This is a genomic window from Mesorhizobium sp. B283B1A (assembly GCF_020165735.1).
GTDB classification, from domain to species: domain Bacteria; phylum Pseudomonadota; class Alphaproteobacteria; order Rhizobiales; family Rhizobiaceae; genus Mesorhizobium; species Mesorhizobium opportunistum.
The window spans coordinates 1-115,343 of sequence record NZ_JAIUIQ010000015.1 but is presented as its reverse complement, the minus strand read 5'-3'; the positions used below and the strand labels follow the sequence as shown (position 1 = coordinate 115,343).

The 115,343-nt window shown below is 59.5% G+C and carries 81 protein-coding genes and 13 pseudogenes (1 of these 94 running past the window's edge); 36 read left to right on the top strand and 58 right to left on the bottom strand.

Features of this window, described 5'->3' with window-relative positions; genetic code table 11:
• The 18 genes from LB577_RS15325 to LB577_RS15240 all read right to left on the bottom strand — a co-directional run.
• Window positions 1-102, bottom strand: the beginning of a protein-coding gene (locus LB577_RS15325) for an ABC transporter permease (protein ID WP_224687331.1). Its footprint begins 723 nt before the window's first position; 102 of the gene's 825 nt are visible here — the first part of the coding sequence; its start codon is at window positions 100-102; its stop codon lies off the left edge, out of view.
• A gap of 9 nt (window positions 103-111) precedes the next feature.
• Entirely contained in the window at window positions 112-1,062 is a 951-nt protein-coding gene (locus tag LB577_RS15320) for an ABC transporter permease (RefSeq protein WP_224687330.1), read from the bottom strand.
• A gap of 9 nt (window positions 1,063-1,071) precedes the next feature.
• Window positions 1,072-2,655, bottom strand: a complete 1,584-nt coding sequence (locus LB577_RS15315) for an ABC transporter substrate-binding protein (RefSeq protein ID WP_224687329.1) — start codon at window positions 2,653-2,655, stop codon at window positions 1,072-1,074.
• 232 nt (window positions 2,656-2,887) lie between these two features.
• Window positions 2,888-3,997 (bottom strand): amidohydrolase family protein, encoded by a 1,110-nt coding sequence (locus LB577_RS15310; RefSeq protein ID WP_224687328.1) that lies wholly within the window; start codon window positions 3,995-3,997, stop codon window positions 2,888-2,890.
• Window positions 3,997-5,097, bottom strand: a complete 1,101-nt coding sequence (locus LB577_RS15305; RefSeq protein WP_224687327.1) for an amidohydrolase family protein — start codon at window positions 5,095-5,097, stop codon at window positions 3,997-3,999. The genes LB577_RS15310 and LB577_RS15305 overlap by 1 nt, the downstream gene beginning before the upstream one ends.
• Before the next feature lie 24 nt (window positions 5,098-5,121).
• On the bottom strand, window positions 5,122-5,535 hold the full coding sequence (locus tag LB577_RS15300) for a Rieske (2Fe-2S) protein (protein WP_224687326.1): 414 nt from the start codon (window positions 5,533-5,535) through the stop codon (window positions 5,122-5,124).
• A 357-nt stretch (window positions 5,536-5,892) separates the two neighbouring features.
• On the bottom strand, window positions 5,893-7,326 hold the full coding sequence (locus LB577_RS15295; protein WP_224687361.1) for a M20 family metallopeptidase: 1,434 nt from the start codon (window positions 7,324-7,326) through the stop codon (window positions 5,893-5,895).
• A gap of 363 nt (window positions 7,327-7,689) precedes the next feature.
• Window positions 7,690-8,532, bottom strand: coding sequence for an ABC transporter permease (locus LB577_RS15290; protein ID WP_224687325.1), 843 nt, complete (start codon window positions 8,530-8,532; stop codon window positions 7,690-7,692).
• A 12-nt stretch (window positions 8,533-8,544) separates the two neighbouring features.
• On the bottom strand, window positions 8,545-9,489 hold the full coding sequence (locus LB577_RS15285; protein WP_224687324.1) for an ABC transporter permease: 945 nt from the start codon (window positions 9,487-9,489) through the stop codon (window positions 8,545-8,547).
• A gap of 30 nt (window positions 9,490-9,519) precedes the next feature.
• Entirely contained in the window at window positions 9,520-11,121 is a 1,602-nt protein-coding gene (locus LB577_RS15280; protein ID WP_224687323.1) for an ABC transporter substrate-binding protein, read from the bottom strand.
• A gap of 11 nt (window positions 11,122-11,132) precedes the next feature.
• Window positions 11,133-13,001 (bottom strand): ABC transporter ATP-binding protein, encoded by a 1,869-nt coding sequence (locus LB577_RS15275; RefSeq protein ID WP_224687322.1) that lies wholly within the window; start codon window positions 12,999-13,001, stop codon window positions 11,133-11,135.
• A gap of 381 nt (window positions 13,002-13,382) precedes the next feature.
• Window positions 13,383-14,486: an amidohydrolase family protein gene (locus LB577_RS15270; RefSeq protein WP_224687321.1), complete on the bottom strand. Its 1,104-nt coding sequence runs from the start codon at window positions 14,484-14,486 to the stop codon at window positions 13,383-13,385.
• Window positions 14,486-15,589, bottom strand: a complete 1,104-nt coding sequence (locus tag LB577_RS15265) for an amidohydrolase family protein (protein WP_224687320.1) — start codon at window positions 15,587-15,589, stop codon at window positions 14,486-14,488. The genes LB577_RS15270 and LB577_RS15265 overlap by 1 nt, the downstream gene beginning before the upstream one ends.
• A 24-nt stretch (window positions 15,590-15,613) precedes the next feature.
• Window positions 15,614-16,027, bottom strand: coding sequence for a Rieske (2Fe-2S) protein (locus LB577_RS15260; RefSeq protein ID WP_224687319.1), 414 nt, complete (start codon window positions 16,025-16,027; stop codon window positions 15,614-15,616).
• A 442-nt stretch (window positions 16,028-16,469) separates the two neighbouring features.
• Window positions 16,470-18,497: a CocE/NonD family hydrolase gene (locus LB577_RS15255; protein ID WP_224687318.1), complete on the bottom strand. Its 2,028-nt coding sequence runs from the start codon at window positions 18,495-18,497 to the stop codon at window positions 16,470-16,472.
• Between the two features lie 247 nt (window positions 18,498-18,744).
• Window positions 18,745-20,190 (bottom strand): aldehyde dehydrogenase family protein, encoded by a 1,446-nt coding sequence (locus tag LB577_RS15250; protein WP_224687317.1) that lies wholly within the window; start codon window positions 20,188-20,190, stop codon window positions 18,745-18,747.
• 296 nt (window positions 20,191-20,486) lie between these two features.
• Entirely contained in the window at window positions 20,487-20,843 is a 357-nt protein-coding gene (locus tag LB577_RS15245; RefSeq protein WP_224687316.1) for a non-heme iron oxygenase ferredoxin subunit, read from the bottom strand.
• Between the two features lie 21 nt (window positions 20,844-20,864).
• Window positions 20,865-22,082: an NAD(P)/FAD-dependent oxidoreductase gene (locus LB577_RS15240; protein WP_224687315.1), complete on the bottom strand. Its 1,218-nt coding sequence runs from the start codon at window positions 22,080-22,082 to the stop codon at window positions 20,865-20,867.
• A gap of 345 nt (window positions 22,083-22,427) precedes the next feature.
• Here LB577_RS15240 and LB577_RS15235 point away from each other — a divergent pair, with 345 nt between their 5' ends.
• Window positions 22,428-23,861, top strand: a complete 1,434-nt coding sequence (locus tag LB577_RS15235) for a PLP-dependent aminotransferase family protein (RefSeq protein WP_224687314.1) — start codon at window positions 22,428-22,430, stop codon at window positions 23,859-23,861.
• Between the two features lie 602 nt (window positions 23,862-24,463).
• On the opposite strand, the gene LB577_RS15230 is transcribed toward LB577_RS15235, so the two are convergent.
• Complete coding sequence (locus LB577_RS15230; protein ID WP_224687313.1) at window positions 24,464-25,465, bottom strand: 4-hydroxyproline epimerase; 1,002 nt, start codon at window positions 25,463-25,465, stop codon at window positions 24,464-24,466.
• A 719-nt stretch (window positions 25,466-26,184) separates the two neighbouring features.
• Between LB577_RS15230 and LB577_RS15225 the strand changes: the two genes are divergently transcribed.
• Both LB577_RS15225 and LB577_RS15220 read left to right on the top strand, forming a co-directional pair.
• Entirely contained in the window at window positions 26,185-27,462 is a 1,278-nt protein-coding gene (locus tag LB577_RS15225; RefSeq protein WP_224687312.1) for an acetyl-CoA carboxylase biotin carboxylase subunit family protein, read from the top strand.
• Between the two features lie 287 nt (window positions 27,463-27,749).
• Window positions 27,750-28,592 (top strand): hypothetical protein, encoded by an 843-nt coding sequence (locus LB577_RS15220; RefSeq protein WP_224687311.1) that lies wholly within the window; start codon window positions 27,750-27,752, stop codon window positions 28,590-28,592.
• A gap of 446 nt (window positions 28,593-29,038) precedes the next feature.
• Here the strand turns inward: LB577_RS15220 and LB577_RS15215 are convergent.
• From LB577_RS15215 to LB577_RS15180, 8 genes and pseudogenes are all read right to left on the bottom strand, one after another.
• Window positions 29,039-29,378: pseudogene (locus LB577_RS15215) on the bottom strand (ISNCY family transposase); the annotation flags it as partial.
• A 322-nt stretch (window positions 29,379-29,700) separates the two neighbouring features.
• Window positions 29,701-30,856 (bottom strand): annotated as a pseudogene (locus LB577_RS15210) (IS110 family transposase).
• A gap of 82 nt (window positions 30,857-30,938) precedes the next feature.
• Window positions 30,939-31,175: pseudogene (locus LB577_RS15205) on the bottom strand (ISNCY family transposase); the annotation flags it as partial.
• A gap of 489 nt (window positions 31,176-31,664) precedes the next feature.
• Window positions 31,665-32,513, bottom strand: coding sequence for a hypothetical protein (locus LB577_RS15200; RefSeq protein WP_224687310.1), 849 nt, complete (start codon window positions 32,511-32,513; stop codon window positions 31,665-31,667).
• A gap of 386 nt (window positions 32,514-32,899) precedes the next feature.
• A complete protein-coding gene (locus LB577_RS15195; RefSeq protein ID WP_224687309.1) occupies window positions 32,900-33,361 on the bottom strand; it encodes a DDE-type integrase/transposase/recombinase in 462 nt (153 codons plus the stop codon).
• Between the two features lie 408 nt (window positions 33,362-33,769).
• A complete protein-coding gene (locus LB577_RS33495) occupies window positions 33,770-34,069 on the bottom strand; it encodes a hypothetical protein (protein WP_411969274.1) in 300 nt (99 codons plus the stop codon).
• Window positions 34,070-34,167: 98 nt separating this feature from the next.
• Window positions 34,168-34,866, bottom strand: coding sequence for an SMC-Scp complex subunit ScpB (gene scpB / locus LB577_RS15185; RefSeq protein ID WP_224687308.1), 699 nt, complete (start codon window positions 34,864-34,866; stop codon window positions 34,168-34,170).
• A 2-nt stretch (window positions 34,867-34,868) separates the two neighbouring features.
• Window positions 34,869-35,819: a DUF1403 family protein gene (locus LB577_RS15180; RefSeq protein WP_224687307.1), complete on the bottom strand. Its 951-nt coding sequence runs from the start codon at window positions 35,817-35,819 to the stop codon at window positions 34,869-34,871.
• Window positions 35,820-36,108: 289 nt separating this feature from the next.
• Here LB577_RS15180 and LB577_RS15175 point away from each other — a divergent pair.
• The 5 genes and pseudogenes from LB577_RS15175 to LB577_RS15155 all read left to right on the top strand — a co-directional run.
• A pseudogene (locus tag LB577_RS15175) lies at window positions 36,109-37,159 on the top strand (tyrosine-type recombinase/integrase); the annotation flags it as partial.
• A 238-nt stretch (window positions 37,160-37,397) separates the two neighbouring features.
• Complete coding sequence (locus LB577_RS15170) at window positions 37,398-38,306, top strand: hypothetical protein (RefSeq protein ID WP_224687306.1); 909 nt, start codon at window positions 37,398-37,400, stop codon at window positions 38,304-38,306.
• Between the two features lie 561 nt (window positions 38,307-38,867).
• Window positions 38,868-39,203 carry a helix-turn-helix domain-containing protein gene (locus tag LB577_RS15165; protein ID WP_013533370.1) on the top strand — a complete coding sequence of 112 codons (336 nt, stop codon included), beginning with the start codon at window positions 38,868-38,870 and terminating at the stop codon, window positions 39,201-39,203.
• A complete protein-coding gene (locus LB577_RS15160) occupies window positions 39,196-40,449 on the top strand; it encodes a HipA domain-containing protein (RefSeq protein WP_318013490.1) in 1,254 nt (417 codons plus the stop codon). The genes LB577_RS15165 and LB577_RS15160 overlap by 8 nt, the downstream gene beginning before the upstream one ends.
• The gene (locus LB577_RS15155) at window positions 40,400-40,678 is read left to right on the top strand and encodes a type I-F CRISPR-associated protein Csy2 (protein ID WP_224687305.1); all 279 of its coding nucleotides are present in this window, start codon (window positions 40,400-40,402) and stop codon (window positions 40,676-40,678) included. Before LB577_RS15160 ends, LB577_RS15155 begins: the two co-directional genes overlap by 50 nt.
• A gap of 884 nt (window positions 40,679-41,562) precedes the next feature.
• On the opposite strand, the gene LB577_RS33110 is transcribed toward LB577_RS15155, so the two are convergent.
• Window positions 41,563-41,745: a hypothetical protein gene (locus LB577_RS33110; protein WP_263496091.1), complete on the bottom strand. Its 183-nt coding sequence runs from the start codon at window positions 41,743-41,745 to the stop codon at window positions 41,563-41,565.
• A gap of 102 nt (window positions 41,746-41,847) precedes the next feature.
• Here LB577_RS33110 and glyA point away from each other — a divergent pair.
• The 5 genes and pseudogenes from glyA to tdh all read left to right on the top strand — a co-directional run bounded on the left by glyA (window position 41,848) and on the right by tdh (window position 48,232).
• Window positions 41,848-43,184 (top strand): annotated as a pseudogene (glyA, locus tag LB577_RS15145) (serine hydroxymethyltransferase).
• 54 nt (window positions 43,185-43,238) lie between these two features.
• Window positions 43,239-44,414, top strand: a complete 1,176-nt coding sequence (gene metK, locus LB577_RS15140) for a methionine adenosyltransferase (RefSeq protein WP_224687304.1) — start codon at window positions 43,239-43,241, stop codon at window positions 44,412-44,414.
• Window positions 44,415-44,523: 109 nt separating this feature from the next.
• Window positions 44,524-45,516, top strand: coding sequence for an adenosine kinase (locus LB577_RS15135; protein ID WP_013528052.1), 993 nt, complete (start codon window positions 44,524-44,526; stop codon window positions 45,514-45,516).
• Window positions 45,517-46,038: 522 nt separating this feature from the next.
• Window positions 46,039-46,764, top strand: a pseudogene (locus LB577_RS15130) (5-methyltetrahydropteroyltriglutamate--homocysteine S-methyltransferase); the annotation flags it as partial.
• Between the two features lie 433 nt (window positions 46,765-47,197).
• The gene (tdh, locus tag LB577_RS15125; protein WP_013532321.1) at window positions 47,198-48,232 is read left to right on the top strand and encodes an L-threonine 3-dehydrogenase; all 1,035 of its coding nucleotides are present in this window, start codon (window positions 47,198-47,200) and stop codon (window positions 48,230-48,232) included.
• A 537-nt stretch (window positions 48,233-48,769) separates the two neighbouring features.
• On the opposite strand, the gene LB577_RS33285 is transcribed toward tdh, so the two are convergent.
• Window positions 48,770-49,057, bottom strand: coding sequence for a hypothetical protein (locus LB577_RS33285; protein ID WP_049802410.1), 288 nt, complete (start codon window positions 49,055-49,057; stop codon window positions 48,770-48,772).
• 513 nt (window positions 49,058-49,570) lie between these two features.
• Between LB577_RS33285 and LB577_RS15115 the strand changes: the two genes are divergently transcribed.
• A complete protein-coding gene (locus LB577_RS15115; protein WP_064994187.1) occupies window positions 49,571-50,038 on the top strand; it encodes a MucR family transcriptional regulator in 468 nt (155 codons plus the stop codon).
• Between the two features lie 200 nt (window positions 50,039-50,238).
• Window positions 50,239-51,594, top strand: coding sequence for an oxygen-independent coproporphyrinogen III oxidase (hemN, locus tag LB577_RS15110; protein WP_224687303.1), 1,356 nt, complete (start codon window positions 50,239-50,241; stop codon window positions 51,592-51,594).
• A 662-nt stretch (window positions 51,595-52,256) separates the two neighbouring features.
• Here the strand turns inward: hemN and LB577_RS33490 are convergent.
• The 3 genes from LB577_RS33490 to LB577_RS15095 all read right to left on the bottom strand — a co-directional run bounded on the left by LB577_RS33490 (window position 52,257) and on the right by LB577_RS15095 (window position 54,183).
• Window positions 52,257-52,655, bottom strand: a complete 399-nt coding sequence (locus LB577_RS33490; protein WP_224687359.1) for a prephenate dehydratase domain-containing protein — start codon at window positions 52,653-52,655, stop codon at window positions 52,257-52,259.
• Window positions 52,656-53,073: 418 nt separating this feature from the next.
• Window positions 53,074-53,286, bottom strand: a complete 213-nt coding sequence (locus LB577_RS15100; RefSeq protein ID WP_008874821.1) for a cold-shock protein — start codon at window positions 53,284-53,286, stop codon at window positions 53,074-53,076.
• A 696-nt stretch (window positions 53,287-53,982) separates the two neighbouring features.
• A complete protein-coding gene (locus LB577_RS15095) occupies window positions 53,983-54,183 on the bottom strand; it encodes a hypothetical protein (protein WP_174361973.1) in 201 nt (66 codons plus the stop codon).
• A gap of 80 nt (window positions 54,184-54,263) precedes the next feature.
• On the opposite strand from LB577_RS15095, the gene LB577_RS15090 reads away from it, so the two are divergent.
• The 8 genes and pseudogenes from LB577_RS15090 (at window position 54,264) to fni (ending at window position 63,068) form a co-directional block, all read left to right on the top strand.
• Window positions 54,264-55,556, top strand: coding sequence for a cytochrome P450 (locus tag LB577_RS15090; RefSeq protein WP_224687302.1), 1,293 nt, complete (start codon window positions 54,264-54,266; stop codon window positions 55,554-55,556).
• A 1-nt stretch (window position 55,557) separates the two neighbouring features.
• Entirely contained in the window at window positions 55,558-55,881 is a 324-nt protein-coding gene (locus tag LB577_RS15085) for a ferredoxin (RefSeq protein ID WP_224687301.1), read from the top strand.
• Window positions 55,848-56,684, top strand: a pseudogene (locus LB577_RS15080) (SDR family oxidoreductase). Before LB577_RS15085 ends, LB577_RS15080 begins: the two are co-directional and overlap by 34 nt.
• 8 nt (window positions 56,685-56,692) lie before the next feature.
• Window positions 56,693-58,036 (top strand): cytochrome P450, encoded by a 1,344-nt coding sequence (locus LB577_RS15075; protein ID WP_224687300.1) that lies wholly within the window; start codon window positions 56,693-56,695, stop codon window positions 58,034-58,036.
• Window positions 58,037-58,187: 151 nt separating this feature from the next.
• The gene (locus tag LB577_RS15070) at window positions 58,188-59,186 is read left to right on the top strand and encodes a polyprenyl synthetase family protein (protein ID WP_224687358.1); all 999 of its coding nucleotides are present in this window, start codon (window positions 58,188-58,190) and stop codon (window positions 59,184-59,186) included.
• 298 nt (window positions 59,187-59,484) lie between these two features.
• Entirely contained in the window at window positions 59,485-61,035 is a 1,551-nt protein-coding gene (locus tag LB577_RS15065) for a hypothetical protein (protein WP_224687299.1), read from the top strand.
• Window positions 61,032-61,934, top strand: a complete 903-nt coding sequence (locus tag LB577_RS15060) for a terpene synthase family protein (RefSeq protein WP_224687298.1) — start codon at window positions 61,032-61,034, stop codon at window positions 61,932-61,934. Before LB577_RS15065 ends, LB577_RS15060 begins: the two co-directional genes overlap by 4 nt.
• 84 nt (window positions 61,935-62,018) lie before the next feature.
• Complete coding sequence (gene fni, locus LB577_RS15055) at window positions 62,019-63,068, top strand: type 2 isopentenyl-diphosphate Delta-isomerase (protein ID WP_224687297.1); 1,050 nt, start codon at window positions 62,019-62,021, stop codon at window positions 63,066-63,068.
• Window positions 63,069-64,113: 1,045 nt separating this feature from the next.
• Here fni and LB577_RS15050 read toward each other — a convergent pair.
• A complete protein-coding gene (locus LB577_RS15050; RefSeq protein WP_224687296.1) occupies window positions 64,114-64,422 on the bottom strand; it encodes a hypothetical protein in 309 nt (102 codons plus the stop codon).
• Between the two features lie 154 nt (window positions 64,423-64,576).
• Between LB577_RS15050 and LB577_RS33280 the strand changes: the two genes are divergently transcribed.
• The gene (locus LB577_RS33280) at window positions 64,577-65,692 is read left to right on the top strand and encodes a response regulator (protein ID WP_064994194.1); all 1,116 of its coding nucleotides are present in this window, start codon (window positions 64,577-64,579) and stop codon (window positions 65,690-65,692) included.
• A 1,247-nt stretch (window positions 65,693-66,939) separates the two neighbouring features.
• Here the strand turns inward: LB577_RS33280 and LB577_RS15040 are convergent.
• The 3 genes from LB577_RS15040 to LB577_RS15030 all read right to left on the bottom strand — a co-directional run bounded on the left by LB577_RS15040 (window position 66,940) and on the right by LB577_RS15030 (window position 69,185).
• Window positions 66,940-68,256 (bottom strand): type II toxin-antitoxin system HipA family toxin, encoded by a 1,317-nt coding sequence (locus LB577_RS15040; RefSeq protein ID WP_224687295.1) that lies wholly within the window; start codon window positions 68,254-68,256, stop codon window positions 66,940-66,942.
• Window positions 68,246-68,584: a helix-turn-helix transcriptional regulator gene (locus LB577_RS15035; RefSeq protein WP_224687294.1), complete on the bottom strand. Its 339-nt coding sequence runs from the start codon at window positions 68,582-68,584 to the stop codon at window positions 68,246-68,248. Before LB577_RS15035 ends, LB577_RS15040 begins: the two co-directional genes overlap by 11 nt.
• A 370-nt stretch (window positions 68,585-68,954) precedes the next feature.
• Entirely contained in the window at window positions 68,955-69,185 is a 231-nt protein-coding gene (locus LB577_RS15030) for a hypothetical protein (RefSeq protein ID WP_224687293.1), read from the bottom strand.
• Window positions 69,186-69,204: 19 nt separating this feature from the next.
• Between LB577_RS15030 and LB577_RS15025 the strand changes: the two genes are divergently transcribed.
• Window positions 69,205-69,450, top strand: a complete 246-nt coding sequence (locus tag LB577_RS15025) for a hypothetical protein (RefSeq protein WP_224687292.1) — start codon at window positions 69,205-69,207, stop codon at window positions 69,448-69,450.
• Between the two features lie 1,522 nt (window positions 69,451-70,972).
• Here LB577_RS15025 and LB577_RS15015 read toward each other — a convergent pair.
• Window positions 70,973-71,677 carry a DsbA family protein gene (locus LB577_RS15015; RefSeq protein ID WP_224687290.1) on the bottom strand — a complete coding sequence of 235 codons (705 nt, stop codon included), beginning with the start codon at window positions 71,675-71,677 and terminating at the stop codon, window positions 70,973-70,975.
• A gap of 1,239 nt (window positions 71,678-72,916) precedes the next feature.
• Here LB577_RS15015 and LB577_RS15010 point away from each other — a divergent pair.
• The 3 genes from LB577_RS15010 to LB577_RS15000 all read left to right on the top strand — a co-directional run bounded on the left by LB577_RS15010 (window position 72,917) and on the right by LB577_RS15000 (window position 77,030).
• Complete coding sequence (locus LB577_RS15010; protein WP_224687289.1) at window positions 72,917-73,177, top strand: hypothetical protein; 261 nt, start codon at window positions 72,917-72,919, stop codon at window positions 73,175-73,177.
• A gap of 1,109 nt (window positions 73,178-74,286) precedes the next feature.
• Window positions 74,287-75,762: an NAD-dependent succinate-semialdehyde dehydrogenase gene (locus tag LB577_RS15005; RefSeq protein ID WP_224687288.1), complete on the top strand. Its 1,476-nt coding sequence runs from the start codon at window positions 74,287-74,289 to the stop codon at window positions 75,760-75,762.
• Between the two features lie 503 nt (window positions 75,763-76,265).
• Complete coding sequence (locus LB577_RS15000) at window positions 76,266-77,030, top strand: HAD-IIA family hydrolase (RefSeq protein ID WP_224687287.1); 765 nt, start codon at window positions 76,266-76,268, stop codon at window positions 77,028-77,030.
• A gap of 1,006 nt (window positions 77,031-78,036) precedes the next feature.
• On the opposite strand, the gene LB577_RS33485 is transcribed toward LB577_RS15000, so the two are convergent.
• Both LB577_RS33485 and LB577_RS33480 read right to left on the bottom strand, forming a co-directional pair.
• On the bottom strand, window positions 78,037-78,288 hold the full coding sequence (locus LB577_RS33485; RefSeq protein WP_366216862.1) for a DUF2285 domain-containing protein: 252 nt from the start codon (window positions 78,286-78,288) through the stop codon (window positions 78,037-78,039).
• 28 nt (window positions 78,289-78,316) lie between these two features.
• On the bottom strand, window positions 78,317-78,844 hold the full coding sequence (locus LB577_RS33480) for a transcriptional regulator domain-containing protein (protein ID WP_224687285.1): 528 nt from the start codon (window positions 78,842-78,844) through the stop codon (window positions 78,317-78,319).
• A gap of 1,108 nt (window positions 78,845-79,952) precedes the next feature.
• Here LB577_RS33480 and LB577_RS14985 point away from each other — a divergent pair.
• The 4 genes and pseudogenes from LB577_RS14985 (at window position 79,953) to LB577_RS14970 (ending at window position 86,301) form a co-directional block, all read left to right on the top strand.
• Window positions 79,953-80,192: a hypothetical protein gene (locus tag LB577_RS14985; RefSeq protein ID WP_224687284.1), complete on the top strand. Its 240-nt coding sequence runs from the start codon at window positions 79,953-79,955 to the stop codon at window positions 80,190-80,192.
• A 690-nt stretch (window positions 80,193-80,882) separates the two neighbouring features.
• Window positions 80,883-81,062: pseudogene (locus tag LB577_RS14980) on the top strand (hypothetical protein); the annotation flags it as partial.
• A gap of 1,839 nt (window positions 81,063-82,901) precedes the next feature.
• Window positions 82,902-85,031, top strand: coding sequence for a prolyl oligopeptidase family serine peptidase (locus LB577_RS14975; RefSeq protein ID WP_224687283.1), 2,130 nt, complete (start codon window positions 82,902-82,904; stop codon window positions 85,029-85,031).
• Between the two features lie 577 nt (window positions 85,032-85,608).
• Window positions 85,609-86,301, top strand: a complete 693-nt coding sequence (locus LB577_RS14970; protein ID WP_224687357.1) for an OmpW/AlkL family protein — start codon at window positions 85,609-85,611, stop codon at window positions 86,299-86,301.
• Between the two features lie 886 nt (window positions 86,302-87,187).
• On the opposite strand, the gene LB577_RS14965 is transcribed toward LB577_RS14970, so the two are convergent.
• Window positions 87,188-87,457 carry a helix-turn-helix domain-containing protein gene (locus LB577_RS14965; RefSeq protein ID WP_224687282.1) on the bottom strand — a complete coding sequence of 90 codons (270 nt, stop codon included), beginning with the start codon at window positions 87,455-87,457 and terminating at the stop codon, window positions 87,188-87,190.
• A gap of 79 nt (window positions 87,458-87,536) precedes the next feature.
• Here LB577_RS14965 and LB577_RS14960 point away from each other — a divergent pair, with 79 nt between their 5' ends.
• Window positions 87,537-87,818 (top strand): DNA -binding domain-containing protein, encoded by a 282-nt coding sequence (locus tag LB577_RS14960; RefSeq protein WP_224687281.1) that lies wholly within the window; start codon window positions 87,537-87,539, stop codon window positions 87,816-87,818.
• 347 nt (window positions 87,819-88,165) lie between these two features.
• On the opposite strand, the gene LB577_RS14955 is transcribed toward LB577_RS14960, so the two are convergent.
• Both LB577_RS14955 and LB577_RS33475 read right to left on the bottom strand, forming a co-directional pair.
• Window positions 88,166-88,867, bottom strand: a complete 702-nt coding sequence (locus LB577_RS14955) for a LuxR family transcriptional regulator (RefSeq protein ID WP_224687280.1) — start codon at window positions 88,865-88,867, stop codon at window positions 88,166-88,168.
• A gap of 672 nt (window positions 88,868-89,539) precedes the next feature.
• Window positions 89,540-89,713, bottom strand: a pseudogene (locus tag LB577_RS33475) (aspartate aminotransferase family protein); the annotation flags it as partial.
• 1,555 nt (window positions 89,714-91,268) lie between these two features.
• On the opposite strand from LB577_RS33475, the gene LB577_RS14950 reads away from it, so the two are divergent.
• Window positions 91,269-93,713, top strand: a complete 2,445-nt coding sequence (locus LB577_RS14950) for an FAD-dependent oxidoreductase (protein ID WP_224687279.1) — start codon at window positions 91,269-91,271, stop codon at window positions 93,711-93,713.
• A 771-nt stretch (window positions 93,714-94,484) separates the two neighbouring features.
• Here LB577_RS14950 and LB577_RS14945 read toward each other — a convergent pair.
• The 4 genes and pseudogenes from LB577_RS14945 to LB577_RS14930 all read right to left on the bottom strand — a co-directional run.
• A complete protein-coding gene (locus tag LB577_RS14945) occupies window positions 94,485-95,222 on the bottom strand; it encodes a class I SAM-dependent DNA methyltransferase (RefSeq protein WP_224687278.1) in 738 nt (245 codons plus the stop codon).
• A 23-nt stretch (window positions 95,223-95,245) separates the two neighbouring features.
• Complete coding sequence (locus LB577_RS14940; RefSeq protein ID WP_224687277.1) at window positions 95,246-95,668, bottom strand: SET domain-containing protein-lysine N-methyltransferase; 423 nt, start codon at window positions 95,666-95,668, stop codon at window positions 95,246-95,248.
• 2,121 nt (window positions 95,669-97,789) lie between these two features.
• Window positions 97,790-98,952: pseudogene (locus tag LB577_RS14935) on the bottom strand (porin).
• 2,024 nt (window positions 98,953-100,976) lie between these two features.
• Window positions 100,977-101,066, bottom strand: a pseudogene (locus tag LB577_RS14930) (transcriptional regulator); the annotation flags it as partial.
• Between the two features lie 151 nt (window positions 101,067-101,217).
• Here LB577_RS14930 and LB577_RS14925 point away from each other — a divergent pair.
• Window positions 101,218-101,453 (top strand): annotated as a pseudogene (locus tag LB577_RS14925) (DNA -binding domain-containing protein).
• Window positions 101,454-101,538: 85 nt separating this feature from the next.
• Here LB577_RS14925 and LB577_RS14920 read toward each other — a convergent pair.
• On the bottom strand, window positions 101,539-101,745 hold the full coding sequence (locus tag LB577_RS14920; RefSeq protein WP_249491045.1) for a hypothetical protein: 207 nt from the start codon (window positions 101,743-101,745) through the stop codon (window positions 101,539-101,541).
• 352 nt (window positions 101,746-102,097) lie between these two features.
• Here LB577_RS14920 and LB577_RS33470 point away from each other — a divergent pair, with 352 nt between their 5' ends.
• Window positions 102,098-102,226: a hypothetical protein gene (locus LB577_RS33470; protein WP_411969271.1), complete on the top strand. Its 129-nt coding sequence runs from the start codon at window positions 102,098-102,100 to the stop codon at window positions 102,224-102,226.
• Window positions 102,227-102,250: 24 nt separating this feature from the next.
• Here the strand turns inward: LB577_RS33470 and LB577_RS14910 are convergent, their stop codons facing one another.
• From LB577_RS14910 to LB577_RS14860, 11 genes and pseudogenes are all read right to left on the bottom strand, one after another.
• Window positions 102,251-102,514 carry a DNA -binding domain-containing protein gene (locus tag LB577_RS14910; protein WP_224687275.1) on the bottom strand — a complete coding sequence of 88 codons (264 nt, stop codon included), beginning with the start codon at window positions 102,512-102,514 and terminating at the stop codon, window positions 102,251-102,253.
• A 602-nt stretch (window positions 102,515-103,116) separates the two neighbouring features.
• Window positions 103,117-103,439, bottom strand: a pseudogene (locus LB577_RS14905) (acyl-homoserine-lactone synthase); the annotation flags it as partial.
• 90 nt (window positions 103,440-103,529) lie between these two features.
• Window positions 103,530-104,252, bottom strand: a complete 723-nt coding sequence (locus tag LB577_RS14900) for a LuxR family transcriptional regulator (RefSeq protein ID WP_224687274.1) — start codon at window positions 104,250-104,252, stop codon at window positions 103,530-103,532.
• Window positions 104,253-104,516: 264 nt separating this feature from the next.
• Complete coding sequence (locus LB577_RS14895; RefSeq protein ID WP_224687273.1) at window positions 104,517-105,923, bottom strand: aminotransferase; 1,407 nt, start codon at window positions 105,921-105,923, stop codon at window positions 104,517-104,519.
• Between the two features lie 156 nt (window positions 105,924-106,079).
• The gene (locus tag LB577_RS14890; protein WP_224687272.1) at window positions 106,080-106,577 is read right to left on the bottom strand and encodes an Lrp/AsnC family transcriptional regulator; all 498 of its coding nucleotides are present in this window, start codon (window positions 106,575-106,577) and stop codon (window positions 106,080-106,082) included.
• A gap of 221 nt (window positions 106,578-106,798) precedes the next feature.
• Window positions 106,799-108,343, bottom strand: coding sequence for a fumarate hydratase (locus LB577_RS14885; protein ID WP_224687271.1), 1,545 nt, complete (start codon window positions 108,341-108,343; stop codon window positions 106,799-106,801).
• Window positions 108,344-108,349: 6 nt separating this feature from the next.
• The gene (locus LB577_RS14880; RefSeq protein WP_224687270.1) at window positions 108,350-109,783 is read right to left on the bottom strand and encodes an NAD-dependent succinate-semialdehyde dehydrogenase; all 1,434 of its coding nucleotides are present in this window, start codon (window positions 109,781-109,783) and stop codon (window positions 108,350-108,352) included.
• Window positions 109,784-109,985: 202 nt separating this feature from the next.
• Window positions 109,986-110,912 carry a LysR family transcriptional regulator gene (locus LB577_RS14875; RefSeq protein ID WP_224687269.1) on the bottom strand — a complete coding sequence of 309 codons (927 nt, stop codon included), beginning with the start codon at window positions 110,910-110,912 and terminating at the stop codon, window positions 109,986-109,988.
• 104 nt (window positions 110,913-111,016) lie between these two features.
• Window positions 111,017-111,919, bottom strand: a complete 903-nt coding sequence (locus LB577_RS14870; protein ID WP_224687268.1) for an HpcH/HpaI aldolase/citrate lyase family protein — start codon at window positions 111,917-111,919, stop codon at window positions 111,017-111,019.
• 130 nt (window positions 111,920-112,049) lie between these two features.
• Window positions 112,050-113,201 carry a CaiB/BaiF CoA transferase family protein gene (locus LB577_RS14865; protein WP_224687267.1) on the bottom strand — a complete coding sequence of 384 codons (1,152 nt, stop codon included), beginning with the start codon at window positions 113,199-113,201 and terminating at the stop codon, window positions 112,050-112,052.
• Window positions 113,202-113,216: 15 nt separating this feature from the next.
• Entirely contained in the window at window positions 113,217-114,470 is a 1,254-nt protein-coding gene (locus LB577_RS14860) for a methylaspartate ammonia-lyase (protein WP_224687266.1), read from the bottom strand.
• Between the last annotated feature and the right edge of the window lie 873 nt (window positions 114,471-115,343).

Below are 115,343 nucleotides of genomic sequence, written 5' to 3'. Positions count from 1 at the left end.
GAGACCATAGGGTGCTATCCACTCGGCGAAGGTTGCGACGAGGAAGAACAACGAGGTGAAGATCAGGCCGATCAACGCGCCGAAAGGGATGCGTCTAAACATCGGCCGCCCTCACTTCGGATGCCGTAGCCGAGGATTGGCGAGAATCGACGCCACGTCAGCAACGACATTAAGGAAGATATAAACGGTGGCGAAGATCAGCCCGACGGCCTGCACGACCGGCACGTCGCGCTTGGCGACATGGTCGACTAGATACTGACCCATGCCGGGATAAACGAAGATTACCTCGATCACGACCACGCCGACCACGAGATAGGCGAGGTTGAGTATAATTACATTGATGATCGGCGCGATGGCATTGGGGAAAGCGTGCTTGCGGATGATCTCGAACGCGGTGAGCCCTTTTAGTTCGGCCGCCTCGATATAGGCCGACTGCATGACGTTGAGGATCGCCGCCCGCGTCATACGCATCATATGGGCGAGGACGCCAAGCGTGAGCGTCGTGCAGGGCAGCGCGATGGCCTTCATCTTGTCGAGGAAGGGCATGCCGTCATAGACCATTGAAATACCTGGGAAAACTTGGAACTTCACGGCAAAGAAATAGACCAGCAGATAGCCTATGAAGAATTCAGGCACCGAGGTCGAGGCAAGCGCGAAACCCGAGATCAGCTTATCGATGGGACCGTTGCGGTATCGGATCGCGAGCAGGCCGAGCATGATGGCAAGAGGCACCGCGACGGCCGCCGCCCAGAAGGCCAAAAACAACGTGTTCCAAAGTCTCTCCTTGATCGAGGTGGCGATATCGAGCTTGCTGGCGAGCGCGGTGCCGAGATCGCCCTGCAATGCGCCTGATAGCCAGTGGAAATAGCGGACATGGGCGGGATCGTTGAGGCCCATTTCGGCGCGCAAGTTGGCGAGTGCCACCGGTGTTGCCGATTGGCCGAGAATGGACTGCGCCACGTCGCCCGGCAGGATTTGCGTGCCGGCGAAGATCAGCACCGACACGGCGAGCAACAGGAGGGTACCCAGCGCAAGGCGCTGGGCAATGAGCTTCGAAACCAAGGCCGGACCTCAGGCCTGCAGCCAACATTTGGACAGCGCATAGCCGTTCATAAGTTGGTTGTTACCATCGGTCATCCAGCCACCAACTTGCGGGCCCGTGGCGTCGATGAAGTCGTAAAACATCGGGATGATCACGCCACCTTCGTCTCGGACCATCTGGCCCATGTCGGCATACAGCTTCTTGCGTTTATTGACATCGAGTTCGCTGCGTGCCTGGACCAACATCTGGTCGAACTTCTCGCTAAAGAAGTGAGTTTCGTTCCATACGGCTTTCGACTGGAGCATAAGGGAATAGTACATGTCCTGCGTCGCCCGTCCGGCACCAGATGATGCCGCGAACGGCACCTTGCCCCACACAGTGTCCCAGTAGCCGTCAGCCGGTTCGCGCTTGACCTCGATGTTTATGCCCGCCTTTGCTGCGCTCTGCTGGTATAGCTGAGCAGCGTCAACCGCGCCCGGGAAAGGTCCGTCGGACGTGCGAAGGAGCAACGATCCCGAGTGGCCGGACTTCTTGTAATGAAAAGCTGCCTTGTCAGGATCATACTTGCGTTGCTCCAATTCGGTGAAGAGTGGGTAAAGCTTGTTTGCGTACGTGTCATTGCCAACGGCACCGTAACCTCCCAGGATTTTCTGGACCATCTCCTCCCGGTCAATTGCATATTTCAGCGCGAGGCGCAGATCGTTGTTGTCAAAAGGCGCCGTGTCGCATTCACAATAGAAATAACCGTGGCCACGGCCGGGAACATTACGAATGGTGAGGGCGGGAAAGCGCTTCAGGAGTTCGACTACTTTAGGATCGACTCGGTTGATGATGTGGACTTGCCCGCTCTGCAAGGCAGAGGAGCGGGCAGTCCCGTCGTTGATGACGAAGATCTCGATCTGGTCGGCAAAGCCGCGATCGTCACGCCAGTAGCCAGCGAACCTTTCGCCGCCAAGTCGAACACCAGGATCGTTCATGGTGATCTTGTAGGGCCCGGTTCCGATCCCTTCGTTCGGGTTGTCTTTGCCGCCATTTGGCTGAATCACAAGATGGAGATCGTTTATTATGAACGGAAAGTCGGCATTCCCCTCCTTTAGGGAGAAGACCACGTTTTGACCGTCGACCGCGACCTTGTCGATGGCTTGCATGAGGGGGAGCACGGCGGACTTAGAATTAGCGTCAAAGTGGCGCTCCATCGTGGCGAGCACGTCCGCGGGAGTCATTTGCTTGCCGTTATGGAACTGCACGCCCTTTCGGATTTTAAAGGTCCAGACCTTCGCGTCCTTCGATCCGCCCCATTCCTCGGCAAGTGCCGGCTTGAGTTCTTGATCTCCAGACAGCTCAACAAGTTGTTCGCCCCACTGACGGCTGAAGATAAATTGAACGTCGTATGATATGAGCGCTGGATCAAGACTGTCCGTAGCTTGTCCACCGTTCAACCCGGCCTTGAGCGTTCCGCCTTTGACGGGTCCCCCCGCCCTCGCGGCTTGGGCGAGGAGGGTATTAGCCACCACTGCACTAACGCCGAGCGCCGCGGCTCGACCTAAAAATTCGCGTCGGGACAACTTTCCTTTCGCGACGCGCTCACTGAGATAACGAATTTCATCATTCATCTTAGTTCCCTTTCTTTGTGCATTTCTTGTTTATTCGCTGCTAACCACATGAAACGCCCAATTGCCGCTACTATGCGATCCCTAGGGCTGGCCCGTTCTTTAAAGAGGCCTTTCCCTCAGAGTGAAGCTGCTCCATCGATTTCCTCCATCAGCGGCGTTTCTTTTCGTTTGATCGATTCACCGACGATGGTGGCTCTCTCTCGCCGATCTCAAACGCTTCCCGGTGTTTGCCTTAGAGGACCCGGTAAACGTTTCTGGCGTTCTCCCGAAACAGCATTGCCTTATGTTCCCCGGATATCCGAGTCTTGAAGGCATAGCGGGGATCGTCGAAGTCCCAGTGGGGATAATCGCTTGCATACATCAGCCTGTCCCAACCGATTTGATCAAACAGGTAGTTAAGATCCTCGGGGTTGTCCGGCTCTTCCATCGGCTGTGTTGAGAAGTAGAAATGCTTGCGAAGATAGTGGGAAGGAGTGTGTTTCAGGGTAGGCACCTCCGAGCCCATCCGCTGCAACAGCATATCTAGCCGGTGGCCAAGTTCGATTGACCAGGCACAACCGCACTCGACAATAATCACCTTGAGAGATGGCAACTGATCGAACACGCCATCGAGAATAAGACTCATAATCTGCGTCTGTGCAGCGAAGGTGAGGTCTAGATGGCTCTCACAGTAGTAGGATGGCCACCCGCTGGCAGTCCGTGCGCCGACCCGGCCTCCGCTGATGTGCATGCCGATAGGAAAGCCATGATGGGCCGCGGCTTCCAGGATGGGCCTGTAGCGCCGGTGCCCCAGTGGCTCGGTTGTCCCTGTGAATATCTCCACCTGAACAAATCGCGCATCCAGAGCCCGCTTTTCGATTTCCGCGACTGCGGCAACGACATCGTCCGGAACGACCACAACGGAGGCCCTCAGCCGGTCCTCCGGCTCGACGAATTCGGCGATCTGCCAATCGTTGATCGCCGTGGACAATGCGTTACTGAGATCGAGATTGCGCCCACCATTGCCCAGCGCCACCATGGGCTGTAGAATGCCGAAATCGACATTGTTCGGATCTAGGTGCTGCTTCCTCAGGAACGTTAGGTCCGAACCGGGTGGACCGCCGTTCGGGGGTAACGCATCGCGACGATATCCATTGAAAGTGGATCCGTTGTAAGTAATGTTGCCGGAAAACACTTCGAATCCCAACTCACCATACTGATCGAGATGATCGCGCCACCGCTTGGAAAGATACGGATGCAGGCCATAGCGGTCTCTAAGCTCCGGGTGGATATCGCAATCGGCAATACCTGCCGAAAATGTGGAGCGCGCCGTCTGCTTCGGAATCGTGATCGTATCGGTCATTACACCGTCTCCTTCAGCCGTGGGTATGTCCGCAAGGGGTTCTCGCGCGCGATCTTCTGGCGAAGCCGCGCTGGAAAACCGGGTGGCATCGGGTCATCTCCGTCAAACTGCCAGTGTGGGTAGTCGGAAGAGAAGAGCAGCATGTCTTCGGAGCCGAGATGCTCAATCAGCTTCTCGACGTGCACCGGGTCCGTCGACGTATCGAATGGCTGGATCGTAAACCGGACACGATCGCGGATTTCCACCGCGGGAGAGCGCTTCACCCAAGGAACTTCACCGCGGGTACCAAACCAATACTTAGTAGTCCGCCAGATAAAACTGGGCACCCAGCCGATGCCCGCCTCGATCATCACGAAGGTGAGATCCGGAAATTTGGCAAATACACCTTCCATGATCAGGCTCTGGAGCTGTGCCGCGAAAATGTGAGTTCCGCTGGCATAGTCCTGCAGGTAGGTCGACGGCCAACCCATACCGCTGCTCGTAGGATGGCGATACATCGTACCGGCATGGATACCGACAGGCAGCCCATGCTTTTGGGCCGCTTCATAGATCGGCCAATAATGGCTGCGGCCAAGAAGCATCTCGTTGCCGGCCAGCAGCAGGACCTGGACGAACCTTTTGTCGGAAGCGCATCTGTGGATTTCCTCTGCAGCCCGATCGGGAAGCTGCGAGCCCACGACGATCGAACCGCGCAAACGAGGCTCAGCATCCAACCACTCCCGCGCCAACCACTTGTTGGTCGCGGCGCAGACCTCTGCTCCCATCAAACCGCTTGCCGCGACTTGACCGCCATAGAGCGGATTACAGATTGCGATCTCGCAGTTGAATTTATCGAGCGCCTGCTCCCGACAGCGATCGATGCTGGCGCCCGGCTTTTCACCAGCTTGCCGCCAGTCCGGGCGGCATGACAGCGGTACGCTCGGCGGATAGCTGGCCAGATCCATCTCGCCGATCGCGCGGCTGATGAATTGTTCCTGCCAATACTCGTCCATATAGGGGATCAGGGCATCGTTCCCCGGCACCGCCGGATGAATATCGCAATCGATTACCGATGTCGGCTTGTGGAGCATAAATGCCTCGCTTCCAAGAAACTCTGCCATCTCACGATGGATCGGGTCGATCGTTCACAGATCGACGACCAGATAGGAGTCTTCGATACTTACAGGGAAGGTTTCCGCTTTATACGGACCCTCGACCAATTCGGCTCCCGCAGCTACCGATACCGGGTATTGCTTGACGGATATTCGCCCTGGATCACACCATGACTGGCCGGTGCGAATATCAAACTCCCAGCCGTGCCAAGGGCAGCGGATGAACTCCCCGCGACGCGAACACTGGACATGACCGGGCTCATCTGCCGTTGCAATGCCTGAGATCAAGCCCATCGACAGTTCAGCGCCCTGGTGAGGGCAACGGTCGTGGAGGGCAAAGTAGTCGCCATGGACATTGAAGATGACGATCGGACGGCCACGCACCTCAAAGACCTTGCGCATGCCCGGACCGACATCCTCTGCCTTGCCCACCACATGCTTAGCCATTTTTCCTCCCTGGCAAAAGCGAGACGGAACTAATCCGATAAGCCATGTTAACCTAATAACCTCGCCCCATCTGCGGAATAGACAGATTGGATCAAAATGCACCACCACAGGTAGGGTGAAAGCAGAACCGAAACTGACGACGCCGGCGCAGCCAAAGGCCCCAGCTACCGCGACTGCTGATGGTGAAGATGAGGACTTCGTACCCGAGTCCTACGTCGGCAGATCGACGAACTCTTCGCTTGCCGTTCATGGCAATAAAAAGCGAATGTATGACTCCGTTGAGGCTTGACCGGGTGGGTCATACAAGCGAAGCGAGCCTGCCATGCTTTCGCGCGTCACCGAGTTGGGAGCGGGGCTTTATAGCGCCTTCCCACGCAGATCACTGGGCGTGACGTCCAAAGGTATTGGGCAGAGATATGGGCGGCCCCCTGTTTGTTGCTTCAACTCTGCCTTTGCCCGAATGATGATTTCTGGATTGCGTATGCAATCTGCCGCCGTAGTAGCCATGACTTTGGCAGCCAATATCATCCCCTTGTGGGCTGCAGGCAAATCGCCTTGGGTGACGAGCTGCCAACTGTGGAAGGGCGTGCCAATGGCGAAACAGGCTGTTTGACACTGTGCAGTCGGCACGATCCAGCTGACGTCGCCAACGTCTGTCGAGCCAAACTCGAATTGGTCTGTCCCCAACGGTATGAGGCTATCGTGGAGGATCTTGTCCTTCAACGAAACATCGCGACCCACGACGCTAGCCAGCGCATCTTCGTCCGTCAGCGCCGTCTTGCGAAGCTCCTTACCAAACTCATAGTCAGCTGCGTCAAAGGGAGGCGGGCCGACACGGCGCATGTTCTCATACATCACATCATACAGCGCTTTGTTGGGCAAAAGGTTGGAGTAACCGCCGGTGATTTGCACTTTCACCGATGTCTCGGTCATAAGCGCAGCACCTTCTGCAATCTTCTGCACGCGCGCGAACACCCGCTCAGCGTCTTGCACGCTCGGAGAACGAATGGAATAAGATGATTCAGCATATGCCTGCACTACGTTGGGGAACTCACCGCCGGCGTTGATGATGGCATAGTGAACGCGAGCATTGGAGGGCATGTGCTCGCGCATGTAGTTGACGCCAACATTCATTAACTCGACTGCGTCAAGCGCACTACGCCCCAAATGTGGATCCGCCGCCGCGTGCGCCGCCCTGCCGGTAAAGGAGAAACGCGCCCACTTTGCAGCGTTCGAGGATTTGGTCAGCACTTCGTTAACCACCGCTGGATGCCAGCATAAGGCAGCGTCGAGATCGTCAAAAGCGCCGGATCGAGCCATAAAGGCCTTGCCCCCTCCAGCTTCCTCTGCCGGACAGCCGTAGAAGCGCACTGTAGCTTCAATGCGTTCAGCTGCGAGCGCATCTTTTAATGCAACAGCTGCAAGTGCCGAGCCGGAACCCAGAAGATTGTGCCCGCAACCATGACCCGGCGCACGTGCGGTCGATGAGCTCGGTTCTGTTGCGCCTGAGACTTGAGCAAGATCGGGAAGCGCATCGTATTCGCCGAGCATGCCAATGATTGGGATGCCCTCGCCAAATTCCGCGATGAAGGCGGTAGCCATGCCGCCGACATTCGTCGTGATGCGAAAACCTTCACGCTCGAGCATTGCGATATGCTCGGCCACCGAGCGATGCTCCTCAAATGCCAATTCCGGGATTGCCCAAATCCGGTCGCTTAAAGCGCAGTAGTCGGCGGCCTTCGCATTCACGCGGCGGACGATTTCATTAAGGCTGAGAGGGTCGTTTTGCATAATTTCTAAGTCCCTTGAGGTAATGGCTAACTGTTCGGATGGCCGCATCCAGAAGCGTTTATTCTCCTTGGCAATTTCTCGGCTTTTTTGGCTATCCCGCCAATGTGCGCGGGCGACGAGGTAGGCCGTTCTGCGCACCGACTGGCTTTCGAGAGTCGAGATGCCACCCGACCGGGAGGTCAGGTCAACTTTCGATGATGACTGATAGCTCGCCGCCACGATCCAATACTCTGTCAGCTCAGTGCGCAGGTGAGAACACTCAGCAAATTGCAATCGATCTGCGTCGAGGTTCGAAATACCCCGTCGCTTGGCCCTTCGATCCTAATAAGCTCGACGAGCGTCGGCCGGTTCTTACGCAACGACTTAGCCGGGTAGCGCGAAACGAGGGTCGAGCATGTCACGCAGGCCATCACCGATCAAATTGACAGCCAATACTACAGCCGCGATTACGAGGCTTGGGTACAATATTAGGTACGGCGCAATCAGAGCAAACGACCGGCCTTCGGCGACGATATTGCCCCAACTTGGGTTCTCAGGTGGAACCCCGACGCCCACAAAGCTCAGGTAGGCTTCATAAAGAATAGCCAGGCCACAGATATAGGTTGCTTGCACGGCGATTGGGGCGAGCGCATTCGGCAAAATGTACTTGAAGAGCAGCCGCAGAGGACTAGCGCCATAGGACCGAGCCGCCTCTATGAAAACCTGCTCGCGAAGCGTCAGCGTCAAGCTTCTAACCAATCTTGCAACACCGGGCACTTCCGGGATCGCCAAAGCCAGGATTACCGTCAAGACCCCGCCCCCGAAGATCGTCGCTAAGGCAATGGCGAGCAGGATTCCCGGTATCGCCATGATGCCGTCCATGACCCTCATCAAGATCTTGTCTGATGCCTGCCCGGCTCCTGCGACAAGACCAAAGATTGTTCCGGCTGTTGTCGCCAGGACCGCAGTGGCCAGTCCAATCGCGAGCGAGACCCGCCCGCCATAAAGCACACGCGTGAAAATGTCCCGCCCGAACATGTCGGTGCCCAATAAATGGGCGCTACTGGGAGGATTGAGTCTCAACTCCGGACTTATCGACAAGGGATTAAGATTGGCTATCCCAGGACCTAGATACGACACTAGCGCAACCAAAAGCATGAAAATCACGGCGACACGCACCGACGTCGGCAGGCGCGTCATATGCGGCCGCAATAGGGGAAATGTCATGCGGCTAACTCCTCAAGTATATTTAATTCTCGGGTCCATTAGCGGGTACGACAGATCCACCAGCAGATTTACCATGACATACACACAGGCACTTATCAGTAGGACCCCCTGAATCACCGGAACATCCCTGTGCTGGATGGCTTCCACCAGGAGGCTGCCGACCCCTGGAATTGCGAAGACGGCCTCTGTTATGACCACGCCACCAAGCATACCGGCGAACGACATTCCAACTACGGTGACCAGAGGTACGGCGATCAGCTTAAGGCAGTGTCGAACTAGGATCGTGAACTCGTCGAGCCCTTTCGCTCGCGCCACACGAATAAAGTCCTGATTCAGCACTTCGATTGCGCTTGCTCTAGTGATTCGAGTGATGAGTGCCGTTTGCGCAAATCCCAACATGGTTGCGGGGAGAAGCACATGCCGCAAGACTTCCATCACGCCGCTGTCGAACCCTGGGAACCCGGAGACCGGCATTGACCCAAAGTACACACCGAACGTGAATATCAGCACGTACCCGATCAGAAAGGGAGGTATCGCTGTCCCAGCAACCCCGAAGAGCGATACTAAGCGATCAGCGATGCCCCCCCTCTTTTGTGCTGCCAACAATCCCAACGGCAGCGAGATGGTAATCTGAACCACAGTTGCTGCGGTTGCGAGAATAATCGTCGGTTCCACTCGCGACAGAATGAGAATGAATACCGGCTGTCTAGAAAAAAGCGAGTTCCCCAGGTTTCCCCGGATGATATTCGCCAACCAATGAAGATACTGGACAACCAGCGGATCATCGAGATGAAGGCTCTCCCGAATAGCGGCGATCTGTGCGGGCGTGGCGTAGTCGCCGGCCAGCACAGCCGCCGCATCTCCAGGGCTCAGATACGTCAGACCGAAAACTATGGCGGTCACGACCCCCACCACCGGAATGACGGAAAGCACTCTGGTAATGAGATACCTGATCATATTTACCTCACGAACCGTAGACGCGATGCGCTACTGGCCTTTTCGCCGGATGTTCCAGAAATAGGCATAAGGTGCCTCGGGATTGAACCCCTCGAGGTCGGCGCCATAAACAGTCGGAATGCCGTACTCTCCCGTCATGACAAAGGGCAAATAGGCTGATGCGCGGGCTTGGAGTTCAAAAGTAATTTTCTTTTTCTCGTTCTCGTCGACTGCGCTGGCGAAGGCAGCTCTGAGTTTCTCGAGCTTTTCATCGCAAGGCCAACCAAACCAAGCCTTGTCGCAGTTCGCAGCCAGCATCAGATGGGTGATCGGGGAGCTGGCAGGTCCCACTTCCATGTAGGTAGGGAACAGGTTCCACCCGCCTTCCGAAGCAGGCGCCTTAGACGTGCGGCGCGACGTTACGGTAGCCCAATCCATTGCTTGAAGGTCTACCTGGATGCCAATCTTTCTCAACTGCTGGGCCAAGTACAGTGATCTCGCGTGGGCCTCCGCCCAATCGGTTAGATCGAAAATCACAATCGGCTTTCCATCGTAACCGGCTTCTTTGAAGAGCTCTTTAGCCTTGTCAAAGTCCGCGGCACCCCGGTGGCCGGTATAGGCGGACTCGTCACCATACTTCCCCTCGCAGGTGAGATAAGCATAGCAGGTATGCCAGAATTGCGGGTCACCCACAGAAATCTGCATGGCCTCCTTTTGGTCGATCAGATAGGTGAGAGCCTCAGTCGCCTTGATGTTGTAGAACGGCGGCACCTCGTGATTCACCACGAAGAGGCTCTGCACGAAATATCCTTTCGAGACCACGAGCTTCGGATCTTTTCGCAGCGCCAAGGCGTTATCGATCGCAGGAGTTAGCCAGATATCTTGTTTCCCGGTCAGCATCGCCGCCATCGCGGTATTTGGGTCGGGTATGTAGGAAACTTCAATCTTGTCGAAAGTTGCCTCTTTCTTACCCCAATAAAAGCTCGGCGGGTCGTTCCGTGGAGTGTAGAAGGAGTTCTTGATGTAAACGGGTGTTTGCCCTGGCTTCCAGGTCGAGAAATCGAACTTATAAGGACCAGAACCGGTCGTATCGGTAAGCTGATCTGTGGGTGGCAGGGAGGCGACCCGCTTGGGCATTATGAAAGGGACGTTCCCCTCAGTACTGGCAAGCGCCGAGGGAACGTCGAATGGCTCATTTAGCTCGATCCGGAACGTCAGATCGTCCACCTTCACCATGTCCTTGGTCCTCGATCCAAGGAGACCACCGACCACATCCCGAGACTCCCAGCGCTTCAGCGACTGGATCACGTCGTCAGTGGTGATTGGAGCTCCGTCGGAGAATTTCAGGTCCTTGCGGAGTGTGATTGTGTAAGTCTTCTTGTCCGAGCTTACATCGACTTTATCGGCCATTTGGGGACGAGCTGTGCCGCTGCTGTCGAATTCGAACAGTTTATCGTAAATGAGATATCCATGGATCTGCGTATCTCCCGATGTTGTCACAATGGGGTCAACGATTTTCAGGGCGCTTCCCTCTATTATGCGCAGCGTGTCCGCCTCCGCTGCACCGACGGATAAAACGCCGACAACAGCAGTTGTTACTAACCGACGCACGGCAGTTCTTTTGGACGTCCATGTCATTAGCTTGACCTTCATTTTCGTTCCCTCTATTTGTTTAAAGACCAATAGGCTTTAGTGCCCGCTTGGTTCTCCTGCTCCCATTCCTCGCCCCAAATCATGACTGCGTGGCCAGGCGAGACTTCACGATACTGGCGCACAGGTGGGACGTAGTCTGCAGGCCGGACCGGACTCTTGATTTCGTCGTTTGAGACCGGGCGTTTCTGCAGGCGCCGTGCCGGATCGGCGATCGGCACGGCCGCGAGCAGCCGTTTGGTGTACGGATGCTGCGGATTCTGAAAAATCGCCTCGCGCGGGCCGATCTCGACGATCTCGCCGAGATACATCACAGCCACGCGGTGGCTAACGCGCTCGACCACCGCCATGTCGTGCGAAATGAAAAGATAGGCAAGGCCCATCCGCGCCTGAAGATCCAGCATAAGATTGACGACCTGCGCCTTTACCGAAACATCCAGCGCCGAGACGGCTTCGTCCGCCATGATGAGCCTCGGCTCGAGCGCAAGCGCACGCGCAATACAGATGCGCTGGCGCTGGCCACCCGAGAACTCATGCGGAAAGCGGGAGACCATGTCGGGAGAAAGACCCACCCGCTGCAGGAGGTCGGCGACCTTATCGCGTGCTTCCGAACGGCTGGCGAGACTATTGATCAGCAGCGGTTCGATGATCGCCGTGCCGATGTCCATGCGCGGATTGAGCGATGCGAACGGATCCTGGAAAATCATCTGCATGCGATTACGCTGCTTGCGCAACTCGGACTGGCCAAGTTTGACGAGGTCAACGCCGTCGAGCAAAATCGAGCCCGAGAGGGGCTCAGTCAGCCGCATCACCGTCCGGCCTGTCGTCGATTTACCACAGCCTGACTCACCGACCAGTGCCAGGGTTTCGCCGCTCTTGACGCTGAAGGATACATTCTCGACCGCGTAGACCCGGCCCTTGACCGAAGAAAACATGCCCGACCGGATTTCGAAGCGCTTCGTCAAGCCGGCAACCTCAAGCACCGGGCGCTTCGCCTCCATGACAGTGTCCGGTACCTCGTTCGGCACGTCGGATTGGCCAGTTGTGCGGTCGACGATCGGGAAACGCATTGGCCTCGGGCGCCCCGTCATTGAGCCGAGCTTTGGAACGGCTGAAAGCAGCGACCGCGTATAGGGATGTTCGGGGCGTTTGAAGATGTCATCGGTCGGCGAAGTCTCGACCACCTGGCCATTATACATGACCACCGTGCGGTCGGCGATCTCGGCGACGACGCCCATGTCGTGCGTGATGAAGAGGACGGACATGCCCTCCTCTTCCTGCAGCTCCTTGATCAGCTCCAGGATTTGCGCCTGGATCGTCACGTCGAGCGCCGTCGTCGGCTCGTCGGCAATCAGCAGCTTTGGCTTGCCGGCCAACGCCATCGCGATCATGACGCGTTGGCGCATGCCCCCCGAGAAGTGGTGTGGATATTCGTGGAAGCGCGACTTCGCTGCCGGGATCCGCACCTTCTCCAACAGCTCAATCGTTTCCAACTCAGCCTCGGATCGGGACAGGCCGCGATGCAGAATCAGCGATTCCGCTATTTGGAACCCGATTGTGAGTACCGGGTTCAGCGAGGTCATCGGCTCCTGAAAAATCATCGCAATGTCGTTGCCGCGGATACGACGCATTTCTGCTTGCGAGAGCGTGAGCAGCTCCTGCCCCTCAAGCTTGATCGACCCTTCCACCTTGGTCGAAGCTGGCGAGTTGAGCCGCATGATCGAAAGCGCCGTCACGCTCTTTCCCGAGCCGGATTCACCCACGACGGCGACTGTCTCTCTTGCGCCGATCTCAAACGATATGCCGGCCACGACGGGCGCCCAGCGCCCTCCGACACGGAAGGAGGTCACCAACTGCGAAACCGAAAGGACCGGCGGGGTCATCCCGTGTTCACGCACTCTTGACATAGGCTTGTACAAATCTACTAGGTCCACGAGACCACTCCAAGACCGACGACCAATTTTCGCTGAAGACCGGACGAGGTTCTGGCCCAGAGATCTTCCGCTTTGTTGAGCACCTTCAACAAATCCATTTTGTCGAACCGCACGGATAGGTCCGTGTCCGCCGCGCAGTTCGCTTTCTCGACTCCCTCAAGCTTCCATTCCTGTGAAACAGGACAACACGTCTCGTCACGACCAGTCCGTTGTGCCGTCGGTTGCCAAGCCATCGAAATCCTTGCTGTGGACCACGTTGAAGTGGCTATCCTGCTGTATCTTGCGCAATACCTGGAGCGTTATTCGCATGCTGACTTTCGGCTGTTCGCGTTACAGGATCCGGTAAACGTTTATTGCGTTTTCCCGAAACAGCATCGCCTTGTACTCCTCGGATATTCGAGCCTTGAAGGCATAGCGTGGATCGTCGAAGTCCCAGTGAGGATAGTCGCTTGCATACATCAGCCTGTCCCAGCCGATTTGATCAAACAGATAGTTGAGATCCTCGGGGTTGTCCGGTTCTTCCATCGGTTGTGTTGAGAAGTAGAAATGCTTGCGAAGATAGTGGGAAGGCGGGTGTTTCAGGGTCGGCACCTCGGATCCCATCCGCCGCCACAACATGTCCAGCCGGTGTCCAAGTCCGATCGACCAGGTACAGCCGCACTCGACGACGACCGCCTTGAGAGATGGCAACTGATCGAAGACGCCATCAAGAATGAGACTCATGATCTGCGACTGCGCAGCGAAGGTGAGGTCCAAATGGTCCTCACAGTAGTAGGACGGCCAGCCGCTGGCAGTCCGTGCGCCGGCTCGGCCTCCGATGTGCATGCCGATAGGAAAGCCATAATGAGCCGCGGCTTCCAGGATGGGCCTGTAGCGCCGGTGCCCCAGTGGCTCGGTTGTCCCTGCGAATATCTCCACCTGGACAAATCGCGCGTCCAGAGCCCGCTTTTCGATTTCTGCGACCGCGGCAACGGCATCGTCCGGAACGACCACAACCGAGGCCCTCAGCCGGTCCTCCGGCTCGACGAACTCGGCGATCTGCCAATCGTTGATCGCCGTGGACAACGCGTTGCTGAGATCGAGATTGCGCCCGCCATTGGGCAGCCCTACCATGGGTTGGAGCACACCGAAGACAACGTTGTTGGGGTCGAGGTGCTGCTTCCTCATCAATGCCAGGTCCGAACCGGGCAGCCCGCCATCCGGCCAGGCGTCACGACGGCACGACATTGGATTGGATCCGTCATAGTTGTAGCCGCTGGTAAACGCCTCGAATCCCAACTCACCATACTGATCGAGATGATCGCGCCACCGCTTCGACATGTACGGATACAGGCCATTCCGGTCTTTGAGCGCCGGATGGATATCGCAATCCGCAATACCTGCCGAAGATGCGGAGCGCGCCGACTGCTTCGGGATCGTGATCGTATCGGTCATTACACCGTCTCCTTCAGCCGTGGGTAGGTCCGCAGAGGGTTCTCGCGCGCGATCTTCTGGCGAAGCCGCGCTGGAAAACCGGGTGGCATCGGATCATCTCCATCGAACTGCCAGTGTGGGTAGTCGGATGAGAAGAGCAGCATGTCTTCGCTGCCGAGATGCTCAATCAGCTTCTCGACGTGCACCGGGTCCGTCGACGTATCGAATGGCTGGATCGTAAACCGGACACGATCCCGGATTTCCAACGCAGGAGAGCGCTTCACCCATGGGACCTCGCCGCGGGTGCCATGCCAGTCCTTCTTGCTCTTCCAGATAAAACTGGGCACCCAACTGATGCCCGCCTCGATCATCACGAAGGTGAGATCCGGAAACTTGGCAAATACACCCTCCATGATCAGGCTCTGGAGCTGTGCCGCGAAAATGTGAGTTCCGCTGGCATAGTCCTGCAGGTAGGTCGACGGCCATCCCATACCGCCGCTCGCCGTAGGATAGCGATACATTGTCCCGGCATGGATGCCGACAGGCAGCCCATGCTTTTGGGCCGCTTCATAGATCGGCCAATAATGGCTGCGGCCAAGAAGCATCTCGTTGCCGGCCAGCAGCAGGACCTGAACGAACCTTTTGTCGGAAGCGCATCTGTGGATTTCCTCTGCAGCCCGATCGGGAAGCTGCGAGCCCACGACGATCGAACCGCGCAAACGAGGCTCAGCATCCAGCCACTCCCGAGCCAACCATTTGTTGGTCGCGGCGCAGACCTCTGCTCCCATCAAACCGCTTGCCGCGACTTGACCGCCATAGAGCGGATTACAGATTGCGATCTCGCAGCTGAATTTATCGAGCGCCTGTTCCCGGCAGCGATCCAGGCTGGCGCCCGGCTTTTCACCAGCTTGCCGCCAGTCCGGGCGGCATGACAGCGGTACGCTCGGCGGATAGCTCGCCAGATCCATCTCGCCGATCGCGCGGCTGATGAATTGCTCCTGCCAATACTCGTCCATATAGGGGATCAGGGCATCGTTTCCCGGTACCGCGGGATGAATGTCGCAATCGATTACCGATGTCGGCTTGTGCAGCATAAATGCCTCGCTTCCAAGAAACTCTGCCATCTCACGATGGATCGGGGCGATCGTTCACAGATCGACGACCAGATAGGAGTCTTCGATACTCACAGGGAAGGTTTCCGCTTTATACGGACCCTCGACCAATTCGGCTCCCGCAGCTATCAATACCGGGTATTGCTTGACGGATATTCGCCCCGGATCACACCACGACTGGCCGGTGCGAATATCAAATTCCCAGCCGTGCCAAGGGCAGCGGATGAACTCCCCGCGACGCGAACACTGGACATGACCGGGCTCATCTGCCGTTGCAATGCCTGAGATCAAGCCCATCGACAGTTCAGCGCTCTGGTGAGGGCAACGATTGAGGAGGGCGAAGTAGTCGCCATTGACATTGAAGATGACGATCGGACGGCCACGCACCTCAAAGACCTTGCGCATGCCCGGACCGACATCCTCTGCCTTGCCCACCACATGCTTAGCCATTTTTCCTCCCTGGCAAAAGCGAGACGGAACTGGTCCGAGAAGCCATGTTAAACCTAATAACCTCGCCCCATCTGCGGAATAGACAGATTGGATCAAATTGCACCACCACAGGCGTGCGAAAGCAGAGCCGAACCTGAAGACCAGGGCAGCCATGACATGACTGCGTCAAAAGTCCGACTACGACGACCGCTGAATGTCATCGGGGGCGGATGCCGCTGAAGAAGGGTGGCGGCGAGGTCGGGCGTCTGAGTTTAGACCAGTAGAGGCGTCGCCATCAGAATCAGTTTTGCTGACTTGGGGAGGTTCTGCCCGGTCACGCCGATGGCCGAAAAGATACGGATCTGACGTCGCAGTTGAGTAAGGCGCGGCCGAAACTCTCGCCGCTGACGGTAGCTCGCTCGCACAGAGACGATCTGCGGCCAGCGCCGCCGGCGTCATCTTCTCAGTTCAGATCGCGTGGAAACTCCTTGACCTCTTCGCGATCAACGATCACCTCGTCGCCCGAACGGGCGAGGAGGTGAGTCTCCATGCGCCAGACGTCACGTAGCGCGCGCACTGTCGCCGAAACCATAACTCTGGCGTCCCAGTCACCTCGGGCGTAGGACTTCTCCCAAGTCACGGTTCCGCGTGCCGAAATCGGATCGTCCGGATGGACGACGAAGACAGCTGTCTGCCTGGCCGACAGAGTGATGCCAGTATGTAGGTGACGCACGGTCCCGCCATCGCTGACCACGGTGTAAGTGGTTTCCCCGGTGATCTGGTTGGTCGTCACCTCGCGCCGGAAAGGCTCGTGCGCCTTAATCACGTCCTGCACCATCGGCGCTGCGCTCTCCGGTCCTTCAAACGCCGCAAGCGTTGCATCCAGTGGCTGCGGCTTGCGCACAGGCAGGATCAGCCTGCTGCCCGCGCAATGAATCGAGAGCGTCGCTTTCTCCGGCCCGGGGAACACGATGGGCCAATGCCCCGTTGCGACGGCAAGGCGGATGCGCTGACCCCTCTCGAAGCGCTGGCCACAGGAACGCAACTTGAAGCGCACCGTCTCGGCTTTGCCTGGCTGCATCGGCTGCAGTTCAAGGTCGTCATGCCGATGCGTGAGGTTGAGAATGCCGTAGCTGACGCGGGATGCCGCGCCGTCTTGCAGCACCAACGACAGCGTCGCCGAGATCAGCGCAACCTGCTTATCCGAGGAGAGCTTCACCTCGAATTCAGGAAAGCCGAGAATCTCTACGGCGTCGTCCAAAGGCTGCGTTTCGAAGACGAGCGCGTTACCGGCTTCCACGCGTTGATCTACCGGCAAGGTCGGATCCACGCCGTAGCCGCACCAAGCCCCGGACGAGAGGCCCGCCGTCGACGGTGAGTAAATCGTCAGCACGTCGTTGCCGCCGGCGCCCTCAGCAAGGCGGCCCGGCGAAAGGGTCAACGAGCGTTCACCGACGCCGGGTCCCGGCCATGATGGCTCGGCAACCCAGCGGCCCGGCCGCTCGTCATAGATGGCGGCCGGAGGACACGGGTCTTGCACCCAGGCCCGCAGCATCGGTTCGTCGGCAATCCCGGTATCGACGCCCTTTAGATGTTGGTCCCACCAGCGCAGGCATTCCTTGAGAAAACCGATGCGCGGTCCGGGCATGGCGAAATGCGGATATTTGTGACCCCACGGACCAATCAGGCCCTTACGGACGCCGGGCAGGTTTTCGAGCATGCGGAAGATCGGGTTCGGATAGCTGTCGGCCCAGCCGCCGACGAGGTAAACAGGGATCTCGACATCAGAGTAACCCTCGCAGATTGAGCCGTGCTTGTAAAACTCGTCACGGCGCTGATGCTCGAACCAGTCCTGCATCCAGATGCCGTTGCCGTTGAGGCGGCCTTCCCAAAGCTCGCGCCAGCGGTCACCGACAATCAAGGGGTCGGGCGGCGTCATGCCGATCGCCCAGGCGGTGGTGCCCCAGTCCAGATTGTCGCACATCTGCGCGCCGCCGAGATAGTGGATGTCGTCCTCATAGCGATCGTCGGTAGAGCAGAGTGAGATCACGGTTTTGAGCGCGGGCGGGCGCCGGGCGGCGACCTGAAGCCCGTTGAAGCCGCCCCAGCTAATGCCGATCATGCCGACCGCGCCGGAGCACCAGGCCTGCTTCGCCAGCCATTCTATCACCGCAACGCAGTCGTCCTGTTCCTGCTTCAAATATTCGCCCTTACAAAGACCTTCGCTGTCACCGGTGCCGCGCATATCCACCCGTACGCCAGCATAGCCGTGCCCGGCGAAGTAGGGATGGGTGAGCGCGTCCCGTTCCGCGGTTCCATCGCGTTTGCGGTAAGGCAGATATTCGAGGACGGCAGGGACCGGATCGGCCTCCGCGTCATCAGGGAGCCAGATGCGGGCAGCGAGCTTCACGCCATCTGGCATAGGTATCCACAGATTCTCGATCTCACAGACCTTCCGCGGGAAATCGGAGACCACACGAATGTCTTTCATAGGATGGTCCTCATCTTAATGTCTCGGGTTGATCGATCCAAGGAACGGAGGTGCAGACGCCCGCGTGGCAGATCTGTTGCAAACGTGCAGTGGCCGCGGAAGTCTCCTCCCGGGGACAAGGCAAGACCATCCCGATACATATAAGCAGCACCCGTTCTGGCTTTGGCGTCACTGATTGATAAGGTGCGCCGCTTTGGACCGGAACCAACGTCGTCCGGCCGGCGACCCACAACGTGGTCCCAATATGTCAGCTCAGCAGGCGGGCCTGAGCATATTCCTTCAATCCCTCGATACCCCCTTCGGTGCCAAAGCCGGATTCCTTACAAGGACTGAATGGATAATCTAAATTGAACTCCAGGTGCTTGTTCACCCATACTGTTCCGAAGTCTAACCGGCGAGCGATCCGCGCCGCTCGATTTCTGTCGGCCGACCATACGGAAGCAGTAAGACCATAAGGCGTGCCGTTGGCCCGGCGCACAACGTCATCGACATCCGTAAATGTCAGAACCGGGAGAATCGGGCCGAACTGCTCATCTTTAACGAGAGAGGCTTCATCGGAGATATCCGCCACGATGGTAGGGTTAATGAAATAGCCGGCAAGAGCTGGCGCTCTACCCCCTACCAGAATGCGACCGACTCTCTCCGCTTCGTCCAAGTATTGAAGAACTTTATCGAACTGGGCCCTATTCTGCAGAGGACCTACGGTGACATTGTCTTCCAAACCATCGCCTACAACTGCACTTCGTGCCAGGGCGGCAAGGGATTCGCAGAAACGATCAGCAATGGTCGCATGAACGTAAACCCGCTTGATTGCAGTACAGACCTGTCCGCTATTGAGAAATGCCGCGTTGAAAACGGCTTGCGCCACACGATTCACGTCGACGTCGTCAAACACGATTGCCGGGTCATTGCCACCCAATTCCAAAGAGAGACGCTTTAAACCTTGAGCGGCAGACATCATGACTGCTTTGCCGGAAGCGGTGGATCCCGTGAAAGAAATTTTCGCAACACTGGGGTGGCTGACGAGCTCTGGACCAAGTGATCCATCGTCCGCGATGATCTGAATAAGCCCTGGCGGAACTACATCCTTTATGAGCTCTCCAAAGCGCAGGGTAGCCAGCGGAGTGGTCGGTGCCGGCTTAATGATTATGGAATTCCCTGCCATAATTGCGGGACCGATCTTGGATATTGCAGCTTCGAGTGGGAAATTCCATGGCACTATTCCTGCGACTACACCGTACGGGACAAAGAATTGCTCCGCGTATGCCTCCGGCTTGTTATTCAGCACGATAGAACGCAACTCCAGGCCTGAACAGTGCTCAAGAAATTCGGCGCAAGAGTTGGTTTCGTTTCGAGCTTGCTGAAGCGGTTTTCCCTGCTCTAAGGTCAGAAGGCGTGCCAGTTCCTCAACGTTCTTGCGCAGCACGTCAGCCAGAGCAAGGAGGAGAGTGCTGCGCACCGTCCACTGTTCAGCCCGCCAAGTCATAAAAGCCCCGTCAGCAGCCTCGATCGCCTGCTGCAGAACTTTCGCTCCGGGTACGATCGCGGCTCCGACAGGGCTCTGCGTGGCAGGGTTTATGACCTTGAATTTCGAGCCGTCACGGACAAGAGAACCGTCGACCAGCGAGTAGAAATTTCTTGAGTCCGTCATATGGCTATCGCCTCGTTGCCACCAATGTGCTGCTTGTCTCATCGACTTTCCCTACTCAACCTGCTGTTTCATTGTTGAGTGTAGTACTCATGATCTTCACGGGGCATGATTTGTAGCCTTGCTGCAGTGAAATTGGACATAGGAGCCTGAGCGCACGCGGCCTAATCTCTGAGACGGCAGCGTGAACCCACGCACCGGGTTCTCTGGATCCCGTTTCCCCTCGATGACACGCTCTGCCAAGGAAAGTAACCACCAAGCTGCGCATTGCTAGATGCAGATAACGGCAAATTGCATCAGCACAACGCCACCATCAGGTGCATGCTTAGAGCTTCAACTGTTCACGACACGGGGAGACGCACCAGGACCTGGCCGTTTTCCACCTTCGTCTTGAACACGGTGATTGGGCAGTCAGCCGGGCCTTGAACCACTTCCCCGGAGGTAATTTCAAATTGGGCTCCATGCAGAGGGCATTCGATAAGAGTCCCCTCGAGCCAGCCGTCGGAAAGGAGAGCGAACGCGTGCGAACACACATTGTCGGTCGCATACACTTTGCTGTCGATCAGGTAGATGGCAATCCGATTATCGTCGATTTCGACCGGTGTTACCCTATCCTCTTGAAGGTCGGAAAGTGCACAAACAATTAGCCATTCAGAAGTCTGAGGCATTGTATCCATGATCTTTTCGGCTGTTGTCACAGTTCACTCCGATTGCCGCAATTATCCGGTTGCCAGGTATATCTCGGACGGGTCAATTTCCTCGGCTCGGCTCATAAGATCCGGCGATATCGGCTTGCCAGCCTTGGCGTCTCGCCGAAGCTGCGTCATGTCACGGCCGGGGTTGACGCCCACGGCACTGACAAAACGTCCATGGTCATCAGTGCCAATCTCCAGCCACCGTTCGCTGGCGACCTCTCCAATGCGATACAAGCGCGTGGCGAGGGCTGGCAGCCCGAATGACTGGAGGGTTACGCCGCACTGATCGGACCAGAACCAAGGCAGGTCCTGATATTGTGCATCCAAACCGCACATGACTTGTGCGGCCACTACGGCTTGATCGCCGGCCACAGTCCAGCTCTCACTGCGTAGCCGCCGGCCAAGCGCGGGCACAGGATAGTTCGTCACTTCTCCCGCGGCATATATTCCCGGAACGGACGTTTCGCAGCGTGCATTCACGACGATCCCGTCCGCGGTGTCGATGCCTGCGTCGGCGGCGATTTCCGCATTTGGCCCAATTCCGATGGCAATAAGGAGCATGTCAGCAACGGCGGCCCCTCCATCCCAAGTCAGAGCGACCTCGCCCTTTGAGTTATTCGACATGCGCAGATCTGCACAGTTCAAACGGAGCTCACCACCTTCGCTCGCGTGACGCGTCGCGACCCATTCTGACAAAGAGAGCGAGGCGCTGCGCGGCAGCAGTCGCGGCGCTAGCTCAACTACCGTTGTTTGACAGCCCAAGCGGCGAGCGACCGATGATACCTCCAGCCCTATAAAACCGCCGCCTACAACTGCCAGCCGCCGGCCAGGCGCAAGAGCCGCGCGTAATCGCAAAGCGTCGGATTCAGTGCGCAAACAATGAATTTGTGCCGGGTCCACATTGAGGTTCTCGAACTGCCGGGCTCGAGATCCCGTCGCGATCAACAGCTTGTCGTAGTGTTCCGGTTCACCAATATCAGTATGGACGATGCGTCGAAGAGGGTCGATGAGAGTGGCCTTCGTTCCATCCCTCAAAACAATGCGGTCTCCATACAGTTCAGACCCTTTCAGGGTCGGCCTCTTGGCCCCCAAGAGAAAGTCCTTTGACAGCGGCGGCCTGTCATAGGGTTTCCCACTTTCGCTGTGAATCAGGACGGTGCGCTGCTCAGGACACAGCTCGGCGAGCGTAGTGGCAGCACGATGTCCTGCTAGTCCTCCTCCGATGATAACGACCGTTTCCATAAACCTTCCTCAGCGCCCAGCGACTTTGAACGTTACCAACGTGACAAAAAGAAACAAAAATATGCCGACGCGCTAGTGTCAAATTCCTACGAATTCGTTCAGCACAGACGGCCCAGTTCCAAACCTCGAACCGTCTGCTCGCCAGAAACTGTGCTCCGCGGAATTCGTGGCTTTTGTGCATTTCAACGGTCAGAGGGGATCAATATTGTTCGACTGCCGACTACGCGATGCAGAAGGCTCAAGCACCGCAACGGATCTGACTGCGACCCATTGTTCGTTTAAAGGTGGAGCGGCTTTCTTGTGACAGACACAGCAGGTGCCAGTTACGATCGGAACTCCAATCCTATGAGCCATGCGCCCAACACATCCGCTATGCGCCGCTACGAATTTGTCGTTGACCTCATTAAGCGCCGCATTCGCACAGGGACACTGAGGGTCGGTGATCGCCTGCCGTCTGTTCGACAGTTAAGCGAAGATACCGGTTACAGCCCAATGACAGTGCATCATGCATACGAGCTCCTGGAGGCTGAAGGTGTTTGCGAGGCCCGGCCCCGGTCGGGCTTCTATGTCGTGGGCTTGCCGGGGCCAGCGACCGGCTCAGGAGGCCACCATGGCGAGGGAGAGATTGTTAAAAATCTGCCTGAGGCGTTGCTTCATATTTGTTATTCAAATGAGCTTAACGCGTTCGGCAGCTTCTACCCAAGTCCAGACCTATTCGACCGCAGCGACATAGACCGGCTGTTGCGCCAACTCTTGCGCCAAGGGGAAACCCGGCTTGTTGGATGCGATTCACCCCAAGGCGACATGCAGCTGCGACATGAAATTTCGCGCCGCGTATCAAAGCGAGGATGCGTTATTTCAGAGGGGGAAGTGATTGTCGGCAACACCGGCATGTCGTGCTTCGACATGTGCCTCAATGCATTCACCAAGCCAGGAGACACCGTTCTTGTCGAAAGTCCGTCCTATTTTCCAATGCTGGCCGGATTGAACCGCAAGAGCCTCTCCGTAGTGGAAATATATTCCCACCCGCGCTCCGGTATCAATCCGGAGCAGTTCCTGCATCTTGTCCGCTCGAATTCCGTTCGCGTGGCCTTACTTATGGGCTCTCATCACTATCCCACAGGCGTGACCTATTCCGAGCAAACCATGCGCCGTGTTGTCGAAATTGCTCGGCAACACCAAGTTCTTATCCTCGAAAATGATATGTTCAGCGAGCTGAACTACCGTGGCAGCAGACAGCCCTCGTTCAAACAACACGATCCGTCCGATATCGTGGTGCAATTCGGCAGTTTTATGGCCTCGCTCCCGCCAGCATATGGATTGGGTTGGATCATTGCCGGCACCCACACACGGCGTTTGATGACGCACCAATATACACACGGACTGAACAGCGGTGACGGTATTGTCCAGCGCGCAATCGCCACGTTTCTGGCAATCCGTAGTCAGGACCGACATTTGAGACGATTGCGCGGCACCCTTGCTGCGAGGATGCAAAGGGGCCTCGAGCTAGTCGCAGAACATTTCCCGAGTGAGTGTGTCGTATCGCCTCCCGCCGGCGGGTTTATGTGCTGGATACGAGGGCCGCTTAGCTTCGACGCTACCGGCGCTTTGCTTCTGGCGATAGAATCTGACTTCAGTTTTCTTCCAGGTCCTATTTTCTCGATCGAGGCCTCCTTCCGAAACTTCGTTGCGCTTAACTTCTCGTTCCCATGGACAGCTCAAAACGAAACTTATCTGGCGAAATTGGGTGAGATGATGCACAGGTCGGTCGGGCGGTGAGGGCCGCCAGGTTGGAAGGTTCGAGGCTGCGTAGCGTCGTGCATTCTCCGGTTGTTTCAGGGCTATAACTAGCCGGCGGCGGGCTGGCGTCGAAGAAGCGCCGCAGGGCCGAGCAATCGGCTTCCCCCAGAGGCAACAGCTCGTATCGCCCGAGCCAGCAGCACGCGCGCGCAAGAACAGTGCCAACAAGAAGCTGGCAACCAAGCAAGGGCAAGCGGGCTCGACGCCCATCATAAGCAGCACCTAGGACCGCGTGTGGTAGACCGTTCGTTCGCTACGCCGGCAGCCATGCGGCTGCGTCGGCAGGCGGCCAGGTCAGGTGCTTCCAGCTGCCGTCCGCCCGTCTAGGGCCGGCCACGCAGTCTTGCCGATGAGTCCACGCGAGCGTGAAGCAGACAACCGGTTTCTGGGCCGGACCAATTTTTCGGCCGGCGCGTAGAAAGGCTTTCCATAGTCGCGCCGCGGACGACCTCGTAAGGCACCGCGGAAACCAAAATGTCCTCGGACTTCGAGAATCTCTTTATTGCTGACCAGGCGGATTTTGTGTTTCGCGATGAACTCGGCAGTGAGATCTGGGCGGATAAGTAACATTCTTGGCTTGCTTACTTTACCTGAAACCCGAAGGCGAGTGGGTCCCGCTCATCGACGAGAATGGTATTATAACCGGTGACACGCGCCCATCCGCCGATGCTCGGAAGAATGGCAGGACGTCCTGCAATCTCCGACACATTCTCCACACGACCATGGAACAGGGTCCCGATGATGGACTCGTGAACAAATGTTTCGCCGACGTTCAGCAACCCTTTTGCCACGAGCTGTGCCATGCGGGAGGAGGTGCCCGTGCCACATGGCGAGCGGTCGATCCCGCGTTCACCGAAAAATACCGCGTTGCGTGCATTTGCTTCCGGGTGCTTGGCCTTGTCAGCCCACATTACATGGCTGACCCCAGAAATCCGAACGTCCTCTGGATGCACTGGCCCCACGGCATTCTGTACCAATTCGCGGACAACCGGACTGATCTTAAGGATATCGTCGGCAGTCATGCTGTCGAGGCCGGACCAGTTCTTCTGAGGTTCCAAAATGGCATAGAAGTTGCCACCGTAGGAGACGTCCACAATAAGTTCTCCAAGGCCTGGAACGTCGATTTTTGCGTCACTTACATGAAGATAGGCCGGCACATTGTAGATGCGGACCTCATCAATGAAACGACCGTTTCGTGTGTACTCCACCTCCACCCGACCGGCGGGCACCTCAAGCGCCAGCCGCCCCTCGGTCTTTGGTACCACGAAACCCTGTTCCAGTGCGGCGGTTACCGTGCCGATGGTGCCGTGGCCGCACATGGGAAGACAGCCGGAAACTTCGATGAACAGCACACCGATATCGCAATCCTCACGTGACGGAGGATAGAGAATGGAGCCCGACATAACATCATGGCCGCGAGGCTCGAACATCAAGGCCTGGCGCACCCAGTCATACTCGCGCAGGAATATCTGACGCTTTTCGGCCATGCCGACGTTGGGCAGTATAGGAGCTCCCCCCACGACAACGCGAACGGGACTGCCACAAGTATGAGCATCGATGCATATGAAAGTATGGGGGTTCATGATTTCATCCAGATCAGCAAAAACCGAAAAAGGCTGTAAATTGGTCGCTGGTGCTCTTTCGGCAATCACGTCCGCGAGGAGCCGCCGGGTCGTGGGCCCAAGCATTGCAACGCGGTGAGAAACCGGTCACCGGGAGTGTCTCGGGAGTCTTGAACGATTCCCCCATTCATCGTGTCCGATCTGTCCATATAGGATCCGGGAGGTAAGCTTTGCGAGTTTTGCCAACCCAGTAGGGGGCGCTCCAGCCCGCGAATTCGGAGGCGCCGCGATTCGCAATCCGATGTCCGAGTCTAGCAACGAACTTGCGCTCTGCAAAATTGGTCTCCCGAGAAAGCGTCACTCCAGAATTTGGTATCGTGATGTTGTAGCCGCGTTCGCTTTCAAGCAACACACGGTCGCCGATGGCCTTAGGAAGGCGCGCCGACCCATACACCAGGCGCGGATCACCAACTTATCACTAGCCACCCTCCGCGTCGGTAGAAAAACCGCACCGGCGCGGCCGAAGCATGCCCTGTCCGACTTTGCAAAGACGCAACAAGTTTGAACGGCAGCCGCTGCAACAAACCTGCAACAAAACTCGAAATAGATTCGCAGAGTCTTAACGCCGCAAACTCGTTGACGATGATAGCCTCGGGGCAAGGTCTGAGGTCAAGCGCGACTACAAAGATGCCGGCAATCTTCAGATCGCCGCACACACGCACAGAAGGAGTCCCCCGCCAATGGCAAGAGCGCTGATCCTGATTGGAGGCACGATAATGGGCTCGGGTCTGCTATACCTCCAGACTGCTCAGCATCTTGGCCTTCAGCCAATTGCCCTTTCCGACGATCCAACCCGGTATGACCACTTCGCGGCGAAAGGGGTCGAATCAATCCGTGTTGATACAGACGATCTGGACGCGCTGATCCGCGAATGTTCCCGGCTGCGAGCGACTTATGAGATCGCTGGCATAACGGGCGCTGCCGATTCGTTTTATGCGACTGCAAGCAAGCTCTGTCGGCACTTCGATCTGCCTGGACCGAACCCGGAAGCCATCGAACAATGCCTCGATAAGTACACTCAACGTCAACTTCTGGCGGCCTCAGGCGTTCCGATGCCTGCTTACCGCTTGGCGGCCAATGCAGCGGAGATAAAGGATTCTGCCGCGGAGCTTGGGCTGCCGGTGATAGTTAAGCCTGCGGTGGGCCACAGCAGCGTCGGTGTCCGATTGTGCCGCACTCCCGATGAGATAGCCGAACATACGACCCATCTGTTGGGCGGGGAGCACATATGGCGGTCTTCACCGAGGATATTGGTCGAAGAGTTCGCGCAAGGCCCCTATTATTCCGCTGAGATAATGGGGGAAGAGGTCGTTGCAATTGGCACCGGCGACTTCGGCTGCCCGCCTCATTTCGTTTGTCGTGAGTTCACCTTTCCAGCCCTGCTGAGCGATGACGAGCATGAGCATATCGCCAATGTCTCGCTGAGCTGTTTGCGAGCTCTCGGCCTTGGCTGGGGGCCAACGAACATAGAATTCCGGTGGACGAAGCGTGGTCCGGTCGTCATTGAAGTCAATCCGCGTCTTGCTGGCACGCCTTTTCCACAACTAGTTCATCTGGCTTATGGTGTCGATCTGATCACCGAGCACATCAAGGCTGCCATTGGTGAGGAATGGGATTTGCGGAGAAGGCACTCGCAAACAGCGGCCGCGCGGCACCTGATTGCTGATCGCGATGGCACCCTTGATTGGATCAATGGAGACAGCCAAGCGGCCGCAGTGTCCGGTGTTGCCGACGTCAAGTTCTATGTTGAACCCAAGACGCTAATCGAGAGAAAAGGTGACTACCGAGACTGTATCGGACATATCATCGCCGCTTCATCCAGTCTTCCTCACACCGAGGCGATACTTCAGCGTGCGGTAGACTTGATCGGCTGGTCTATCACGCCATTTCCGGTCATTGACAAACAAAGCCAAACGTGCGGCACCTCACCTCCCGGTCTCGTGAAAGAAAACGGTTAAGGAAAAGCATCATCATCACGATACGAGCATGAGACGGGGACGAAGGCCGGTGATCTGCCTCTGCAGAAGCGAGCGATCTCGCAGCCCGCGCTTTGCAATCGACCGCCGGCCCTGAGAGTTCAGTGCCTGGCCGTGGGTCGCGTCAGGTTTCGAGTACACGCCACGGCGATGTTCCTTAGCCGAGTTGATGGGCAGAAAATCGCTTTTTTTGGCCTCTCCTCCAGCCGGCATTATTTTGGATCGCCTCTCGTGGATGAGATTGCGATAGGAGCGAAGAGGGAAGCAGCATGTCAAGTGAGGCAGCAAGCGCGGAGCGCGGTAGAGTTCAGGAGGCGAAACATGATTTCACGGCCAGCTACAACAGCAGATGGCCGCACCCCTATTTTCGGGCTTGTTTGGCCGTGGACTATATGCTTCCAGATCGGGCCAAGCCGGTTTTCGAAAGGATCTTCGCCGATTATCGACGCATTCGAAACAAGACGAAGTTGAAGATAGTCGATATCGGTTGCTCGTATGGTGTCAACGCCGCCTTGCTGCGAACTGATCTCGATCTCGACGATCTGTATGCCGCCTATTTGGGACCCAGCGGCTCGCTGTCGCGCCAAGAGGAGATCGAGCATCGCGCCTTTTTTCGCGATCAGGCCCTGCGTGATGACATCCAGTTCGTCGGCGTCGACCCATCGTTCTGGGCTGTTCGTTATGCGCTGGATATGGGGCTTTTGGAGGCTGGCGTCACGGCTGATCTGGAAACTCGTGGCTTGACGATCAAGGAACGTAGCGCACTCGCGGATGCCGACATCCTTATCAGCACAGGCTGCGTGGGTTACGCTACCGAGCGAACCTTTGCACGCGTGTATGAGGCGTCGGCCAGGTCACGCCCGTGGGTCGTCGCCTTCGTAATGCACCGCTTCAGTTATGATGACATCGCGGCGGCCCTTCGGGCTTTCTCCTTGGAAACTCGGCCCTTAGAACAGTGCAGACAACGCCAGAGCCGCTTCTCCACCTCGAAGGAGCGGCGGGCGACCCTGAAAGCTATGGCCAAACTCGGCATAGAGGATCGCCTTGAGCGCACGACGGGCTACATTTATGCGTCCTGCTACATTTCCGCACCCCCAGGTGAAGCACTCTGACCGGTGTCATGGACGGACAATCTCCAGGAGAAATCCAGTTGCCCGCTGCAGCGCAACGATCAGGTTGTCGCGCACCTTCTCCAAGAATGGTGCGATGACGACGATGGTGCTGGCCTCAAGAAGTGGATTGCCGATGACACCGGGGCAAGGGTAGCGTGACCCGGGCCTGCCATCTCAATTAGACGCACAAAGGATAGGTCTGCGGTCGCGGTCGGCGACACAGTCCAATTCTGATTCAGCGAGCAGCGTGATCGATCTGCCTCGCGCATCTGCGGCACAACAAATGTGGAACGGCCACCCGGGCAAGCGCTTTTCAGACATTTCATCCAGCGGGATAGGTGCGGTCATATGTCCGGCCTTTAAGCGCGGTCGAAGACCGGCAAGGAGTGGCTCGGCGGCATATCGAAAATGGGCAATCCGACGCTCCGTTCGTTGCTCGTTTGTGGCGCGAAACCGTAAGCACGCTTGAGGCATGAAATGCCGGCCTCGATGCCGGGCTGAAATTGCGCAGCTTGCGATAGACCCACTTGCTTCTCACCATGTCTTCGATCCTCAGGCCAGCTTTCTTGTGGAAGGCCCTGTCGCAAACACCCCACGCTTTCGCCGTGGCCAGATTGACGCGCGTGGCGAACACCGTCGGCGGCCGCCTGCCGTGGTGCCAGACCATAGAGGGGCTATCTGGCGCAAAATCATCGGCAGCAAGCGGTCGCTGTCGGCTGGGTTGCCGGCTTCGATCATCAGATCGAGGATCGTGCCGCTCCTGCCGCTGGTGAGGTTGAGCTTATATGAGGAAGGTAAAGAAGGAACGGGTGTGTCAGGGCAACATTTCTTCACCTTCTCGATGTTTGCGGAATCCATGGTCTGAGCCCGATGGCATGACGCGGCCCGTTTATCCGAGCCCAATCCAACTTATATACGGTCGCTGCTCGAAACAGCGGCACCAACATCCCGCTTGCGGCGGGCACGGGCTCAGGAGGACGGGACCATTCTTGTGGCGAGGCATTTCAGGCCATCCCAACCTTCGGTTCGTCCACCTGGATCCGCCAGGACTGATCAGGCCCTGGAAGAAGTGCTTAGTTCACATTCCATGGGTGAGCGGCAATCGGCATCAGGCGCTCTTCATGACCGCCCCCTCGATGACGACGCCAGCGCTGACGTAGCGCCACGAGTAGCTTGCGGGCGAGCGCCACAATCGTCGCCTTCTTGAGGCGCCCGCCGTTCTGCTTCACCCGCTCCTTGAACCACAAGGAGAGCGCCGATTGCGATTGATGGCGCAGCCATAGCCACGCGAGTTGGATCAGCGTAGTTCGCAGCCTTGGATTGCCGGATTTCGAAACGCCCTGGTCGTGTGAGACGGAGCCGCTTTGCCAGGGGGTCGCCGCCAGGCCGGCTTAGGCGGCCAGCTGTCGTCGGTTGTCGTAGTGCCGCGACAGGCCCTCCGTCCACAGCACGGCGGCAAACTCCTGCCCGATGCCCTTCAGGTCGAGCAGCATGGCCGGGGCCGGCGAGGCACTCTGCTCGGTCGCAGGCATGGCGTCGCGCTCGGCCTGGACCGCCTTGATCTGTTCCATCAGCAGCTCCAGCCGTTCGAGTTCGCGATCAATCTGCTGCTTCAGATGGTCCGGCAGCGGACGCCCGTCGCCGGTCTTCAGCGCCTCAAGGCACCTGCGCCGATCGAGCCGCAACGGCTCGTAGCCGGAGACACCCTGTGCAAACAGCAGGCCTTTGATGCGGTTGACATGGCGGGTCCGCTCGTTCGTCAAGGCCTTGCGCTCACGTGAGAGGCGGCGGCGGTCCTCTTCCTCGGGGGTGGGCACCCGCAGCATGGCGCAGACGCGCGGCTCGCCCCTCTTATAGGCGAGCAGCGCGCGCACCAGCGCCTCGCCGTCGATCTTGTCGGTCTTTGCCCGACGCCGCCGGCGTGAGGTGGCAATCGAGGCCGGATCGACGACGTGGCTTTCGATTCCTTCGGCCTGCAGCACCCTGTGGATCCAAAAGCCGTCGAGCCCGGCCTCTTGGACGACGATGATCGGAAAGCATTTCCCGGTCCGCGCCTCGGCCTTCCGGTTGAGCTCGGCAAACCGCGCCAGCATGCCGGCCACGTCGCCGGCCGCCACTGCGTGTTTCGACATCTTCTCGCCAGCGCCCGGCGACAGCGAGGTGATCAGCCATTTCGAGCGGCTGAGTTCCAACGAGACTAAAATTGCGCCAAGATCAGTGCGGATGGCGGTCAACGCATCGGGTCGGTGTGCTGCAACGGGCATGCTCGGCCTCCAAGGTAGGGTGTCTAGGGTTTAGCAACCTAACCTTTGCCACAGCGCAGGTCGCTATCCACCCTCCTCATAGGATCTTGTGGCCGTATTCGGTATCGCGGCTGCCTTTGACGATGATATCGGCATGCTCTTCGAACAGGTTGACCAACTTCTCGTCGGCGGGCACCGGCTCGCCGGCCAACACCCGCCGCTCGCTCTGTTTGATGATCCGTTCGACCAGCGGCCGATAATGGCGAGCCCAGATCTGCCACAGGGCTATGGACGGTGTGCTCGCCACGGCCAAACGCTCGCTCGCCTGCTCCAGATAGGCTCGCAAAGAGTTGGCGAGATCCACCATTCTGTGGGAGGTCATCTCTTCCTCGGCCGAGGTAAAAATTGCCTGAGCCAATGAGCGATCCTTCGAGAATTTGCCGAGTACTTCGCTGTTACGCGTCAGCTCTAACCTCCCCTTGCTCGCACACGGGAGGGCGTCCCCGATGGCGCGATCCGCGCGGACAGGAGACCTTAGGTTTTCGGATCGCAAGCGATGCGCCGGGCACCGTTACAAGATCCTGGGCCGCCGCCGCGGCAACGCTTAACCAATGTCATGGCTCCAAAAGTTCCATGTACATCAGGCCTGTTCGTTAGCGCGTCGCTTACCGCTGATGCACGGGAGAGCGATGAGCACCGCTTACGCCGACTACGCCAGGCTTCCGCACCTTCCCGTGGTGGCCTTCCAATATAAAATAGGCCCACGGCTTGCTCGCTGAAACGTGACGTGTTGCGACCGTCAATTCGCCGGGATGCCTGTTGGCAGGGCTCAGACCAATTCGCCCGGCGGTACAGAAACGTGGCAGGATGCGTAAATATAGCCAGTCGTGCGCTCCAAGCGATCTTCCATACCAAGCTTGGTCATCGCGGTTAGGATAGCCCGCCGTTCCTTCACTGTCGAGAAACGCCGCTGGCGCTGTCTGAAGCGGTCTTCAAGCCTGGTCTCCAGTCCGAAATCACGAAGGACCATTGCGATATTGTCATAGCTGAAGGGATGCATTGCGAAGGCAACGACCCACGGGCGAGACGTCGCAGACGCCTCACACACGCGCGCAAATGTTCGCTCTGTGGCGTAACCCACACAGCCTGTACTGATGACGATGTCCGCACCCGCGAGTGCGCAGCGTTCCTGGACCGTCAAGTCACGGGTTTCTAGATCAGCTATGATACCGGCTTCCAGCAGGCCCAGAACTCGCGCATAGCGAACGGCTCGGAACGATGGGTCGACGCCGACGAACTGGATATCGTCTCGCAGGCCGCGATTGCGAAAGAAGGCACGATGCTCGACCTCGTCTCGGCGCGAGAGCGGTCCGCTGGGTCTCAGATAGGCAGCATAGAGCTCGTCGAGACTGAGATCGGTGCGGAGTAAGGCGGCGTTGACACCATACGAGCAACCGACATCGATAATCTTCAACCTGGTTTTCTTTCGAACGCGCCGATAATCGGCGAAGATCCTTTCGAAAACCGGCTTGGCCCGATCCGGAATTACATAGTCTAAGGACAGATGCGCGCGAAAATAAGCGTGCGGCCACTTGGAATTATAGGCTGCCGCGAAATCATGCTTCGCCCCCTGAATGTTGGCGCGCCCTGCACCTGATGGCGCCGTCGTGCCCCTCACTGCCCAGCGGCCTTGGGGTCGCAACCGACTAACGGGATACTTCTGTCTGAAATCTGACAGACTGGCGAGTTGATTTTGGGAGATGTGGATTTTCGGATGTCTTCTATTCCACAGAATACGATCTGACGCGGATCTGACATGCTGCTTTCCCTTCCTTCATTCCTTTGATCGCGATGTAATCCCGACAGGTAGCCCCTCAGCGAGAAGGGGTTGCAAAAGTCGTGCCACCGCGCAGAAACAGCATGGGAGTTTTTCGTCAGGGTTATCAATGGCGGTCGCAGGCCCAGGCCGAATTCATTTGCGTCGCATACTCGACAACCGGCCCCTACTGTCGACGCGCGCCACGTTCCAGGAATTGACTATGTCAAACTCTTCTAGCTCGGCGGTCATGTATGGATTTTCCGGCAGCTTTGAGCGCAAGTTTCAGTGGAGTACACCACCGTCGGCCGATGTCTTGCTGCGAGCGGATGGCTGCGCGGAGGATTCCGCAGACGGTGTTCGGCGTCGCAGGAGATGATCGCCTCGAGATTGCTCGGGCTGCTGTCGATGACGATGCGATCCGGTCTGCCGGGGCGCTCTTGGGCGGCTTCCGGAAGAAGCGCTTGGCTGCCGGTAGGTGGCGCTGTCGCTGAAGAAGTACTCGACCGTGTCGCCGAGCCGTCGACGGCACGATAGAGACACATCCATTGGCCGTGTATTTTGATGGACGTCTCGTCCATATGCCACTTGCCGGTGACGATGCGCTGCGGCCGTTGAAGCGCTCCAGAAGCTGGGGCGAGAAGTGAACGACCAGCGGTGCACAGTTGGTCGATGCTCAGGTCTCGCGGATCATCGTGGCCGGCGGTCAAGTGCCGCGCTTCAAGGCCGTACATATACCGGACCGTCTTGGGAAGTGCTCGGAGACGGCAGGTCATGCAATCGAGCTCAGATCTTGGATGCCGAAACAATGTTGGAGTTCTGCTCATGGGTCGCGGATTTAAGCCTTGACCTTAAGATGACCATGTGAGCCCAGGTATCAGCGCTATGCGCCTTACGGTCCTTCGTCAGTTCGCTCAAGGGCTCGAAAACCACGACCGGCAGGCTGGACAGGACCTGCTTGAAAGCTTGGGCAGGATGGCATCTTTGGCATCGTAACGCCTATCGTGCCCATGACGAAGTCGCCGTCCTGCAATTCGACGTGGAAGGTTTCGAAACAGGCTATCCGAACATAAGCCACCATGGCGAGTTCCAGGCCTACATCGCGTCGACGGCGAGCGCTACCGGTCCGGAATTCGCATCTCGTCGGCCTTCGTCGGGCCAAATCTCAATGCCGTCGTCAGCGAGGGCGCTCGGGCGATCGCGAAAAAGCAGCCTGCAATAGAGCCGAATCGGCGCACATCTTCTGCTGCAAACCCGCCAGCAGACCCTCGACGGCTCCCAGCGCTCGACCTCCGGCAATGGTATTTTGGTAGTGGCAAACGGCGGCGAGCACCATGATCTTGTCGTGAATCCTCCGGCTTTAGTTCAGCGTTCTTCATCATGTCGATTTCCGGCGATCCTGATATGGCGGCGGTCATGCCGCGTTCCAGGCCTTTATCTTTGCGTTGCGGGCTTTCGGACTTCTTAACATCCCAACGTAGTCTTGCAACTCAGTGATCCTGATCTACGCAATTCTCTATTCATCCATGATGGTGCCCGCGGCTTCATCGCTGCCAACGGAGAAACCCCGCATGATGTCGCCGGCCAGCAGCTTTTCCTTCGACAGCAGCCCTGCGTCCTCGAGCGCCTCGAAATCCGGCAGCTGGCGCAGCGTGTCGAGCCCGAATTGCGACAGAAAATTTTTGGTCGTCACATAGGTGTAGGGCGCGCCCGGCTGCGGGCTGCGCGGCCCCGAGGCGATCAGATCTTGCGCGCGCAACATGCCAATCAGGTCGCGCGACACTTCCTTGCCGAAGAAGCCTGACAGCTCGCCACGGGTGATCGGCTGGAAATAGGCGATGCACATCAGCACGAGCGCCTCCGCCTGCGACAGCTCTTTTGGCCCGTCCCCTGCGGCCATACCGAAGGCGGCGTGGATGACGTCGCCAAAAACGTTCTTGGTCCGGTGCTGCCAGCCGCCGGCGACCGCGACCAGCTCGTAGGGGCGCCCGGCGAGCTCGGCGCGGATGTCGTCGATGATCAGCTCGAGATTGCAGTTCTTCCCCACCACCCGCGCGAGGACACTACGTGTCACCGGTTCGCTGGCGGAAAAAATCACCGCTTCGACCCGGCCCATCCACTCGCGCCATCGTAGCTTGGCCGGCAGATGTTCCAGCTCGGTATCCAGCAAAGCCGGCTGAACGTTTGGCTTGCGGCGGGCAGACGCTTCGCTCATCCCTACAACCCAAACAGCCGAAAGGTGGTGCGACCGGAAAGCTCGCGTACGGCCTCGAGTTGTTGCAGCCGTTCGAACAGCCGCCGCGCCGCGAAGCGGGACAGGTTTTTGGTCGTCAGCGAGCCCGAAACGGCGTCGTCGTCGAGCAGTTTTTGGATCACCTCGCTCGCCCCCTTTGCCCTGAGCTTCGGTGCGACGGCGATGAGCCGCTCCGCGCGCCGCGACAACTCGGCGGCCAACCGGCAGGCGTCCGCGGCGGCCGCAACGAGCGCGACGCAAACCGCGCGCTCAAAATCTTTGTCGCCCGGCCGAATGCGCTTGCCGCCGGCGTCGGGGCGAAAAGCCGGACCAAAGGCCTGGGCGATCAGCAGCGGCAGCGACCGCGGCCAGCTCAGGTTTTGCGCCAGCACCAGGTCGGCGAGCCACCAGGAGAAGAGCTCGGCATCGGGCCGCATGGCGACGACGTGGGCGGCGATCGCCGCGGCGGCGAACGGCGCCGGCCGCTGCAACCCCGCCAAGTTTTCGATCTCCGTGCAGAGGTCGGCGAGAGCCGCGCGGTCCCAATGGAGCCCTAGCTGGCTGACGATCTTTTCGAGCCGATCGGCGCTGGCGACGGGCTGCTGCACGGAAAACTGCCGCCAGGCGCCAAGGATGGCGCCGGCGGGGCCGGGATCGGCGCCGGCCGGGCGCAAGTGCCAGGCATCGCGCAGGGCGGCCGCGTCCTCGGCGCGGCCGGCGAGCCGCATGCTGGCGGCGGCGCAATTGAGCGCTAGCCGCTGCCGCCAGGCCCCGGCCCAGCTGGCTTGCGCGCGTGCGAGCGTGTCGAGCGTGGTCACGGCGGCGCCGGCCTGGAAGGCAGCGTCGGCGTCGCTGGAGGCGCCGGTGGCGAGCGCCCAAGCCGGCACAGTCGGCGGCGGGGCAGGGCTGGCGGTCGCGGGATCGAGGCGAATCATGGCTTTCGAGCGTAAAGCGCCCGTGCGCTTTGCGCCATGATTTTCGCGCCGAAACGCACAGCCTGTCGGCGGGACAAAACAAATGATAATGTTGCCTTATCGTTTTTGCGCCACAAGGACAAATGGCCGTTTTCAGCGAGCAGAAGCCCAAAAATCGCGTCGACCGACCTCCGGAGCGTCCCACAGCACAGGGGCTGATGACGTTGTTTCCGCCGCGCCGGTGTCGGCTGAGCCCGAGGGCGGCGCCGAGACTCGCGACGGCGAACTGCCGGACATCGTCTCGATCGTTATGGCGATGGACCAGGCGCCGGGAGACGAGCCTGCGCAAGCCCCCTCCCCTGCCCTGCCGATCAGCGGCGGCCAGACGCGTGTGCGGGCGCATCTGGAAAAACTCGCCGATCGTGCCCGCGACTATGTCGAGGCGGCGAGCGCGGCCAACACCCGCCGCGCCTACACCGCCGACTGGAAGCATTCTTGCGCCTGGGCGCGCCGCCAGCATCTCGAGGTGTTGCCGCCCGATCCGCAGGTCGTCGGGTTGTACATCACGGCCTGTGCGTCCGGCAACGTAACGGGCGACAAGAAGCCGAACGCCGTCTCCACGATCGAGCGACGTCTCTCTTCGCTGACCTGGAATTTTTCTCAGCGTGGCCAGCCGCTGGACAGAAAAGACCGACACATCGCCACCGTGATGGCCGGTATCCGCAACAGCCACGCCGCCCCGCAGCGGCAGAAGGACGCGATCCTGGCCGAGGATCTGATGCCATGCTGGAAACGCTCGACCGCGGAAGCTTGCGCGACCGCGCCATGCTGCTGCTCGGCTTTGCCGGCGGCCTGCGCCGCTCCGAGATCGTGGCTTTGGACATCGGCCGCGACCAGACCGAGGATTCTTCAGGCTGGATCGAGATCCTCGACAAGGGCATGCTCGTTTCCCTTCGCTGCAAGACCGGCTGGCGCGAGGTCGAAGTGGGGCGCGGCTCGTCCGATGCCACCTGTCCGGTTATCGCGCTGCAGACCTGGCTGAAGCTCGCCCGTATCGCCCACGGACCGCTGTTTCGGCGCGTCACCGGGCAAGGCAAAGCCATCGGCGCCGATCGGCTCATGGACCACGAGGTCGCCCGCCTCGTCAAGCGCACCGCGCTGGCGGCCGGCCTACGCGGCGATCTGTCGGAAGGCGAACGGGAAAGGCTGTTTGCCGGCCATTCGGGCGCGCCGGTCTCGCCTCCTCGGTCGAGGTTGATGAGCGCTACGTGCAAAAGCAGCTCGGCCATGCTTCGGCCGAAATGACCCGCAGGTACCAGCGGCGAAGAGATCGGTTTCGCGTCAATCTGACCAAGGCGAGTCAGAGCGCGTCGGAGGCAGCGGGTTCAGGCAGCCTGATCCTTGGTGAGTCCAGAGCGTCTTCTTTGGTCGGCCGCTCGGCCGAAACGCCGTTCCTGGGGTGGCAACCTGGCCCTACCATCTCGAAAGCAGGGAGCTAACGGGATAGGCTTCCGGTTTAGGCACGCGTTGTCTGGTCGGCGGATAGATGAGTGTTCTGATGTCTGCTACGATCGAAACCAAAGAGTCGAGGGGGCGACAATGGTTGAAGTGTTCCGCGGAAGGGGCGGTAAACTCGAACACGAAGGGGCCGCGCTCGGTAGAATCCATGCGCAGGCAAATCACCGGAAGGCGTTGGGGTACTGGCTCGGGTTCTTGAAGGGCGTGATGGCCAGCGAGCGGGTCGAGAGCGCGGAGATGCCGCCACTCAGGGTCGAAGCCGAGCAGTTCCTGTCCCTTCTTCACGACGACGATGCTGCCGAGCTCATCCGCGATCTGGATGTGTGGGGTAACGCGCCCGAAGAGATCTACGCCATCCTTGAAACAATAGTCGGCATACGCTCGCGGGAGTTTATCGCCGCTGACGAGAAGGACGAAGTCAACGAGTTCTACGGGTTCTGTGCCGGTATCGCCTGCGACAACTCCATCACGCCCGCAGAGGTCGAAAGACTGCTGTCCAGGTTGGACTCGAGTGTGGTCCTGCAGAGAGACAGCCGCGTGGCGTCTCTCGGAGAAACTGCCAGAAGGTCTATTTCTGACGGTCGCATAACCGCCGAGGAGGCAGAAGACATATGCGGGTGGATTGCCCATCTTGTCGGCGACAGCGCGACAGATACGGGGCTGCCTACCTTCGGCAATGTGGGTGTCATTGACGGCGCCTTGGAGGATGCAAGCCGGCTCGTAATTCCGAGTCGGATGTTCGTCCTCACGGGAAAATTCGCCATTGGCCCGCGAAAGGTAATCGCTGAGATGATTTGCGAACGCGGCGGTGATTGGAAGGAAACCGTCTGCGGCCAGACCGACTACCTCGTCGTCGCGGCCGAAGCGTCTCGGGACTGGAAGCACAGCCATGAAGGCACGAAGATCATAAGGGCAATGGAGCTTCGCGAAAAGGGAGGTCGGCCGGATCTGGTTCTTGAACCGATGCTGGCCAAAGCGTTGGGTTTCTGACCGCCTCCATCCGGCAAAGGAAAACCTATTATCTTGGAGGTGCGGCTTCAGAGAATGGTCGCGTTGGAAGCGCGGAGCCTGAATACCCGAGCCTTAGTGGATCCTGATACGGGTCTGGGCGCTCGCCACCTTTCTTGACAGTTTTTAAGGCGGGCAGCGGCCGCACCTGCACGAACAATATCTCCCACAGCATCGCGGCACGGTCGTGCTTCACTGGTTCACCCGAAGCAAAAGCGAGGCTCGATGTGCGCCGACGCTATGCTATTTCTCCGTCATGCCGAGATGACCCGTTCGCATCGCGGCCGCTCTCTCGCCTGCACTTGCCCAGATCGACCGCATAGTGAGGGAGACAGACGCTCCTTTCACTCAGGTCGACCGAACGAGCTTCGATGACGTGATGACCACGGTCGCCGCGATCGCCGTCGACTGGGGGGTTCCGTCGATGCCATCACGACGGCGTTAATAGAACTTCGTTCTCCATTGAGATGAGGCTTCAAGGGCTAGATGAAATGTAGTCTTCGTGCTACATAACGCACCAATCTGTAGCGCGAAGGTGACATAATGCCCACTCCACACAACCCTCCTGCTGCGGTGCGGCGCGTGCTGCGCAAGCTTGGGGCTGACATTCATGATGCCCGTCGACGCCGACGGCTGCCGATGGCGGTGGTAGCCGAGCGCGCCTTCACTTCTCGCTCGACTCTGCAAAGGGTCGAAGCCGGGGACACCAACGTCAGCGTCGGCATCTATGCCGGCGTCCTGCAGGCGCTCGGCCTCCTCGAGGGCCTGGGCCAGGTCGCCGACATCAGCAACGACAGCGTCGGTCAGGCGCTCGCCAGTGCCGACCTGCCCAAGCATGTCCACCTCCAGCGGCCAACCGGATCGTCGCGCGATGGCTGACTTCGAGGTCCATATCGATTTGGACGGCCGCACACGCCCGATCGGACTGGCGAGGAGCAATCGCGTCCGGGGCACCGAGACCATCCTCTTCGAGTATGACGGAGCATGGCTTGAGGATCCGGACCGCTTCTCGCTAGAGCCAGCTCTTGCTCTGACCCGCGGAGCCTTCGCCCCCCCTGCAGGTCTTGCGACTTTCGGCTCCATCGGCGACTCAGCGCCGGATACCTGGGGCCGGCGCCTCATGCAGCGCGCCGAACGCCGCCTCGCCGACCAAGAAGGCCGCGCGGTTCGCACGCTTGTAGAAAGCGACTACCTGCTCAGCGTCGCCGACGAGACGCGACTTGGCGCCCTCCGCTTCCGCTGGGTCGGCGAAGAGATTTTCCAAGCGCCGATCCGCACGGGCGTTCCTGCTTTAATCGAGCTTGGCCGTTTGCTCCAGATCACCGAACGGATCCTCCGAGACGAGGAAACGGATGAAGACCTGCAGCTCATCTTTGCCCCAGGCTCCTCCCTAGGCGGTGCCCGACCGAAGGCCTCGGTTATCGACCAACATGGTCACCTCTCCATAGCGAAATTCCCGAAGGAGACCGACGACTACAGTATGGAGACCTGGGAACAGATCGCGCTGCGGCTGGCCGGCCAGGCAGGTATTGCCACGCCTCGACACGAGCTGATCGAGGTCGCCGGCAAGCCAGTCATGTTGTCGCGACGCTTCGATCGTGACGGTGCGAGCCGCATCCCGTTCCTGTCGGCGATGGCGATGATGGGCGCCAAGGACGGTGAGCGCGGCAGCTATCCGGAGATCGTCGATGCCCTTGCTCAACACGGCGCCCAGGGGAAGACGGACGCGCATGCCCTCTATCGGCGGGTCGTCTTCAATGTGCTGGTTTCCAATGTCGACGACCACCTCCGCAATCACGGTTTCCTATGGCTGGGAAAGGCGGGGTGGTCTCTCTCGCCGGCATACGACCTCAATCCCGTCCCGACAGATCTCAAGGCCCGGGTGCTGACGACGAACATCGATCTCGATGAGGGCACCTGTTCGCTCGATCTGCTTGAAGCCGCGTCGATATTTTTCGCGCTCACCCTGCCGCAGGCCCGCGCGATTATTCGCGCGAAGACTCCAAGGGGATCTCCAACGCGCCCGAGCGCTGCTGGATGCCACGTTGGTGAGAGAGCTGGAAAAGGCCACGACCATGGGCGGACTGATCGGAGGGATCGTCACCCGTGCCGGACCCGTCGCTGACACCGACGTTGCGCCCGCCGATCAGGAGGCGCTCGCTCGCCTCAATCTCCGGCCGGTCTTCGTCGGCATCGAGCGCGATCTCATCCGTGCCGCTATCGACGCGGAGCTGCAAACCGTTCGCATCCGCCTGACGCAGATAGGGGGTCCCGATGATTTTTCTCGGCCTGACCGCGCTGGCGGCTGGATCATCCCGATCGGTGAGGAGCGACGCATCAGAGGAGGCAACTGATCCGGTGACCACCGAACATGAGCATCGTGGGGAAACGGCCGGCGACACCAGACACGGCACGATTAGGCAGAAAGATGGAACGCAGGAGACTGAACGCGGCCACGCCGCGCTGATGCCCACTATCACCACCGACAGGGGACGAAAATTCAGATCGTCTGCCGAAACGTATTCGGCCCCGTCCGGTACTGTCGTATATCGATACGCTGGGGAAGGCCGCGCCTTGAGGCCAAAATGGCGGCCGCCCGGGTTCAGGCTAGATACGAAGCCTCGGAGGCTGACATCAGTTATCCGAGGAGTTGTATCACCAGGCCCCGCTCTCGAAACGAACGACAGCAACATGCCATGACATCCCGGGGGCAGTTCGGGTGCCTGACCCAGCCTCAGAGCAGCGAGATCCACCACAAGCGAGCTCAGCAGCGAGCGGGACGCTTGGCCGCCCGCGCAAGCACCTCGATGAAGTCCTCCTGATTGGGCTTTCCAACGCCGGTATGCAGCGTTGCAACAGATCCTTCAAAGAAAATCGCGGACTTTTAGCACTCTAAACCGGTGAGAATATGTACGTTGAGCCTCGTTAAAGCCGCGGGTCGAGACCGTGGCGCCGTGCCCCGACCAAATACCTGCAGCTCGGAAAAGCAGGGCCGGCAGGAGCATTTGCCTTGGTCGAGGAGATATATCGCAAACGATCTGACGATGCCGTCGAGCGTATTGACCTCGTCGGGACGGCAAGATCGCCTCTGAAAGAGTGGGAGACGCCAAATGGACGAAGTCAATACAACGAGCGCCGGCCGATGATGACACTGGTCAGGCGCCTAAAGGCCGCGGCTCATCTTGATCGACTTCGAATCCTGGGACTTTGTGCGCATGCGGACCTAACCGTCTGCGAGCTAGCAGAAGTTCTGCGTCTGTCTCGCGAGCACGTGGTTGCACACGTCCGTCGGCTCGCCAGAGCCGGCTTTCTTCTCGGCAACGAACAGCGCCCCTGGCCTTCGTACCACCTCGAAGCAGGAGGCTCGGACGGCGGCTTGGTTCAATTGTTGGTTGATCTCCTGCCCCACGGCGATGGCCATCACAGACAAGACCTACAGCGACTGGAGGCGATACAGAGCGCGCGGTCCAAGGTGACCGCCTGCTTGTCTTGAAACTTAGTCCCAATGGAGCGCGAAGCAGATATGAGCAATTCGACTGGCGGCGGGATCGCGGAGCTTGGCACTTGCGAGTGGCCTCCCCTGTCTGTCGCAGATTCTCGCGTTCACGAGCTGCTTTTAAGACAGGAGCGCCAGGAGAGGACGACCCTCAAGCTTATCGCCTCCGAGAACTTCGCGTCCTCCGCGGTGCTGGAAGCGACGGGTCGATTTTCACCAACAAGTATGCCGAGGGATATCCTGGCGCACGCTATTACGCCGGAAACGAGATCGTCGATGAGCTTGAGAACCTCGCCATGGATCGATTGAAGGCACTGTTCGGCTGTGAACACGCCAACGTGCAGCCCTATTCCGGCTCCCCGGCCAATCAGGCTGTCTGTCGAGCGCTGTTGTGTCCGGGAGACAAGATGATGGGCTTGACCCTCCCCGAGGGCGGGCATCTGACTCACGGTTGGGCCGTCAACTTCTCCGGCACTGACTATCAGAGAGTCCCGTACGGGCTGCACGAAAAGACGCACCAGATTGACCATGACAGCTTGCGCGAGACGGCCAAGCGGGAACGACCGAAGCTCATTTGGGTCGGCGGAACTGCCTATCCGCGTATCTTTGACTACGAGGCAATGGCCGAAATTGCTTCGGAGGTGAACTCCTACCTGGTGGCCGACATCGCCCACATCAGCGGCCTCGTTGTCGCAGGAGTGCACCCCAATCCTGTAGGCCATTGCGATGTGGTCACCAGCACCTCTCACAAATCGATCCGCGGTCCCCGCGGTGGCTTCATATTGTCAAGGAATGAAGACCGCTATCAGGCACTCTATCATTCCAAGAGCAAACACAATCTGGCCAAACGCATAGACCGTGCCGTGTTCCCTCTCCTGCAGGGCGGACCGCACATGAATACGATTGCAGCGCTAGCTGTCGCTCTGCACGAAGCAGGGAATCCGTCGTTCCGTGTGTACGGTCAGCAGATCGTCAACAACGCCAAGGCTCTGGCCCAGGCGCTTCTGGAGCGAGGTTATGAACTCGTCACGGGTGGCACTGACAATCACATGCTGATCCTTGATCTACGGGAACGGCCGCTGTCCGGGAAAGCCTATGCCGAGCGCTTGTCGCAAGCAGGTATCATCACGAATTTCAACATGGTGCCGGGCGACCGGCGGCATCCCGCGCTCACCAGCGGCATTCGGTTAGGCACGCCAGCAGTGACGTCTGTGGGCATGCGCGAGGCGGAAATGCTGCAGATTGCCGCTTTCATCGACCTTGTTTGCCGCCAGCCCGATGATTCGGATGTCCATGCCCGCGTGCGCAGAGACGTTGCCGACTTCTGCGCTGCGTTCGACGTCCCTGGCATCTCCGACAGATAAGATGGCCGGATCGGCTGTCACATTTAATTCCAACGTTTGAAGCGAGGATATTCCATGACCAGACAATTCGTGTTCTCCTCCGAATCCGTCGGCGCGGGACATCCCGACAAGATGGCCGACAATATCTCAGATGGCGTCCTCGATGCGATCCTTCGCAAGGATCCTCAGGCTCGCGTTGCTTGTGAAGCGTTGGTGAAGTCAGGGATGGTCGTTCTGGCTGGCGAGATCACCAGCCACGCGCAGATCGACTACAGCCAAGTTGCCCGCGATATCATTTTGGACATTGGATATGACGACGATGCGATCGGCTTTGACGGCCGGCGTTGCGCGGTGATCTTGGCCCTGACCGAGCAGTCGCCTGACATCAGCCAGGGGGTCGACGAGGGACGAGGGCAGGATCTCGAGCAGGGAGCGGGAGATCAGGGCCTCATGTTCGGGTACGCATGCAACGAGACCGAAACATTGATGCCATTGCCAATCCAACTTGCTCACGATTTGACGAAAAAACAGGCAGAGGTGCGCCAAACCGGACGCCTTGGCTGGCTTCGCCCGGACGTTAAATCTCAGGTGTCCGTCCGCTATGAAGGTTTGCGACCGGTAGCGCTCGATACCATAGTCCTGTCGACGCAGCATGACGATAAGGTCTCACAGGCCGCCGTCCGCGAAGGCGTCATTGAGGAGATCATAAGGCCGGTCTTGCCCCATGACCTGGATACGACGGGAATAAGGTTCCTGGTCAATCCAACCGGCCGGTTCGTGGTCGGCGGGCCGCGAGGCGATTGCGGGCTTACCGGCCGCAAGATCATCGTCGATTCCTACGGCGGCATGGGGCGTCACGGCGGCGGTGCCTTTTCGGGCAAGGACCCGTCCAAGGTTGATCGGTCGGCCGCCTATGCCGCGCGGTACGTCGCAAAAAACGTCGTTGCCAGCGGACTTGCGGAGGTGTGCGAGGTTCAGCTTGCTTACGCGATCGGTGTGGCCGCACCGGTCTCAGTCCTCATCAATACATTCGGAACCGCAAAGATTGATGAAAAAAGGATCGAACGCGCCGTCCTTGAGCTTTTCGATCTCCGGCCGAAAGGCATCATCAAGGCGCTGGATCTCTTACGGCCGATTTACCGCAAGACCGCGACATACGGACACTTCGGCCGCGAAGAGCCGGAGTTCACCTGGGAAAAGACGGACAGAGCTGACGACCTGTCGCGTGAGGCAGGACCCGCAGCTGCTTGATGCGTCGGTATTGGATCCTTTCGGCAAAGGACGACCCATTCCACACTCGAAAGAAACACCCCGGGCCGGCGTGGCAAGAAGCCGGCTCGGGTTTTTGGCGGAGATTTTGATGCCGGATTATGACGTGCTTTGCATCGGCAATGCCATTGTCGACATCATCGCCCAGTGCGACGAGGAATTCCTCGAGACCAACGGCATCATCAAGGGCGCGATGAACCTCATCGACACACAACGCGCCGAACTGCTCTACAGCCGCATGGGCCCGGCGATCGAGGCGTCCGGCGGCAGCGCCGGCAACACGGCGGCCGGTGTCGCCAGCTTCGGCGGCCGCGCCGCCTTCTTCGGCAAGGTCTCCAACGATGCGCTGGGCGAAATCTACGCGCACGACATCCATGCACAGGGCGTCGCCTTCGACACCACGCCGCTCAAGGGCGAGCCGCCGACGGCGCGCTCGATGATCTTCGTCACCCCTGACGGCGAGCGTTCGATGAACACCTATCTCGGCGCCTGCGTCGAGCTTGGGCCGGAGGATGTCGAGGCCGATAAGGCTTCTGGCGCCAAGGTCACCTATTTCGAAGGCTATCTGTGGGACCCGCCGCGCGCCAAGGAAGCGATCCGCCAGACGGCGAAGCTGGCGCACGCGGCAGGCCGCGAAGTGTCGATGACGCTGTCGGATTCGTTCTGCGTCGACCGCTACCGCGACGAATTCCTCGAGCTGATGCGTTCGGGCACGGTCGACATCGTCTTTGCCAACAGCCACGAGATCAAATCGCTCTACCAGACATCCTCGTTCGACGAGGCGCTGGCGCAGATCCGCAAGGATTGCCGGATCGCCGCCGTGACCCGCTCGGAAAAAGGCTCCGTGATCGTGCGCGGCGACGAGACGGTGGTGATCAAGGCGACCGCCATCAAGGAACTGGTCGACACGACGGGCGCCGGCGATCTCTATGCCGCCGGCTTCCTGCATGGCTACACGCAAGGCCGCGACCTGCAAACCTGCGGCGACCTTGGCTCACTGGCGGCCGGATTGGTGATCCAGCAGATCGGCCCCAGGCCCCGGCAGAATCTGCGCCGCGAGGCTGAGCAGGCGGGATTGTTGTAGGGGGCATATCGGCAAGGTGCTGCCCACCGAACTTGATGCAGGGCTGTTAAGATAAGCGCGTGTAATTCGAAATGTCGCGTGCCCGTCCGTGAAGGATGGCGGTTTTCTCCAAATTTCCGATTTTGACGGCTCAGAAACATTTACGCTCTTCGGGCTAATACTGTGGCCGATCATGGTGACCGACAGGCCATTTGCCGAAGTCGCCAGCCAGGATCGTGCGGCTCGCAGATTTGCCGGAGCGGCCAGGCACGGCCTGCGCAAAACTGGAGAGGGCACAAGCGGCTCAGCCCTAGCGCGGCCTTGGACTTGGAAACCGTCGCAGATAAAGTTCACATAAACACAGCCTACCCACTAAGGTCACTGGGGCGAACTCCCCGGGAAGACGGGGCAGAGGCTGTTATCCGCGAGCCAGGAGACCTGCCACGGTGAACACGGCCGGGGTGTCTGGTGGCCGCTGCAGCTCGGCTTTGATGCCGGCCTGCTAGCGCCTTCCTTTTCCCGCCCCAACCATCGGGGTATGGAATGAATGTCTCTCAGCAAGTTCCCATAGCAACGCTTGGCGTGCCGCGTATCGGTCGCCGGCGAGAACTGAAATTCGCGCTCGAAAGCTACTGGTCCAGAAAATCTTCTGCTGCCAACCTTCTGGCGACGGCGAAGGCGCTCCGTGCCGCCAGTTGGAGCAGCGAGACCGCGACGTGTCGAAAATCCCGTCGAACGATTTCTCACTCTATGACCACGTGCTCGACACGGCAGCAATGGTCGGCGCCGTGCCAGCTCGTTACGGCTGGACAGGCGGCGAGGTGCCGCTCGACATCTACTTCGCGATGGCGCGCGGGACGCAAGGCGATACTGCGGGTTGCGGACACGCCAGTCACGGGCATGCCGTTAAGGGGCAATGCGTAACCGCGATGGAAATGACCAAATGGTTTGAAACAAACTATCACTACCTCGTGCCGGAGCTGGCGACGATCAGACATTCGCCCTTTCGTCGACGAAACCCGTCGATCACTTCTGGAGGCAAAAGAGCTCGGCATCCATACACGCCCGGTCATCCTTGGACCCGTGACCTTCCTGAAGCTGGCGAAGTCTCCCGACCAGGGTTTCAATCCCATGGCGCTCCTGCCGCGGCTGCTGCCCGTCTACGAGCAACTCCCGCAGAAGCTGGAACTCGCTGGGGCCAACTGGGTGCAGATTGATGAGCCGGCGCTTGTGCTCGATCTTAACCCGAACGAACGAGCTGCCTTCCAAGTCACCTGCCAGCAGCGGTCAACAGACACTTCACCGAGGGGCACGTTTTCGGATGCCGCCTGTGCGTCCGCACTATTGAGATATCGCGGTGAGATCGACCATCGAGAGCATCGTGTCGATTGATTGCCTGGCATGTTGCTGACATCGACAACATAGCCACGGCCCCGAGCCGCAAGCTGCGACCCTTTACTCATCCCATGAGTTGAAACTTCGCTGCATCTGGCGTGGCGCTTGCTCCGCTTCCGCTGAGGTTCGCTGGAACTGGATCTTCACGCGCCCCTCGCGGTGGAGTGTTGCTTCGACACCAAGGCAGCCTCGACATACCCATCGGTCCAGAAATCTCAGCTGTGCTCTCCGAACCCCACCTTTCCGTTGTGCGGCTACCAGAGGAGAGGCGCAAGTGGAATCAAAACCAAGGTGTAAGGAGCATCTGATGTCGAACATGATGAAAGCGCTGGTGAAGGCCAAGGCGGAACCAGGCATCTGGATGGAAGAGGTGCCGGTGCCGGAAATCGGCCCTAACGACGTGCTGATCAAGATCAAGAAGACGGCGATCTGCGGCACCGACGTGCACATCTACAATTGGGACCAGTGGGCGCAGAAGACGGTGCCGGTGCCGATGGTGACGGGCCATGAATTCGTCGGCACCGTTGCCGATTTCGGCGCAGCGGTCACCGAATACAAGGTCGGCCAGCGCGTGTCGGGCGAGGGCCACATCGTCTGCGGTCATTGCCGCAACTGTCGCGCCGGGCGAGGGCATCTGTGCCGCAACACGCTCGGCGTCGGCGTCAATCGTCCGGGCGCCTTCGGTGAGTATCTGGCTATCCCGCAGCACAACGTCGTGCCGATCCCCGATGATGTGCCGGACGAGATCGCCGCCATCTTCGATCCGTTGGGCAATGCCGTGCACACCGCACTCTCCTTCGATCTGGTCGGCGAGGACGTGCTGGTCACCGGCGCCGGGCCGATCGGCATCATGGGCGCGCTCGTCGCCCAATGCGTCGGCGCGCGAAAAGTCGTCATCACCGACATCAATCCGGTGCGGCTGGCGCTGGCAAAAAAACTCGGCGTCCAGCATGTCGTCGACGCGTCCAAGGAAAAGCTGCGCGATGTCATGCCGGCACTCGGCATGACCGAGGGTTTCGATGTCGGCCTCGAAATGTCGGGCGCAGCCCCCGCCTTCCGCGACATGATCGACACCATGAACAACGGCGGCAAGATCGCCATTCTGGGCATCGCCCCGACCGGTTTCGAGATCGACTGGAACAAGGTCATCTTCAAGATGCTGCATCTCAAGGGCATCTATGGCCGTGAGATGTTCGAGACCTGGTACAAGATGATCGCGCTGGTGCAGGGGCCGCTGGATGTTTCCGGGCTTATCACGCACCGCATCGGCATCGACGATTTCCAAGCCGGCTTCGATGCGATGAGGAGCGGTAGTTCGGGCAAGGTGGTGATGGACTGGTGAGGCGATTGGCCGACCTGATGCTGACGGACAGCGCCCTGGCCTGCCGAAGATCTCCAAGGGCGGGAGCATGCAAAACCATGGCTTCATGCCATCAACGAGCGACGCTCAATCGCGCCGCGACGTATCACGGCCCAATCGGACGGCCGCGCCTGTGGCAATTCGCCAGATGGGTCAAGGAACGCTCACTGGCTCCGACGCGATCGCTTGTTTCGCGATGCCTAGGATCGAGGTCGAGGTGTAGTGGGCGTTTCAGTTGGCAAGATGGGATATGTGATCTCCGGTCGCTTTCCGGTCACCGAATGAAGGTAGGCAACGATCCGATCGATTTCGATTTGCGCTAGCTCTTGGCCAAACTGGGTAGTGCCCATGATGGCGACCGCCTCGCTCAGGTCCCAGACCTTGCCCGAATGAAAGTATAGCGCGGTGATTGCTACGTTGCGCAGCGATGGCACGCGGAAAACATAGGATCCTCTGGCACATTGGTGACGGCAAATCGTCCCTTGTCGTTCTCCGGCAGGATGTCGGCGCCGGGCTTCTCTACGAGGCCGAATGGATATAGCCTTCCCCGCCAATATTGACACCGGAATGGCAGGAGGAGCAGCCCTTTTCCATAAAAGGGCCAGACCGTGTTTCGCTGGGATCAATGGCGGTGTCATCGCCATTGAGGTAGGCCTCGAATGGGTCCGGCGCGACCAGTGTCGCCTCGTAGGATGGCAAGGGCTTGAAGATGGCAGTGCCGTGTCCCTGAGGTCTGGCGGAGGGACTGCTCAGCAAAGCTGTGGCCGCCACAAGCGCAACAGCCACCGCGGGCAATAGAATTTTCATAGATTTCCTTACGAATCTCCACATGCGGCATGCGAACGCCCTGCGCGAGATCCGTTGATCAAGGGAATGGTGCCTGTCGACCAAGATGATCGAGCGGCGGAAACAGTGATTGATGTATCGCCCGACGGCCCCCGATATCAACAGTGGCGGGCGCGCAATCGCTATTTGTTCGCTGAGGGCTTGGTCGGTTCTGTTGCCTGTCGCCCCTACGCTGGCGCAACGCCGACCTGCTTCGTACGCGCAAGGTCTTCCAGGTGCACGGCTCATGGTGCTTACAATTTTTCTGCGTCGTCCTCTCGCAACTCAAACCGACAAGATCGCGACTGAACGGCGGATACCGGGCGCTTATGAACGGCGATTTCCGAGGAGATCAGCGTCGCGACAGCTTGTAACTGGCGCTATAGACCTCGATGTTGGACGAGCACCGAACAATCCTGTCGCGAGATTTGTTGCGTTCATCGGAAATCATCACTAGAAGGCCACGCTCCGTAGACCAATCCACTGGAGAGTTTCATGCCAGAAGAAGACTTCGAAAACGCCAACAACCTCATCGACCTTACCGCGGATGTTGTCTCAGCCTATGTTTCCAACAATCCCGTCCCGGTGGGGGAGCTGCCTGCCCTGATCGGCCAAGTGCACGAAGCTTTGAAACGCACGGCGGCCGGTCGCGTCTCCGCACAAGAGCCGACGGCGTTGACGCCGGCCGTCCCGATCAGAAAATCGGTGACGCCGGACTACATTATCTCCCTTGAGGACGGCAAGAAATTCAAATCGCTAAAGCGCCATCTGTCGACCCATTACGGGCTGACACCCGATGAATATCGCGCCAAATGGGGTCTGCCGGCGGACTATCCCATGGTCGCGCCGAACTATGCGGCTGCGCGCTCTGCCCTGGCCAAGACGATGGGACTCGGCCGCAAACCGAAAGAGCCTGAAGTCTCGGCGCCCGAGAAGCGGTCTAGAAAGAAGGTACCAGCGTGACTTCCTCAATCCAGACCCGTTGAGGGGCTGGCAGCTCGATCGGCATGATGCGAGCGAAACATAGAAAGGCGGGATCAAATCCCGCCTTTTCCTTGCAGGGCGTGATTACATGCGCGAAGCGGAATGGAATTGACATAGCGCAGGGACACAGGAGACCGCGGCGGTAAAAGTACCAACTTTTCAGCTTGGGACGGAAACTGTTGCAGACCTCTATCCTGAAAGAATATCGCGAGGCTCTCCTGCCTTGGTACACCATCTATCCGACTGTGCCGGAGTTCACCGCCACCGTCAGGCCCGAAAGCTATCAGGAATGGCTAAGAGGTCTGCCGGCTGACGATCCGGTGTCTCTCTATCTCCACATTCCGTTCTGCCGATCGATTTGCTGGTATTGCGGCTTCCCGACCACGATTGCCCGCAATCAGGGTCCGATCCTCGATTATCTGGCCGTTCTGCGTGACGAGATCCGTTTGGTCTGGGAGCAAGTGCAGCAGGGGCTCGTCGTGAACGACGTGCATTTCGGCGGTGGAACCCCGACCCTGATCGGAGCAGCGGAGTTCTTGGCCATGATCCAACTCCTGCGCCGCCGCTTCGCGTTCAGGGAGTCCGCGACAATCGCCGTCGAAATTGACCCGCGCACCTTCACGGCCGAGATTGCCGAAGCAATGGGAGCAGCCAATGTGAGCCGCGCGAGTCTCGGAGTGCAGAGCTTTGATCCGATTGTTCAAAAAGCGATAAACCGCGTCCAGAGCGAGGCGCAGACGGCCGCTGCCGTCGAAGAGCTGCGCCGGCATGGGGTAAGCGGCATCAACGTCGATCTCATTTTCGGTCTTCCGAATCAGACGGTAGAGTCCTGCGTCCAGACTGCGGCGGCAACTATCGCCATGCGCCCCAACCGGCTTGCGGTGTTCGGCTACGCGCACATTCCATCGGTGATAAAGAATCAGCGCCTGATCGAGACGACTGCGCTGCCGGACAGCGTCGCCCGCGCCGAACAGGCTGCGGCCGTGGCCGAGACGCTGGTCGCCGCCGGCTACCAAGAGATCGGCCTCGACCATTTCGCCTTGCCGGACGACGAACTTACGCTGGCGCAGACCAGTGGTCGGCTACGGCGTAACTCGCTGGGTTACTCGGCCGACACCTGCAAAACCCTGATCGGTTTCGGCGCGTCGGCTATCGGGCGGGTCGGCGAGGGTTACGTCCAGAACGAGGTAACACGTGAGTCCTACAGCCGGCACATAGCAGCTGGCCGTTTGGCGACGTCAAAAGGCTACCGGCTCACAGACGATGACCGCGTGCGAGCCGTGATCATAGAGCGGCTGATGTGCGATTTGCAGGCCGATGTGCCGGCAATTTGTGCGGCCTGTGGATTCGATCCAACTCGCCTTCTCGATTCGGCTGCCGAACGCTTGGCGAAGCTGGCTGAGGATGGGATAGTGGACATTGAAAACGGTTTCATCCGGGTGCGGCAGGAGCATCGTTTCGTAGTTCGCGCTGTTGCTGCCGCATTCGATGCTTTTCTCGACCGGGTTGTCCCACAGCACAGCCAATCAGCGTGAGGTGCCAAAGCGACAAGCTCGTGCCGAACGGCAAGCTCCTAAAACCGCCGCAGGCCCCGGTCACGGCGCCCCCTGCGCGGATTGAAGTGTTTGACGGTCCCGAATGGACGAGCGTGTCGCCGATAACGCGACACAGTCATCGATGGTGACTTGTTTTGCGAGATGCCCGGCCGATCGACGTCTTGTGCTTATGAATACTACTTTCGCAGGCAAGAAAACTGAGCGAAAACGACAAGATCGTCGGCGCGATGATCTCGTGGACGCGCGGCACGGTCGTGTCTTCTCATCAGTGATGAGGATCAACAGTTTTGGAGTTATGGGCAGAAACTACCCTAGCCTTAGCTAATAGCAACGTGGGCAGGACCCGAGAATTCTAAAGCCATCAATATCCGCCAACGCAGCCAGCGCCGGGTGCGTCAAAACATGGCCAGCGACATCGATGACATATTGATGGGTGTCCAGCCGCTCGCATGTCGGACGCTCATAACTGAGATTTTGCTCTGAAACGCGGAGGTGAAGTGTCGTCCGGTCAAATCCTGTCGGCTCAGTGGCCCTGCCCCCGAGCACCCACCACCGCTTAACGTTATGCAGCCCTTCTTCAATTCCTGTTCGCAATATCTGCAGATTGTACAGCTTGGCACCAAGCGCAGGACCAAATGCCGCTATCGAGGGCGAGGCTTAGCGACTAAAGATGTCGCTCCCTTACGGCTCTCTCGCTCGACATTGGGCATGTTCTCGTCGAGCCGCCCGGCCACCTCCTGCAAGGCTACGGCGTGGCCAAGCACCTTAGTGATCATCGAGAAACTCGCATCCTTGCTGGCCATCAGGCTATAGCTCAAGACCTTCGGGTACTCGGCGATGACCCTGGGAGACCTCAAGCGCAGGACTTGGTCGAGGTAGAGAGTGGTTCCGACCAGAGAGGTCGTAGCTGGAACGCATGCAACGTCGACGCAGCCATTCTCATATGCTTCGAACAATCCGTCGTTGAACGGAACGAGTTCAACTTGGTCGCCAAAGAGGTCCAGCGAGGCTTGATGGGTCCAGGTCCCCTCAGGGCCAATGTACCCTACCCGCTTGATCGTGGAGATGTCGACCGCTGGAGGTGGCTGAATTGCTGGTTCATTTCCTCGGCACGCTCGATCGATAATGCGTCAGAGCACGGGGTTCGTGAACGAAAATATAGCATTGATCCGCGTGAAGCGAGCGGACCCACAAGAAGCTCGCAGCTTGATCTCATTTGTCCAGATTCGTTCTGATGCGCGCGGTCGCCGTCGGCATCTGCTACGTGAGAATCTACAGCAGAAAAAATAAGGGGCCGGGACCCGCCCCTCTTCACTTGCAAACATCTTGTTTCAGTAGAACTTAGCAGCTTCCTGCAAACCGCAGCCCGGTCAGCGGGAGATCCGTGTTCTTGCCCGCTCCTATGGCGCGGTCAGTGGCACTTCTGCCCGGCTCTTGCCGGGCAGAGGCAGAAAAAGATCAGCCAGCTTTGCTGAGACTGCCTGCGGAGGACTTGCCGGTACGGCGGTCCTGTTCGACCTCGTAGTTGATCTTCTGGCCCTCATTAAGGGTCGAAAGGCCCGCTCGTTCGACAGCGGAAATGTGAACGAAAACGTCCTGACCTCCGTTGTCAGGCTGGATAAAACCGAATCCCTTGGTGCTGTTGAACCACTTCACCGTTCCAGTCGCCATAGTCGTATTCCTTTGTAACCATTCAATGTAGGCAGGCCATAGGCCAGGTCCGCTTCATATCTGAGATTTTAGGGGCAGCAAAAGCGAAAACAGCAAAAGCCCCGGTCAAATCGCAAATCGGCTCGCAAGCTCCATCATGACCGCCTCTCGCGGAAGCGTCTCCCGCGCTGGCGTTCCGAATGGCAAATACAAGTCCTGCAACGCTCCGGTAAATTCCAGACCGCGTCTATCGCTGTTTGGAGTCGTGTTAGGGGACCAGCGATCGGCCGATGTGAGCAGGCGTACGCGGACGACCAGCAACTACAGGCGCGCGCTAACGCCACGATATTCGACATCTCCGAAGGGTAGCTCACCTAGCCACCTTTTTAAGCGGTGAGGGCTTCCCATTCGGGCGGTGTAAGATGTCCGACAATGTCGGATACGTAACATAGCTGAGTCCGACAATCACATCGCCGAAACGGGGTTTTCTCATTTGGCACGGTTCGTGCGCGGTCATCGCGAACACGTCACGGGCCGAGGAGAGTCATCCAATGACCCCAAAAAAATACCGCCTCACGTTTCCCAGATTAGCTCAAAGATGACGCTCGTGTCAGGCCTCGAAACATGTTGATGGCTCATCTGGCTCGGGGCTACCCACCGCCCCACTATCTCCCACTAAAGGGACGAGCACGCAGCACCCTCAACATAAGGGACAACTCACTTTGCCTCAAAACTTGCCCATCGGCCGGTCACGACAAGAGACGCCGTCAGCAAACCTTCAGTCTGGCTCTTTTTGCGACCGCGCTGGCCTTCGTGAGCACCGCTCCGGTTCTGGCGGCTACCGATGACATCAAGGCGACGGCCAATCACGTCGCCGGCGAGTTTGACCGCGCGGTGGCCGAGATCGGTGGCTCGCACGACGCCTTCACCTCCTATGACTATAGTGCCTACTACCCTGGCGCGCGCCGGTCAGATCAGCCAGCCAAGAGGTAACCAAGATGGACGTGCAAGAAACCAAGACAGCATGCCGGGACGCCTTCGCCGAACTGGCGTCGCCAGCGTGCATCCACGACCCGTATCCGTTCATGCGGTGGTTGCGCGAGCACGATCCGGTGCATCGCGCGGCCTCGGGCCTCTTTCTGTTGAGCCGCCACGCCGACATTTACTGGGCGCTCACGGCCACGGGCGATGCATTTCGGGGACCGGCGCCTGGCGAACTGGCGCGCTATTTCCCGCGTGCGGCGACCAGCCTGTCCCTCAATCTAATGGCGTCCACGATAGCGATGAAGGACCCACCGACGCATACGCGTCTGCGCCGGCTGATCTCTCGCGATTTCACCATGCGCCAGATCGACAACCTGCGGCCGAGCATCGCGCGCATCGTCGCAGCGCGCCTGGACGGCATGGCGCCCGCGCTGGAGCGCGGGGAGGCGGTGGATCTGCATCGGGAATTCGCGCTGGCCTTGCCCATGCTGGTCTTCGCCGAACTGTTCGGCCTGCCCCAGGACGACATGTTCGGGCTCGCCGCCGGCATCGGCGCCATTGTGGAAGGCCTGAGCCCGCACGCCAGCGATCCCCAGCTCGCCGCGGCGGACGCAGGCAGCGCCAGGGTGCAGGCCTACTTCGGCGACCTCATACAGCGCAAGCGCACCGATCCCCGCCATGACATCGTGTCGATGCTGGTCGGCGCACACGACGACGATGCCGACACGCTATCGGATGCGGAGTTGATCAGCATGCTGTGGGGCATGCTGCTGGGCGGCTTCACCACCACTGCTGCGGCCATCGACCACGCGATCCTGGCGATGCTGGCTTATCCCGAACAGCGGCACTGGCTGCAGGGAGACGCCGTGGAGGTGAAGGCATTCGTCGAAGAAGTCCTGCGCCGCGACGCGCCCGTCCTGTTCAGCGCCACTCCGCGTATCGCCCAGCGCGACATCGAACTGGGCGGCGTGGTGATCCCGAAGAACGCGGACGTTCGCGTGCTGATCGCGGCCGGCAATCGCGACCCGGACGCCTTCGCCGATCCCGACCGCTTCGATCCCGCGCGGTTCTACGGCACCAATTCTGGCATGTCGACGGACGGGAAGATCATGCTGAGCTTCGGCCACGGCATCCACTTCTGCCCCGGTGCGCAACTGGCCCGGATGCAGTTGGCCGAGAGCCTGCCGCGGATCCAGGCGCGCTTCCCCACGCTGGCATTGGCCGAGCAGCCGACCCGGGAGCCCTCCGCGTTCCTTAGGACGTTCTTCGCGCTGCCGGTGCGGCTGAATGCGCAGGCGGGGGGCTGAGATGCGCGTCGTGGTCGACCAGGATCTGTGCGGAACCACCGGACAGTGCGTGCTTACGCTGCCGGGCACCTTTCGCCAGCGCGAACCGGACGGCGTGGCTGAAGTGTGCGTGGCGACGGTGCCGCAGGCATTGCACGGCGCCGTGCGGCTCGCGGCCAGCCAGTGCCCGGTCGCCGCCATTCGGGTGATAAGCGACGCTGGCGATGACGAGCGCGCCAGCGCCGACGCTGCGCCTTCTCCGGCGGAACCCGAGCGGCATGCCGCGAAAGACCAACAATCCAGAAGGACACGATGGGACGGTTTGAAGGCAAGGTGGCCGTGGTGACCGGCGCCAGCGCCGGCACCGGCAAGGCATGCGCCCTCGCCATCGCGCCGAGGGCGGCAGAGTGGTGGTGGCCGACATTGATGGCTCGGCAACCATCGCCTGTACCGCGCAGATCACGGCCGAAGCGGGCCACGCGCTGGCCCTGGCCATGGACATCGCCGATGCGCAGGCGGTGGCAGCGCTGTTCCAGACGGCGGAGCGGCACTTCGGTGAGGTCGGCTGCGGTGAACAACGCGAGCTATGCATCTGACCCCGCACGAGCGCGCGATGCTCGACCTGGATCTGGCGGTCTGGGATCAGACCATGGCGACCAATCTGCGCGGCATGCTGCTCTGCTGCCGGCAGGCCATCCGACGGCTGATCGCCCGCGGCGGTGGCGCGATCGTCAACATGTCGTCGTGCCAGGGCTCGGCGGTGACACCGCCCAGACGTCCTACCCCGCGTCGAAGGCGGCGATGAACATGCTGTCGGCCTCGCACGCCACCCAGTACGGTGATGAGCAGATCCGCTGCAACGCGGTTGCGCCGGGGCTGATCATGACCGAGCGTCTCCTCGCCAAGCTGGACGAGTGCATGCAACGGCATCTCCGCCGGCACCAGCTGCCGCGCGTCGGCCGCCCCGAGGACGTGGCCGCGCTGGTAGCGTTCCTGCTCTCCGACGATGCTGCGTTCATCACCGGCCAGGTCGTGTGCATCGACGGCGGCATGCTGGCGCATGTGCGGACGTACGCCGATGGTGGCAACAGCCGCGCCGCGCGGCCTGCCGGCGACACCGTCGAAGCGGCCGCGGCGCCGCGCTGCTGATGGAGTTGATGAACATGCTGCTCAACCCGCTGAACCGTCGCCACCGGCTGCGGCACGACATCCCGGTCGTGCCCGGCGCTTTCCCCCTGGTCGGGCATCTTCCCGCCATCATCTGCGACCTGCCGCGCCTGCTGCGGCGCGCGGAACGGACGCTGGGCAGCTACTTCTGGCTGGATTTCGGCCCTGCCGGACACCTGATGACCTGCATGGATCCGGACGCGTTCGCACTGCTTCGGCACAAGGACGTGTCCTCGGCGCTGATCGAAGGGATCGCGCCCGAATTGCTTGGTGGAACGATGGTCGCCCAGGACGGCGGCGCGCACCGGCAGGCGCGCGATGCGATCAAGCCGGCGTTCCTGCCCAAGGGGCTGACCCAGGCCGGCATCGGCGACCTGTTCGAGCCCGTCATCCGGGCGCGTGTGCAGGCGTGGCGCGACCGCGGCGACGTAGCCATCCTGCGTGAAACCGGCGACCTGATGCTAAAGCTCATCTTCAGCCTCATGGGAATCCCCGCGCAGGACCTGGCGGGATGGCATCGCAAGTACCGGCAACTGGTGCAGTTGATCGTCGCGCCCCCGATCGACCTGCCCGGACTGCCCTTGCGGCGCGGCCGCGCCGCCCGCGACTGGATCGAAGCGCAGTTGCGCCAGTTCGTCCGCGACGCGCGCGCGCATGCCGCGCGCACCGGGTTGATCAAGGACATGGTGAGCGCCTTCGATCGCAGCGACGATGTGCTCTCCGATGACGTCCTGGTGGCCAATATCCGCTTGCTGCTGCTTGGCGGTCACGAGACCACCGCCTCGACGATGGCCTGGATGGTGATCGAGCTGGCGCGGCAGCCTGTGCTGTGGGACACCCTGGTCGAAGAGGCGCAACGCGTGGGCGCGGTGCCGACCCGGCACGCGGACCTAGCGCAGTGTCCGGTCGCCGAGGCGCTGTTCCGCGAGACGCTGCGCCTGCATCCGGCGGTCACGCTCCTGCCGCGTCAAGCGCTGCAGGAATTGCAACTCGGCCAATGGCGCATTCCCGCGGGTACCCATCTGTGCATCCCGCTGCTGCATTTCTCGACCTCGGCGCTGCTGCACGAGGCGCCTGATCAGTTCCGCCTGGCGCGATGGCTGCAACGCACGGAGCCGATCCGGCCGGTGGACATGCTGCAGTTCGGTACCGGCCCACACGTCTGCATCGGCTACCACGTGGTATGGCTGGAACTAGTGCAGTTCTGCATCGCCTTGGCGCTGACCATGCACAAGGCCGGGGTGCGGCCGCGGTTGCTGAGCGACGTCGAAAAAGGCCAGCGCTATTACCCGACCGCAAATCCGTCCATGAAAATCCGCATCGGATTCTCATGAGCTGGCATCGCATGCCCCGTGTGGCGAGGCAGCGGCGAGCGACGGGCAGCATTGCTGCACTCGGCGCGCGCGCTCGGTGCGACGCCGGCAACAGCGCGGCGGTCGCCGCTCGCCGTGGCCGTCTCCTGTCAGGTACAAGGACATGAACAACATGCAGGCCGGTTCCAAGCCACATGACGACCGAACTGGCGTTTCCGCGATCGGGGGATTAGGCGCGCAGGCGCGCGGCGCATCCGGCAGGCTGCTGCCGGAGATCTGGATGCAGGACGGCGCAAAGGGGGTCGAACAGGCGCTGGCGCGTCTTCTGTGCGCCGAAGACGATGGCGAGACCGAGCTGATGGCGGCGATGCGCTACGCCACCTTGCATGGCGGGAAGCGCACCCGCGCCTTGCTCTGTCTGGCTGCCGGCGCACTGGCCGATACGCCGGCGCACGTGCTCGAGGGCGTCGGCGCCGCCATCGAGATGATCCACGCCTGTACCCTGGTCCACGACGACCTGCCCGCGATGGACAACGACGTGCTTCGCCGCGGCCTTCCGACTGTGCACGTCAAGTTCGGCGAAGCCACTGCGATCCTGGTCGGCGATGCGCTGCAGGCGCACGCCTTCCTCACCCTGGCGAGCCTGGATGCGCCGGGCGACAACCGTATCGCGCTCGTGCGCGAACTGGCGCAGGCGGTGTCCGCCGAGGGTGCCGCAGGCGGGCAGGCCAAGGATCTGTCGCTGGTCGGAAAGCATGTCGAGCTGGACAGGATCGTGGCGATGCACCGGATGAAGAGCGGAGCGCTGGTGCGCGCGTCCGTTCGCATGGGCGCGCTATGCGCCATCACGGAGGATGCCGCGCACGCCGCGCTGTACAGTGCGCTCGATCGCTACAGCGCCTGTTTCGGCCTGGCGCTGCAGGTGGTTGACGACATTCTCGACGCGACAGCGGATGCCGCGGCGCTGGGCAAGACCCCCGGCAAGGACGCGGCGGCGCAGAAGCCGACCTGCGCGTCGATCATGGGGCTGCAAGCAGCGCGCCAGTTTGCGCTGGATCTGTTGCGCGATGCCGGGGAGGCCATCGCCCCGCTGGGGCCGCGTGCGGAACCGTTGGCGCAGATGCTGCAGCGGGCCACCGCGTATCTGTTAAAGCACGCGCCATGCGCATGAGGCGCCCCGTCCGCATGGAGTCGCCCCTGTGCCGCTGCGATCGGCCGGCGGCAGCGGTGGATGCTGCACTCTGTCCGAGCCCGCGGCGCCGATCGCAGCGGTTGCCCAGCACGGCCGTGGCACGCGGCGCGCTGCGCTAGCCTATTGGGCGAACCGACACCAGCCGCGCGTCGCCGCGCCGGAGCAGGGCGGCCGTCCGGCGCTGCCCACGCGCCTGGCCGCGACGGGCCTGCGGCGACGTGCGCGGCGTCTGCCCGATCCTGGTTCTCGTCAACCTTCTGCAGAAGGAACATCCCGCGTGAACGCGCTGTCCGAACAGATCCTTTCCGAATTGCGCCACCTGCTGAGCGAGATGAGCGACGGCGGCAGCGTCGGTCCGTCCGTCTACGACACGGCGCGAGCGCTGCAGTTCCACGGCAACGTCACCGGTCGGCAGGACGCATACGCCTGGCTGATCGCGCAGCAACAGGCCGATGGCGGATGGGGAAGCGCGGACTTCCCGCTGTTTCGCCATGCGCCCACGTGGGCGGCGTTGCTGGCATTGCAGCGCGCTGAGCCTCTTCCCGGCGCTGCCGACGCAGTCCAGGCTGCAACCCGGTTCCTCGAGCGCCAGCCGGATCCCTACGCGCATGCGGTGCCGGAAGACGCGCCGATCGGCGCGGAGCTGATCCTGCCGCAGTTGTGCGGCGAGGCCGCATCCTTGCTGGGCAGCGTGGCGTTTCCGCGCCACCCGGCACTGTTGCCGTTGCGGCAAGCCTGCCTGGTCAAGCTGGGGGCGGTGGCGACGTTGCCGAGCGGCCATCCATTGCTGCACTCCTGGGAAGCCTGGGGGACGTCGCCGACCACCGCATGCCCGGATGAAGACGGCAGCATCGGCATCAGTCCGGCGGCCACCGCCGCGTGGCGTGCGCACGCCGTGGCACAAGGGTGCAGGCCGCAGGTCGGGTGCGCCGACGCGTATCTGCAGGCGGCATCGCGGGCGACGCGCAGCTGCATCGAAGGTGTCGTTCCCAGCGTCTGGCCGATCAATGTGTTTGAGCCATGCTGGTCGCTGTACACCCTGCATCTGGCCGGGCTGTTCGCGCATCCCGCGCTCGCCGAGGCGATGCGCGTGATCGTCGCGCAGCTCGAGGCCCGCCTGGGCCTGCGCGGTCTAGGCCCGGCCTTGCACTTCGCGGCCGATGCGGACGACACCGCCGTTGCGTTGTGCGTCCTGCGCCTTGCAGGCCGCGACCCGGCGGTCGATGCGTTGCGCCATTTCGAAATCGGCGAGCTGTTCGTCACCTTTCCCGGCGAGCGCAATGCCTCAGTGTCGACCAACATACATGCCTTGCATGCGTTACGACTATTGGGAAAGCCCGACGCCGGCACCGGCACCTACGTCGAGGCCAATCGCAACCCACACGGTCTATGGGACAACGAAAAATGGCACGTTTCGTGGCTGTATCCCACCGCGCATGCGGTCGCTGCGCTGGCGCAAGGCAAGCCCCAGTGGCGCGACGAGCGCGCGCTAGCGGCGCTGCTGCAGGCGCAGCGTGACGACGGCGGCTGGGGCGCCGGTCGCGCGTGCACATTCGAGGAAACCGCCTATGCGCTGTTCGCGTTGCACGTGATGGACGGGAGCGAAGAACCGACAGAGCGCCGGCGCATCGCGCAGGCGGTGGGGCGTGCGCTAGAGTGGATGCTCGCCCGCTATGCGGCGCATGCATTACCGCAGACGTCGCTGTGGATCGGCAAGGAACTGTATTGCCCCATCCGGGTCGTGCGCGTGGCCGAACTCGCCGGGTTGTGGCTGGCGCTTCATTGGGGGCGGCGCGTCCTGGCCGAGGGAGCAGGAGCGCCGCCATGATCCAGACCGAACGCGCGCTGCAGCAGGTGCTGGAGTGGGGGCGTTCCCTGACCGGGTTCGCCGACGAGCATGCGATGGAAGCGGTCAGGGGCGGCCAGTACATCCTGCAGCGCATCCATCCGAGCCTGCGTGAGACCAGCGCCCGCACCGGCCGCGATCCGCAGGACGAAATGCTGTTCGTGGCGTTCTATCGCGAACTGGCGCTGCTGTTCTGGCTCGACGATTGCAACGACCTTGGCCTGATCGCGCCGGAGCAGCTCGCCGCGGTGGAGCAGGCGCTGGGGCACGGCGTGCCGTGCGTGCTCCCCGGATTCGAGGGCTGCGTTGTGCTGCGCGCTTCGCTGGCCGCGCTCGCCTACGATCGTCGCGACTATGCTCAGCTTCTCGACGATACCCGGTGCTACTGCGCGGCGCTACGCGCAGGACACGCGCAGGCGGCAGGGACGGAACCCTGGTCCTACGCCGAGTACCTGCACAACGGCATTGATTCGATCGCCTACGCGAACGTGTTCTCTTGCCTTTCGTTGCTGTGGGGGCTGGACATGGCGAGCTTGCGCGCGCGACCGGCGTTTCGCCAGGTCCTGCGGCTCATCTCCGCGATAGGGCGCCTGCAGAACGATCTGCATGGACGCGACAAGGACAGGTCGGCCGGCGAGGCTGACAACGCGGCGATCCTGTTGCTGCAGCGCTATCCGGCTATGGCTGTGATGGAGTTCCTCAAAGACGAGCTGGCCGGCCATACGCGCATGCTGCACCGGGTGATGGCGGAAGAACGCTTTCCCGCGCCGTGGGGACCGTTGATCGAGGCCATGGCGGCCATACGCGCGCAGTACTACGAGACGTCGACCAGCCGCTACCGCAGCGACGCTTCGAGGGGAGGCCAGCGTGCGCCGGCCTGAACGCGCGGGACCCGGCGCGTGCGCGCGCTGCCGTGGGTCCGATCCGACGCAACGCCGTCGCACGATGCGACGGATGGAGCGAGCATGACCGACATCGCCCTAAGCCGGCGCAAGGACGATCATCTGGACATCGTGCTGGATCGGCGAACGGCGCCGGCCAGGGTCGCCGCCGGCTGGGAGTCCATCCGTTTCGAACACTGCGCATTGCCCGAGTTGGACCTGACGCAGATCGATCTGCGCGCCTCGCTGCTGGGCAAGACCATGCGCGCGCCGCTGCTGATCAGCTCCATGACCGGCGGCATGCCACGCGCCGAGGCCATCAACTGGCATCTGAGCGAGGCAGCGCAAGCCTTGGGGATCGCCATGTGCGTCGGTTCGCAGCGCGTGAGCCTGCAATCCCGCAGCTCCCAGGGGCTGACGCGCGCGCTGCGCCGCCTGGCCCCAGACATTCCCTTGCTGGCCAATATCGGCGCCGCGCAACTGCGCGAGGCCGACGGCCTGGACCTGGCGCGCCGGGCAGTTGATGCGCTGGAGGCCGATGGACTCATCGTCCATCTCAATCCGCTGCAGGAAGCTGTACAGCCGGAGGGCGACAGCGACTGGCGCGGCGTCCTGGCGCAGATCGCTCGCGCCGCGCGCTGCGTGGGCGTGCCGATCGTGGCCAAGGAAGTGGGGTCGGGCCTGTCCACCTCTGTGGCCTGTGTGCTCGTCGAGGCGGGCGTGGCGGTGATCGATGTCGCAGGCGCCGGCGGCACCTGTTGGGCCGCGGTGGAGGGCGAGCGCGCCCGCGATGCCGCCGACCGTGCAGTGGCGCTGGCCTTCGCCGATTGGGGGATTCCGACCCCGGCCAGCGTGCAGGCGGTACGTCGGGCGCTGCCGGCGGTGAAGCTGATCGCGTCGGGCGGAATCCGCGACGGCGTCGACGTGGCCAAGGCCATTCGCCTGGGCGCGGACATCGCTGGGCAGGCGGCCGGCGTGCTGCACGCGGCGACGGTGTCCACCGAGGCGGTTGTCGCGCATTTCGAGATCGTCATCCGCCAGTTGGCCGTCGCCTGCTTCTGCACCGGCTCGGCCGATCTGGCGGCATTACGTCAGGCGCGCTTGTTGCCCTCGGCGCATCTGCCCGCCGGTTGATGCGGGCGTCGTCCGCACGTAGCGGCGGGGCGCCTAGAAGGCTGCTGAAATACCTACGCCAAAGTAGACCACTGATCCACCTTGGCGAGACGGTTCGATGATGTGTTCATGGAGCAGCTGTTCACCATGAAGCGGTTGGAGGATTTTGGTTCCAGCCGATCATCCACTGCGCCCGATCCGGCTTATGGTCAATGAAGCGCGAATACGTGCACATCCAACTTGAGAGACGGCGGGAAGCCGCCGCGTCGCGGGAACGGGCCGGGTAATCTTCGCCGCCCTGCCCTGTGGTTCATTCAGCGGTGGCGGCGCAAACTGCGACCGGCCCGAACGGAGATTGGCTCCGGCAAGAGCTTTTTCCGCTGAGAAGTGGCGAGCGACGCGGAAGCATGATTGCGAACGCGAACACTCGGCGACGAAAATCCTGAAGCAGCGGGCGAGCATTCATTGTCCTTTCCTAGGCAGTTAGCAGCAGCAGCAGTCCTAAGGCCAACGCGATGGGACCCAAGAGAAGGCAGGCCGGAACAACGCTCCTTCCAATTGAATTGCGAATTTTGGACGTTTGCTTTGGCCGCATTCTGACGACGATTTCCTGTCAAGCGACGCCACGCGTGGGCGGCGCATTCAGACATTGAATGGTGATGGCTCGAACGAAGTTCTCGGTTGTACTGACGCTTCCGAGCCCGCCGCCGATAAAAAAGCGCGATCTGAGCCGGCGAGATTGGCAAGCAGACACGGGCCCCCTCGCCCCCTTTGGATGCCGCCAGCCGGTGATGGCCACGAGTGCTGTCTAGGTTAGCAAGATCAGCTTCGATGCTCCCGACGGATTGTGGCCAGGTAGCCCGATTTACGCTTGGTCATGCACTCAGGACTTGAAGATCACGCACTCAGGATATGACAGTGCATCGTTGGCATCGCGGGCGCATGAATAAGGCGGGATTGGATGATGAGGGCCGCAGCGGGCATTGGCAGAACGCTCATGCTGATCATATTTCATCCACGAAGAATAACACCACTTGGCCAATCTCGAGGCTACAGTGGAACAATCCTAAGACAGGGCTTCCAGACATTGTAGGTGACGCATCGCTTTATCCTTAGCCTCCTGCGCCGGCACCACCCACACGCGCGAAGCTACGCGGTCGAATTGCGTTTCGACGTTTTGCCATCGACTCGACGCCATCTGACCCGCCGTCTTCGGTCTAATCAAACGGAGGTGCCTTTGCTCCGCTTCAGGCTTGGTCAGTACGGCTTGGCGCGGTTGCCATTCGGCGATCCCAACCTCTAAGTTCCCGGCGGCCGGTGCAGCGCCGACGGTGGTCGCATAAAGAGAAAGTGCCGTGATCAAGATGACGTTCATAACTTGCCTCTAATCGGTTGTTATAATCACCGCCCTTCTGACACGCGCACCTGACGGCAGCCTGAAAGCCGCCGGAACATTTGCGCTACGGCGTTCAGCCTATTGTCAGGTTCCGTCAATAGGGCACGAACCCTGCCCAATTATGGAGCTCGGCATGCGAATTTTGCTCATTGAAGACAGCGAGGACTTTGGCAGCGCTGTACGAGAACATATGATAGCTGATGGCCACGCGGTTGAATGGGCCAAGGACCTGTCCGAAGCGCGGTATCACGCAAGTGGGATTCCCTACGGGCTTGTTCTGCTCGACATTAACCTGCCAGACGGTAACGGCCTGGACTACTTGCGGGAGATGAGGAAGGGGCGTGATTCGACACCCGTCATCATCGTGACAGCTCGCCATACGGTCGAGGACCGCATCGAGGGGCTCAATGCTGGTGCCGCCGACTACTTGGTCAAGCCGTTCGATCCCCGCGAACTTTCCGCGCGCATTCATGCCGTGGCGCGTAGTCACGGGAACTTCCCGAAGCCATATTCTGTCGGGGCGCTGTCCATAAACGCGGCTGAGCGGCGCGTCGCCCTCGACGGGCAGCCGGTCAACCTGACTGCACGCGAATGGGCGATTCTCGACTGCGTTCTATCCCGACCCGGAGCGGTAGTTTTGAAGAGGAAGATCGAGGAAGAACTCCTTTCCTTAGGTTCGGAAAGTGAGAGCAATACCGTGGAGGTTTATGTTAGCCGGCTCCGCAAGAAGATCGGTAGGGACCGAATAGCGACACTGCGTGGCTTGGGGTACAGTTTCGTGGAAGAATCACGGAACGGCCTCGGAGACCCTGTCGATCTTGTCCAAAAGGTTCGGTCAGTCGTTGATGACTTCTTGAAAAAGCCGTGGTTTGCCGGACGGCTAATCCTTGACGTCGACGGCTGCCCCGCCTGGGAGTGCAAAGCAGACCACGCCGTTAGAATTCCCGTCGTGCTTCGATGCCTCATCGACAACGCACTCACACATGGACTGCCCGATATCCCGACGACAGTTTCCGTCCGAGCTGATGGAACCATCGCCATTGTAAACGCAGGACCGGTGGTGCCCCTCCCAGACCTTGACGAGATAACAGAGCGTTTTGTGCGTCTGGCGACTCGGGCAACTGTTCCAGGCCAGGGTCTACCCGTCGCTAATTATGTTATCAAGAAGGTCGGTGGCAGCCTTGAACTTGCCTCGCCTGCCACAGGTCGCGGGGATGGTTTTGAGGCGATTATTCGAATCCCTCGATGACCCTGGTTTGCTGCAGCGACCAGGTTCGGCGTAGGAAGCATTGTACGCTGCTGGGCAACGGGAATGTCAAACAGGGGCGGTAACCAAACCCGCGGTGGGCCGGCTCGCCAGAGGAAGTCAGCTTTGGCGGGGCACACCACATCCCAATCCACTGGCGTGAGACAAGCATGCCACGGCCCCGCCCCAAGCCCAAGGCGCTTCCGCATGCACTCACCCTTCGGATTTCCCGTCGTGAGAGCCCGCGCTGTAGCGTTGTTCTGAGCGGTCTTTTTCATTCACATGGGACGTTGATCCCCCTCACCCAAAGATGTCGCCGTCCCGGGCCTTCCGAAGCCACCGACGAAATTTCCCTCTGCCTTGCTGCGCACCATACTTGCTGGCGCGCTAGCCCTGATGGCGACCGGTCCGGCTCCCGCAGGCCCCGACGACGACGACGACGGCGGTTGTGGCTATGCCGCCTCCCTTGTGAATGTTGGCGCTCGGAAGACGATCTGAGCCCCTGCGACCAAGCAGATCTATAGCGGTTGCTGCGGGTCCTGATTTGACCCGCAGCAGCATATCAGCTGGAAGGCGAAGCTCACAAAAAGGGATGGGCGTTTCTGCGCTTTTTCGACGCATTTCCCTCATGCTGCCGGCGCCCATCCGGCATGACGGGGAAGATATCATGTTAAGCGGCACGCGCTTCCCATTCGGCGATGTCCGATGTCCGACAATGTCGGATAGGCAACATAGCAGACTGCGGATAATCACATTGCCGAGACGAGTTTCTCGCCCACTCTCTCCCACTACTAAGTGGGACGAGCACGCAGCACCCTCAACTAGGAGATAACTCACTTTGCCTCGAACTTTGCCCATCGCCCGATCACCACAAGCTAAGCCATCGCTGAACCTTCGGTCCGGTTGGCTAGATCGTGCAGCCGGCAATACTGTCGCCAAAGCGCGGCGCGCCCCGTCAGCATTGCGTCCCATCAGCTCGGCCGACAGAGTCAAGCACGCCCTGGCGCAGCGCCTGCTCGAAGCGCCGCGTCCGACGAGTGGCGGATGGCGTTCTGCCGCCGAGTCGTCAACGACAGCCAGCCGCGGCCGGCGCACAGCTTTGCCGCTCGGCCAAGCGCCCGCCCCGATTACGGGCGGCAGTCTTGAAGGTTGAACAGCCGTCTGTTCCTGTCTTCGCGCTGGCACGGCAAGGATTGTCCAAATTGTGGGCGTCGTGCGCTTGCCGAGCGGGTCCGAAATCCACCGCCGGATCAGGCGTGAACACTGTTGCGTAGTTCGTCAGCCAGAGCGCGGAGAGCGTCGGCGCTCCCTTCCAGCGCCGTAAAAGCGTAGGGATTGAGGAACTGTCGGCCCCAGAACAGATTGCGATCTGTGCGCGATAGCGCAGCTTCCTCACTGACACGCGGCCAATTCTCCGCAATGCATCGGAGCTGGCCTTCAACAATCGCAAGAGCTTCCGGCGCGCTGAGCAGGAAGTGATGCGCGGCCTCAAGGCATGACGCGATCCGGCTCATGCGGTTATTGCCGCTGATGAGCATGGCCTGGCTGGCCTCCTGGCCGCTGCGGGCCTGCGGACAAATATCATAGGCAGGCGTGAGGGTGAGCTTAGCCCCGTCCCAGAACGCCGCATGGTTGCGGGCATGATCGTCGGTGTTGCCGCAAAGTATATTGAATACAATGCGGCTGAACAACTCGCGCAGAGTTTCCGACGGCGCAGTGAATCGGTGGCGAATGATCTCCGCCAGATCCTGGTAGCTAGCGTAACGCGCCATCATCTCATCGAGCGCGAGCATCGTCAGCGCTGAGACCATGGATTTGCGTTGCCAGCCGCCCGTGACCCTGATCCGGTCGAATCGCTCGACGAGCAACACGTCCTTGCCTGCGGCGCGGACGAGCGAGACGGATGCCGCTCTGATGCCGCACAAGGCGGCAAGCCGCATGGCTATGAATTCTCCTTTGACGACGCTGTAAAGGTCGGCAGACGAGGAAAATTTCGCGACATGCTTGACGGTGTGGTCCTCGATCAGCGCCTTGGGCCTTGCCCCGCCGATCGAGCTGCCGTGATGCAGCGCCTGATCTAATTCGGGGGTGAGCGGAATACCTGTCTCTACCCGCTCCGCCGATTGGACAAGCTCTTCGAGAGTGGCATTGGCCGGTGCGCGCGGCTCGTAATTTGTGGGCGAAAACTGAAAATCGAGCGCGCCGATGCGGTCCGAGCCTGATTCCAGCAGGAACGTCAGTTCTGAAATATCGAGCTGCGCGATTTCATCGCCTTTCACACCGAATTTGCGATTGAGGATAACCCGTCGTCCCCAGGCATCGGGGGCAGCATCGCGGATGCATCCCGGCATGGTTAGGCCAGGAAGCAAAGGCAATTCGCCTGTCTTCAGGGGCAGTTCCGGGAGATAAAGCGCGACCGCCCTGCCGAGTTCACGAAAGCTCCTGCCATAGTTGAAGCTGACGAGTCCGTCATGGGTATATAGCCGCCCGGCGACAACCGGCGCGGTCTCGCCCGGCAGCCAGACCCAGACATAGGCTTCGTCGTACTTGGGGACCTTAGAACTCATCGACGACCTGCTTGCCGGCCTTGTAGACGTGCTTCGGCAGCAGCGCGATGCGATCGTCCATGCGGCCTGTGAGGGCTGTGATGGCCTTGCCATCCGCATCGAACAGCTTCACACCGACAATGGCAGCAGCCTCGAACATCAGTCCGATTTCGACTTTGGGATCGCCCTTCTCGATGCGCTGCAAGGTGCTGCGTGAAACACCGATTCTCTCGGCTAACTCCTGTCCGGTTAACCGGTGCTGCATCCGGCCCAGCCGGATGGTCTTACCGAAAAGGCCAAGCGCCTCGATCGCGTAGCGCGAATAAGTCCGTTTTTGCGTTGCCGTCATTAGGCCACCGTGATCCATGCATGAGCCATATCTCAGGCTTTCGGCCTTTATATAGGTCATCTTCGCAGAGCGAGGCAAGCATCCGTCTCCTATATGATCCAAACCCCTGAGTCGCCCTTTATAAGCAGCAAGAGTTCGCAGCAGGAGCCAATGAACCCCGATTCACTTGGGCGGTCTCACTTATTTGCCTTTTCTCGCCGAGCACCCGCTCCAAGTTCTCATACACCCCAGGCTGCCGTTCATCTGGCATGCGTTCCAGAGTGCGCAGCTTCCAGCGAACGGCGGGCAGCTTGTCCGCCCCTTCAATGCCGAGCAGATCCCATTGCGGGGCGGGCTTCGAAGGAGAGCAGGAATTTTCGCTGATCGTCGGTCAATGCCTGGTTGAGCCGGTGATCAGCCGCTTGCGAACGTCGAGCAATTCATCGAGGCTCACCTCGATCTGCGACATGCGCAGAATTTCTCTCGGCGGTCGAAGAAGGCATCGCCTTGATGCCACACAATCTCGGTTTCCGCCGGTCTCGTGTGAATCTGTTGCTTCACAAAATGAAGAGACATGCAGGCCGGCTTGCCCGTCATGCGGCAATTCGTTCGCTGCGATCAACAGAAACTCCGAGAATTGGATGGTTGCGGCGCTAGACGAACTGTTCTTTCCGAACCTTGACCATTCGCACTTTCCGTCTTCTGAGCGCTTGGCGATGGGAAAACAGCTGTCCGACCACATCCTGGCATTGAATCCCCCCGATAGCGACCAATGCAAGCTCGTGCCTTACCCGTTGGCAGCTCTGTACTATCACGAGAGCGGCAACAAAAGCTCTCGGGCGATCGAGTTGATCGACCTGACACTGAAGTCGCGCGGCGGTCCGTAGCTTATCCGCGACGAAGATGAACAGCATTTGCTGCAGTTCCTGCCCTACTTCAAGGGTGAGAAGGTTTGTTACGGCGCTGTGTGTGCGGCTCCAAACAATGGCCGATTCGACAGCTGGTATACCGTTTCCGGCTGACCATCAGGTTTATGTTAGGGACGGAATTGGCCGGGCGGACAGCTCTTGATGCGAACGGCGCAAAGCCGCCCGGTCTGCGAGATCGCCTGGGCTGCTCTTTTGGACTTAGGTCCGAAGGACGGCGGTCTGCTACGACGCCCCCGCCTTTGGTTAAGCGGGGCATGAGCTGAGCTACGCGTTTGCCCGCTTCGAACCGGCTTCGCGCACCGGTGCCAGATGGCCCCCGGAACCTTAATAATCGACCGGCGACAACACCTTCACGCCGGCCGGATCATGCCTGGCGGACCGCCCGGATAATCCTGAGATCCTGGCCGACGTCGGCGCCGCTTGGGTAGCTGCGATTGAAATCGTTTGGGCGCAGATGCAACGTGGGTCCTTATTCCACGCATCGTTTTACGTGCTCAGCTCAAAACGTCAGCTTGAAGCCGGCCGACAGGGTGAAGGCATAGAAGTCCATGCCAGCGCTGTTGCTACCCTTGATGCTTAGCTCTCCGCCGGTCGCGATGCTGTAGTCCGGGTTCTAGCCTTTCTTGGGAAAATATTGTCCAGATTGCCGGCCAGGAAGACGCTGGCGCGGCCGGTTATCTGATAGTCGATCTTGGCTGGCCGAGATGAACGGCACCGTGGAGAAGTCGTCGTCAAATCGCAGCCCGGGCCAATCGCCCCCCATTGATGGTCAACATCGCTTGCGTCGATGGTCAGGCCGCCGCGGAGCAGACCCGAGGGCGTCAAGTGCTGAGCGTCGTGGTTGCTTCCGCGCCAAGGAACACGCCGAAATAGCGCTGTTCGTAATCGATGCTGGCTTCGCCGTCCGGGAACTTGCCGCGTTTCTCGCGGAAGCCGAAGCCGTTCCCACTATATATGTACGATCCCCTTAGGCATATATGTACGATCCCGTTAGTCGCTCCGCTTCATGTTCGTGTAATTGACGCCGCCATGAAGGTTGAGAACCGTGGCACGCTGATCACGAAACCTCGGCCGCCTGCGACGTCCAAATTGATGTAGCGGTCAAGGTGGGTGTCGGAGTGGATTGACTGATCCGACCAATCCCGTTCGGCAGAGCTCGGCGCTTCCTTGAGCCAATCATAGCAGCGATTCATGGGGCCGCCTCCTCCGGATAGCCGTTGGTGATCTCTCGTTGAACGACGGCGGCTCTCAGCGACCGTTCGAAGACGTTGTTTGTCGCGGCGACCATTCCTGGGCATTGGTGCAAAGACGTTGAACTCCGATGCGATGTTCAGGACGGCTTAGTCATTGCCCTTTGCCCGGTGCGTTGCATAGCGCCGCGCGGGCCGCCCACTACCGCGTTGCCGGGCCATATTGAGATTTGGCCCGGCGCGAGAGGCGGCACTCGTGGCCAGAGAGGTTGCACCGGCGGCCAGCCCTGTCAAAATGCCGAAGTTGGTGATCCGGTAGGACGCCTATCCTTTTCCCGCTCGTTGGCGAGGTAGCGGTCCAAATAGTGAATGTTAGCCGCACCTGAAACCACTCGTTTGCCGACAACGACCGCCGGCCCGCCGTGGATGGACAGCTTCTTTGCGAGCGCGGAATGGTGCTTGACGGTGTTTACGATTCCGGGGTCCTTCATGTCCCGCTTGAGCCGCTCAACGTCGAGGCCCTCGTCTCGTGCGATATCCAAAATGTCGGATCCGCTGAGCCGGAGGCCAGTAGCCATTAGGCCGTGATGGAACGCCTCAAATTTTCCCTGTTTGCTGGCGGCGAGCACCGCCCGTGCGGCAAATTTGGAACCCGGTCTCGTGCTCGAATAAGGTATGTAGTAAACCTTCAGCTCGGGATCACGCTTGAGGGCTTGCTGGATCGTACGGTCTACCGCGCGGCGCTGCGGGTCGTTGCAGTCCAAAAATACGGCGATATGGTGGTCGCCATTCGGGTTGCCAGCAGTTGGCGCAGCGGGGTCGTTGAAGAGTGCGTCGTGCCGGTCTGAAATGACCTTCTCCCTATCCTTGCGGAGCTGGCTATTGTATTCGTGCTGGAGCACGTAGTGTGTGACAGTTGGACCATATTTCGCCAGCACGGAAAGCAGCAGCAGTAGGGCTGAAAGGGCGATCCGGCCGGCTTTTAGATTAATCATGGGGAGTTCCAATTAACGGTGAATGGCAGGGCAGTAACAGCCGGCTTGTGACACCCGGACCTGACAGCAGCCTGACAACCTCAGGGCATTTGCGTCACGCGGCGTTGAGCGTAGCGTCACGTTCAGAAAGACTCCGCCCTCGAACTGTCGCCCGGCCCCCCTGATGCCACTACGCTCGTCGAAGACGGCAAGGATCTTGGCCGCGGCTGTACGCGAACTTACGATGGTGGCCACGCGGTCGATTGGGCCAAGGTCCTGTCCAAAGCGCGGTGTTGCGGGCCCAGCGCTGGCCACGCGGTCGGCGATCCTTCTGTCGTGAATTTTACTCATGCTGCCGGCGAGCGCCGCCATGCCCCGGTGACGCCGACGATATCACCTTAAGCGGCAAGCGCTTCCCTTAAACTGGCGTTCGATGTCGGACAATGTCGGATCGGCAACATAGCAGAGTCCGATTACTCACGTTGCCGAGACGAGTTTCCTGTTTGGCACGGCATGTGCGCGATCCCGCAAACGCCTCACAGACTAAAGAGAAGTCATCCGATGATCACCCACCAAAGAATGCCCTCACATTGATTCACTCAAGATGACGCTCGCGTCTGGCCTCGCAAAATACTGATGGCTCAGCTGGGCCTGCGCTGCCCACGCATCCATTTTGTCCCGCAAGGGCGTCGAGGACGCAGCATCGGCAAAATGAGGGGCAACTCCTTCGCCTCGAACTTTGCACATCGCCCGGTAACGTGGACCTTCGGTCTGGCTGGGTGCACAAGGCCACATTTTGCGACGGCGCTGACCTTCGCGACCACCGCTTCGGTTCTGGCGGTCACCAATGACAGAGCCGGTCGATCGCAGCCCGGGCCCAGCTCTCCGGAATGAGCGTCAACGAGCGCGACTCTGCGGCAGGCAAAATGTCAGGTTCACTACAACCTATATCTGAGCACCGTCGAGGTTTTCAAAGCAAACGGCGCTTATTGGGCGCTGAGGTGTTGGCACGGCCTTTGCAAATTGGAGGTGGCAACATCGAGCGAGGTGTTTCGCCGTGTTGCCGGACAGCGAAGTCAAAGCTTCGGAAGGTTTCAGCGGGAAGGAGCTCAAAGGATAATTGCGTTCTCTCTGCCGGAAAGGATGAAGAGAACGAGCACGGAAGCATACGCGGTTGATTACGCTGGCGTAATTTACTGCATAATTTCTTGTCTTTTGGTTACCCATCTCTCGATGAGAGCATAAACAGAAGAGAACACAATGAGTGCTGAAGGTAAAAAGAAACGAGGCGTATCTGGCCTCTCAAATGCGCGGAATATTGCATTCCGCTATGGTGGTAGGCCTTCAAACTACAGCTTGGCGATAGGGCACACGACTCATCCGCGTCTGGGCGGTTCGCTGTTCCTCAACGCTATGATCCTGGGGCAAATGCTGCCAGGATTTAACCCAAGTGAACGTATGTTGAAGGCTGCGGACGCTTGTATTGAGGTATGCCCCGCTCTTGGTGCGCCTTTCCACTGAAAGAAGCCGAGAAACCGCAAATGACTTGGCAGATGGTATGAACCCAATTGTAGGCGGGCTGTGCCGCCCTTCGTCTTTGGCATCGTCTTGTACTCCCAGGAATGGAACAGTGATTGGCTTCCATAACAACAACATCGGACCGTCCGGCGCCAAAGAGATCGAGGAGGATCTGGCGGGGATAGATCGCAAACAGCGCGAACTTCGGTGGCATCAACTGTCCCGAGCAGCCATGCCTCCATTCGGCCCGCGGCGCGGCGCGTAGGTTGTTGAACAGCGACAGCCATTCCTTCTACCCGTTCCTTGGTCGCTAGCGTCAAATATGCGCTCTCTCGGCCTCGATCTCGCGGCGGTAGGTATTGCCGATTGCGCCACGGCGCCGCCTGCCTTTGACACTGGGCGAACCCGTTGCGCGACTTCACCCGATGTTCTCGATTAGCGAGGGTGAGAGAGCTGCCACATCGTCGCCGGTTCATGATGGCGCGCAGGTCTTCCCGGCTTGCGCTCATCGGCGATTTGTCTTTGTGGCGTAGTGGCGCCGCCGTCCGGCGACGATGTCGAAAGTGTCTGGACTGCCGTTTTTGGGACCAACAGCAACTGGAGGATGCTCCGCCGGCGGATGGACGGCACGTCATCGGATATGTCCGGCGCCCGCTTGCCGTCTCGCACGTCGAAAGGTGACAAGGAGAGCTCGCCAACGCCAATATGAGCGATTGCATGTGATGGACTCCGGCTCCGTCCGAACCTCTGCCAGACCGCCGAGGGAGCCGGTTGCGCCAAGTAGCGCAGGTTATCCGTCAGGCCACTGAGGGATGCCGAGACTGCTGATGGGCTTCGGCATCCAAGATGTGACCTTCACTGTGGGCCCCTGCGGCGTAGACGCAGAGCGGAAGAGCGCCACGAAATACCTGCGCTTGGGCAAGCCCATATCCACTGTTCGGTTTGTCTCCTAATGAGACCACCAACCAGACTAAAGCCTTGAGCAATTCGACCTTTCAAATTCGGGGATGGTCTACTAGCTGTCTGGCGGAGGCCCTATAAGGAACCCGCAGGTGCGGAATAGACCGACACCCGCCCGACAACTCATCCGCCGCGTTTAAGAGGAACCCGGTATGCCCCTATGCCTACCGATGATCCGCCACCTGAAATCCCCGGACCTGTTTGGCGCCATCGATCGCTTGCCGGCGCTTGGCACACCGGTTAGCGAGCGCACATTCGAAGTCATCAATCCATCGAGCGGCGAACTGCTGGCGGTGCTTCCCGACATGGGTGTGGAAGAAACGCGCGCTGCGATCGACAAGGCTTACCTGGCGCAGCCAGAATGGGCGGGGCTGACCGCCCGAGAACGCAGTGACGCTTTGTGGCGATGGCATCAGCTGATCATTGACCACACCGACGATCTTGCCGCGATACTCACTGCAGAGATGGGCAAGCCCATTGCCGAAGCCAGGTCCGAGGTTTCGCACGCCGCCGCGTATCTGCAATGGTACGCCGAAGAGGCCAATCGCACTTATGGCGAGACGATCCCCGCGCCGTCGACAGACCGTCGCATGCTGGTGATCAAGCAGCCCATCGGTGTGGTCGGCACGATTACGCCTTGGAATTTCCCGGCGTCGATGGTGGCGCGAAAGATCTCGCCGGCGCTGGCGGCGGGCTGCGCGATCGTGCTTAAGCCTGCTGAACAGACGCCGCTTGTGGCAGGTGCAATGTTCGCCCTCGCGCACCAGGCCGGCTTTCCCGAAGGCGTCGTCAACCTAGTTTATGCATCTGAAGGTGATGACGTCGGACGCGAGCTTTGCTCTAACCCCAAGGTTCGAAAGATCAGCTTCACAGGCTCGACCGAGGTTGGCCGGCTGCTCATGCGCCAGTGTTCGGACCAGATCAAGAAGGTCAGTCTCGAGCTCGGCGGCAACGCGCCTTTCATCGTCTTCGACGACGCTGACATCGACGCTGCGGTTGACGGCGCGATCCAGGCGAAGTTCCGCAACGCCGGCCAGACTTGCGTTTCAGCGAACCGGCTTTACGTCCAATCGAGCGTTCACGATGAGTTCGTCGAAAAGTTCGTGGAGAAAGCCCGGTCCTTGTCGGTCGGCGACGGCTTCGCTCCGGCAGTGGACGTCGGACCGCTCATCGACTTGCATGCTTTGGCCAAGATCGAGTCCCACATCGCAGATGCCGTTGCCAAGGGTGGGACAATTCGATGCGGGGGCGAACGTATTGGCAAGGATGGGACCTTCTTCAAACCGACAGTCCTCACTGAAATTTCCAGCAGCATGGCGGTTGCGCAAGAGGAGACTTTCGGGCCGCTGGCTCCGATCATTCGCTTCCACGATGCGGATCAGGTAGTGCGTGAGGCCAACGACACGATCTACGGCCTCGCCGCCTATTTCTATGCCTCCAATCTGAAGCGTGTCTGGCGCGTGGCCGAGGCGTTGGAATACGGCATGGTTGGCATCAACACGGGGCGTATGTCTTCGGAAGCGGCGCCCTTTGGCGGCATCAAGCAGTCCGGCATTGGGCGAGAGGGTTCCCGCCACGGGCTCGAAGACTACCTCGAAATGAAATACCTCTGCATGGGCGGCATCTGATCTCTATGGGATGGGCCGCCTCAGGCGCAGAATGAACCAAAGGGATGATCGAACGCTTTGGCGAACCTTCTTCCGGCTGGTTTCGGGTCGTTCACCGCGCCCCTGGCCTGCGCGCCTTAAGTGAGATCTAGACGCCGCGCTACGTGAACCGCCTCTACAGCGACGAGGCAAGGTGCCACAAGCGGACGGCAGGTTGCTCATCCTGATCCAAGCGCGGCACGTCTCGCCAGGCAAGTGGTTCGCTGGGAACTAGAGACGCGTTGTCCATCAGCTGCGTTGACGCAGCGAATGTCGGCAGCCGACGGCGCAGGGCGTCGGCACGGCGAGCGGTGCGCCCGACACGTTTACGCCGCAACCTCCTTATTGCCGCACGGCCAACTGGGCGCCCTTCGCGCATCGCTCTCAATCGGTACAGTCGCCGGCATTCTCGCCTGGAGAAGATTCAGTGACACAAGCCGTGCTCAGGCCGTGCATGCACGAAAGACATCGAGGGTTGATATCCAATGATTACAGCGCATCTGCTCGACATGGACGGAGTCCTGGTCCGCGGCGGCCAACCGATTGCTGGCTCGGTCGGCTATGTGGCCGGGCTAATCGCCACGGGTGAGCCGTTTCAGATCTTCACCAACAACTCGCGCTTCACACCCGAAGATCATGCCGAGCGTCTAAGAGCGGTTGGCTTCGCCGTGCAGCCAGAGCACATCTACACATCGGCGCTCGCCACTGCGCGGTTCATGGAACTGCAAAAGCCCGGATCATCTGCCTATGTCATCGGCGACCACGGTCTGGTTGAGGCTCTGCGGCAGGCAGGCTGCCGGATAACGGAGTTTTCGCCCGAGTTCGTGGTCCTCGGGGATACAATTTCGTACCACTATGAGCAGATCGCAACTGGTGCCGAGCTTGTGGCGAAGGGAGCGCGTTTTCTCGCCACCAATCCGGATGCGACTGGCCCGACCGAACGAGGCTTCCATCCGGCGTGCGGGGCAGTCGCAGCACTAATCGAGAAGGCCACCGGCCGTCAGCCCTATTTCGTCGGGAAGCCGAACCCGTTCATGATGCGCAATGCGCTCGACCGGCTGGGAGTGCGAGCTGTCGATACCATCATGGTCGGGGACCGCATGGATACCGACGTGCTCGCAGGGCTGGAATCGGGCCTGAAAACAGCCCTTGTGCTTACTGGGGTGACCAAGCTGGCTGACATAGAGCGGTTTCCATTCAGACCGGACTTCGTGGTCGATTGCCTTGCGGATCTGAGCCAGATCATCTGAACCAACAAGCCGAAGGCACCCAGACGCCAAGTCTGAACGTGCTCCCGCTACGTTCCGGGCCGCTAACCCAACGCAATCTGGAGGAAAGCTGGCCGCAAAAGAAGTGATAAGTACGACTACTTAGTCGAACTAAACCCATGTAGCCCATGCCGGGCGGTCTGCCGTTGCTGGGAAGGAGCGGCTCGGCCGCTGTTTATAGCGAGCCCTCATGGAAGCGCGTCGAACAACTTTGAACGGGAGTTGGCAATGCGCCTGCCGCAAAAATGGGCTTAGAGCATCGCGCTTGCCGAGCGGCCTTGCGATGTGCGGAATCTGTCTCTCCACAGGTTCCGCCTGCCGCCCTCGCAGCTCCATCTCATTTACTGACGACGATGGGAGAGCCTATGAGCAGACTACGCTGCGAGTGAGACTTTCCGCACTACTTGAAAGGCGATCCTCGAGTTAACGATGCCCGAAATAGTCGCTGCCGTGAACATAAAGCCACAACGACGCGCTCGACGATTTCGGGGCCTTGCGCTTCGTTTTCTATCCGTGGCAGACGCATTGGCAAGTTCCGCCGCCTCGACTACCTACAGCCACCAGCCCGCATGGCCGGACGCGAAATGGGCTTCAAACTTTAAGCTCTAAACGCGACTACGTCTGAGCGGCATGCCCGGCAGGAGACAGAGCTCGCTGCCGGGCCGGATACGCCTTGGGAGGTGGCGTAAGTCCGCGACCTTCGTGGCGGGGGGGGAACCACCACCCAGTCCGCTCGTTTTGCTGAGCGAGCATGTATCGTGCCAGGCAAAAAGCGTTCTAAAATACCGGTGGCGGCAGCTTTTTTCTCTGTTGCGCATTCGACATTGTCACCTATGGAACGTTTTCAAACGTGCCTCTCGGCATCGGCTGACACCTCGACCAGAGCGCACCTAAGGCCTTGCCCCGCCAAGTCGACCGGGCGAACTGGGGTGACCGGTTCTAGCTCCGAACTGTTCGCCGGCTGATGTACAGGGCGGACCGTCCCTTCTCAAAGAAGGAAATCCCTGTACCCTCCATGCATGAGGGCGCGGCCACGAGAGACAGCGCGGCGAATGCGATCGCGCAGATGATCGCGAGGATCCCTCCAGTCGGCATGGACGCGCTGTTGACCAATCAGCGCTTCGGCGAGCTCGCGATGTGACGCCCCAGCAAGTGAGCCGTCGAGCGCCCGAAGAACGAAGGTCAAACGGGGACCCCGTTTTTCTGGCGGGAATAAGCGGGCAGGAAGCTGTTGGCCCACATTTAGACGATTGAGGGACTCGATCGCCCTAAGACGGTGCTTCGAAAGGGTCTCGGGCCAGATGGCCTCGGTACGGAGGAAAACGGGGTGCAAGATATCCGCGCCAGAGACGGCGAGTTGGAGCGTATGCTCGGTATCCCGAAGAAGAACATGCTGGCCCTTGTCGGGGGCTAGCAGGACCGTCGAACGGCACGGCAATGCCGAGAGCTCGAACGGCGCTGTGCCCGACCACGCGGACAGCTGTTCTGCAATGACCGGCAGCACATGAGCGCACCATAGCGGAGACCAGAATACGACCGAATTGCGCCCATGAGACTCGGCGAAACAGAACACCCCAGCGTGACAGTTCGCCGGCCACCGTGACCACATTGAGAAAAGGTCGGTACGACAAAGTATTGGCCTGCTGGCTTGCAGTGGTCACATCGGGCTGGAATGCTGGATTCCGGCGTAAGAACTCCCAGGCCCATTCGCGCGGCGTCAGAGCTGAGGTGTAATCATAAGATCTTTCGTCGCGCCAATCAGCCTCATCGGCGCCATTCACGAGAACTGCAGGCATCAGTTTGCTCCCCTGGCCGCCCCCAGACACGTCGAAACATCATGCCGGGTGGCAAAGCACCGGCGCAGGGGCCACCAGACCTCGACGAATGCGTTTCGTCGAAGCTGTTGCGGCCGGCACCGTTCAGGGCCGAACACGCCGGCAAATAGCGGCGACATGACCGAACCAGCGCAGCCAGCACGGCCCGAGCGGGCCAAGTGAGTTGGCTCGCCGCCAGTGGCCTGTTCCTGCGCCGCATTCCTGACGTTCCTTGAAGGCCGCGTGGCGCAGCGGTGGGTTTCTCGTTGATTGTGCGCAGGTCGTCGTAGCGCCAGCGATATAAGCGTAGCCATGGAGATCTCCTGGGGGAAGTTCCCCGCCATTGGAGACCAAGTTTCAGGCTACGGCAGCCTGTATAGCTATACAGGTAAGCCGGGGGGTTCAGCGGACCGCAAAAGGACACCGGCGAGGGGCAATGGCTTTGAGGTGGTGCTCACGCCGAGCTTTTGCGAGCGGCGTGCACGTGGAGCGCGGCGGCCGGGATAAGCGTTATGGCAGGGGCTTGACCAACCATCAGATCGGCCAAACGGAGCCCTATCCGACTTTTGCCGCTCCGGTGTCTAGACGCTTCGGTCGCTCAAGTGGCCATCGACTGGGGGTGTCGTCGGCCAATTGGATCCGGAAGCATTTAAGCGTTCTGGCGAAGATGTTGCGGTCCAGCCAAGGTGTGTGAGGTTCACAGCTTGAGTTCTGACTGTGCCGCGGAACTCACCGTTGGAGCTTGATCCGCGCTCGTTGTGGGATTCTCGACGATGTCGAACATGCGACACAGCCCTACTAGACTCATCGCATTGTTTTTAAACGATCTCACAGTTGGCACGGCAAATGCGGTCCTGTGCGCAAGAGCACTCTGGCCAGCCAACTGAGAATCTGATGATCAAGCTTGTCGAAAATGCGGACGCCCCGGCCAGCACTGAGCATTCCCGAGCGGACCGAAACCGTTGCGCTTGCGCTTTCACTCGTCCGGTTATCGGGACATGACCGAGTTCGATTTCCGCCCAACCCTGAACGCACCCGACGATAACCCCCATCTTTGGCTTGAAGACGTAGACGGCGAACGGGCACTTGAATGGACAGGAGGCCAGTCAGCAAAGACCCTGAAGTGCTTGCGGCGCTCGCCACGACCGAGCGCGAGCGCATTCTGGTCCTCGATGGCGCCATGGGCACGCAGATCCAGGGCCTGCGTTTCGACGAGGAGCATTTTCGCCGCGAGGCTTTCGCCGGCTGTGCCTCTCACGCCAATCGTCGACGTCGAACGCTGGCTTGGGCCTATTCTCAACTATGTGCCGATGACGAGGCGGCGGAATAGCCGTGGCAAGCTCTATTGTCTCTTCGCTTTAAAAGTTCTGAACCGGCGGGCGAGGTCGAGATCCGCCTCGGCGCAGCCCGCCTGCCCGGTTGCCGCGATCGAGAGCTGGATCCGGTTTTTTGGCTGCATCACCAGAGACCGCTCTCCGGCGCATTTTCAAGGGCAGCAAGACCGCCTACGTCGAACGGCTCTCCGCATATCGCCTGCCTGTTCAAGTGGGCGGCGCTTGCCGCCGGTCGCGTCAGGGACCTCCCCTGGCCGTTCGACGCGTCTGCGACGTCGAACCCAGCGCCAGAAAAAGGCCGGCTGAGGAAGCTAAGCCGGGGAGACGCCGCTCAAAGCAGGAGATCAACATCCAGAGGCCTGTTTCGCTGGGAATTCTTGAGAACAGGTCGGGGCCAACTGGGGCTGGATGCGGCCAGGCAGAAAGCGCCACAGATCGCTCAGGAAGATCCATCCTTGGCAATCGCTCGTCTCGCCTCACTCAGGTCGGTGTTATCGCTGACGACGGCGGTACACTTTCACAATCCGGCGTGCACAGATTGGCACTGTCCGATGCACGACAATGTTGGAGATGCGACAAAGCCGGTTGGCCCGATTGCTTTGGTTTTAACGTGTTTCTTTCATTGGCACACTTTTTGCGCCGCACCTCGGTGTCAATGATGTTCGTGCAACGAAAGTGGAGAGGTTTTCCAGCTTGCCGATCGGCTCGTCAAGGCAGGAAAAGATTTCGAAATGGTCTATGTGCCTGGTGCCGATCACTATACGCTAGGCATCTACACCGAGCACAAACTCCTGGACTTCTTCGTTCGGAACATTCTAGGTCAGACCCCGCCCAACTGGAACGACTTGTTTGATCTAGAAGAATGACTCGGCTAGGGATGCCGCGCCGGACTTCCGACTAACGTCCCGCGACGTCATCTTTAATGCCCCTTTGACTGTCCACGGGATCTTTGTGGCTGGCGCTGCACCCGGTGACCGAGACCAAATGCCGAACAAAGGCGGGCCCCGTCTCACGAGGCCCGCCCGAAGGCGCATGCATCTTTAGAGCCGTCCGAAGTTCCCACATACGCCAAAGCTGATTTTTTATGCGATGCCCGCGCGGCGTTTTAATGAGCTCACAGGGGTCTGAATGCCTTCGCGAGCTGCAGTGCTCTAAAGCCTCTCGGGCCGGATTGCTTCGGTACGGAGGTTGACAGGCTTGCAGCATATCGGCGCCAGAGACGCCGAGCTGGGAGCATGCTCCCCTTTGTGAAGAAGAACATGCCGGCCCTGGTCGGGCGGCAGCAGGACCGTCGCACCGCAGGCAATGCGAGAGCTCGAACGGCACTGTCACCAAGGATCTTGACATCTGCAATGACCGGCAGCGCATGGAGGCACCAGAGCGGAGACCAGAATACGACCGAATTTCGCCCAAAGGACTCGGCGAAATAAGACACGCCAGCGCGACAGGTCGCCGGCCGACGCGACTACGTTGAGAAAGGGTTGGTGAGACCAGGTGGTGGCCTACTGGGTTGCAGCGGTCACATCACGGTGGACTGCTGGTCGCGTCCTAGAAACTCCTAAGCCCATTCACGGCGTCAGACCAGCGGAGTAATCGTATGATCTTTCATCGCGCCACTCAGTCTCATCCGCGCCACTCAGCCTCGTCCGCGCCAGTCACGAGAAGTGCTGGCATGATTGTGCTCCCCTGCCCGCCCCCACGGATGTCGAAACATCATGCCAGCTGGCAAGGCACCGGCGCTGAGCGCACCAGACCTCGATAGAGGCATTCGTCGAACCGTGTGCCATCGGCACTGTCGAGAGTAGAAGGCGCGCGCAATACGCGTGCAGGCCGTCGCATCCGCATAGCGACAGCCACCCCGGCCTGTGCAGCCAACGCAATTGACTTCAGGTCCGTGATCGGCTCGTGAGACCCGTGCCAGATTTTCCTTGAGGGCCAGTGGGCGCCGCGGTGGGTTGTGGGCAAGTTGTCGTAGCGCCGGCGCTATAAGGTCAGTGATCGGGAGGTCTCCTAGGTGGAATTTTCCCATTGGGCTCTACCGCCCCTCCTGACCCGCGTATCGCATATCGGACGGCGGCCCCGACATCACCCCAAGTTGCCACGGGGGAGCAGTCCACTGCGTTCGCCCGAACAGCTTGCTGGCTTGATCGACAGACTTCAAGAATCCAATGAAGGGGACCGTGCAGGCCAAGGTTGCGGCAGGCCTTGGGCAACCCTCAGATTGCCCAAGCGGCGCCCCAGTTTCTTGCCTGGCTCCGGTTTTTGCCGCCGGCGGTGTCTAGACCCACAGGTGCAGCCGGTCTTAGTCGCTCACTCGTCCATCGCATCACGGTGGTTGCCATTGACTCGCATGCGTAAAGCGTTCCGGAGCGAAGATGTCGGCGGCCAACCAAGTTCATCGCGAGCTCCACGGTGTCAGCTATCGGGCTTGAGGTTGATCCGGTGATTACGGGGTGCACTCGTTGTCGCATTCGCGACGATGTCTGACATCTGACACGACGCTGTCAGAGCGATCGCATTGTTCCGTAAGGGCTTCCGAGTTGGCACGAGAGCTGCGGTCCTATGTGCAAGAGCACTGCGACGCCACCGACTGGGAAGAACTAATCCATGATCAGGGTTTTCGAACATGCGGACACCGCCGCAAACATTGAGCCGTCTCGAGCGGACGAGAGCCCTTGTGCTTTCATTTCTCAGGTCTTTCGGACATGAGCGAATTCGATTTCCGCCCAACGCTGAATGCGCCCGACGATGACCCCCATCTTTGGCTTGAAGATGTAGAAGGCGAACGGGCACTTGCGTGGACCGCCAGCCAGTCGGCAAGGACCTTGAAGCACTTCGCGGGAACGCAGTTCGAGCGCGACCGGGCGGCGCTTAGAGTGATGTTCGACCGTTTCGACAGGATTCCCCTGGCCACGCGCCGCGGTCAGTATCTCTATAATTTCTGGCAAGATGCCGGAAACCCGCGCGGGTTGTGGCGCCGGACCACCCTTGCCGCTTACATGAAGGCGGATCCCCAGTGGGATCTACTGGTCGATCTGGACGTCCTGGCCGCTAGCGACGGAGAAGACTGGGTCTGGGGCGGCGCGTCGATCGAGCCTGAGACGCGCGAAAGAGCCGTCTTGCGCCTGTCGCGCGGGGGCAGCGACGCGGTCGTGCATCGCGAATTCGACCTTAGCTCTTTGAGCATTGTCGCCGACGGGTTCAATCTCCCAGAGGCCAAGGGCGGGATAAATTGGCTCGACCCTGACACGCTTCTGCTTTTCAGTGCGCTTGGTCATGACATGGCCACCCGTTCCGGCTTCGCGCGGGCCGTGCGGTTGTGGAAGCGTGGCGCGGATCCCCTCACGGCGCCGGTAATCTTCAAGACGGGTTCCGATTCCCTAAGCGTGTCTGGTCATCTGGACCGCACGGTCGAGAACGAGCGCCTTTGGTTCATCGAGAATACTGGCTTCTTCAAGCAGATAGTCCAAATCGGCGACAGGAGCGGGCCGAAGCTTGAGATCAACCTTCCTCGGGATGCCTGGTGGGCCAGCTTCGGCGATTGGCTGGCGGTAAAGCCGCGCAAGCCCTGGACAGTGAGAGGGACTACCCATCCCGCGGACGCGCTGATCGGCATATCGCTTTCTTCTTTCATCGGTGGCGAACGCCGTTTCAGCACCCTGTTTGAACCGGGCGAGAGGCGCTGTCTGCAGTCATTCTTCTGGAATGACGGGAAGCTCATTGTCGCCTACCTCGAGAACCTCGCTCCGCGTTTCGAGGTGTTCACCCCGGGTCGCCAGGAATGGACGCGCCGAGCCCGGGACACGCTGCCCGCGCAAGGGACCGTCCACCTCTGGTCCCTCGATGCGGCAGATCACGAGACCAATGGAGAGGTCCTCGTTTCGGCTCAGGACCCGATCACACCGTCGCAACTGCTCCTACTCGATCTCAATGATGCGCCGCCTCTTGGCGCTCCAGTGGTCCTGAAGCGCAGCCCGGAGAATTTCGACGCATCCGGACTGGTGGTCACGCGCCACGAGGCAGTCTCAATCGATGATGAATTGATCCCCTATACGCAGGTCGGTCCGGCGAACGGGAACGGAGATGCGCCGGTTCACCTTTCCGCATATGGCGGGTTCGGCATATCGCTCCTGCCCCACTACAACTCCTCGCTCGGTAAGCTGTGGCTCGAACGCGGCGGCACGTGTGTGGTGGCAAATATCCGCGGGGGCGGCGAGTTCGGCACCCGCTGGCATGATGCCGGGCGAAGGGAGGGCAAGCGTCTCGCCCATGACGATTTCGCCGCCGTAGCAGCCGACCTCGTGCGAAGAGGCATCACACTGCCGAGGCGGATTGCCGCCGAAGGCGGCTCGAACGGCGGCCTGCTGATCGCCAACATGCTTACCCGCTATCCTGAGCATTTCGGCGCGCTGTTCTGCACGGTTCCGCTTATCGACATGCGCCGGTACACCAAGCTCCTGGCCGGCGCGAGCTGGATCGACGAATATGGCGATCCGGACAAGGCTGAGGATTGGGCTTTCCTGAAGGAAATCTCCGCCTATCACGCCGCCACGCCGGGACAGCCCTATCCGCCGATCCTGCTCGCCACCACGAAGCGGGACGACCGCGTTCACCCGGGCCACTCGCGCAAGATGGCCGCAAAGCTGCAGGCCCTCGGCTATCCGGCTTATTTCTACGAGCCGAGTGCGGGTGGGCACAGCTCCGGCAAGGACAATCGGGAGCGCGCTGCATTCATTAGTCTTGGCATCAATTTCCTTCGCAGCGCGATCGGCTGGCACGCCGATAGCTTTCACAAAGGATCGGGAACTCGAGGAGGGCGAACTTCGGATGACTGAGTACAGGTCGATGACTGCGAGAACGGTGGCAAGGAGCAAATGGATGGGATCAAGTAAGTGAAACTGGCGCAGGGAGTAGTAACGGCCGTCGTCCTGATGCTGCTGGCACAGCAGGTTGTCGCGACGAGTCATCCACAAGTCCCTGCGCCTCCCCGCCTTCCCCGACCCGTTGCGCTTACCCGTGCCCGTCTACGACACCAATCTAGGAGCCAAGCTCTTGGCATATCCGCCTGCGCGCCTCGGGGGACCACATTCAGCTAGGTTAATACGGTGCCTGTCCGGTTGCTTCTGCGGGACCAGCCCGGGCGGGCACAGCTACGGCAAGGACAATCCGAGCCGGGCGCGTTCATTGGCTTGGCCTTGGCAGCGCGATCGGCTGGCACGCCAGGTAGCGTTTATGGACGACCGGCAGCTCGACAGGGAAAACTTCGAATTGCAGGTCGATGATCTGCGAGGATTGCAAACAAGGCGCGCACAATTCGCGAATAATGGGCGCCAGCGCTCTGTAGATACCAATCAGCACAGCAGGACTATTCACGGTGAAGTCTACCATTTTAGAGAGCAAGGAAACACCACTATGCCAATACAGCGAATGAACGTGGTGCGGGGAGTCATATCGGCCGTCGTCCTGCTGCTGATAGGGCAGCAAGCCGTCGCGGCAGACCTTCGGGAAATCCAGCTCGATGCGCAGGAGAGTGCCTCAGTTGAATGGCCCAGCCCCTGGCAGTTCCGCCTGCGCGCATTGGGGGTCATCACCAAGGATTCGGGCTACGTTAATGCGGTGCCCGGCTCCGGTCTTTCCTATTCGAACACGGTGACGCGGGAACTCGATATTTCGTATTTCTTCACGGACAAGGTCGCAGCCGAGCTTATCCTCGGCACCACCCATGCCAACATCACAGGCCAGGGCTCGATTGGCGGGCTGGGGAATATCGGGAAGCTTCGGCTGCTGCCGCCCACGCTGACGTTGCAGTACCATTTTGCGGATATCGGCGCCTTCGAGCCTTATGTCGGCGCCGGCGTGAACTATACGATCTTCTATCATCAGCAGGCCGGCAGCGCCGATGATCTGGAGGTCAACAACACGTTCGGCACCGCACTGCAGGTCGGGGTGGACTACAAAGTCGACCAGCACTGGGGCATCAACTTCGACGTGAAGAAGCTCTTCCTGAAGCCAGACTTCGACGTCACCGTGGCCGGCAACAAGCTGACGGGGAAAGCGGAGCTCGATCCCTGGCTGATAGGCGCGGGTGTCACCTACCGTTTCTGACAACCGAATGCGAGAACCGCTTACTCAAAGCCGCGTCGAAATGAACAGCGCCTTGTGCGCCCTTTTTTTTGCGGTCGCCCAAGACGGCAAGAAGCCGTTGTCGAGAGTGCGGCCGCCCTCTTCCAGCGGAACAGAAGCATACCCCCGGTCAACGCGGATCCACTAGCGCCCGAGATGGAATGCTTAGAGGCGCCTGCGATCCAGAAACTTTCTATTGTCGGAGGGAATGCCGCGCCGGCCACTTGCCGGCATCGTTCGCCCCCAGCCTGCTTATGCGCCTGCGCAAGGGAGCAGGGAATTCCCCGATGCCGAGCGGATGCCTTTTTCGGCCATGCTGCGACGTGCAGGTCGTCTACTGCAGTACCGGTGGCCAGCGCCCTGGAAGCATTTGTCGGCAGCCCAGGCCCGTTCTTCGCTTGCCCCAGGCCTCACAGCCGGTGCCAGGCTCCGGCGCCGCGACATGAGGCCACGGATCTCCTGGATGGCGGCGCCTGAGCCCGGCCCTGCCTGCCTCAGCGATGGCGGTACGCTTCTGTCTTGCATCCATAGTTTTTCTACGATCGCCGATCCGGCTTCCCCCCAGGAGCGGGACGGAAGCGAGGTAGGCGGCGAGTTGCGACCGGGAGGGCCGGCGTCCAGGCAGACCGCATCCGAAGGACCGAAACGAAGAGAAGGAACCGAAGCGAGAGCGAAAGGGTTGCGGGACGCCGCGCCGGGCCTAGAAGGGAGTGCCGCCTGCCCTGCTCCGCCAGCCAACAGGGAAGAGCTTAGCGGGTCTGAGGACCCGTGCCAGGGGGCGGAAGCCGAATGGCTGGGACGCTGAACTTGCGGAAAGGCGAGCTGGTTCTATGGCAGGGGCGCGCTCCGCGAGAAGCGCCAGCGTCAGCTAAAACCGCACGCTCAACAGAATCTCGCACGGGTCAGTGTCAAGCACCGCAGCTACATCGAGAAACTCAATGACATCGAGACGCCGCTCTCCACCCTCGTACTTGGCAACGAAGGATTGCGGACGGCCAAGCTTTTCGGCCAGCTGCTCCTGGGTCAGGCCTTGAGCCTTGCGCAGTGATCTCAGCTGGTTCAGAAATCTCTGGTGGCGGGGAGATCGAAGAGATTTTGGCATTAGGCGAACCGGACGGGTAAAGACCGGCTCAGCCACTAATCCCGGTTCCGGAAAATCCCATTTTGGGATATTCTGTCTTGAATCCAGCGATCAACATGCGAGGTTCGCGGCAGACATGAATCCATCAACGGGAACGGACGGGGCTCAACGCTCAACACTGCACGATGAGGTCCCCTGGTCAGACAGCGTCACGAGCTATGACAGGGAACATTCCGCAATCTACCTGCGCGTCCTGGACGCCTGCGCCGACAATGCGAGCGTAGAGGAAATGGCCGAACTCATTCTCGGCATCGACCCCGTCCTTGAACCTGTGCGCGCCCGCAAGGCTGTTCGCAGCCATATCGACCGGGCGAACTGGATGGTAACCACCGGCTACAAGGAACTGTTCGGCGGCTGACGCACGACTGAACTGTCGGTTTCCAGGCAAGGAACTCACGACGGTCCCATTCCTGAGCGCAGAGTCCGAGAAACGCGCGCCTAATTCGGTCGCGGAGGTGATCGCAAGGACCCGTCCAATCGGCGTGGATGCGCCTTCCCGATCAGCACTTCAACGATGTCGCGATGTGACGGTCCGGCGAGCGATCCCTCGAGGCCCCCAGAACGACAGCAAATCGGGGCCGCGGTTTTCGGCGGAAACAAGCGGGCAGGCAATTCGCCGTAAGCACAAGACGCACTCGAGCCCCACGGGCTACGCATCAAGCCCGCTGCGCACGTGAAGCTACCCGTCAGCGAACCGAAAAAAGCCTAGCGGGGCAGGCGCCCAATTGCCTGCTTGGTGTTCGTCACCCCAAGCTTCCGGCGAGCGTTGCTCAGATGAAAGACGGCCGTGCGCTGCGTGATCCCCAGGATGCAGCCGATCTCCCAATCGGACTTGCCTTGTTCTGCCCACTGCAGGCACTCGTATTCGCGCGGCGTCAGCAAGACACCATCGATCGTTCGATCGGCGGACAGTTTGCTGCGAACGAACATATGAAAACAGGTCGCGATATACGGAAGACCTCCTACGTGGCGTTCTGTGGCGCGGAAGAATGCAGTGTCGGGCTTGTCTGCGGCAAAGGTTACCGCAGCAAAATTACCTCGTCGGTCGGTAATCGGGATCGTCATGCCGCAGCTGATGCCAAACTGCGCCGCTTCTTCGAAAACCTGAGCCCCTGCAGCCTCCTCGCCGCTCAAATCGTATCCCCAACGAAACGGGCATCCGCCACCGCGTGCACGCACAATGACGGGGTCAACACTCTCATACCGGTTTTCGAGATAGCGTGCTGTCCACCGCGCCGGATAATTCGATATCAGCGTGGGTTTGCCATCAGACCGCGGCGGTAAGGAGAGATAGGCAAAGGTGCGCAGATCGAGCCCAGAGGCGACATCGGCCAGGGCGCCGTGGAGATCAGCCTCATCGACGCTTTCTGAAAGCCGTTCCAAGAATCTTTCAAAGACAATTTGCATGTCCTTCGCCATGCGTTGATGTGTTTGTTTTCGTCACCATGACTGCAGGGCCGCCACTGTCCAGCCTAGCGCCGGCCGCGACCTATCTCGCCGGCATTGGCCGGCAATGTGACCACCGCCTCCACAGCGGCACCAGCCGTCGCCAACCGCAGTTGCCGCAGACTTATCTGCATCCCTAGCGAGCGTGCGCAGGCGCAGATCGCTCAGGATTGGCCGCTTGATGTACTTCGGCAAGGAAGGACGCTAACGTTAGAACGCCGGGCGGCAGTAGCTTCGAGGCGGAGATGGAGAGGCTCGATTTGTCATACGGATATCTCGATACGTGAGCCGATATACGGCCGCCCTCCTGCTCAGGCTTTTGACGACGCAGGCAGCCACTCTCATCCAGCATTTTGACAAAGGCCCTGCCGGTGGGGAGGTACACCGACAGGGCGCCGCCGCTTGGGTCGCTGACCGCTGCCACGTGGCGACCAGTCAGCGGCGGCAGGTTATTCGATTGCGAGCGAGCTCGCGCCTCGACTCCGCAACGCGTTTGTTCTGTTGTTGGGACACATTCCACAAACAGGCCAGTTAGTGCACGGAAGGGCGGTCGCTTCCAAGCTTTCCGCGCCTTACCGGGCGACAAGGTTCCGCCCAGGCCAAGCCGGCAACAATCCAACAGTTTCGCCATGATCATACCGCGCCCTCAGCTTTAAGCGCGCGATATGTGTATTGATTGATTTCGCAGTCGCATCGACGATGATGTCGATCTCTTTTCGGGTAATGATCAGAGGTGGGGCACAGCCGAGAATATTGCCATGCGGCATAGCGGCCGATGACACCATTCTCAAACAAAGCAGCGGCGGCCGCGTTCCGCTGATCTTTGCAGAAGGTCCGGCCGTTTGAGCCCTGTAGCGCGGTTGCTGTGCCTCTCATCCGCGACTCCGTATGGATGGCTTATGGCATTAGATAACTTTGCAGGAGCGTCGAGTCGCGACGCAAAGGGCACCGTGTAAGCAGCATTCCTGCAAAAGTGGCCATAATTTCGCAGTTTCCGATATGGCAGAACTAGGTCCTGTAGACATGGCGCTTGTTAAGCAAAGACCAACCGCCTGAGTTGCCTCCTATCGGGGACTATGAGGGCGGCTCAGTGTCCCAAAAACAGCGTCCAGTCGTCTCGCTGGATCAGCACGCCAACGGTGACCAATGGGGCGAAGCGGGGCCCGTCCAACACCTGTCCGCTCAATCTCCGACGATGTGAACCGCGACGCACGGAGCAATGCCCCGAGCCATAGCAGCAGACCGGGCCAATTGTCCGGAGCACCAGTGCGCGAAAACTCGTAGTAAATGGCGCCGTTTCGTGAACCGTGCGCCATTAAAAACTGTCTAGGGCAGAGATGGACGCAAACAGCGACCGGACCGCCAACACCGCGCAGCGAGTGCGTGTGAGCGGAGGCATCGTTTCACAGCTTGTCGACTCGTGCGTACCGTCAAGCCGTTCGCCGGCAGCTTGCGCTAGCGTCGGGCACACGTGCAGCCGATTTTCGTCTTTCAGAGTTAGTCAAGGGATTGCCATTTAGAGCCGGGTACGAGGAGCGTCGCTGGAGCGAAATGCTGCGCGCCAATCAAGCTCGGTGTGAGTTTTACTGCTTGAGTTTGCTGGGGGTTCCTGCGAGCCCGCACAGGAGACCGATCAGGCGATTGAAGTTGAACTGTCGTCGGATCTCTGACGATGTCAGAGATGAGACACACGTCCTGTGAGAATGACTCGTTGTTCTGAAATGATTTTCTCAGTTGGCATGACACGTGCTGCCGATCTGCCAAGCACTGCTCCCGCATGGACCCATCCTATTGATCAAGCTCGCCGAAAATGCGTTCGCGCCCCCGACCCTAAGCGTTCCCGAGCCGACGCAAGAATGTGCGTTTGCTCTCCATTTGGCATCAAATAACGCCGCCACCTCGAATATCCGGACCTTGGCTGTAGCCACACGGCACAGGAAAGTTCTCGACCACGAACGGAGTTGGACCGGAAAGAACGTAGTTGCGATGGCGCTTGCGCCCAGTGGCGAGTCGCAGCTCCACGCCGGCATCCGATAGATGCACAGCCACGAGTGTGTTGGTCCTGGCACCAAACGGCCACGGCCTACAGGCTAGACTGGCGCCCAACCTGGTAGACCACAAAGGTCTCGAGGATGAACAGCGTCGCCCGTCAGTCCGGTATGCGGCTCTGGCCGGGCATTCTTCGCGAGGGCGACAAGGGATAAGTATCTGCGGTGGCCTCGTGGTCTCGCCAGGGGCTCACCATTCATCCGGAACGGCTGGAGGGCGCGCTCCCCTGGCTCTGGCGAGGTTGCGGAAAAGAAACTGAGCAGGAGCTTACAATGATAGTCGCACCAGAATTTTCCGGATTGAGGTATCCAAAATGAAGCCGCTGCCTTCCAAAGCGCGAGCTGTCATAATCGGAGGCGGCATATCGGGGTGCTCCGTCGCATATCACTTAGCAAAGCTGGGGTGGACAGACGTGATCCTGCTCGAGCGTAAGCAACTTACGTGCGGCACGACCTGGCACGCCGCGGGATTGCTCAGCGAGCTTCGCGGGTCTCGCGACATGACGAAATTGACCAAGTACTCGATGCAACTCTACTCAAGCCTGGAGGAAGAGACGGGGATAGCAACCGGACTTCGCCGCGGCGGCTCATTGTCTATTGCAGTTACCCAAGAGCGCAAGCACGAGCTCTACAGGCAACTCTCTCTCGCACCCGCCTACGGCGTGGAGACGCGAAAGATCAGTGTGCAAGAACTCAAGGGAATTTACCCTCATATCGACGTGTCTGATGTCACTGCTGCGCTTCATTTCCCTAATGATGGACAATGTGATCCAGGCAACGTCGCGATGGCGCTGGCCAAAGGCGCACGCCAGCGTGGTGCCGCAGTCTTTGAGGGAGTGAAGGTAGCCGGTGTTCAGGCGAGGAACGGACGGGTGTCGGGCGTGACATGGGAGAAGGATGGTGAGCGCGGGGTAATTGAAACAGATAACGTAGTAAACTGCGCGGGGATGTGGGCACGAGAATTCGGCGCCAGAAGTGACGTCGCGATTCCCTTGCATGCGTGCGAACATTTTTACATGGTTACAGAGCCAATAGGTGGGCTAAATCGACTTCCGGTCCTACGGGTTCTTGACGAATATACTTACTATAAGGAAGATGCAGGGAAAATTCTCTTTGGGGCGGTCGAACAGAAGGCGAAGCCGTGGGGGATTAACGGTATCCCGGAAAGCTTCTGCTTCGATCAGTTGTCCGAGGACTTTGCGCATTTCGAACCCATTGTGGAGAAGGCTCTTAAGCGAGTTCCAATGCTGGCAACAGCCGGTATTCGTACTTTCTTCAACGGCCCGGAAAGCTTCACCCCGGACGACCAATATCACCTGGGTGAAGCTCCTGGTGTTAGGGGCTATTGGGTCGCATGTGGTTACAACAGTACAGGAATAGCTGCCTCAGGGGGGGCGGGCTTAGCGCTGGCGCAGTGGATGAATGACGACGAGCCGCCCTTCGACTTGTCGGGCGTGGACATCCGTCGGATGGAACCCTTACAGAAGAACCGTTTGTATTTGAGAGAGCGGGTTTCCGAGGTAGTGGGACTCTCGTTTGGCGACCACTTCCCCGCTCGTCAGATGACAACAGCACGCGGCATTCGACGCTCGCCAATTCATGAACAGCTCAAGGCACGCGGGGCGGTGTTCGGTGAGATGGTGGGCTGGGAGCGAGCCAACTGGTTTGCCAGGGAAGGTCAAGAGCGTGAATACCGATACTCCTGGTATCGCCAAAACTGGTTCGATAATCAGCGCGAAGAGCACCTGGCGATACGGGAACGCGTTGGCATCTTCGACTTAACCTCATTCGGAAAAATCCGAGTGGAGGGCCGAGACGCTACCACCTTCCTCCAGCGACTTTGCTCCAATGATGTCGACGTGCCGGTTGGCCGGATAGTCTATACGCAAATGCTAAACGAGCGAGGCGGGATCGAGAGCGATCTGACCGTGAGTCGTCTCACGGAGACTGCTTTCCTGCTGGTCGTGTCAGCCTTCACATTACAACCCAATCTCTGTTGGCTTAGGCGGCATCTAGGCGACGAGTTCGTCGTTATCGCGGATGTTTCGGCGTCGGAAAGCATCCTGGCAGTGATGGGACCGAATTCGCGCGAACTGCTCGGCAGAGTGAGTCCGAATGACTTCTCCAACGAGAACAACCCTTACGGCACTTGGCAGGAGATTGAGATCGGCATGAGTCTGGCGCGGGCCCATAGAGTGACCAGTGTCGGCGAGCTGGGCTGGGAGATCTACATTCCGACTGACCAAGCCGCTCATGTCTTCGAAGTAATCGAGGCGGCGGGCGCCGATGTCGGACTCAAGCTGTGCGGACTCGGTGCCATCGACTCGTGCCGCATGGAAAAGGCGTATCGGCACCTCCCCGACGATGTTGGCAGCGGGGATCACGTGCTCGAAGCGGGGCTGGGCTTCGCTGTCAAGACGACAAAGTCTGGATATATTGGACGCAATGCCGTGCTGAGAAAACTTGAAGCGGGACTCGACCGTCGGTTGGTTCAGTTCCGCCTTAAAGATCCTGCCCCTCTACTTCATAAAAACGAAGTCGTTTTCCGAGACGGTCGGATCGCCGGAACAATCGCTTCCGGAGACTACGGACATACGCTCGGTGGAGCTCTCGGCCTTGGCTATGTACCGTGCAAGGACGAAAGCGAGACGGCTCTGCTCTCCTCTTCCTACGAGATTGAGATCGCCGGCGAGTCCTTTGCCGCGGAAGTCTCACTCAAACCGATGTACGACCCGAAAGGCGAGCGAATGCGGGCTTGACTTACGAGTTCGAGCCGTTCGGCATCCAGCAACGTAGAGCTGGTATCGAAGCTCGCAGCCCGCGCCTAAAGATATGGTCTTCTGGACCTCGAAGGCGCGGTTCACGAGCCAGTTGGTGCGGATCGCCACCTGTTCGACTGGATCAGCTCGACGCGCGCGAACGCAGGGGATGGGCGTAATCTCCGGGCAAATCGGAATGCTGGCCTCCCCGTTCAATGTGATCAAGAAGAACTGTTCTGATGTTCACTCTTCTACTGGCGCAACAGTCGCCAAGCTGGCAAGAGGTATCGTCTACCGAGAGCGCGGTCGTCGTCGGCATCGACATGGCGGCCGGATAGAGGCTTTGAGAGGGAGGAGCTTTCCACTTTGAAGAGCAGCAATCACGGGCGCTGTGCAACAAACGAGGCAACTGAGACAGCAGAATGAATCGGCCCGCGTGCCCGCGGCAGTTTGTCGACCAGCCCTTGGCGCCGTGGTGCCGAGCATGGGTTGGCGTCATGTCGGTCTTGGCCAGGTCTCTTCGATGATGCGCACGCGGTGCGGATCGATCAAAAACTTTATAGGCGTGCGGTTGGGCATTGCGGGGACTTAGACCAGGGCGGTCTTGCACGGGCAGCCAGCGTCACCTTTGAACGTGAGTCGGCGCAAGTACCGGCCCAACGTTGAGGAATGGCCCAAGGCAGCGTCCGACCAACCGGCGGCCCAAAGATTGGGATCGGCCAAAACCGCCGAGGCTCTCACTAAGACGAACCTTCAGAGGCAGGTCACCAACTAGAAGCTGGTGCGCCTGTAAACAGAGATGTGACCTTGGGATTCGTTGGTGAACGCGCCCCTCGCCCAATCCCCCCAACGCTCCGCCAGCTCCAGCCCAACGCATTCGGCCATGGTATCGAGCTCCTGGTGATAAACGTACCGAACGCGTTGTGGTAAACGTCTGACCGATGTACCAGAAAACCAGAGGATGGTTGACGTCAAATTCTGGTTTACCGGGTCATGGAGCAGCGTATTGATAAAGGTATTCTCATGATCAACGTACGTGGTAGTCGTCTTCTGGCCGCCGATAAAACCATCCAAGGGTGGAACGCGAACTTCTATTACCACAACCCCCTTCTCTGTTAGCGCCTCCGCAGCCGATCGAAGGCAAGCTATTTGCTCTTGGCGCGAGGAGAGCAGGGTGAATGTGCCATAAACACAATAGACCACATCGTAGCGTTGTTCTGAGCTGAAATCGGCAATGTCCCCCTTCCAGGCTTTGATCAGATCAGTACGTTTCGCGAGAAGTTTTAACATGCTGTCTGAATTGTCGATGCCTTCGACCCTGACGCCCCGCTCGCTCAACGGCACCGCTACGCGCCCATTGCCAATACCGAGCTCAAGAGCTGCTCCTCCTCTGGAAAGTCGCTCAAGGAAGTCAGCAGTTTCGTCTGCCTCCGCAACTTTCCCTAATAAGCTGGTAAATTTTTCATATGTGGAAGCCACACTCTGGTCGTAAGCAAAGCCATCAGACATTTAGATTCTCCACGCGTCTGCACTCAATCAACGAAGTTGATATTTTTAGGGTAATCTGGAATATTTGTGTATGTCTGTGTTATTTCCTCGTCCACCTTTATGTCTTTGATTGCTACAATGCTCGCCCATGCGCCAGATTCTTCATCAGCCCAAACCGTTTCTGCGTTAGGATTGGAAGAGTGATTCACCAACGAGGCAAGTCCAAAAACAATGTAACGAGAGAAACCAGAGATTTTTTGATTTTTTCTTCCGCGAACGAAGTAATACTCGAGTATACCAGTAAGATCTATGAGGTTGGCTTGACGGTCGTCAAATCCCCATGTTGGAGCGCGCTCGATTATATCGCCAGCTTGGAAGGGGATATTGGCGAATAAACCACGACCTTTTCGGGGAACTTTCTTCACATACAAAGCGTGGCTACGATCAAAAACCCTATCGACCATCATGTGTACCTTCTTAATGCTGAGCTTGGAGCGTTTCGTGATGGGTAACCGTTGAGCCTCCGGATGGCTCATCAGCAATGCTACAGAGAACTCGGCGGCCTATTGATCGTGCGCTCGGCTGCGAGGCTGACTCATCTCGCCGCAAAACTCCTCCTTCGCGGAGCTGCCATTTCCAATCCAAGCTACTTTCGCCCCTTCTGGTACCATCGCCGGCGTCTCTTCCACTAAGGAACAACATCGGTGGATCGGCAACGCGCTCCAAGGGACGAGATTCTAATTCATTTCATGTTCTCCGAGAGCGAACATAGCCTGTTTCTAACCTCGTCATACCTACCAATATGCGTGGGTGACGTTAGCTGCCTTACGTTTCGTCCTTACGTGCTCGAGTGGGAACTGATTGGCGACCGCATCAAATACGCCTCCGAACGAGAGCGAGCTCTGGTATGAACCGCAGGTATTTGCCGTCAGCATCTGGCCCGAAGGGCGATCGGGCGGCCGATCGAACCAGGCGAGTTCCTTGGCTTCCAGCTTCCGATCGCAAGGTGCTCATCATCTACAACGAGGTTCATCACCCGGCCAAAAGGCGAACCACGTCGACGCTATTTGACACCCTTGTTCAGATGCTGGTGGTCGGCAACGTCCGGAGTCTGAGACGTGCGACGCACAGCCTCGTGGTTCCCCGATTGTATTTTTCACGCCGAGCGGCACGTTCCGACCGACCTTGGGGTGGCTCGTATCTCTTGAATTTCAACGAAGTCAGAATGTGGTCAGTCCGCTGGCCGGCGGGAGCGCATCATTTCGGTGACTAACCTCGATGAGGCCAGGCGGGCCGCCGGACGCACATCACCTCAAGTCAGCGACCCACGCGTCGCATGCCCGAAACCCACCGTCGCCCGGGATCCGAAATGCTTGCCGCCAAGGGTCCGGAAGATTGATCGCGTTCCCCTGAGCCTTACCGACGAAAGCGGGATGTTGGTGCAGCTGCCACACCGCAGCGACCGTATGTGAGTTTGGACCGGTGTTGTCACCGCGCCAAGACGACAGGCTCGGACCTTGGATCACAACGCATTGAGGTTGATATGCGAAGACAGCCTTGACGACGAAATCCTCATGTGAGCAGGGTGGGCGGCGAAGGCGACCGGAAAGGCCAGCCGTCGAAGGCGGACCGCATCCGCAGGAGGAACGAAGAGGAGGACCCTGACCGGGCAAGCGAAGGGTTGCGGGATGCCGCGGCGGGCCCAGAAGGGAGAGCCGCCCACCCCGCGCCACCGGGGAAGGCCAGCACAAAAACCACGCCGGCCAACAGGGCGGCGACCGTCAGCAGCCGACAGGCTGCCCCGCGCCAAAAGGGCGAAGCCGCGGGGCCGAGACCGCCTGAGCTTGGCGAAGAAAAGCGGGCTCAGTGCACGAGCACCCGCCACGAGCCGGCTGGATGTCCTGCCGAAACTACGGATGCCACCCTTGCGCGGCGGTTTTACGAGTTCGCACGGATCAACGCTCAATGCTTGGACGCATGGCTAAGATCGCTAAGCAAACCAAACGCCTCCCGTCCGATCTGACGGGCGAGGAGTCGGAACAATCGCGCCGCCAATGCCCTGGGGCGTTGAGCCATCCGTGCGAGGTTTGATTTTCATGAGGTGATCAACAGGGTGCGCTACCTCGTGCGTTCGGGTTCGGCTGGCGGAATGCTGCTGATGCCGAGTCTCGGCAAGCGAAGGGTACGGGCCGTCAAGAAGATCGTCGACATTGGGACAGTATGGAGCTCAGGTCGATCCTGGATGATATCTAAGCGTGCTTCCTCGGCCTCGCGGACCTCTTGACTGCGGGGGCATCGGGTGGCCGAAAGCCGGCTCGCCGCCCCCTCTTTTCAACGGGAACGTCCGCCAGCGTCGTTTGCGGATTCTGCCGTTCTACGCAAAGAAAGCGGTCCGCTTCACAGTTGCCCGCGATCCACCTCGCCTGCGCGCTCTAATCACAATGCATAAAAAGGGCGCCCGGGAACAGGGCGCCCCTTCTCATCGACGAAATGCTCGGACTGGAGGTCCGCGATCAAGCAATGCGCCGATAAACGATTTGAAGGCTCGCAGTTCCCCGCTTCGAACGTGGGTATGAGCCGTTCAATGCTCAGAATGAGCGCTGGAAGCGAACAAAACCGCCTACGCTGTTTTTCTTGTCAGCACCGGTCCAGTTCAAGGCCGGAGCAGGAGAACCAGCACCGAATTCGTCGAAGCGGCCTGCATGCAGGTAATCGACTTCAGTCGTGATCGTGAAGCCGGGAACGATATCGTAAGCGATATTCGCGGCGACACCGAGGTTCTTCCACTCATCGTAGGAAACCTGGGCATTGAACGAGGTCTTCTCGTTGAATTTGTAAGTGGCGCCGCCCCATACAGCCCAGTTACCGCCCCACTGCTTGTAGATGCCGCGACCGCGGCCCGGGATCGCCCAGGTCGGATCCGACAGGTTGTCGTCCGTTCCATAGCCGGCCATCGCGAACAGCGAAACTGCCTCACTAACATTGACGTCGATACGGACTTTGCCGGCCACCTCCTCGTAGTTGCTGTCGTAAGCGATGACGCCGGTGATGGCGCCCCAGCCCTGCGTGTACTTCACGCCGCCGACGACGTGCGGCACGTAGCTGTCGATGGTGCCCTTGTCGCCCGAGCCTTCTTCAAGCGAGACGACGGCCGAGAAGCCGTTGCCCGCGTCGAAATAATACTGGATGACATTGGTGTTGTGATCGCCATAAGGCACGAGCGTGTCGTTGATGACATTGCCGGCATAATCAATGAAGCTTTCGAAAGCCGTGTCGGTCTTGCCAATACGCAGACCGCCGAGCTGAATCCAGGCGTGCTTCAGATTGACGGCCTGATTGTGCGCGGGATTGGGATCGGTACCAAAGTCGCCTTGATCATTGCCGAAATCGAAACGGGTCTCGGTGTAGGTCTTCAAGGTGCCGAGCTCGGTCTCTGGCCGGTATAAGTGCGCAGCGAAAAGCGAGCGTTCTTGTACCAGGTGTGGTTGCGGCTACCGTCCTCATGATCCTCATTGGTCGCACCGTCGTATGAGCCGACGTCGCCGAAACCGATGTCGTAACGGACATAGCCGCCGATGCGCAGGCAGGTCTCAGTGCCGGGGATGTAGAAGTAGCCAGCGCCGTAGACGTCGCAGATCTTGACGTATTCAGCAGGTTCCGGCTCGGCGACGACGACGGCGTCGGCGGCGCGCGCACCGGAAACTGCGATCAGGGCCGCAGCGGAGCCGAGAAGAAGGCTCTTGATGTTCATACTTGATCTCCTTGAATGATTTGAAAAGGGCGAGGACGTCGATGGACGAACCGCTCCCTGTCCCCACGATCGAAAAAGATGCGCATCGCGAAGCATCCTTCCCGCTTCGGGCGCTATTCGCAGGACGGAATAGTGCAAGTTCAAATTCCTGTTCCAGGTTATAAGTATCAGTATTAGTTGTATTTTTATCACTAAATCCGCGTTTTTACTTGCACAAATTGAACAACTATACATTTGTACAAACCGCACAATTGGTACATTGACCGATTTAGTACGCGCCAAATAGGCGCCAACAGCCGCCGATGCCGACGAATCGTCAGATGGATCCAATCAGAGAAATAGCCTGTGCGGCCGACGCAACAGCTTCGGTGTTCATGCCTTACCTAAGCAATTCGACAGGAACGCGACTCTTGAGAAGAGGCGAGGGGCTGATCAGCCACAGCCACGCCAATCTGGGATCAGAGATCGAGGAAAGGACCTCCCGGATTCCGGGCACAGGCCTGCCGTCGATGAACTGAGCCAGGGAAATGCATGCTTGCGGGAGCCTCTGCGAAAGGCAACCACATCATTGTGCCGCTGCCACCAATGCAGCGTTGACCGCGGTATTCCGAAACGTCTCTCGATATGCGTTGAGCCCGCAACCGGTCCGGCCCACTCAGCGATGCGCGCGCCTGTCGGAAAATCTTTCAGAACCGGATGCCCGAGCGGCTGATCGGCTGGCCGGGGTCGCGAACCGATCTCACACGCATGGGCGCTTAGCCGTCGCGCCGCTTCGGCCTCAAGCCTACCAAGAAATTCGGCGGCCACGGCCGTCGAATGGTCGGAAGCGGAACCCGAAGCCGGAACGGCAGCCTTGTCGCCCTGCCTCGCCTCATCGCATTGGGCAAGAATGCGCTGAACCTCCCGCATGACAAAGCTTGAAAGCTCGCTCTGGCGCTGTTCATCCGCGAGATCACTCGACCCAGACATGTGTGGCTTTCCTGATAGCTTCCCTCAGCAAGCCGCCGAAGAAGCGTTGACGACATGACGCTTGGAGGACGGGCGTTTTCGCATTCTCGCCACTTGGCAGCCGTCTTACGGCTTCAACCTGCGCCTCTCAACAAGAAAAGAAAGGACGTCGATTGCCGGCCATCTTTACCATCAATGATCGAAACAGAATCTCCGAGCATCCGTCGCAGCGTTACGCTATCGCAGACGTCAATTTTCGCAAGCTAAAAGCGTGTATTATAGATATATATAATTATGACGTTGCTTTTATGCAACTAAAGTCATAATTTTTGTTTGCACAAATAGGACATATTGCACATTTGTACGCCGTTTAGCCGCGTAAACTTGGTGTTCGCATTTAGTAGCGAATACATACTTCACTGTTGCCCGATTTCGTATTGATGAGATGCGCAGCCTTCTTTGACTAGGTTGAAAGCCCACTTTCGGGACGCCTCATTGCGCAAGATCGCTCAATCCACTCACACGGGCTCCGGACAGGGAGAGCAGGTTTTGTCCGGGGCTCAGTCAACTACAGCAGCCCACGACCACGCCTCCGGGTTCTTGCCACTGCCGACCTTGAGACCGGCGCTTAGGCCACATGTTAGAAGGCGATCCCTGCCGAACCCCTGCAATGTACCAGCGCTGCCTGCAGCTTTCCTGCGTTTTCCTCCGGCGTTTCCGAGGAAGACCGCCTTGCCGCAGAAATGAGAGCGTAGCTCGCTATGGCATGAACGCAGGTATGACTTTCGGCGTGCCACTCGACTCGATGTTGTTGATGCTGGACACCTACGTGGATGGCTGGGCCGATAATGCCAGAGGTCGAGCAATAGGCGATCCTCTCGGCCTCGACCCGATCCCCGAACTGGTCCGCGCGGTAAAAGCTCTTCACAATTATACCGGCCGCAGATCGATGGCGACGGCCGGCTGCAATGAACTTGTTCACCGCCTGCCCCCCGGACTTCCCACGCAGTCGCGCAGTCAAGAGAGTCTACGTCGCGGTCACGCAGGTAATCGCGAGATTGTCCAGCCCGACGAGCCACATAGCGCATGCTAAGCTCTGCGCGTGCAGCCAACTCTTCTTGCGTCAGATCCTGTTCATGGCGCAAGCGACGCATATTGATCGCCATGACCTCTTTGAGATCACGGGCGAGATAGGCGCTGAAAAGGAATTATCGTTCTGGGAATGATCGTTCCTATTCCTTATAGTTTACCTCATGACAAAGGGCTCATCCCAAGCCGAGAACCAAACGCTGCCAGCCAATCGAGATTCAAAGAGCTATGAAGCCAGACATTGCTGACGAAGTCCCGTGGTCAGACAGCATCACGAGCTACGACCGGCAGTATCGCACCACTTACCTGCGCATTCTCGACGCCTGCGCCGACAATGCCAGCCTAGAGGAAATGGCAAATCTCATTCTGGAATTGACCCGGTCTTAGAACGAGCCCGCGCCCGCAAGGCAGTCCGCAGCCATGTAGACCGCGCGAACTGGATGGTGACCACCGGGTCGAGGTAGCTGTTCCCCAGCTGAACAGGGGTCGACACGCTTCTTTGGACAAGGAGGTCAGTAGCCGTCATTTGACGCGCCTTCGATCAGCACTTCAGCAATCTCGCGGTGAGATGCTCCGCCGAGCGAACCGTCGCCAAGAAACGAACGTCAACTCGGCGGACCCAGCGCGGTGCTTACTATGATTGGAGGCTGGACAGAATCTCGCACGGACGTCGAGAAACTCAATCACATCGAGACGCCGCTCTCCACCTTCGTACTTGGCCACGAAAGATTGCGGACGGCCAAGCTGCTCGGCCACCTGCTCCTGGGTCAGGCCTCTGGACTTGCGCAGCGATATCAGCTGCGCCAGAAACCGATGGTGGCGGGGAGATTCGAAGAGATTTGGGCATTCACGCGAACGGGTCACGTAAAGACTGGCTCAGCGACTAATCCCGGTTTCGAATTATTCTGGGATATGTTGATCGGATTAGCGCTTAACTGGCGAGTTCGCAGCAGCCATGAATCGATCGGCGGAAACAAATAGGACCCGCAGCTCAACTCTGTGCGACGAAGTCCCTTGGTCAGACAGCATCGCGACCTAGGACAGACAACATCGCACCGTTTACCTGCGCATTCTCGACGCCTGCGCCGACAATGCCAGCGTAGAAGAAATGGCCGATCTTATTCTCGGCATCGACCCGGTCCTTGAACCGGTGCGCGCCCGCAAGGCAGTTCGCAGCCACATCGACCGCGCGAACTGGATGGGGATGACTGGTTTTAAGCAACTGTTCGCCCGGTGAACTGCAGCACGGGTTGCCACTCTTTTAGACGAGAAAGTCCCGGTACCCGCTGTTCATCAGCGGGCGGCCGCGTGAGACGGCGCGGCGTACGCGAGATGATCGCCAGGATCTTTCCAGATCAGTCTGCACGCGCCCTTCGCTGGTCAGCGTCTCAGCGATCTCGCGGCGGGATGCTCCAGCGAGCGCACCGTCGAGGGCGCGAAGAACGAACGCCAACCGGGCTGCGCGCCTTACGCACCGAAACAAGCGGCGGGCAGCTCTCCATCGAGACAAACGCAATTGAGGCATTCGATGGCCATAAACGATGCTTCAAGAGTGCCGCGGGCCAGATCGCCTCAGCACGAAGGCAAGCGGGCTGAAGAATATCCGCTTCAGAAATTGTAAGCTGGATGGAGCGCCCGTCATCGCGAAGATGGACGTGCTGATTCTCGTCGGCCCAACCAGCACTGTGGTTCGACAATGATGTCAGATCGAACGGCGACGCGGCTTACAGCCGGTCGTTCCGCGACGATCGGCAATACATGCGCGCACTGGCGCGGACACCGGAGTACGACCGCACTGCGTTCGTGAGACTCGGCGAAACAAAACACCCCAGCGCGAAAGATCCCCCGGCCGAAGCGATCACGTCAATAGAGGCTCCGTGCGACAGCACAGTCGTCTGCTCGCGGGCAGCAATCAGATGACTCCGAAATCCCGGATTGCGATGCAAGAATTCCCCAGGCCGAGCCATTTGACGTTAGGTGAGCGGTGAAATAGGAGCAGCGATCCTGCCACTCCTGATCTCATCTGGCGCGATAGATACGGGCATGATCATGCCACCTTGCGAAATACCGGCACCCACAGCACCGGACCGCCTATGCCGCCGCTTTGCCGAACGTCTGGAGCATCTATACGTCGAGCGCGAAGCGGCTGCTTTCCCAGATGCTTGGATGCTGAGGTGCGCTCTTTCCCTCCAATAGCGTGGGGAAGGTGTCGCGAAGCATTGTCGGGCCAGTCGAGGGGAAAAGGCGCACGCAACCATCTATCCGTCCCTCGAAACCCCGAAGCAGCAAGTAGTGGGGTCTCAATGCATCAAATGAGTCGATTTCGTAGCCACCCTTCCTCTTATCTGCCAGTCGAGCCGTTCTTTGAAGACACGGTATCGCAGGCGATGCATGGCATGCAGGTCATCGGCAAAGTCCTCGTAGCAGTCTGGTGCAATCAGTTGGATCATGGAAGCCTCCACTTCGGGCGACTCTCCCCGTCATTGGAGGCGAAGCTTCGCGCCAGGGCAGCGTATACAGTTGGGGAGGCATGGCCAGCTTCAGTAACGCCAGGAACTTGAAGCGACGAGACGAGCAACTGCCTGTCTGGTTGTGCTAACGCCAAGTTTCCTGCGGACGTTGGGCAGATGAAACGTTGTCGTATGCCGCGTGATCCCGAGGATGCAGCCGATATCGCGATTGGATTTGCCCTTCTCGGCCCATTGCAGACACTCGTATTCTCGCGCCCTCAGCAAGACGCCGTTCACCAGTCGATCAGCCGAAAGTTTATGACGGACGAACATGTGAAAACAGGTCGCAACGTAAGGGAGAGCGTGTTCATAGCGTTCCGCGGCGCGGATAAATGAAGCATCACGCTTGTCAGCGGCAAAGGTCATCGCCGCAAAATTGCCTCTGAGATCAATGATCGGGATCGTCAAACCACAGCAGATGCCGAACTGCGCCGCTTCGTCAAAGAGCCTATGCTCAGCTTCTGATGGCTCAACACCCGGTAGCGAAGAGCCACATAGCAAGGGGCATCCGCCGCCTCGGGCGCGCACGATCACGGGATCAATGCTCTGGTACTGGTGCTCTAGATAGCGCGCCGTCCAGCTCGCCGGATAGTTGGAGATCAGCGTGGGCTCGTTACCCTGCGGCGGGAGCGAGAGATAGGCGAAGGCGACCAGATCGAGTTGTGAGCTCAAATAGGCCAGGGCGCTGCGGAAGTCGACCTCATCGACGCCTTCCGAAAGCTGTTCCAAAAATCTTTCGAAGACAGATTGCATGTCTGCCCTTGTCAGAAACTTGCCTTGGTCTTCGCAACTTGCCTGCAGGTGGCAGCAAGTCGAGATGCTCGGCGCTATAGGCCCTTCTCAGGGATCATTATCGTAGTTCCCAAAACCATACATCGGGCCGATGCGGAGGACCTGCAACGCTTGAGAAATAGGCCCTGCCGGCGGGGAGGTGCGCCGGCAGGGCTCGCGGCGCAACGTCCGCGGTCAAATGGCAGGACCGGAAACAGCCGCAAACAAGTGATTTGGTCCGCAATGTTATACGGCGCCTTCCGCCTTCAAGGCGCGGTACGTCGTTTCAACAGACTTCGCCGTCGCATCGACGATGATGTCGACTTCGTTGCGGGTGATGATCAGTGGCGGGGCAAAGCCGAGAGTATCACTGTGCGGCATGGCACGGCCGATGACCCCGTTTTCAAGCAGAGCAGCGGCGGCCCGCACGCCAACTTGCAGCTCGGGCTCGAACGCTACGCGCGCCTTGGGATCGCGCATCAGCTCGACACCTGACAGGATTCCAACGCCGCGAACTTCGCCGACGATGGGATGTCCTTCCAGTTCGGCCTTCATGCGAGAAAGCCAGTAGGGGCCGACATCCTGGACATGTTCCAGGATATTTCTTTCCTTGAGGACTTGAATGTTGGCAAGCGCGGCTGCCGCGCAAAGCGTATGTCCCGAATATGTCCAGCCATGGCCGAGAGCCCCATGCTTCTCTGTTCCTTCTTCCAGGACCGACCAGACGCGGTCGCCGATAATTGACCCGGAGATGGGGAGGTAAGCGGAACTGACGCCTTTGGCGATCGTGACGAAATCCGGACGCAGGCCATAGAGGTGGGAGCCGAATTTCGCACCGGTTCGCGCGAAGCCGCAAACCACTTCATCGGCAATCAGAAGAATATCGTACTTGTCTAGCACCTTTTGAATGGCCGCCCAGTACCCCTCTGGGGGCGGAACAATGCCGCCGGTCCCAAGTGCCGGTTCTCCTATGAAGGCTGCAACCGTATCGGGCCCCTCAGCAAGAATGAGGGCTTCAAGTTCGTCGGCGCAGCGTTTCGAGAAGGCTTCTTCGGTTTCGCCCTCATGCGCCTGGCGATAGTAATGCGGGGTCGTTGTGTGGCGCACCAGGTTCAAAGGCAGGTCGAAAAACTTATGGAAGAACGGAAGACCGGTCAGACTTCCAGTGACCAGGCCGGAACCGTGATAACCGCGATGTCGCGAGATGATCTTCTTCTTTTCGGGGCGACCGAGAATGTTGTTGTAGTACCAGACGAGCTTGATGTTAGTCTCGTTGGCGTCGGAACCGGACAAGCCAAAATAAACTCTCTGCATGTTCTGCCCGAAATATTCGACCACCTCTTCCGCCAAGCGGGCTACGGGCTCCGTGCCTTGGCTGGCATAGACATGTGCAAACGGCAGCTCATGCGCTTGCTTGGCAATGGCGTCAGCGATCTCCCTGCATCCATATCCCATGTTGACGCAGTACAGCCCACCGAAACCGTCGAGGCTCTTTCGGCCTTCAGTATCCCAGATGTAAACGCCTTCCGCTCCGGCCATGATGCGGTTTGGCGTCTCGCCGCGGCTGTGTTTTGCCAAGTGGGTGGACGGATGAAAGACGAAGGTCCGATCCTTTTCTTGGACTTGCTTCGTTCCCAGATTGGTCAGGGTCATTGTCGCTCTCCCGTTATCGCGCGGCGAAGAACACTCGGTCCCCGCTCGTCGAGAGCTACTATACCGACGGACACACTTCACGTTCCACGGCAATGTACGTCCGCGGCCGATGAAATCACGGAAGTTGCGTCAATCTCCGTGGAAAACACGGACAACTCAGCGTTGTCTTGGCGCGGGTAAGGGAATGGGCGAATTGGATTTTACGGATTTCGTCACAACAAGGCTATAATATTGGTCGATTCCGACTCCAACCTGTAGCAAACCCTCCATGAATTCCTGGTAGGCAGCCATAGAAGGAGCTGCAACGCGCATCAGGTAATCTACCCGGCCGCCGATCGCCCAGCAGTCCAAAATTTCGGAGATGCCTTGAATTGCCGTCTCAAAGTGTCGCTGATCTTCGAGACGATGACGATCCAGTACGACCTCCACCATTACGAAAATCACGCCCCCGGTGAGGGATGGACTGAGCCGCGCATAATAGCCTTCAACAATCCCTGATGTTTCGAGTATGCGGAGCCGCTCCGAGCAAGCCGACGCAGACAAATGGACGCGCTTCGCAAGCTCGCTTTTTGATATCCGACCGTCTGCCTGAAGCTCGGCGAGAATTCGAAGGTCCCAAGCGTCCAGGCGAACTGTGTTGAGTTTTGACTTCATGGCTTTGCGGGGCTGAATAGGACTTTACGTTTAGTATGCCTGGGTCTGGCGACAGTTGCATCCATGGGCCGGTCATGCCAGCCCACCGCTGCCTTCACCGCAGGCGATGTTGGTGTTGGCATAAGCCCATACGCGCAGCTTGGCCAATACAAAAAAAGCCTCTCACTGCCCTTTGGGAGTCTGTGCCTAGGCGACGCGCAGGACCGATTGCCTACGGGAATTCAAACTCCGATGTTTCGCGCGATCGTATCGGCGGCCATGCGCATACGCCACTCGAGTGGCCCGGAATTATGAATAGAGTTTCCTTCAACGTCGACAGCCATGATGACTGGCATGTCATGCACCTCGAATTCATAGATGGCTTCCATGCCCAGGTCTTCAAAGGCCACGATCCGCGCGGTCTTGATCGATTTTGAAATCAGGTACGCAGCGCCACCCACCGCGATGAGATAGGGCGTTCTGTGTCTCACAATCGACTCGATGGCGGCCGGGCCCCTCTCTGCCTTTCCGACCGTCGCATATATCCCCGTCTCGGCGAGCATCTTTTCAGTAAAACTGTCCATCCGGCTGGAGGTTGTTGGACCAGCTGGCCCCACGACCTCATCCCTCACGGCGCGGACTGGTCCGACATAGTAGATTACGCGCCCCCGCAGATCGACGGGAAGCGGCTCTCCAGCATCAATCAAGTCCACCATTCGCTTGTGAGCGGCGTCACGGCCTGTCAGCATCTTTCCGGATAAAAGGAGGGTCTCTCCGCAGCGCCATGATGCAGTCTCTTCCTTTGTGAGCGCATTGAGATTCACCCGCCGGACATCGGCAGTGTGCAAGTCTTCATTTCCGATCTGTGGCCATTCAGAAAGGTCGGGGGGTTGGAGCTGGACCGGCCCTGTGCCGTCCAATATAAACGTCAGGTGCCGGTTCGCGGCGCACTGGGGAATGAGCGCGACTGGTTTGGAGGCGGCGTGGGTAGGAAAGCTTGCAACCTTGACGTCCACCACTGTTGTCAGACCCCCTAGGCCCTGAGCGCCAATGCCTAGCCCATTAATTCGCTCATAAAGCTCAATCCGCAGTGCCTCCTCCGCGCTTGATGGCCCCCTGGCGATCAGTTCCGACATGTCGATGGGTTCGTTCATGGCCTCCTTGGCCAGCAGCATAGCCTTCTCAGAGCTGCCACCGATGCCGACCGAGATCAGGCCAGGTGGGCACCATCCGCTGCCAAGAGTCGAAACGGTGTTGACCACCCAGTCGGCAACCGACGCGCTGGGGTTAAGAGTGGTAAAACGCGCTTTGTTTTCGGACCCGCCCCCTTTTGCCGCGATGGTGATTTCAATCTGGTTGCCGGGCACGAGGTCCACGTGGACGACTGCCGGCGTGTTGTCACGCGTGTTCAATCGTCGGCCAAGCGGATCCGAGACGATCGACGGTCGAAGGGGATTGTCGGGGTCAAGATATGCTTGGCGAACGCCCCTATTCACGAGGTCGGCAAAACTCGCCGCTGATTTAATGCGGACCTCCATGCCGACCTTTGCAAAGACCACCACAAGACCGGTGTCCTGGCAGATCGGGCGCCGTCCGAAGCCCGCCATGCGCGAGTTCAGCAAAATCTGCCCGATAGCATTCTTCGCCGACGGGCTCTGTTCGCGCGCATATGCCTGCGAAAGAGACCGAATGTAATCTGGAGGATGGTAGTACGAGATATACTGAAGGGCGTCGGCGACGCTCCTCGTGACGTCGTTGCCGGCGATGATCCGCGATCTATTTCCCACTGGATCTCATCCAAACGAGCCGAGGCCGTTGACCATTTTCAGGCTTTGGAAGCTCCGCACCCCCTGCTCACCCCCTTCGTATCCATAGCCGCTCTGCTTAATGCCTCCATACGGCGCATCTGCCGAAACCCCTTTCAGGTAGTTCACACTGACAGCGCCCGCCGAAAGACCATCTATCAGCGCCCGTTTCGCATTAGGGGCGGCGGTGAAGAAGTAGGCGGCCAAGCCATACTCAGTGGCGTTGGCTTCTTCGATCGCCTCCTCCATCGTGTCGAACGGCGCCACGGTGAGGATTGGTCCGAACGGTTCGTCATGAAGCACTTTGGCATCTTTTGGCACCCCTGTCAGGATGGTCGGCGGCCAGTAGAAACCGGGGGGGTCGAGGCGGGTGCCACCGGTCTCAACGCGGGCGCCGCGATCGACCGCATCCTGGACAAGACGCTGCATGGCCTCAATTCGCCGCGCGTTCGCCATTGGGCCCATCTCGGTCGCAGGGTCATTCGGTGGACCGATCTTGATCTTGCGGGCGGCTTCCGTCATTCGGGATAGGAACTCCTGATAGAGTGTCCGCGCAACCAGAATTCTGCTCGGCGCGTTGCAGCTCTGCCCCGCGCACTCGAACTTGTATTCCGATATCGCTGGGACGGCCTGTGCAAGGTCCGCATCCTCGCAGACAACAACTGGGGAGTGCCCACCGAGCTCAAGGACGCAGCGCTGCAAATTATTCGCAGCGAGCGCGGCCAGCTGCTTTCCAACTGCCGTGGAGCCCGTGAAAGTCAAGACCTTCACGATTGGGGAACTGAGGAGATGCCGCGAAATATGCACCGGTACACCGAAGACGAGATTGACTACGCCATCCGGGATACCCGCTTGGCGCAAGGCTTCGACGATATGGACGGCGGCGCTTGGCGTCTCTTCCGCCCCTTTAAGAATCACTGGGCAGCCTGCTGCCAACGCAGGGGCGAGCTTGCGGGCAATGAGAACGGCGGGATAGTTCCAAGGCGTAAAGGCAGCAACGACACCGAGCGGCTCCGGGACGATCATCCTGTTCGGGCCCAACGGAATCGGGGCCGAAAGCTCTTCGGCGTGGGTGCCGTTCCACTCCAGCGTTTCGACAGCGCGCGCGTACTCACCTGTGGCCTCGGCAATCGTCTTTCCCTGCTCAGCCGACAAATCCTTCGCTGCGCCGCCTGCCTTTGTGGCAAGAATCCTGGCGGCTGTTACAAGGATTTCGCCACGATCTTTTGCAGGCCGTGAGGACCAAGCCTTGCGGCAGCGCTCTGCCGAAGCGAGGGCCTCATCCAGATCCAACACCGCCGCCGAGGCCACAGAGGCAAATACCTTCTCCGTCGCCGGGTTAATCACGGGCAAAGTGGCTCTGTTACTAGCGGCTCGCCATTTGCCGTTGATAAAGAGATCATAGCTTGTGGCGTCGGACATAGCGTGCTCCGCTTGACTGAATTCAGTGCGATACCAGCCGATATCCCGACCATGGGCTCGCTTCCCTGCAGTTTCATCGCGATGGTCGCGCCTGGTCAAATATGGAATGTCGAGCAAAACCATCTCGAATACAGATTGATAGAGCGCAGCAACCGCGAAGGAGCGCGGCGATAGCACTGGAAGAGCTGGTTTGAAGAATGGCCTAAGCCCGGTCCGGAGCCGTGGCTAACCAGTGTCCGCTCTCGATCAATGTCCTGACGACCTTGGGGATCAGGTTGCGGACGGCAGACACGGCTGGAGAGCGCTCATCTTTCGGATTAACGGCAAGGACAACGGACCGGGTGATCACGGGATCAACGATCTTCACCGTCCGGACGCGGCCTTGTGACGCCTCTTTCTGAATGGCCGACGGCGTCAGGATAGAATAGGCCTTTCCTTCCATGACCATATTGATGATCGTAGATAGGGAGTCGACTTCGAATCTTACGTCGAGCACACAACCGTGTTGCGCAACGACATCAGCCACCGAACGCCTGACATTGTTATTGCGCATGGGAACCGCCAGGGGAAAGGCGTGCAAGTCGACGAGCGGGATCGAATCTTCGAAAGGCGGTTCACCCGGCGGCACCACCAGGTAAAACTCTTCGCGGGCCAGCACCGTCATTTGCCCCACGCTCTCGGCAGTACGATACAGGACTGCCAGGTTGAAGCGGCCAGCAGCCATCCATTCCTCCAGCGGTCCCGTCATGCCCTCGATCATCTTAAGCGAAATCCTTGGCAGTTCGCTTCTTACAGATTCAAGCAGGGGACCACTAAGCACGCGAGCGGCGCCGGATGGAATGCCAATAGTCACTTCTCCGGAAGGAGCAGCCACCGTGTTGGTCAGTTCCGCTTCAGTGAGCTGAATTTCTCTTAGGATGATCCGGGCGCGCTCAAGCAGCCTGTCGCCGGACGCCGTGACACTGACACCGGTCCTATCTCGAACGAGCAGCTGGGTGCCGAATCCTTCCTCCAGTTGCCGCACATGCAGGCTTAGAGCGCTTTGAGCAACGTGAAGGAGCGCAGCGGCCTTCGTAAAACTGCCGGCTTCCACGACGCCGACAAAGTATTTTAACTGCCTGATATCCACGGTTTAACCCAACTGAGGCATTTTCCCAGTCCCTTCGTATTTATCTCGAAACGAGATGGCCAGCAAGCGGGAAAGATGCCCGGTCTCCCTTGATCGGAGGTAGGTCAGTTGCGGCCCGCGAGAGCCAGAATGTCGTGGGCGCGCCGAACCACCGGCGGATCAACCATCTTACCATTCAACGAGAATGCAGACAGCCCGCGGGCGGCCGCATCGTTCTGTGCGGCGATGACATCGCGGGCCCACTTGAGTTCTTGTGCGCTCGGGGAGAAGGCCTCGTTGAATATAGCGACCTGTGTCGGATGGATCGCCAAAGCTCCGGCAAAGCCAAGGCGCCGCGCATGCGCCGCGGCCTCACGAAGTTTATCAGTGTCTGAAACCTCGCCGATGCTTCCAACAAAGCCCAGAGGGAGCAACCCGGCCGCACGGGCGGCAAACAGAACGGAAAGGTTCGGCGCCAAGAGAAGGTCGAACTCCGGCGTGCCGCCAACAGAGGTACTGAAGTCTTCAGGGCCAAGCGCCATTGCAACCATCCTGGGATGGGCCGACGCTATGGCCGCGAGCTTGTGCATGGCTGCGGCTGTCTCGATTTGGGCAAGGAAACGGATGCGTCCCTGTACGAGATTTCTTTCTCTTTCAAGTTCCAATACGGCATTCGCAATCTCTGATACCCACTCCGCCGAATCCGTCTTCGGAAGGACAAGCGCATCAACACCTGCCACCACAGCTGCATCGAGATCCGCCACCAACGCCCGCAAACCACGATTCACGCGGACCAAAACAGATGCGCCCTTGCGGCCCACCTTTGCCACCGATTCAGGGAGCTGCCGTCGTGACTCAGCCTTTTCATCCTGGGGAACGGAGTCCTCGAGGTCGAGTATGACGCCGTCCGCCCCCCTTTCATGAGCCGTCCCCACGAAGCGGGAAACGTGAGCGGGAACGAAGAGCAGAGATCTCCAGCGGGGCACAGACGTCGGGCTTTCAACGGCCGGAACGGTGTCCTTGATCACGGAGTGCCTCTGCGGCCGATGTTAGCGAGGGCGGTTGCAGACAGTTTGCCGAGTGCACGCACTGGATGGCAAGGAACCGTCACGCTTTCTGCAAATCGCGAACGCGTCCACCTACCGACACGATGCGCGCTCATGCTGACGCGGCCCTATCGCGCAAACGCCCCAGAACCTCTTCCCGGACAGTCTGCGTATGAGCGCCAAGAGCCGGAACCGGGCGCAGCGAGGGACGCTCCGCGTTGAAGATCGCCGCCGGCGCTATCGTCTCTATATTTCCTTCGGGCGTGCCAACGGTTACCCTGCGAACGTGGGGATGCCCAGAAACATCAGCCACCGCGTTTAGACGGCCATATGCCAGACCGGCTGCCTCAAGCTCCTGCATTGCTTCGTGACAGGACAGTTCGGAAAAACGCAGTTCGATAATCTCATCAAGTTGCACCCGATTACGGAGGCGCTCCATGTTGTCGGCAAAACCAGGTGCGCGTGTGAGCTCAGGGCGCTTAAGGAATTTCTCGCAGAAATTTACCCATTCGCGGTCATTCTGCACCGAAAAGACGACCTCTTTGCCGTCGGCGCAACGATACGCGCCATACGGCGCCAGAGACGGGTGTTTCACGCCCGCGCGTACTGTGTGGTAGCCGCTATAGTCGTTTTGCAGAACCGGCACGTTCATCCAGTCGGCGAGGGCATCGAACAGTGACACCTGAATGCTGGTCCCTTCGCCGGTGACTTCTCGGTGATAGAGCGCCTGAAGAATGGCACTATGCGCGGTCATGCCCGCCGAGATGTCGCAAACCGAAACCCCCACACGCGCGGGTCCTTGTTGGTTGCCGGTGATCGCGCACAGACCCGTTTCAGCCTGAACGATGAGATCATATGCCTTCAAATGGGAATACGGGCCTGTCTCCCCGAAACCAGAGATGTCGCAGGTGATCAGCCGAGAAAACCGCTTACGGAGATCCGTAGACCCGAACCCCAGTTTTTCTATACCGCCCGGCTTGAGATTTTGGATGAAGACGTCAGCACTGGCAATAAGCATGTCCAGCACGGCGCGGTCGGCTTCCGATCTCAGGTCCAGACAGACCGACTCCTTACCCCTGTTGAGCCAGACGAAGTAAGCGCTCTGCCCCCGGACTAGCTTGTCGTAATTCCGGGCAAAATCCCCTTCCGGCCTCTCAATCTTAATGACACGTGCCCCAGCATCCGCAAGCCGTGACGAGGCGTAAGGCGCCGCCACCGCCTGCTCTACGGCTACGACCGTAATCCCCTCAAGAGAGTTCTGCATGCGACACCGTGCTTTTCATCCAATTTTTTCGTTTTGAGCCCGACGACGGTTCAGTATCGCCAGCAACCGGTTTTGTTCATTCCCAACAATTGAGAATGCCTCGTCGACACCCATTCCGGGCTTTGCAAGCATCATGTCGGCTTGGGTCGCTACAGAGACGTGGACTGAAGCCTGGGCGGAGAGATCCGTTTCGGTACAGCTCCCACCGACATACGCCCCTACCTTGTTTTCCTTGCAGATAAGAACCGCGCGAACCGTATCGGCGATTGAGCCTACGTCTGGCGTCTTGATTTGGACCAGATGCGCGGCCTTCGCTTCGGCAAAGAGCCGAACATCCTCTAACGTATTGCATCTCTCATCGACGACAATGCGAGCGCTGGAATCTCGGTTGTCCAAAATCGATACGATCTCGGCGTAATTCTCAATTTGCGCTTGCGTCGAACCAAAATCTGCCGGGAACTCAACGTTCAGCGTGAAACCCGGGACGGTATCTGCAACCTTGCAGATAAAGTCCGCAATCCGTTGCGGTTCCAGACCGATTTCCTGGCCGATCCAGCCATAAACATCAAAATGCAGCACCGGATGATACCCTGGGCTGCCGATTTCGCGCGTGCGTGTTGCAACCCATTTCACGAAATCCACGAAGGTCTGGCCGTCAACGCCGAATTTCTGCCGCGAGTTGATGAGGCCGTGGGGAAGCACATCCACCGCCTTCAGAATCATTTTGTCGACGTTGATTTCTCGAGCGTCACCGCTCTGGCAGTAAATCGGGACGCGGCGCGTTGGCAGCTGGAGATCGAATTCACCACATATGATCTCCGCCATCGTCTTGCGCTGGAGATGGGCTGCTGCGCGAAGAAGAGCTTGGCTGACGCCATACTCAACAGCCAGAGGTAACCGCTGACGTGCTTTTGATTCCAATACGTTCGTGCATGACTCACGAAATCGAGAGGCATCGACTTCAAGAAGCCGCGGTACGACAACGCGTGACGTTAAAGATGAGACTTGATTGGTGTCGAACAGAGGATCGCGCCCACCAGCACCAGAGTACTGGACATTCATCATGTCGCCCCAAACGACGGTGTCGTCGGCAAGGACGAGCCCGACGCCGATAGAAGATGCTGGCATGCGAATCGACTTAAATCCAGGCGTTGTCGGTGCGCCGACATAGATAAAGCCGTCCTGGATAGCGCCAGACCTAATGGCTTCCTGATCGTCATAGAAAAATGCGCCGTTGCCAGGCGCGAGCAGGACATCTTTGATCTGCACTTCACTTCGCTCGATTTTTGCGGACTGCGTTGACGGGCGGTTGCGGTTCGTTCGCTGCCTGCCAATTATGCGCCACTTAGTGTTGAGTTCACCAATATAATGTTCCGGACGTTGCCATCGTATTTTGAGATGGCTGCATGCTCATCACGCCCACGGCACGCGTAGTGCGCTCAAAAAACCAGAACGCGAGTGGAATGGCGTCATTGTGATCCCTGATAGAGACCGAGCCCTGCCCCTCTTCGAGCCGGAAGCTCAGAGACATAGCATATCCTGGACCCACATACCGCCCCTCGGCGGACCTGAGTTCGAACGAGATGGGGTTGCCTTCTTGTCGCGCGCGATGCGCCAATAGACGCGATGCCCCCACCTTCTCCTTGTACACTGCCAGGCACGGGGCGTGCCGAGGTGCGTGCACTTCAACACAGCGCTGAGGATTGAGAAGCGCGACTCCTTCACTCGAGACCTCATCCGTCACATTTCAAACGAAAGCAAGTCTCTCATGTTCCCTGTCAAGGCTGAGCGCAAGACGGATGGTCCGCTCGGCGTGGGCGAAGCAGTTGCATCTGCTGAAGGTGCACAGGGCTGGGGGTGGAGCTCAGAGACGACGGTTGATCAGACTCTCTACCGCCTTCCGTGTCTTCGTCTCGGGGCTGTCCTCTGTCTAGAGGGCGGGCGTCGAGCGGGTTGGCTCGGCCACATAACTAGCGACGGGAGTTCCCCACCGTGGCCCCACCCCCAACGCTGTGCAGCGGGTCGGGTCGAGACCTGTCTATGACGGTGCGACCTCCCGACCGATAGCCCACAAGAAGGCGGCCATCTCGCGTGCGATCGCGGCCACGACCACTGGTGGCTTCTTGCCGGCGGCTTTCAGGC

Bases quoted from the DNA above. Each gene is read 5' to 3' on its own strand.
- LB577_RS14890 (WP_224687272.1), bottom strand. From the start codon at position 106,577: ATGAAGTCAAAACTCAACACAGTTCGCCTGGACGCTTGGGACCTTCGA.
- LB577_RS15265 (WP_224687320.1), bottom strand. From the start codon at position 15,589: ATGGCAGAGTTTCTTGGAAGCGAGGCATTTATGCTGCACAAGCCGACA.
- LB577_RS15240 (WP_224687315.1), bottom strand. From the start codon at position 22,082: ATGGAAACGGTCGTTATCATCGGAGGAGGACTAGCAGGACATCGTGCT.
- LB577_RS33110 (WP_263496091.1), bottom strand. From the start codon at position 41,745: ATGGCCATCGCCGTGGGGCAGGAGATCAACCAACAATTGAACCAAGCC.
- LB577_RS15295 (WP_224687361.1), bottom strand. From the start codon at position 7,326: ATGCAAAACGACCCTCTCAGCCTTAATGAAATCGTCCGCCGCGTGAAT.
- LB577_RS15040 (WP_224687295.1), bottom strand. From the start codon at position 68,256: ATGAGTTCTAAGGTCCCCAAGTACGACGAAGCCTATGTCTGGGTCTGG.
- LB577_RS14950 (WP_224687279.1), top strand. From the start codon at position 91,269: ATGAAGCCGCTGCCTTCCAAAGCGCGAGCTGTCATAATCGGAGGCGGC.
- LB577_RS15115 (WP_064994187.1), top strand. From the start codon at position 49,571: ATGCCAGAAGAAGACTTCGAAAACGCCAACAACCTCATCGACCTTACC.
- LB577_RS33470 (WP_411969271.1), top strand. From the start codon at position 102,098: ATGGCCGATCTTATTCTCGGCATCGACCCGGTCCTTGAACCGGTGCGC.
- LB577_RS15035 (WP_224687294.1), bottom strand. From the start codon at position 68,584: ATGACGGCAACGCAAAAACGGACTTATTCGCGCTACGCGATCGAGGCG.
- metK (WP_224687304.1), top strand. From the start codon at position 43,239: ATGACCAGACAATTCGTGTTCTCCTCCGAATCCGTCGGCGCGGGACAT.
- LB577_RS15255 (WP_224687318.1), bottom strand. From the start codon at position 18,497: ATGAAAGACATTCGTGTGGTCTCCGATTTCCCGCGGAAGGTCTGTGAG.
- LB577_RS15160 (WP_318013490.1), top strand. From the start codon at position 39,196: ATGGCTGACTTCGAGGTCCATATCGATTTGGACGGCCGCACACGCCCG.
- LB577_RS14985 (WP_224687284.1), top strand. From the start codon at position 79,953: ATGGACAGGAGGCCAGTCAGCAAAGACCCTGAAGTGCTTGCGGCGCTC.
- LB577_RS15300 (WP_224687326.1), bottom strand. From the start codon at position 5,535: ATGGCTAAGCATGTGGTGGGCAAGGCAGAGGATGTCGGTCCGGGCATG.
- LB577_RS15015 (WP_224687290.1), bottom strand. From the start codon at position 71,677: ATGATTAATCTAAAAGCCGGCCGGATCGCCCTTTCAGCCCTACTGCTG.
- LB577_RS15305 (WP_224687327.1), bottom strand. From the start codon at position 5,097: ATGGCAGAGTTTCTTGGAAGCGAGGCATTTATGCTCCACAAGCCGACA.
- LB577_RS15275 (WP_224687322.1), bottom strand. From the start codon at position 13,001: ATGACCCCGCCGGTCCTTTCGGTTTCGCAGTTGGTGACCTCCTTCCGT.
- LB577_RS15050 (WP_224687296.1), bottom strand. From the start codon at position 64,422: ATGAACGTCATCTTGATCACGGCACTTTCTCTTTATGCGACCACCGTC.
- LB577_RS14940 (WP_224687277.1), bottom strand. From the start codon at position 95,668: ATGATGGTCGATAGGGTTTTTGATCGTAGCCACGCTTTGTATGTGAAG.
- LB577_RS15170 (WP_224687306.1), top strand. From the start codon at position 37,398: ATGGTTGAAGTGTTCCGCGGAAGGGGCGGTAAACTCGAACACGAAGGG.
- LB577_RS14865 (WP_224687267.1), bottom strand. From the start codon at position 113,201: ATGCAGAACTCTCTTGAGGGGATTACGGTCGTAGCCGTAGAGCAGGCG.
- LB577_RS14910 (WP_224687275.1), bottom strand. From the start codon at position 102,514: ATGCCTCAATTGCGTTTGTCTCGATGGAGAGCTGCCCGCCGCTTGTTT.
- LB577_RS15010 (WP_224687289.1), top strand. From the start codon at position 72,917: ATGAGTGCTGAAGGTAAAAAGAAACGAGGCGTATCTGGCCTCTCAAAT.
- LB577_RS33285 (WP_049802410.1), bottom strand. From the start codon at position 49,057: ATGAAAATTCTATTGCCCGCGGTGGCTGTTGCGCTTGTGGCGGCCACA.
- LB577_RS15310 (WP_224687328.1), bottom strand. From the start codon at position 3,997: ATGACCGATACGATCACGATTCCGAAGCAGACGGCGCGCTCCACATTT.
- scpB (WP_224687308.1), bottom strand. From the start codon at position 34,866: ATGAGCGAAGCGTCTGCCCGCCGCAAGCCAAACGTTCAGCCGGCTTTG.
- LB577_RS14975 (WP_224687283.1), top strand. From the start codon at position 82,902: ATGAGCGAATTCGATTTCCGCCCAACGCTGAATGCGCCCGACGATGAC.
- LB577_RS15250 (WP_224687317.1), bottom strand. From the start codon at position 20,190: ATGAGACAAGCAGCACATTGGTGGCAACGAGGCGATAGCCATATGACG.
- fni (WP_224687297.1), top strand. From the start codon at position 62,019: ATGACCGACATCGCCCTAAGCCGGCGCAAGGACGATCATCTGGACATC.
- LB577_RS33480 (WP_224687285.1), bottom strand. From the start codon at position 78,844: ATGCCTGCAGTTCTCGTGAATGGCGCCGATGAGGCTGATTGGCGCGAC.
- tdh (WP_013532321.1), top strand. From the start codon at position 47,198: ATGTCGAACATGATGAAAGCGCTGGTGAAGGCCAAGGCGGAACCAGGC.
- LB577_RS15075 (WP_224687300.1), top strand. From the start codon at position 56,693: ATGAACATGCTGCTCAACCCGCTGAACCGTCGCCACCGGCTGCGGCAC.
- LB577_RS15000 (WP_224687287.1), top strand. From the start codon at position 76,266: ATGATTACAGCGCATCTGCTCGACATGGACGGAGTCCTGGTCCGCGGC.
- LB577_RS15235 (WP_224687314.1), top strand. From the start codon at position 22,428: ATGAGCCATGCGCCCAACACATCCGCTATGCGCCGCTACGAATTTGTC.
- LB577_RS14895 (WP_224687273.1), bottom strand. From the start codon at position 105,923: ATGACCCTGACCAATCTGGGAACGAAGCAAGTCCAAGAAAAGGATCGG.
- LB577_RS15025 (WP_224687292.1), top strand. From the start codon at position 69,205: ATGGTTGCGGCGCTAGACGAACTGTTCTTTCCGAACCTTGACCATTCG.
- LB577_RS15180 (WP_224687307.1), bottom strand. From the start codon at position 35,819: ATGATTCGCCTCGATCCCGCGACCGCCAGCCCTGCCCCGCCGCCGACT.
- LB577_RS15135 (WP_013528052.1), top strand. From the start codon at position 44,524: ATGCCGGATTATGACGTGCTTTGCATCGGCAATGCCATTGTCGACATC.
- LB577_RS15225 (WP_224687312.1), top strand. From the start codon at position 26,185: ATGGCAAGAGCGCTGATCCTGATTGGAGGCACGATAATGGGCTCGGGT.
- LB577_RS15070 (WP_224687358.1), top strand. From the start codon at position 58,188: ATGCAGGCCGGTTCCAAGCCACATGACGACCGAACTGGCGTTTCCGCG.
- LB577_RS15285 (WP_224687324.1), bottom strand. From the start codon at position 9,489: ATGATCAGGTATCTCATTACCAGAGTGCTTTCCGTCATTCCGGTGGTG.
- LB577_RS15005 (WP_224687288.1), top strand. From the start codon at position 74,287: ATGCCCCTATGCCTACCGATGATCCGCCACCTGAAATCCCCGGACCTG.
- LB577_RS15100 (WP_008874821.1), bottom strand. From the start codon at position 53,286: ATGGCGACTGGAACGGTGAAGTGGTTCAACAGCACCAAGGGATTCGGT.
- LB577_RS14900 (WP_224687274.1), bottom strand. From the start codon at position 104,252: ATGCAATCTGTCTTCGAAAGATTTTTGGAACAGCTTTCGGAAGGCGTC.
- LB577_RS15220 (WP_224687311.1), top strand. From the start codon at position 27,750: ATGTCAAGTGAGGCAGCAAGCGCGGAGCGCGGTAGAGTTCAGGAGGCG.
- LB577_RS15060 (WP_224687298.1), top strand. From the start codon at position 61,032: ATGATCCAGACCGAACGCGCGCTGCAGCAGGTGCTGGAGTGGGGGCGT.
- LB577_RS14945 (WP_224687278.1), bottom strand. From the start codon at position 95,222: ATGTCTGATGGCTTTGCTTACGACCAGAGTGTGGCTTCCACATATGAA.
- LB577_RS15230 (WP_224687313.1), bottom strand. From the start codon at position 25,465: ATGAACCCCCATACTTTCATATGCATCGATGCTCATACTTGTGGCAGT.
- LB577_RS15270 (WP_224687321.1), bottom strand. From the start codon at position 14,486: ATGACCGATACGATCACGATCCCGAAGCAGTCGGCGCGCTCCGCATCT.
- LB577_RS15165 (WP_013533370.1), top strand. From the start codon at position 38,868: ATGCCCACTCCACACAACCCTCCTGCTGCGGTGCGGCGCGTGCTGCGC.
- LB577_RS33495 (WP_411969274.1), bottom strand. From the start codon at position 34,069: ATGACCGCCGCCATATCAGGATCGCCGGAAATCGACATGATGAAGAAC.
- LB577_RS33280 (WP_064994194.1), top strand. From the start codon at position 64,577: ATGCGAATTTTGCTCATTGAAGACAGCGAGGACTTTGGCAGCGCTGTA.
- LB577_RS15090 (WP_224687302.1), top strand. From the start codon at position 54,264: ATGGACGTGCAAGAAACCAAGACAGCATGCCGGGACGCCTTCGCCGAA.
- LB577_RS14970 (WP_224687357.1), top strand. From the start codon at position 85,609: ATGCCAATACAGCGAATGAACGTGGTGCGGGGAGTCATATCGGCCGTC.
- LB577_RS14880 (WP_224687270.1), bottom strand. From the start codon at position 109,783: ATGTCCGACGCCACAAGCTATGATCTCTTTATCAACGGCAAATGGCGA.
- LB577_RS15085 (WP_224687301.1), top strand. From the start codon at position 55,558: ATGCGCGTCGTGGTCGACCAGGATCTGTGCGGAACCACCGGACAGTGC.
- LB577_RS15290 (WP_224687325.1), bottom strand. From the start codon at position 8,532: ATGACATTTCCCCTATTGCGGCCGCATATGACGCGCCTGCCGACGTCG.
- LB577_RS15260 (WP_224687319.1), bottom strand. From the start codon at position 16,027: ATGGCTAAGCATGTGGTGGGCAAGGCAGAGGATGTCGGTCCGGGCATG.
- LB577_RS14955 (WP_224687280.1), bottom strand. From the start codon at position 88,867: ATGCAAATTGTCTTTGAAAGATTCTTGGAACGGCTTTCAGAAAGCGTC.
- LB577_RS15280 (WP_224687323.1), bottom strand. From the start codon at position 11,121: ATGAAGGTCAAGCTAATGACATGGACGTCCAAAAGAACTGCCGTGCGT.
- LB577_RS15155 (WP_224687305.1), top strand. From the start codon at position 40,400: ATGGGCGGACTGATCGGAGGGATCGTCACCCGTGCCGGACCCGTCGCT.
- LB577_RS14960 (WP_224687281.1), top strand. From the start codon at position 87,537: ATGAATCCATCAACGGGAACGGACGGGGCTCAACGCTCAACACTGCAC.
- LB577_RS15315 (WP_224687329.1), bottom strand. From the start codon at position 2,655: ATGAATGATGAAATTCGTTATCTCAGTGAGCGCGTCGCGAAAGGAAAG.